At 66.6% G+C, this 114,903-nt stretch carries 104 protein-coding genes and 2 tRNA genes (2 of these 106 only partly in view); 48 read left to right on the top strand and 58 right to left on the bottom strand.

Going from position 1 to position 114,903, the window contains the following annotated elements:
- Positions 1-93: the final stretch of a tetratricopeptide repeat protein gene (locus BLS81_RS01000; protein WP_093219611.1), read on the top strand. 1,218 nt of this gene lie to the left of the window's left edge; the window shows 93 of its 1,311 coding nt (coding positions 1,219-1,311); its start codon lies beyond the left edge, outside the window; its stop codon occupies positions 91-93.
- A gap of 213 nt (positions 94-306) precedes the next feature.
- Here the strand turns inward: BLS81_RS01000 and rnd are convergent, their stop codons facing one another.
- Positions 307-1,482 carry a ribonuclease D gene (rnd, locus tag BLS81_RS00995; RefSeq protein ID WP_093219608.1) on the bottom strand — a complete coding sequence of 392 codons (1,176 nt, stop codon included), beginning with the start codon at positions 1,480-1,482 and terminating at the stop codon, positions 307-309.
- 189 nt (positions 1,483-1,671) lie between these two features.
- Here rnd and aspS point away from each other — a divergent pair, with 189 nt between their 5' ends.
- The gene (gene aspS, locus BLS81_RS00990; RefSeq protein ID WP_093219605.1) at positions 1,672-3,465 is read left to right on the top strand and encodes an aspartate--tRNA ligase; all 1,794 of its coding nucleotides are present in this window, start codon (positions 1,672-1,674) and stop codon (positions 3,463-3,465) included.
- 113 nt (positions 3,466-3,578) lie between these two features.
- Positions 3,579-4,553 carry a cell wall hydrolase gene (locus BLS81_RS00985; RefSeq protein WP_093219603.1) on the top strand — a complete coding sequence of 325 codons (975 nt, stop codon included), beginning with the start codon at positions 3,579-3,581 and terminating at the stop codon, positions 4,551-4,553.
- A 6-nt stretch (positions 4,554-4,559) separates the two neighbouring features.
- Here the strand turns inward: BLS81_RS00985 and BLS81_RS00980 are convergent, their stop codons facing one another.
- On the bottom strand, positions 4,560-5,189 hold the full coding sequence (locus tag BLS81_RS00980) for a carbonic anhydrase (protein WP_093219600.1): 630 nt from the start codon (positions 5,187-5,189) through the stop codon (positions 4,560-4,562).
- 122 nt (positions 5,190-5,311) lie between these two features.
- Between BLS81_RS00980 and lipA the strand changes: the two genes are divergently transcribed.
- Both lipA and BLS81_RS00970 read left to right on the top strand, forming a co-directional pair.
- Positions 5,312-6,253 (top strand): lipoyl synthase, encoded by a 942-nt coding sequence (lipA, locus tag BLS81_RS00975; RefSeq protein ID WP_093221648.1) that lies wholly within the window; start codon positions 5,312-5,314, stop codon positions 6,251-6,253.
- Positions 6,254-6,373: 120 nt separating this feature from the next.
- Positions 6,374-6,859, top strand: coding sequence for a type II toxin-antitoxin system RatA family toxin (locus tag BLS81_RS00970; RefSeq protein ID WP_093219597.1), 486 nt, complete (start codon positions 6,374-6,376; stop codon positions 6,857-6,859).
- Here BLS81_RS00970 and BLS81_RS00965 read toward each other — a convergent pair.
- The 3 genes from BLS81_RS00965 to BLS81_RS00955 are packed head-to-tail and all read right to left on the bottom strand — an operon-like array spanning position 6,793 to position 9,001.
- Entirely contained in the window at positions 6,793-7,320 is a 528-nt protein-coding gene (locus BLS81_RS00965; RefSeq protein ID WP_093219595.1) for a CinA family protein, read from the bottom strand. The two genes, BLS81_RS00970 and BLS81_RS00965, sit on opposite strands and share 67 nt — an antisense overlap.
- Positions 7,321-7,322: 2 nt before the next feature.
- Complete coding sequence (locus BLS81_RS00960; RefSeq protein ID WP_093219593.1) at positions 7,323-7,862, bottom strand: hypothetical protein; 540 nt, start codon at positions 7,860-7,862, stop codon at positions 7,323-7,325.
- Entirely contained in the window at positions 7,859-9,001 is a 1,143-nt protein-coding gene (locus BLS81_RS00955; protein WP_093219590.1) for a bifunctional 2-C-methyl-D-erythritol 4-phosphate cytidylyltransferase/2-C-methyl-D-erythritol 2,4-cyclodiphosphate synthase, read from the bottom strand. The genes BLS81_RS00960 and BLS81_RS00955 overlap by 4 nt, the downstream gene beginning before the upstream one ends.
- Positions 9,002-9,096: 95 nt before the next feature.
- Between BLS81_RS00955 and dusB the strand changes: the two genes are divergently transcribed.
- From dusB to BLS81_RS00920, 7 genes are all read left to right on the top strand, one after another.
- Complete coding sequence (gene dusB, locus BLS81_RS00950; RefSeq protein WP_176786973.1) at positions 9,097-10,101, top strand: tRNA dihydrouridine synthase DusB; 1,005 nt, start codon at positions 9,097-9,099, stop codon at positions 10,099-10,101.
- Positions 10,098-11,162, top strand: coding sequence for a two-component system sensor histidine kinase NtrB (locus BLS81_RS00945; protein ID WP_256326013.1), 1,065 nt, complete (start codon positions 10,098-10,100; stop codon positions 11,160-11,162). Before dusB ends, BLS81_RS00945 begins: the two co-directional genes overlap by 4 nt.
- Complete coding sequence (gene ntrC / locus BLS81_RS00940; RefSeq protein WP_093219588.1) at positions 11,159-12,580, top strand: nitrogen regulation protein NR(I); 1,422 nt, start codon at positions 11,159-11,161, stop codon at positions 12,578-12,580. Before BLS81_RS00945 ends, ntrC begins: the two co-directional genes overlap by 4 nt.
- A gap of 90 nt (positions 12,581-12,670) precedes the next feature.
- On the top strand, positions 12,671-13,108 hold the full coding sequence (locus tag BLS81_RS00935; RefSeq protein ID WP_093219584.1) for a hypothetical protein: 438 nt from the start codon (positions 12,671-12,673) through the stop codon (positions 13,106-13,108).
- A gap of 8 nt (positions 13,109-13,116) precedes the next feature.
- Positions 13,117-13,626 carry a DUF6438 domain-containing protein gene (locus BLS81_RS00930; RefSeq protein ID WP_143023263.1) on the top strand — a complete coding sequence of 170 codons (510 nt, stop codon included), beginning with the start codon at positions 13,117-13,119 and terminating at the stop codon, positions 13,624-13,626.
- Positions 13,623-13,907, top strand: coding sequence for an I78 family peptidase inhibitor (locus tag BLS81_RS00925; RefSeq protein ID WP_176786972.1), 285 nt, complete (start codon positions 13,623-13,625; stop codon positions 13,905-13,907). The genes BLS81_RS00930 and BLS81_RS00925 overlap by 4 nt, the downstream gene beginning before the upstream one ends.
- 60 nt (positions 13,908-13,967) lie before the next feature.
- Positions 13,968-14,168 (top strand): hypothetical protein, encoded by a 201-nt coding sequence (locus BLS81_RS00920; protein ID WP_093221641.1) that lies wholly within the window; start codon positions 13,968-13,970, stop codon positions 14,166-14,168.
- Positions 14,169-14,215: 47 nt separating this feature from the next.
- Here BLS81_RS00920 and BLS81_RS00915 read toward each other — a convergent pair whose 3' ends face one another.
- The 4 genes from BLS81_RS00915 to BLS81_RS00900 all read right to left on the bottom strand — a co-directional run bounded on the left by BLS81_RS00915 (position 14,216) and on the right by BLS81_RS00900 (position 18,246).
- On the bottom strand, positions 14,216-16,489 hold the full coding sequence (locus tag BLS81_RS00915) for an FdhF/YdeP family oxidoreductase (RefSeq protein ID WP_093219576.1): 2,274 nt from the start codon (positions 16,487-16,489) through the stop codon (positions 14,216-14,218).
- 83 nt (positions 16,490-16,572) lie between these two features.
- A tRNA-Thr gene (locus tag BLS81_RS00910) sits at positions 16,573-16,645 on the bottom strand.
- 96 nt (positions 16,646-16,741) lie between these two features.
- Positions 16,742-17,599: an alpha/beta fold hydrolase gene (locus tag BLS81_RS00905; protein WP_093219574.1), complete on the bottom strand. Its 858-nt coding sequence runs from the start codon at positions 17,597-17,599 to the stop codon at positions 16,742-16,744.
- Positions 17,596-18,246, bottom strand: coding sequence for a TetR/AcrR family transcriptional regulator (locus tag BLS81_RS00900; RefSeq protein ID WP_093219571.1), 651 nt, complete (start codon positions 18,244-18,246; stop codon positions 17,596-17,598). The genes BLS81_RS00905 and BLS81_RS00900 overlap by 4 nt, the downstream gene beginning before the upstream one ends.
- A 143-nt stretch (positions 18,247-18,389) precedes the next feature.
- Between BLS81_RS00900 and BLS81_RS00895 the strand changes: the two genes are divergently transcribed.
- From BLS81_RS00895 to BLS81_RS00885, 3 genes are all read left to right on the top strand, one after another.
- A complete protein-coding gene (locus tag BLS81_RS00895; RefSeq protein WP_371128235.1) occupies positions 18,390-20,738 on the top strand; it encodes a TonB-dependent receptor in 2,349 nt (782 codons plus the stop codon).
- A gap of 20 nt (positions 20,739-20,758) precedes the next feature.
- Complete coding sequence (locus BLS81_RS00890) at positions 20,759-22,006, top strand: spinster family MFS transporter (RefSeq protein WP_093221638.1); 1,248 nt, start codon at positions 20,759-20,761, stop codon at positions 22,004-22,006.
- Between the two features lie 93 nt (positions 22,007-22,099).
- Positions 22,100-24,385, top strand: a complete 2,286-nt coding sequence (locus BLS81_RS00885; protein ID WP_093219567.1) for an FdhF/YdeP family oxidoreductase — start codon at positions 22,100-22,102, stop codon at positions 24,383-24,385.
- On the opposite strand, the gene BLS81_RS00880 is transcribed toward BLS81_RS00885, so the two are convergent.
- From BLS81_RS00880 to BLS81_RS00850, 7 genes are all read right to left on the bottom strand, one after another.
- A complete protein-coding gene (locus tag BLS81_RS00880; protein ID WP_256326012.1) occupies positions 24,382-25,725 on the bottom strand; it encodes a PepSY-associated TM helix domain-containing protein in 1,344 nt (447 codons plus the stop codon). The two genes, BLS81_RS00885 and BLS81_RS00880, sit on opposite strands and share 4 nt — an antisense overlap.
- Complete coding sequence (locus BLS81_RS00875; RefSeq protein ID WP_093219562.1) at positions 25,725-28,073, bottom strand: TonB-dependent receptor family protein; 2,349 nt, start codon at positions 28,071-28,073, stop codon at positions 25,725-25,727. The genes BLS81_RS00880 and BLS81_RS00875 overlap by 1 nt, the downstream gene beginning before the upstream one ends.
- Before the next feature lie 102 nt (positions 28,074-28,175).
- Positions 28,176-28,601 carry a DUF2946 family protein gene (locus BLS81_RS00870; protein WP_093221636.1) on the bottom strand — a complete coding sequence of 142 codons (426 nt, stop codon included), beginning with the start codon at positions 28,599-28,601 and terminating at the stop codon, positions 28,176-28,178.
- A 68-nt stretch (positions 28,602-28,669) separates the two neighbouring features.
- Positions 28,670-30,895, bottom strand: a complete 2,226-nt coding sequence (locus BLS81_RS00865; RefSeq protein WP_093219560.1) for a hypothetical protein — start codon at positions 30,893-30,895, stop codon at positions 28,670-28,672.
- A 117-nt stretch (positions 30,896-31,012) separates the two neighbouring features.
- Positions 31,013-31,222 carry a hypothetical protein gene (locus BLS81_RS00860; RefSeq protein ID WP_093219559.1) on the bottom strand — a complete coding sequence of 70 codons (210 nt, stop codon included), beginning with the start codon at positions 31,220-31,222 and terminating at the stop codon, positions 31,013-31,015.
- Between the two features lie 106 nt (positions 31,223-31,328).
- Positions 31,329-33,698 (bottom strand): PAS domain S-box protein, encoded by a 2,370-nt coding sequence (locus BLS81_RS00855; RefSeq protein ID WP_256326011.1) that lies wholly within the window; start codon positions 33,696-33,698, stop codon positions 31,329-31,331.
- A 110-nt stretch (positions 33,699-33,808) separates the two neighbouring features.
- Positions 33,809-34,525, bottom strand: a complete 717-nt coding sequence (locus tag BLS81_RS00850; RefSeq protein WP_093221631.1) for a Crp/Fnr family transcriptional regulator — start codon at positions 34,523-34,525, stop codon at positions 33,809-33,811.
- 518 nt (positions 34,526-35,043) lie between these two features.
- Between BLS81_RS00850 and BLS81_RS00845 the strand changes: the two genes are divergently transcribed.
- From BLS81_RS00845 to arsH, 4 genes are read left to right on the top strand one after another with little or no spacing between them, the layout of a single operon-like run.
- Positions 35,044-35,373, top strand: a complete 330-nt coding sequence (locus tag BLS81_RS00845) for an ArsR/SmtB family transcription factor (RefSeq protein ID WP_093219556.1) — start codon at positions 35,044-35,046, stop codon at positions 35,371-35,373.
- A 12-nt stretch (positions 35,374-35,385) separates the two neighbouring features.
- Positions 35,386-35,814 carry an arsenate reductase (glutaredoxin) gene (arsC, locus tag BLS81_RS00840; RefSeq protein ID WP_093219553.1) on the top strand — a complete coding sequence of 143 codons (429 nt, stop codon included), beginning with the start codon at positions 35,386-35,388 and terminating at the stop codon, positions 35,812-35,814.
- Complete coding sequence (locus BLS81_RS00835; protein ID WP_093219550.1) at positions 35,811-36,479, top strand: aquaporin; 669 nt, start codon at positions 35,811-35,813, stop codon at positions 36,477-36,479. The genes arsC and BLS81_RS00835 overlap by 4 nt, the downstream gene beginning before the upstream one ends.
- Positions 36,476-37,225, top strand: coding sequence for an arsenical resistance protein ArsH (arsH, locus tag BLS81_RS00830; protein ID WP_093219548.1), 750 nt, complete (start codon positions 36,476-36,478; stop codon positions 37,223-37,225). Before BLS81_RS00835 ends, arsH begins: the two co-directional genes overlap by 4 nt.
- A 178-nt stretch (positions 37,226-37,403) precedes the next feature.
- Here the strand turns inward: arsH and BLS81_RS00825 are convergent, their stop codons facing one another.
- Positions 37,404-38,426, bottom strand: coding sequence for a class 1 fructose-bisphosphatase (locus BLS81_RS00825; protein WP_093219545.1), 1,023 nt, complete (start codon positions 38,424-38,426; stop codon positions 37,404-37,406).
- 123 nt (positions 38,427-38,549) lie between these two features.
- Positions 38,550-39,578, bottom strand: a complete 1,029-nt coding sequence (locus tag BLS81_RS00820) for a LacI family DNA-binding transcriptional regulator (protein WP_093219543.1) — start codon at positions 39,576-39,578, stop codon at positions 38,550-38,552.
- 147 nt (positions 39,579-39,725) lie between these two features.
- Between BLS81_RS00820 and ptsP the strand changes: the two genes are divergently transcribed.
- The 14 genes from ptsP (at position 39,726) to BLS81_RS00750 (ending at position 56,882) form a co-directional block, all read left to right on the top strand.
- Positions 39,726-42,233, top strand: coding sequence for a phosphoenolpyruvate--protein phosphotransferase (ptsP, locus tag BLS81_RS00815; RefSeq protein ID WP_093219540.1), 2,508 nt, complete (start codon positions 39,726-39,728; stop codon positions 42,231-42,233).
- Positions 42,233-43,174, top strand: coding sequence for a 1-phosphofructokinase (gene pfkB, locus BLS81_RS00810; protein WP_093219538.1), 942 nt, complete (start codon positions 42,233-42,235; stop codon positions 43,172-43,174). Before ptsP ends, pfkB begins: the two co-directional genes overlap by 1 nt.
- Before the next feature lie 25 nt (positions 43,175-43,199).
- Positions 43,200-44,888, top strand: a complete 1,689-nt coding sequence (locus BLS81_RS00805) for a PTS fructose transporter subunit IIC (protein ID WP_093219535.1) — start codon at positions 43,200-43,202, stop codon at positions 44,886-44,888.
- A gap of 47 nt (positions 44,889-44,935) precedes the next feature.
- Positions 44,936-46,324 carry a carbohydrate porin gene (locus BLS81_RS00800; RefSeq protein ID WP_093219531.1) on the top strand — a complete coding sequence of 463 codons (1,389 nt, stop codon included), beginning with the start codon at positions 44,936-44,938 and terminating at the stop codon, positions 46,322-46,324.
- Between the two features lie 347 nt (positions 46,325-46,671).
- Positions 46,672-49,719, top strand: coding sequence for a TonB-dependent receptor (locus BLS81_RS00795; protein ID WP_176786971.1), 3,048 nt, complete (start codon positions 46,672-46,674; stop codon positions 49,717-49,719).
- Positions 49,720-49,726: 7 nt separating this feature from the next.
- Positions 49,727-50,380, top strand: coding sequence for an RNA polymerase sigma factor (locus BLS81_RS00790; protein WP_176786970.1), 654 nt, complete (start codon positions 49,727-49,729; stop codon positions 50,378-50,380).
- Entirely contained in the window at positions 50,377-51,393 is a 1,017-nt protein-coding gene (locus BLS81_RS00785) for a FecR family protein (protein ID WP_093219523.1), read from the top strand. Before BLS81_RS00790 ends, BLS81_RS00785 begins: the two co-directional genes overlap by 4 nt.
- Positions 51,394-51,482: 89 nt before the next feature.
- Complete coding sequence (locus BLS81_RS00780) at positions 51,483-52,412, top strand: LysR family transcriptional regulator (protein ID WP_093219521.1); 930 nt, start codon at positions 51,483-51,485, stop codon at positions 52,410-52,412.
- A 28-nt stretch (positions 52,413-52,440) separates the two neighbouring features.
- Positions 52,441-53,049, top strand: coding sequence for a M17 family peptidase N-terminal domain-containing protein (locus tag BLS81_RS00775; RefSeq protein ID WP_093219518.1), 609 nt, complete (start codon positions 52,441-52,443; stop codon positions 53,047-53,049).
- A gap of 155 nt (positions 53,050-53,204) precedes the next feature.
- Positions 53,205-53,828, top strand: coding sequence for a hydrolase (locus tag BLS81_RS00770; RefSeq protein ID WP_093219516.1), 624 nt, complete (start codon positions 53,205-53,207; stop codon positions 53,826-53,828).
- 119 nt (positions 53,829-53,947) lie between these two features.
- On the top strand, positions 53,948-54,421 hold the full coding sequence (locus BLS81_RS00765; RefSeq protein ID WP_093219513.1) for a MaoC family dehydratase: 474 nt from the start codon (positions 53,948-53,950) through the stop codon (positions 54,419-54,421).
- 64 nt (positions 54,422-54,485) lie between these two features.
- Positions 54,486-54,878 carry a hypothetical protein gene (locus BLS81_RS00760; RefSeq protein WP_093219510.1) on the top strand — a complete coding sequence of 131 codons (393 nt, stop codon included), beginning with the start codon at positions 54,486-54,488 and terminating at the stop codon, positions 54,876-54,878.
- Positions 54,879-55,062: 184 nt separating this feature from the next.
- Complete coding sequence (locus tag BLS81_RS00755) at positions 55,063-56,019, top strand: MBL fold metallo-hydrolase (protein ID WP_093221628.1); 957 nt, start codon at positions 55,063-55,065, stop codon at positions 56,017-56,019.
- The gene (locus BLS81_RS00750; RefSeq protein WP_256326010.1) at positions 55,908-56,882 is read left to right on the top strand and encodes an alpha/beta fold hydrolase; all 975 of its coding nucleotides are present in this window, start codon (positions 55,908-55,910) and stop codon (positions 56,880-56,882) included. Before BLS81_RS00755 ends, BLS81_RS00750 begins: the two co-directional genes overlap by 112 nt.
- Positions 56,883-57,013: 131 nt before the next feature.
- Here BLS81_RS00750 and BLS81_RS00745 read toward each other — a convergent pair whose 3' ends face one another.
- The 11 genes from BLS81_RS00745 to BLS81_RS00695 all read right to left on the bottom strand — a co-directional run bounded on the left by BLS81_RS00745 (position 57,014) and on the right by BLS81_RS00695 (position 66,329).
- Positions 57,014-57,736 (bottom strand): alpha/beta fold hydrolase, encoded by a 723-nt coding sequence (locus tag BLS81_RS00745; RefSeq protein ID WP_093219505.1) that lies wholly within the window; start codon positions 57,734-57,736, stop codon positions 57,014-57,016.
- Positions 57,737-57,826: 90 nt separating this feature from the next.
- The gene (locus BLS81_RS00740) at positions 57,827-58,345 is read right to left on the bottom strand and encodes a carboxymuconolactone decarboxylase family protein (protein ID WP_256326009.1); all 519 of its coding nucleotides are present in this window, start codon (positions 58,343-58,345) and stop codon (positions 57,827-57,829) included.
- 224 nt (positions 58,346-58,569) lie between these two features.
- Positions 58,570-59,277 (bottom strand): YoaK family protein, encoded by a 708-nt coding sequence (locus tag BLS81_RS00735; protein ID WP_093219501.1) that lies wholly within the window; start codon positions 59,275-59,277, stop codon positions 58,570-58,572.
- A gap of 15 nt (positions 59,278-59,292) precedes the next feature.
- A complete protein-coding gene (locus tag BLS81_RS00730) occupies positions 59,293-60,699 on the bottom strand; it encodes an alginate export family protein (protein ID WP_256326073.1) in 1,407 nt (468 codons plus the stop codon).
- 40 nt (positions 60,700-60,739) lie between these two features.
- On the bottom strand, positions 60,740-61,183 hold the full coding sequence (locus tag BLS81_RS00725) for a DoxX family protein (protein WP_093219496.1): 444 nt from the start codon (positions 61,181-61,183) through the stop codon (positions 60,740-60,742).
- 2 nt (positions 61,184-61,185) lie between these two features.
- Positions 61,186-62,085, bottom strand: coding sequence for a VOC family protein (locus tag BLS81_RS00720; protein WP_093219494.1), 900 nt, complete (start codon positions 62,083-62,085; stop codon positions 61,186-61,188).
- 28 nt (positions 62,086-62,113) lie between these two features.
- Positions 62,114-63,958, bottom strand: a complete 1,845-nt coding sequence (locus BLS81_RS00715; RefSeq protein ID WP_093221626.1) for an amidohydrolase — start codon at positions 63,956-63,958, stop codon at positions 62,114-62,116.
- 89 nt (positions 63,959-64,047) lie between these two features.
- Positions 64,048-64,311 carry a XapX domain-containing protein gene (locus BLS81_RS00710; RefSeq protein ID WP_093219493.1) on the bottom strand — a complete coding sequence of 88 codons (264 nt, stop codon included), beginning with the start codon at positions 64,309-64,311 and terminating at the stop codon, positions 64,048-64,050.
- A gap of 24 nt (positions 64,312-64,335) precedes the next feature.
- Positions 64,336-65,175 (bottom strand): alpha/beta fold hydrolase, encoded by an 840-nt coding sequence (locus tag BLS81_RS00705; protein ID WP_218123080.1) that lies wholly within the window; start codon positions 65,173-65,175, stop codon positions 64,336-64,338.
- 168 nt (positions 65,176-65,343) lie between these two features.
- On the bottom strand, positions 65,344-66,006 hold the full coding sequence (locus BLS81_RS00700; protein ID WP_093219488.1) for a hydrolase: 663 nt from the start codon (positions 66,004-66,006) through the stop codon (positions 65,344-65,346).
- A 232-nt stretch (positions 66,007-66,238) separates the two neighbouring features.
- Positions 66,239-66,329, bottom strand: a tRNA-Ser gene (locus tag BLS81_RS00695).
- Between the two features lie 99 nt (positions 66,330-66,428).
- Here BLS81_RS00695 and BLS81_RS00690 point away from each other — a divergent pair.
- From BLS81_RS00690 to BLS81_RS00680, 3 genes are all read left to right on the top strand, one after another.
- Positions 66,429-67,322, top strand: a complete 894-nt coding sequence (locus BLS81_RS00690) for a peptidylprolyl isomerase (protein ID WP_371128242.1) — start codon at positions 66,429-66,431, stop codon at positions 67,320-67,322.
- Between the two features lie 105 nt (positions 67,323-67,427).
- A complete protein-coding gene (locus BLS81_RS00685; RefSeq protein WP_093219485.1) occupies positions 67,428-69,986 on the top strand; it encodes a TonB-dependent receptor in 2,559 nt (852 codons plus the stop codon).
- Positions 69,987-70,113: 127 nt separating this feature from the next.
- A complete protein-coding gene (locus tag BLS81_RS00680) occupies positions 70,114-71,295 on the top strand; it encodes a histidine-type phosphatase (RefSeq protein ID WP_093219483.1) in 1,182 nt (393 codons plus the stop codon).
- A 23-nt stretch (positions 71,296-71,318) separates the two neighbouring features.
- Here the strand turns inward: BLS81_RS00680 and BLS81_RS00675 are convergent, their stop codons facing one another.
- From BLS81_RS00675 to BLS81_RS00655, 5 genes are all read right to left on the bottom strand, one after another.
- Complete coding sequence (locus BLS81_RS00675) at positions 71,319-72,599, bottom strand: alkaline phosphatase family protein (protein WP_093219480.1); 1,281 nt, start codon at positions 72,597-72,599, stop codon at positions 71,319-71,321.
- A 53-nt stretch (positions 72,600-72,652) separates the two neighbouring features.
- Positions 72,653-73,753 carry a redox-regulated ATPase YchF gene (ychF, locus tag BLS81_RS00670; protein ID WP_093219478.1) on the bottom strand — a complete coding sequence of 367 codons (1,101 nt, stop codon included), beginning with the start codon at positions 73,751-73,753 and terminating at the stop codon, positions 72,653-72,655.
- 187 nt (positions 73,754-73,940) lie between these two features.
- Positions 73,941-74,543, bottom strand: a complete 603-nt coding sequence (locus BLS81_RS00665) for a TIGR02466 family protein (RefSeq protein ID WP_093219476.1) — start codon at positions 74,541-74,543, stop codon at positions 73,941-73,943.
- On the bottom strand, positions 74,540-75,115 hold the full coding sequence (pth, locus tag BLS81_RS00660) for an aminoacyl-tRNA hydrolase (RefSeq protein WP_093221621.1): 576 nt from the start codon (positions 75,113-75,115) through the stop codon (positions 74,540-74,542). Before pth ends, BLS81_RS00665 begins: the two co-directional genes overlap by 4 nt.
- Before the next feature lie 78 nt (positions 75,116-75,193).
- The gene (locus tag BLS81_RS00655; protein WP_093219473.1) at positions 75,194-75,832 is read right to left on the bottom strand and encodes a 50S ribosomal protein L25/general stress protein Ctc; all 639 of its coding nucleotides are present in this window, start codon (positions 75,830-75,832) and stop codon (positions 75,194-75,196) included.
- A 181-nt stretch (positions 75,833-76,013) separates the two neighbouring features.
- On the opposite strand from BLS81_RS00655, the gene BLS81_RS20595 reads away from it, so the two are divergent.
- Complete coding sequence (locus BLS81_RS20595; RefSeq protein ID WP_176786969.1) at positions 76,014-76,169, top strand: hypothetical protein; 156 nt, start codon at positions 76,014-76,016, stop codon at positions 76,167-76,169.
- A 123-nt stretch (positions 76,170-76,292) separates the two neighbouring features.
- Here the strand turns inward: BLS81_RS20595 and ppdK are convergent, their stop codons facing one another.
- The 3 genes from ppdK to BLS81_RS00640 form a co-directional block, all read right to left on the bottom strand.
- Entirely contained in the window at positions 76,293-78,995 is a 2,703-nt protein-coding gene (ppdK, locus tag BLS81_RS00650) for a pyruvate, phosphate dikinase (protein WP_093219470.1), read from the bottom strand.
- Between the two features lie 134 nt (positions 78,996-79,129).
- On the bottom strand, positions 79,130-81,478 hold the full coding sequence (glyS, locus tag BLS81_RS00645) for a glycine--tRNA ligase subunit beta (RefSeq protein ID WP_093219468.1): 2,349 nt from the start codon (positions 81,476-81,478) through the stop codon (positions 79,130-79,132).
- 133 nt (positions 81,479-81,611) lie between these two features.
- A complete protein-coding gene (locus BLS81_RS00640; RefSeq protein WP_093219465.1) occupies positions 81,612-82,466 on the bottom strand; it encodes a glycine--tRNA ligase subunit alpha in 855 nt (284 codons plus the stop codon).
- A 246-nt stretch (positions 82,467-82,712) separates the two neighbouring features.
- Here BLS81_RS00640 and BLS81_RS00635 point away from each other — a divergent pair, with 246 nt between their 5' ends.
- Both BLS81_RS00635 and BLS81_RS00630 read left to right on the top strand, forming a co-directional pair.
- Positions 82,713-83,768 carry a TraB/GumN family protein gene (locus tag BLS81_RS00635; RefSeq protein ID WP_176786968.1) on the top strand — a complete coding sequence of 352 codons (1,056 nt, stop codon included), beginning with the start codon at positions 82,713-82,715 and terminating at the stop codon, positions 83,766-83,768.
- Between the two features lie 130 nt (positions 83,769-83,898).
- On the top strand, positions 83,899-84,789 hold the full coding sequence (locus BLS81_RS00630; RefSeq protein ID WP_093219460.1) for a TraB/GumN family protein: 891 nt from the start codon (positions 83,899-83,901) through the stop codon (positions 84,787-84,789).
- Positions 84,790-84,795: 6 nt separating this feature from the next.
- Here the strand turns inward: BLS81_RS00630 and BLS81_RS00625 are convergent, their stop codons facing one another.
- The 8 genes from BLS81_RS00625 to BLS81_RS00590 form a co-directional block, all read right to left on the bottom strand.
- Positions 84,796-85,356: a hypothetical protein gene (locus tag BLS81_RS00625; RefSeq protein ID WP_176786967.1), complete on the bottom strand. Its 561-nt coding sequence runs from the start codon at positions 85,354-85,356 to the stop codon at positions 84,796-84,798.
- A 72-nt stretch (positions 85,357-85,428) separates the two neighbouring features.
- Entirely contained in the window at positions 85,429-86,427 is a 999-nt protein-coding gene (locus BLS81_RS00620; RefSeq protein WP_093219455.1) for a type II secretion system F family protein, read from the bottom strand.
- 22 nt (positions 86,428-86,449) lie between these two features.
- Positions 86,450-87,424, bottom strand: coding sequence for a type II secretion system F family protein (locus BLS81_RS00615; protein WP_093219452.1), 975 nt, complete (start codon positions 87,422-87,424; stop codon positions 86,450-86,452).
- A 22-nt stretch (positions 87,425-87,446) separates the two neighbouring features.
- Positions 87,447-88,739, bottom strand: a complete 1,293-nt coding sequence (locus BLS81_RS00610) for a CpaE/TadZ family protein (protein WP_093219450.1) — start codon at positions 88,737-88,739, stop codon at positions 87,447-87,449.
- A complete protein-coding gene (locus BLS81_RS00605) occupies positions 88,736-89,359 on the bottom strand; it encodes a CpaD family pilus assembly protein (protein ID WP_371128233.1) in 624 nt (207 codons plus the stop codon). Before BLS81_RS00605 ends, BLS81_RS00610 begins: the two co-directional genes overlap by 4 nt.
- Positions 89,360-89,381: 22 nt before the next feature.
- Entirely contained in the window at positions 89,382-90,962 is a 1,581-nt protein-coding gene (locus BLS81_RS00600) for a type II and III secretion system protein family protein (protein WP_093219445.1), read from the bottom strand.
- A 1-nt stretch (position 90,963) separates the two neighbouring features.
- Positions 90,964-91,965: a Flp pilus assembly protein CpaB gene (gene cpaB, locus BLS81_RS00595; RefSeq protein ID WP_093219442.1), complete on the bottom strand. Its 1,002-nt coding sequence runs from the start codon at positions 91,963-91,965 to the stop codon at positions 90,964-90,966.
- A gap of 31 nt (positions 91,966-91,996) precedes the next feature.
- A complete protein-coding gene (locus tag BLS81_RS00590) occupies positions 91,997-92,476 on the bottom strand; it encodes an A24 family peptidase (protein ID WP_093219439.1) in 480 nt (159 codons plus the stop codon).
- A gap of 47 nt (positions 92,477-92,523) precedes the next feature.
- Here BLS81_RS00590 and BLS81_RS00585 point away from each other — a divergent pair, with 47 nt between their 5' ends.
- Together BLS81_RS00585 and BLS81_RS00580 are read left to right on the top strand one after the other, a co-directional pair.
- A complete protein-coding gene (locus tag BLS81_RS00585) occupies positions 92,524-93,471 on the top strand; it encodes an alpha/beta fold hydrolase (RefSeq protein WP_093219437.1) in 948 nt (315 codons plus the stop codon).
- Positions 93,468-94,562 (top strand): NAD(P)/FAD-dependent oxidoreductase, encoded by a 1,095-nt coding sequence (locus BLS81_RS00580; RefSeq protein WP_093219434.1) that lies wholly within the window; start codon positions 93,468-93,470, stop codon positions 94,560-94,562. The genes BLS81_RS00585 and BLS81_RS00580 overlap by 4 nt, the downstream gene beginning before the upstream one ends.
- Positions 94,563-94,596: 34 nt before the next feature.
- Here the strand turns inward: BLS81_RS00580 and BLS81_RS00575 are convergent, their stop codons facing one another.
- Positions 94,597-95,199, bottom strand: a complete 603-nt coding sequence (locus BLS81_RS00575; RefSeq protein ID WP_093219431.1) for a CC0125/CC1285 family lipoprotein — start codon at positions 95,197-95,199, stop codon at positions 94,597-94,599.
- Between the two features lie 129 nt (positions 95,200-95,328).
- A complete protein-coding gene (locus BLS81_RS00570; protein ID WP_093221619.1) occupies positions 95,329-96,444 on the bottom strand; it encodes an FAD-dependent oxidoreductase in 1,116 nt (371 codons plus the stop codon).
- Between the two features lie 54 nt (positions 96,445-96,498).
- Here BLS81_RS00570 and BLS81_RS00565 point away from each other — a divergent pair, with 54 nt between their 5' ends.
- A complete protein-coding gene (locus tag BLS81_RS00565) occupies positions 96,499-96,945 on the top strand; it encodes a MarR family winged helix-turn-helix transcriptional regulator (protein ID WP_093219429.1) in 447 nt (148 codons plus the stop codon).
- A 105-nt stretch (positions 96,946-97,050) separates the two neighbouring features.
- Here BLS81_RS00565 and BLS81_RS00560 read toward each other — a convergent pair whose 3' ends face one another.
- From BLS81_RS00560 to BLS81_RS00535, 6 genes are read right to left on the bottom strand one after another with little or no spacing between them, the layout of a single operon-like run.
- Positions 97,051-97,326, bottom strand: a complete 276-nt coding sequence (locus BLS81_RS00560; RefSeq protein WP_093219426.1) for an HPr family phosphocarrier protein — start codon at positions 97,324-97,326, stop codon at positions 97,051-97,053.
- The gene (locus BLS81_RS00555) at positions 97,323-97,730 is read right to left on the bottom strand and encodes a PTS sugar transporter subunit IIA (RefSeq protein ID WP_093219424.1); all 408 of its coding nucleotides are present in this window, start codon (positions 97,728-97,730) and stop codon (positions 97,323-97,325) included. Before BLS81_RS00555 ends, BLS81_RS00560 begins: the two co-directional genes overlap by 4 nt.
- A gap of 16 nt (positions 97,731-97,746) precedes the next feature.
- The gene (gene rapZ / locus BLS81_RS00550; protein WP_093219421.1) at positions 97,747-98,697 is read right to left on the bottom strand and encodes an RNase adapter RapZ; all 951 of its coding nucleotides are present in this window, start codon (positions 98,695-98,697) and stop codon (positions 97,747-97,749) included.
- A complete protein-coding gene (locus BLS81_RS00545; protein WP_093219418.1) occupies positions 98,694-99,122 on the bottom strand; it encodes an HPr kinase/phosphorylase in 429 nt (142 codons plus the stop codon). The genes rapZ and BLS81_RS00545 overlap by 4 nt, the downstream gene beginning before the upstream one ends.
- A complete protein-coding gene (locus BLS81_RS00540; protein WP_093219416.1) occupies positions 99,119-100,690 on the bottom strand; it encodes a sensor histidine kinase in 1,572 nt (523 codons plus the stop codon). The genes BLS81_RS00545 and BLS81_RS00540 overlap by 4 nt, the downstream gene beginning before the upstream one ends.
- Positions 100,659-101,366, bottom strand: a complete 708-nt coding sequence (locus tag BLS81_RS00535; RefSeq protein ID WP_093219413.1) for a response regulator transcription factor — start codon at positions 101,364-101,366, stop codon at positions 100,659-100,661. The genes BLS81_RS00540 and BLS81_RS00535 overlap by 32 nt, the downstream gene beginning before the upstream one ends.
- Positions 101,367-101,639: 273 nt before the next feature.
- Between BLS81_RS00535 and BLS81_RS00530 the strand changes: the two genes are divergently transcribed.
- The 6 genes from BLS81_RS00530 to BLS81_RS00505 all read left to right on the top strand — a co-directional run bounded on the left by BLS81_RS00530 (position 101,640) and on the right by BLS81_RS00505 (position 109,509).
- Entirely contained in the window at positions 101,640-103,247 is a 1,608-nt protein-coding gene (locus BLS81_RS00530; protein ID WP_093219411.1) for a phosphoenolpyruvate carboxykinase, read from the top strand.
- Positions 103,248-103,357: 110 nt separating this feature from the next.
- Positions 103,358-104,458: a mechanosensitive ion channel family protein gene (locus BLS81_RS00525; protein ID WP_093219408.1), complete on the top strand. Its 1,101-nt coding sequence runs from the start codon at positions 103,358-103,360 to the stop codon at positions 104,456-104,458.
- Positions 104,459-104,680: 222 nt separating this feature from the next.
- The gene (gene guaB / locus BLS81_RS00520; RefSeq protein WP_093219406.1) at positions 104,681-106,138 is read left to right on the top strand and encodes an IMP dehydrogenase; all 1,458 of its coding nucleotides are present in this window, start codon (positions 104,681-104,683) and stop codon (positions 106,136-106,138) included.
- Positions 106,139-106,683: 545 nt separating this feature from the next.
- Positions 106,684-107,676 (top strand): DUF4268 domain-containing protein, encoded by a 993-nt coding sequence (locus BLS81_RS00515; RefSeq protein WP_093219403.1) that lies wholly within the window; start codon positions 106,684-106,686, stop codon positions 107,674-107,676.
- A 121-nt stretch (positions 107,677-107,797) separates the two neighbouring features.
- Positions 107,798-108,973, top strand: a complete 1,176-nt coding sequence (locus BLS81_RS00510) for an RsmB/NOP family class I SAM-dependent RNA methyltransferase (RefSeq protein WP_093219400.1) — start codon at positions 107,798-107,800, stop codon at positions 108,971-108,973.
- Between the two features lie 32 nt (positions 108,974-109,005).
- Positions 109,006-109,509 (top strand): tetratricopeptide repeat protein, encoded by a 504-nt coding sequence (locus BLS81_RS00505; RefSeq protein WP_093219397.1) that lies wholly within the window; start codon positions 109,006-109,008, stop codon positions 109,507-109,509.
- 28 nt (positions 109,510-109,537) lie between these two features.
- On the opposite strand, the gene BLS81_RS00500 is transcribed toward BLS81_RS00505, so the two are convergent.
- The 5 genes from BLS81_RS00500 to BLS81_RS00480 all read right to left on the bottom strand — a co-directional run.
- The gene (locus tag BLS81_RS00500; protein ID WP_093219394.1) at positions 109,538-110,764 is read right to left on the bottom strand and encodes an MFS transporter; all 1,227 of its coding nucleotides are present in this window, start codon (positions 110,762-110,764) and stop codon (positions 109,538-109,540) included.
- Between the two features lie 97 nt (positions 110,765-110,861).
- Positions 110,862-112,172, bottom strand: coding sequence for a xylose isomerase (xylA, locus tag BLS81_RS00495; protein WP_093219391.1), 1,311 nt, complete (start codon positions 112,170-112,172; stop codon positions 110,862-110,864).
- Positions 112,172-113,635 carry a xylulokinase gene (gene xylB / locus BLS81_RS00490; protein ID WP_093219390.1) on the bottom strand — a complete coding sequence of 488 codons (1,464 nt, stop codon included), beginning with the start codon at positions 113,633-113,635 and terminating at the stop codon, positions 112,172-112,174. The genes xylA and xylB overlap by 1 nt, the downstream gene beginning before the upstream one ends.
- Before the next feature lie 5 nt (positions 113,636-113,640).
- The gene (locus BLS81_RS00485) at positions 113,641-114,732 is read right to left on the bottom strand and encodes a glycoside hydrolase family 43 protein (protein ID WP_176786966.1); all 1,092 of its coding nucleotides are present in this window, start codon (positions 114,730-114,732) and stop codon (positions 113,641-113,643) included.
- A gap of 136 nt (positions 114,733-114,868) precedes the next feature.
- Positions 114,869-114,903, bottom strand: the 3' end of a protein-coding gene (locus tag BLS81_RS00480) for an alpha/beta hydrolase (protein ID WP_093219386.1). The gene runs 505 nt beyond the window's last position; only the last 35 of its 540 coding nucleotides appear in the window; the start codon falls outside the window, past its right edge — the gene reads right to left on this strand; it ends in the stop codon at positions 114,869-114,871.

Genomic DNA, 114,903 nt, shown 5'->3' with positions numbered 1-114,903 from the left:
CGCGCCACGCTCGCCAAGGTGACGACCTCGCCGAACGCGGACATCGCCAAGCTGTGGATCACCTGGATCGCGTCGCCGCCGGTGGCCGCGTAAACAACGACGGCGGCTCCGGCGTAGGCCGGGGCCGCTTTTTTCGCCGCTCGTGCTGAGCGTGTCGAAGCACGTGCAAGGCAATGCCGCGTTTGGGGCACGTGCTTCGACACGCTCAGCACGAACGGGTATGGGCAGGCGAGCGATGCGCTCAGCGTTGCTCTTTTTTGGCGAGACGACGTTCGTGCGACCGGGGCGAACGTCGCCGCCCTTCGCTCACTCCGCCGCTTCGGCGCGCGTCATCTTCAGCTTGCCGCCGACCACCGCGAACGCCAGCCGCCCCTCGACCAGATCGAGCGCGTCGCGCCCGAACTGTTCGAAGCGCCATCCTTCGAGGATCGGCAGCCCCTCGCGCTGACCCGCCGCGAGCGCATCGAGATCATCGCCGCGCGCGAGCAGCCGCGCCGCCACGTCGATATCGCGCGAGCGGATCTTGAGCAGCAGCTTGAGCAGATCGGCCACCAGCGCGCCGTCCTTGCCGAGTCCGGGCTTGCGGTCGTCCCGCGCGGGCATCTCCTCGGGGGACATCGGTTGGGCGTTTTCCAACGCCGCCATCATCCGCCCGCCGATGTCGTTGGTCGCCCAGGTCGGCGAAAGGCCGCGCACCTTGGCGAGATCGGCCTGTTTGCGCGGCGGGTGGCCGGCGATGTCGGCGAGCGTCTCGTCCTTGACGATCCGGCCGCGCGGCAGGTTCTTGCCCTGCGCCTCCAGTTCGCGCCAGCGCGCCAGCGCCTTTAGCCGGCCTAGGATATCAGCCTTGCGGCTCGGCACGCGGATGCGGCGCCACGCCTCTTCGGGATCGTTGGCGTAATTGGCGGGATCGCCGATCCGCTCCATTTCCTGATCGAGCCACGCGCCGCGCCCGGTCTTGCGCAGCCGGGCGAGCATCTTCGGGAAGATCTTGGCGAGATGGGTCACGTCGCCGATCGCATATTCGATCTGGCGTGCGTCGAGTGGGCGGCGGCTCCAGTCGGTAAAGCGCGCGCCCTTGTCGACGCTGATGCCGAGATAGGCATCGACGAGGTTCGAATAGCCGATCTGCTCGCCCTGGCCGAGCGCCATCGCCGCGACCTGCGTGTCGAACAGCGGGTGGGGCGTCTTGCCGGTGAGATTATAGACGATCTCCAGATCCTGACCGCCGGCGTGGAAGACCTTGAGCACGTCCTCGTTGTTGACCAGCAGATCGAGGAGCGGGGTCATGTCGAGGCCGGGCGCCATCGGATCGATCGCCGCCGCCTCGTTCTCGTCGGCGATCTGGATCAGGCAGAGTTCGGGCCAGAAGGTGTTCTCGCGCATGAACTCGGTATCGACGCAGACGAAATCGGCTTCGGCGAGCCGCGTGCAGAGATTGGCGAGCGTGGCGCTGTCGGTAATGAGCGGATGGATATGCATCTTCACCCTTTAGCGAGGGATGCGCGCCTTGACAAAGGCGGTTCGGAAAGGGAGGTGCGCGGATCATCCAATACCGTCACCCCAGCGCACGCTGGGGTCTCGCGGTGATAACGCATGCCCTTTCCCCGGCAGACCCCAGCGTGCGCTGGGGTGACGATCGGGGCGGGTGATGATTGAAAGACGAGAACCATGCACGCCTATCGCACGCACACTTGCGCCGAACTCCACGCCGAACAGGTCGGCCAGGAAGTCCGCCTGTCGGGCTGGGTCCACAAGAAGCGCGACCACGGTGATCTCGTCTTCGTCGATCTGCGCGACCATTACGGCATCACCCAGATCGTGACCGACGTGAGCGGCCCGGTGTTCGACGTGATCGAGGGGCTGCGCAGCGAGAGCGTGGTGACGATCACCGGCACGGTGGTCGCGCGCGCCGGCGAGGCGGTGAACCCGAACCTGCCGACCGGCGCGATCGAGGTGCGCGCCACCTCCGCAGTGGTGCAATCGGCCGCGCACGACCTGCCGATGCCGGTGGCGAGCGAGAATGAATATCCTGAGGATATCCGCCTGCGCTATCGCTTCCTCGATCTGCGCCGCGAGCGGCTCCACGCCAACATCCTGCTGCGCTCGCAGGTGATCTCCTCGCTGCGCCAGCGGATGATCGGGCAGGGCTTCACCGAGTTCCAGACGCCGATCCTGACCGCGAGCAGCCCCGAGGGCGCGCGCGACTATCTGGTGCCGAGCCGCGTGCATCCCGGCAAGTTCTACGCGCTGCCGCAGGCGCCGCAGATGTTCAAGCAGTTGCTGATGGTGGCGGGGTTCGATCGCTATTTCCAGATCGCACCGTGCTTCCGCGACGAGGATGCGCGCGCCGATCGTAGCCCAGGCGAATTCTACCAGCTCGATTTCGAGATGAGCTTCGTCACGCAGGAAGACGTGTTCGCCGCGATCGAGCCGGTGCTGCACGGCGTGTTCGAACAGTTCGCCGACTGGCAGGGCAAGGGCCGCACCGTGTCGCCGCTGCCGTTCAAGCGGATCCCGTACCGCGAATCGATGCTGAAGTACGGCAACGACAAGCCCGATCTGCGCAACCCGATCCTGATCTCGGACGTGTCCGAGCAGTTCATCGGCTCGGGCTTCGGCCGGTTCGCGTCGATCGTCGAGGGCGGCGACGTGGTGCGCGCGATCCCGGCGCCGGGTACAGCCGACAAGAGCCGCAAGTTCTTCGACGACATGAATAGCTGGGCGCAGGGCGAAGGCTTCGCCGGCCTCGGCTACGCGACCCGCAAGGGCGGCGAATGGGGCGGTCCGATCGCCAAGAACCACGGCGAGGCGAAGATGACCGCGATGGCCGACGCGCTCGGCCTGGGACCGGACGACGGACTGTTCTTCGCGGCCGGCAAGGAAGCGCAGGCCGCCAAGCTCGCCGGTCTGGCGCGCACCCGCGTCGCCGAGCAGCTCGGGCTGATCGACGACAAGCGTTTCGAATTCTGCTGGATCGTCGATTTCCCGATGTTCGAATATGACGAAGACGCCAAGAAGATCGACTTCAGCCACAATCCCTTCTCGATGCCGCAGGGCGAGATGGAAGCGCTGGAGACCAAAGACCCGCTCGATATCCTCGCCTATCAGTACGACATCGTCTGTAACGGTGTGGAGCTGTCGTCGGGCGCGATCCGGAACCATAAGCCCGAGATCATGTACAAGGCGTTCGAGATCGCCGGCTATACGCAGGCCGAGGTCGACACGAACTTCGCGGGTATGATCAACGCGTTCAAGTGCGGCGCGCCGCCGCACGGCGGCTCAGCGCCGGGCGTTGATCGCATCGTGATGCTGCTCGCCGATGAGCCCAACATCCGCGAGGTCATCACCTTCCCGATGACGCAGAAGGCCGAAGACCTGATGATGGGCGCGCCGAACTTCGCCAGCCCCAAGCAATTGAAGGAATTGCACATCAGGACGGTGGACGGCCCCGCCGCAAAATAGGCCGGTCCGCCGCACCGCATCGCGCAGGGGCCGGCGCGGTGCGGCGGCGTCCTTAATCCAAAGCTAAGGCTTGCCGGCTATCCGAGCGCGAGTTGCCACCGCGTCGGACCGTCATGCTCAGATTCTTGCTGCTCGTGCTGCCGACGCTGGTGTTGATGACGTCCTGCACGCGCACGCCGCCGATGCAGGTGGTGATGGACATCCCGCCGATCGTCCGCGCGCCCGATCTGCTCAAGCGACTCGATCTGAACGTGCCGAGGGACCTCGCACGCACCGCGCTGCGGGAAGCCGCGGCGGCGGACGCGGCCGATTTCGACGCCGCGCCCGCCTTCCTCGGTCGCGCGCGCACGCCCGATGACGCCGCGCGCGCGATCGATTGCCTGACCGCGGCCATTTATTACGAGGCGCGCTCCGAATCGGATGAGGGCGAGCGCGCGGTCGCGCAGGTCGTGCTCAACCGCGTGCGCGATCCGGCCTTTCCCGACAGCATCTGCGGGGTCGTCTATCAGGGATCTGCGCGATCGAGTGGCTGCCAGTTCAGTTTCACCTGCGACGGATCAATGAACCATCCGATCGAGCCCAGCGCCTGGGCGCGGGCGCGCGCGGTCGCGACGGGGGCCTTGGCGGGGCTGGTGTATGCGCCGGTCGGCTCGGCGACCTTCTACCACGCCAATTACGTCTCGCCCTGGTGGGCGACCAGCATGAGGCAGGTCGCCGCGGTCGGCGCGCATATCTTCTATCGCTGGCGCGGCGCGATGGAGAATGCGCTCGCCTTCCGCCAGACCTATTCGGGAAGCGAAACCTTACCGGCACGCACCAGCCCGATCCTCGCGGCCGCCGATGAAGCAAGCGTGCCGCCCGCGAGCGCGGCCAACGGCGGCATTCAGGTGGTCGGCTCCGTGACGATCCATCGCAGCACACCCGAAGACGCGGCACCCGCAGCGGCAGCCGCGCCGGCAGTGGCGCCGGTCGCCGAGAGCGGCGTCGCCGGCGTTCGGGTGCATCGCGGGGCGCTCGCGCCCGCCATCGCGCAGGACGTCGGCAAGCCGCGGCACATCACCGTGCCGCCGGCGGGCGACCCCGCCTGACGCAGTTCAGGCGGGCGCGAACGCCCCGTCGTCATCCATCACATGCAGCACGCCGTCCGCGATCGCGAAATAGGCGCCGCGCAGCGTCAACGTGCCAGCCGCCTCGCGTTCCGGGATGAACGGGAAGGTGCGCAGGTTGGCGAGGCTGACCCGCACCGTCTCCAGTTCGAGCGCGCGGATCGCCTCGTCGCCGGTGCCGTGTTCGGCGACGACCCGGTCCCGCGCGGTATCGAGCATATCGACCCAATGGGCGATGAAGCCGCCTTCGCCGGGTTCCGCGCCGTCGAAGGCGTGCGTGAGGCAGGCTTTGACGCCGCCGCACGAGCCATGCCCCATCACGACGATATCGGTGACATTGAGCTGCGTGACCGCGAATTCGAGCGCGGCGGAGACGCCGTGGCGCGATCCGTCGCGTTCGAACGGCGGCACCAGATTGGCGACGTTGCGCACCACGAAGATCTCGCCCGGCGACGTGTCGAACACCTGCGCCGGGTCGACGCGGCTGTCGGAGCAGGCGATCACCATCACGCGCGGCGCCTGACCTTCGCGCAATTCGGCCCAGCGGTCGCGCTGACGGGTCCAATCGACCACGCGGAAGCGCCGATAGCCTTCGATGAGGTTTTCGAATCCGCTCATGTCGCTCTCCGTCGTTTCGCTATGACGCGGTTCCTAGAGGCAAAGCGCCGCATACGACAAGCGCAACCGTGATGATCGGCGTGGCAGTTGTGGTGAGCGGCGCGGATGGCTATTTGCGGGCGATGAACGAAATCACCCCGATCGCTCACCCGGCCGCCCAACCCGAGGGCCGCCAGCGCAAGCCCGACTGGATTCGCGTGAAAGCGCCGATGGGCGCGGCCTTCAACGAGACCAAGGGGCTGATGCGCCGCCTCAATCTCGCGACGGTGTGCGAGGAAGCGGCCTGCCCGAATATCGGCGAGTGCTGGACCAAGAAGCACGCGACGGTGATGATCCTGGGCGACACCTGCACCCGCGCCTGCGCGTTCTGCAACGTCAAGACCGGCATGCCGCGCGCCGTGGATGCGCTCGAGCCGCAGCACACCGCCGATGCCGCCGCCGAGCTCGGGCTCGAGCATATCGTCATCACATCGGTCGATCGTGACGATCTGCCCGATGGTGGCGCGTCGCAGTTCGTCAAGGTGATCGAGGCGCTGCGCCGCACGACGCCCAGCACGACGATCGAGATCCTCACGCCGGATTTCCGCAACAAGGCGCAGGCGGCGATCGAGTCGATCGTTGCCGCGCGGCCCGACGTGTACAACCACAATCTCGAGACCGTGCCCCGGCTCTATCCGACGATCCGGCCGGGCGCGCGCTACTATGCGTCACTGCGGCTGCTGGAGAGCGTCAAACGGCACGATCCGTCGATCTTCACCAAGTCGGGCGTGATGCTCGGGCTGGGCGAGGAGCGGCTCGAGGTGCATCAGGTGATGGACGACATGCGCTCCGCCGACATCGATTTCCTCACGATGGGCCAATATCTCCAGCCCACGCCGCGCCACGCCAAGGTGCAGGATTTCGTCACGCCCAAGGCGTTCGACGCGTATGCCGCGATCGCGCGCGCGAAGGGCTTCCTGCTGGTGGCATCCTCGCCCCTGACCCGGTCGAGCTACCATGCGGGGGACGATTTCGCCCGGCTGCGCGCCGCGCGGGAGGCGAAGCTGGCGACGGTGCGGGTGTGAGCCTGTCCGCCCTATACGTCACCCCAGCGCAAGCTGGGGTCTTTTGCGGCAAAGGCGCGCACCATCACCGGGAGACCCCAGCTTGCGCTGGGGTGACGGGATTCGGCGAAGCGATGACCCGTGCCTAAGCACCACGAAACCCGCCGCTTGCCCTACACGCCCGAGCAGATGTTCGATCTGGTCGCCGATGTCGCGCGTTACCCCGAGTTCCTGCCGTGGGTCTCGGCGATCCGCATCCGCTCGGATAGCGAGGCCCAGATGGTCGCAGACATGATCGTCGGCTTCAAGGGGCTGCGCGAGACCTTCACGTCCAAGGTCGACAAGCAGCGGCCCGAGCGGGTCCACGTCGATTACCTCGACGGCCCGCTCAAATATCTGCGCAACGACTGGGTGTTCCGGCCCGACGGCACCGGCTGCGCGGTCGATTTCACGGTCGACTTCGCGTTCAAGAACCGCGTTTTCGAAATGCTCGCCGGTCAGGTGTTCGGCGTCGCGCTGCGCAAGATGATCGGCGCGTTCGAGGAGCGCGCGGCGGCGCTTTATGGTTCGCCTTCGGGTTCGCCCACGGACGGCATCAACAAGTCGAGCGCGCATAACGCCGCCTGAAGCCGGATGCCGCCGCGTCCGATCTCGCCGAAATCCTTGCGATCCGCGACGACATGGCTCGGATCGGCGCCACGTTCCGCGCGCGCGAACACGACCGTGCCAACCGGCTTCTTCTCGGTGCCGCCGCCCGGGCCGGCAACGCCCGTGATCGCTACCGCTACATCCGCGCCGCTGGCTTCGAGCGCGCCCTGCGCCATGCTCCACGCCGTCGCGATCGAGACCGCGCCGAACGTGTCGATCACGTCGGGGCTGACGTTGAGTGTATCGACCTTGGCATCGTTCGAATAGGTGACGTAGCCGCGTTCGAACATTTCCGACGACCCCGGGATTTCGGTGATCGCGGCGGCGACCAGCCCGCCAGTGCAACTTTCGGCGACGCAGACGGTACGGCCGGCGGCGAGATTGGCATCCACCACCTTTTGCGCGGCGGCGACAAGCTCTTCGGGCAGGAGAGTGAGCATCGTCACTGCGCTCCAAACGGACAAACGGGGATGGCGGCGGGCTTGGTGCCGTTCTTGCGGTCGGTCGCGGCGATCTGCATCGCGGCCACGATCGCGGCGACGGCGTTCTTGGGTGGCAGCGGCGCGATCATCGTGAGGAAGCGGTTGGCCGGCCCGCAATCGGCGGGCGTGACCTGTTGCGCCACGATCGGGCCGGCGAGCGACACCAGCATCAGGCGGGCGAGATCGTTGTCGAGCATCGGCGCCGCATCGGACGGGAGGATCTTCGCGAGCGCGCGGCGCGTGTTCGGCCAGTTGGCGTCGGCCAGGGTGCGATAGCTGTCACCGAACGCCCGGCCGGGGCTGCGCAACAGCGCCCCGGCGGGAAGCTGGGCCGCGCAGGTATGGCTGACCTCTTCGAGCGCATCGGGGATGACGGTGATGAGCAGCGACTCGGCCTCGGGCGCGGTCAGGCACGCGCGCGCCTGGAGCGGCTGCGCCGCCGCCTGGCCGGTGAGCGCGCACGCCGCCAGGGCGACAGCCAGCGTTCTGAGAGTTTTCATCGCGTGCCGATCCTGATCGTTGCCACCGCTTGCGCGGCGATGCCTTCGCCCCGCCCGGTGAAGCCGAGTCGTTCGGTGGTGGTCGCCTTGACGCTGATTTGGCCCGGTTCGAGCCGCAACAGCTCGGCGATGCGCGCGCGCATGCCGGCGCGGTGCGGGCCGATCTTGGGGGCTTCGCAGATGACCGTGAGATCGATGAAGTCGATGATCCCGCCTTGGGCTGCGATCAGCGCGGCGGCGTGCTGGAGGAATTGTGCGGAGTTGGCGCCGCGCCACTGCGGATCGCTCGGCGGGAAATGCATGCCGATGTCGCCGTCGGCGATCGTGCCGAGCAACGCGTCGGTAATCGCGTGGAGCGCGACATCGGCGTCGCTATGCCCGGACAGCCCCTTGTCGTGCGGGATGAGCAGCCCGCCGAGCCACAATTCCTCGCCTTCGACGAGTCGGTGGACGTCATAGCCCAGGGCGGTCCGCACGCGGAGCGTCGCCGCATGGCGGGCCTCGGCGGCGGCGAAATCGGCCGGGTGGGTGATCTTTTCGAGCATCGAATCGCCTTGGACGATGGAGACAATGTGGCCGGAGCGGGCGACCATCTGCGCGTCGTCGGTCGCGTCCTCCCCCGCGGGCCAGGCGCGGTGCGCGGCGAGCACCTCGGCGAAGCGGAACGCCTGCGGGGTTTGCACACGGTGGAGGCGGTCGCGCGAAACCGGCGTGCCGTCCTCGCGCACCAGCGTATCCGTGACCGGCAGGGCGGGAAGAGCGCCTGCCTCGGCATCGAGCGCTGCGATCAGCCGGTCGATCACCGTCGCCGGCAGGAAGGGGCGGGCGGCGTCGTGGATCAGCACGCGATCGGGCGCTTCGTCCGCGAAAGCTTCGAGACCATTTCGAACCGATTCGCGCCGCGTCGCGCCGCCAATGATGAAGCGCGCGTCGCCGAGCGTCTCGGCAAGCATCGTTTCCTGTCCCGCGCCGATCACCACCAGCACCGCGTCGATGCCGGGATGCGCGGCGAGCGCGGCGTAGCTGTGCACCAGCATCGGCTTGCCGGCGAGCGGAGCGAACTGTTTGGGGAGCGCGCTGCCGCTGCGCAGGCCCTGGCCGGCGGCAACGATGATCGCGACGGTACGAGTGGACGACATGGCCTCAGCGCCTAGCCCATGCCGCACCCGCCCGCCAGCCTTGCCGCACACGACGCGCTCGCCTATAGGCTGCCTGTTTTTCAGGCAGACGTTTAGTGACCCCGCGCACCCTCGCTCCCATCCAGATCGGACCCGTGACGATCGACCAGCCGGTGATCCTGGCGCCGATGACCGGCGTTTCGGACATGCCGTTCCGCACGATCGTACGCCGTTACGGCTCGGGGCTTAACGTCACCGAGATGGTGGCGAGTCAGGCGGCGATCCGGGAGACACGCCAGTCGCTTCAGAAAGCGGCGTGGCATCCGATCGAAGATCCGGTGTCGATGCAACTCGTCGGCTGTACGCCGTATGAGATGGGCGAGGCGGCCAAGCTCTCGGAGGATCGCGGCGCGGCGATCATCGACATCAACATGGGCTGCCCGGTGCGCAAGGTGACGAACGGCGATGCCGGATCGGCGCTGATGCGGGATCTCACGCTCGCCGCCGCGATCGTCAAAGGCGTGGTCGATGCGGTGAAGGTGCCGGTCACGCTCAAGATGCGGATGGGCTGGGACCATTCGAGCCTCAATGCGCCCGAACTCGCGCGCATCGCCGAGGATCTCGGCGTGAAGATGATCACCGTTCACGGCCGCACCCGCAACCAGATGTACAAGGGCAGCGCCGACTGGGGCTTCATCCGCCGCGTCAAGGATGCGGTCAGCGTGCCGGTGATCGCCAACGGCGACATCTGTTCGATCGAGGACGCCGAGGCGGCGCTGGAACAATCGGGCGCGGACGGCGTGATGATCGGGCGCGGATCTTACGGACGGCCGTGGCTGCTCGGGCAGGTGATGGAGTGGTTCCGTTCCGGGCGGCGCGTTCCCGATCCTACGCTCGACGAACAATATTGCCTGATCGCAGAGCATTACGAGGCGATGCTCGAACACTACGGTAACGAAACCGGCGTCAACATGATGCGCAAGCATATCGGTTGGTACACGCGCGGGCTGCACGGTTCGGCCGAGTTCCGCAACAAGACCAACCAGATCGCCGACGCAAAGCAGGTCAAGGCGATGCTCGCGGAGTTCTACGCGCCGTACCGGAGCCGCGCGGCGGCGTGACCGACACCTCCGGGCCGGGCTTCGCCGAGCTGTTCGCGACGCTGCCGGTGGCGGTGATGGTGCTCGATCCCGATGCGCGCATCACCTACGCCAACGCCGAGTGCGAGACGCTGCTAAACCTCTCCGAACGGGCGATGCGCGGGCAGACGCTCGACGCGGTGATCGTCGCGCCGCGCGCGCCGAGCGGCCGCGACGAGCGGCAGTTCGCGGCGTTCGACACCGAGATCGAGGTCCGGCGCGGCGGCGGGCGCGTGCGGGTCGATTATATCGAGGCGCGCGTAACCGACCGGCCCGGCTGGCGCACGGTGACGCTGCACCACGCCGCCGCCTCGCGCCGGATGGGCCATTCGGTCGATCGCGCGTCGGCGGCCCGCGCCGCGATCGGCGCGGCGGCGATGCTCGCGCATGAGATCAAGAATCCGCTGTCGGGCATCCGTGGCGCCGCGCAACTGCTGGCCGGGCCGAAGACCGACACCACGCTCACCACGCTCATCACCACCGAGGTCGATCGCATCGCCGCGCTGATCGACCGGATGCAGGATTTCACCGACACCCGCCCGCTCAACATCCAGCCATCGAACATCTACCCGCTGCTCGATCATGCCCGCCGCGTCGCCCTCGCCGGGTTCGGGCGCACGGTGACGATCGAGGAGCGGTTCGATCCGTCGTTGCCGCCGGTGCTGGTCGATCCCGACGCGCTGCTCCAGGTGGTGCTCAATCTGCTCAAGAACGGCTGCGAGGCGCTCACCACGGTGGCCAACCCGCGTATCCTGCTCTCGACCGCCTATCGGCACGGCATGGCGGTCAGCCCGTCGCCGGGCCGTCCGCGCCAGCCGCTGCCGATCGAGGTGTGCGTGATCGACAACGGCCCCGGCGCGCCGGAGGAGATCGCCGACCATTTGTTCGATCCCTTCGTCTCGGGCAAGCCCGAAGGGCAGGGGCTTGGCCTGTCGCTGGTCGACAAGCTGGTGCGCGATATGGGCGGTATCGTCCAATATGCGCGCGAAGGCTCCCCGCTCAGCACCGTGTTTCGTATCCTGCTTCCCAGAGGTTCCGCGTGACCAGAGCCGGCAACATCCTCGTCGTCGATGATGACGGCGCGATCCGCACCGTGATCGTGCAGGCGCTGCAACGCGACGGCCACCGCCTCACCACGGCCGCGACGCTTGCGGAGGCGGAGATGCGGCTGGCGGCCGGGCTGCCCGATGTGCTCATCACCGATGTCGTGCTGCCCGACGGCAACGGTCTCGACATGGTCGAGCGGCTCGTCGCCGAACATCCGGGCCTGCCGGTGGTCGTGCTGTCGGCGCAGAACACGCTCACCACCGCCGTGCGCTCGACCGAGGTCGGCGCGTTCGATTACCTCCCCAAGCCGTTCGATCTCGATACGCTCGCCGCGGCCGTGCAAAGCGCGCTCGCGCGCGGCTCGGGCGGCGTGGCCGAACCGATCGGCGAGGAGGACCGCGCGCTGCCGCTGATCGGCCGCTCGCCGGCGATGCAGGACGTGTACCGGGTGATCGCCCGCGTCGTCTCGAACGATCTCACCGTGCTGATCTCGGGCGAATCGGGCACCGGCAAGGAACTGGTCGCGCGCGCGATCCATGATCTCGGGCCGCGCCGCAGGGCGCCGTTCATCGCGATCAACATGGCGGCGATCCCCCGCGAGTTGATCGAGGCGGAGCTGTTCGGGCATGAACGCGGTGCCTTCACCGGCGCGCAAGCGCGCTCGGCCGGACGGTTCGAGCAGGCGGCGGGCGGCACGCTGTTCCTCGACGAGATCGGCGACATGCCGATGGAGGCGCAGACCCGGCTGCTGCGCGTACTGCAATCGGGTGAGTTCACCACCGTCGGCGGCGCGCGGACGATCAAGGCCGATGTCCGCATCGTCGCCGCGACCAACCGCGATCTCGCGGTTCTGGTCGCGACCGGCCAGTTCCGCGAGGATCTGTTCTACCGGCTCAACGTCGTGCCGGTGACGTTGCCCGCCTTGCGCGCGCGGCGGCAGGACATCGCGCTGCTCGCGCGGCATTTCCTCGATCGCGCCGCCGAGAGCGGGTTGCCGCGCAAGCAGCTCGATCCGCAGGCGATCGCGGTGCTGGAAAGTCATGACTGGCCCGGCAACGTCCGTGAGCTCGAAAATATGATGCGCCGCATGGCGGTGCTCAGCCGCGATGACACCATTGGCGCGGGTGAGGTGCGCGTGCTGCTCGGTGGTTCCTATTCCGCGAACCCGCCGACCGAGGTCGATCCCGGCATCGCGGCGGCGATCCGCGCGCGGCTCGAGCGGCTCGCGATCGAGGAGCCGACCGCGCTCGACGACGGATCGCTGTACGACCGGATCATCGGCGAGGTCGAACGCCCGCTGATCGAGGCGCTGCTGGAGCGCCACGGCAACAACCAGCTTCGCGCGGCGCGGGCGCTCGGGATCAACCGCAACACGTTGCGCAAGCGGCTCGATACGCTCGGCATCGGCGGCTGACGCAGCGGTCGCAAGGGATCGGGCGGTCGGCTCCGTCTATGTTCAGATTCGGCCCGATACAGCCGGTCCGAACCTGACGGGAGATATGACATGCTGTTACGAATCGGGGTGTTTTCGAGTCTGGCGCTCGCCGTGGTCGCGGGCGGCGCGCCCGCTGTGGCGAGCGTCGATCGCTCGCCACCGCCGGGCGGGGTGTACCGGCTCAAGCCGGGCATCTACGTTCAGAAGGGCGTGGCTTGCGAATCCGCGCCCAATGCGGCGATCCGGCAATATGACGGCCGGGGTATCAGCGATGCGCATTCGCGCGCGTGCCGCGCGCGGGTGCTCGCGCGCAAGGGCGATCGGTATTCGGTCAGCCAGTCGTGCATCGATGCCGGTGCCGGTCCGGCGCCGCGCGTCAGCCAGCGGCAGACCGTCACCGTGCCGGACGCGCTGACGTTCACGATGCAGACGCGCGGGCCGGGCACGACCTATCGCTACTGCCCCGCCTATATGCTTCCGGCCGGGCTGAGGGGGGCGGCGAAGTGAAGGCCGTCATGAAGGCCGCCCTGGCCTGTGCCGCGCTGCCGGCGCTCGGGGCCTGTGCGACCGTTTCGCCGGAAGTGACTCCCGCGCCCGCCGCTGGCGCGCCAACGATCGCGATCTCGGTGGGGCCGTGCTTCGGCTTCTGCCCGGTCTATGACGTGAAGGTCGCGGCCGATGGTGCGGTCGCGTTCACGGGCACGCGCCATACCGCCGTGCTCGGCACGCGCGAGCGCCGCGTCACGCCGCACGTCTATCGTGCGCTGGCGGCCGATCTCGCGCCGTTTCGGCCCGCTGACGGCAGCACGGCGGCCGTGCCCTGCGCCGTCACGATCAGCGACATGCCGACATATACGATCACCTGGACCGGGCCGGCGGGTCAACAGACCGTCGCGACGCATCGTGGCGGCTGCCGCGAAGGCGAGGGCCGCGATCTCGACATCGTGCTGCGCGCGCTGCCGCAGCGCCTCGGCATCGAGGAATGGATGCGTCAGACCACTCGGCCGGGAGTTTCGCGCGGATGAAAAGAACGCTTCCCACGTTCGTGATCGCCCCCGCGCTGCTCGCGGCATGCGCACCGGTCGCGCATGGCGATTCCCCCGCGCCGCGCCAGTGTCGCTCGGAGGCGGCGGCGAGCCTCGTCGGCCATATCGCGCCCGATGACGCGCAGGTGCGGCGGCGCACCGGCGCGAGCACGATCCGGCGAATCGCGCCAGGCGACATGGTCACGCAGGATTTCCGGCCGGATCGCGTCACGCTCACCATCGCCCCGGATGGCAAGGTGGTCGACGCCCGTTGCGGATAAGGTGGCCGAGGAGCGATATCGGATGCCGCGCGTTCGCCCCGTTCAACAATGGAGAGCGCAATGTCCAAGACCTTGGCCGGATTCACGATCACACGCTCGGGCGAAGAGTATCTGATTTCGATGGAAGACGAGGACGGCGAGAAGACCGAGTTCGTCGCGAGCTACGAACAGCTCGACCTGATCGTCGAGGCCATTGAGGAACAACTCGACGGCGATGAGGAAGACGCGCTCGGCGTCGATGACGAGGCCGAGCCCGCCTGACGGATCGGCGGCCTGCGCGGAGGTTCCGGGCAGGCCGTCAACCGGCCTTAGGCGATGATCCGCACCGGTACGCTCTTGCCCGCTGGCGTCTTCGATTCCGCGTCGTGCCAGGACAGCGGCACCAGCGGATTCATCTCGGGATAATAGGCGCCGAGGCATCCGCGCGGCAGCAGGAAGCTGGTGACCTTCAACCCGCCGACCTGCCGATCGACGCCATCGTCCGCGTCGCTCGCGAGGCCGACGATCTGCCCTTCGGACAGCCCCGCCGCCGCAATGTCCTCCGGGTTCATCAGCAGCACCTCGCGCGTGCCTTCGATCCCGCGCAGCCGGTCGGAATAGCCGTAGATGGTGGTGTTGAACTGGTCGTTGGACCGCAGCGTCATCAGCCGCCATCGACCCGCCTTGTCCTCCACGCCCCAGGAATTGAGCTTCTTGGGCACGGTGAAATCGGCCTTGCCGCTCTTCGTCTTCCAGACCCGTTCGCGCGCCGAATTGCCGCGATAGAAGCCGCCGGGCGTGAACACGCGCTGGTTGAAGTCGTGGAATTGCTCGGGATAGGTTTCCTCGATCGCGTCGCGGACCTTGGCATAGTCGCCGACCCATGCGTCCCACGGCACCTTGGGATTGGGCGGGAGCGTCGCCTTCGCGATGCCGGCGACGATCGCCAGTTCGGATTTGAGATCGGGCGAAGACGGCGTCGCCTTGCCGATCGAGCCGTGGATGCAGGAGAGGCTATCCTCCATCGTCACGGCCTGCGGGCCGCTCGCCTGAAGGTCTTCCTCCGATCGGCCGAGGCAGGGGAGCAGATACGCCACCTCGCCGTTGACGAGATGGCTGCGGTTGAGCTTGGTCGCGATCTGGACGGTGAGCCGCAGCTTCGTCCAGGCGGTCTCCATGATTTCGCGCTCGGGGATCGCGCGGATAAAGTTGCCGCCGAGCCCGATGAACGCCTTCACCTCGCCCGAGACGATCTTTTCGCAGGCATCGACCGTCGTCAGGCCCTTATCGCGCGGCGGCTCGAAGCCATATTGCTCCGCGAGCTTGTCGAGCGGAACGAGTTCGGGCTTTTCGGTGATGCCGACGGTGCGCTGCCCCTGCACGTTGGAATGGCCGCGCACCGGCGACACACCCGTTCCGTCGCGCCCGATATTGCCCTTCAACAAGAACAGATTGACGAGTTGCTTGATGTTGTCGCTGCCGTAGACGTGCTGGGTCAGGCCCATGCCGTACATCGCGATCGAGCGCTTGGCGCCGATATAGATGTCCGCCGCCGCTTCGATGTCGGCGCGCGCCAGGCCGCTTTCCGCCTCTATCGCCGCCCACTCCGTCGCCTCGACATGCGCTTTCAGCGTTTCGAACCCGTCGGTATGCTGCGCGATGAAATCCACGTCGAGCACGTGGCGCCGCTCCGCCGCCCACAGCGCCGCCTCCTTGGCCAGTACGTGTTTCATCATGCCGGTGATCGCGGCGATGTCGCCGCCGGTCTTGACCTGGAGATAGAGCGTCGAGATCTTCGTCTCGGCCGGGGTCAGCATCTCCTTGGGGCTTTGCGGGTTCTTGAAGACCTCCAGACCCTTTTCGCGGATCGGGTTGAACGTCACGATCTTGCAGCCGCGCTTGACCGCCTCCTGCAACGGATGGAGCAGGCGCGGGGAGTTGGTGCCTGGATTTTGCCCGAAGAAGAAGATCGCATCGCACAGTTCGAAATCGCTGAGCACGCAGGTGCCGACCGGCGCCCCGGTCACGTCCTTGAGCGCGACCGAGGTGGTTTCGTGGCACATGTTGGAGCTGTCGGGCAGGTTGTTATGGCCGTATAGCCGCGCGAACAACGCGTAGAGATAGCTCGTCTCGAGGCTCGCGCGGCCCGATGCGTAGAAGACGGCGGCGCCGGGATCGATCGCCTTCAGTTCCGCGCCGATCGCGGCGAATGCTTCGTCCCAGTCGCACGGGACGTATTTATCGCTCGCGCGGTCATAGCGCAGCGGATGGGTGAGCCGCCCCGTCTGCTCCAGATCGTGATCCGTCCAGGTCTTGAGGTCGGAGACGTTATGCTGGGCGAAGAACTCGGGCGTGCACCGCCGGCTGGTCAGTTCCCACAGCGTCGCCTTCGCGCCATTCTCGCAGAACTCGAATGTGTGCGGCACCTTGGGTTTGCCCCACGCGCACGATACGCACATGAAGCCGCCAGCTTTGTTCTGCCGCCTGAGCGTGTCGAGCGCGACGGGCCGGGCGCGTTCGCGCAGCGCCGTCTCTACGATGCCGCGCACCGATCCCCAGCCACCCTCGGCGCCGTCGTAATGGACGGTCTGGTCTTCTTCCATGAAACGCGTCCTTCGCACGTCGCCGCTGCAACAGCAGCGAACAACGCTTTGGAATCGGCGCGGGTTCCTGAACCGGTGAACCCTGCCCGCACGAGGAATCGAACCCCGGACATCCACTTTACAAGGGTGGCGCTCTACCAACTGAGCTATACGGGCAGGCCCCCGCCTATAGCGGCGGTGTTCGCCCGCGCCAAGCCGGTCGGTGCCGATCCGGCCGATTTGCGCGCTGACGCCGGTGCTCAGGCCCAGCGCTCAGCCGATGTCGGCGAGGAAGCGCATGATCGCGGCGAGCGCGTCGGGTTCGTCAAGCATCGGCGCGTGGCCGACATCGCGGACCATCTCGAGCCGCGCGTTCGGCTTGCCGGCGACCATCGCCTCGGCCGCATCCTGATCGAGCAGATCGGATCGCGCGCCGCGCAGCACCAGAATCGGCCGGTCGCTGGCGAGCGCCTCCCACCGCTGCTGCGGATCGGCGCCTGCGGGCGCCGATTTGAACGGCACGGCGATGCCCGGATCGTAATCGGCGATCACCACGCCGTCCGATTCGCGGAACATCCGCTCGGCCATCTCCCGCCAGTCCCGCGCGGTATAGTGCGGAAGCGCATCTTCGTTGAGCTGGCGGACCTGTGCGGCGGCATCGTCCCAGGTCGCGAACGCCTGCGCGGCGCCCGCGTAACCGGCGATCCGCGCGAGCCCGTGCAGGGACAGCTTCGGCCCCACATCATTGACGACCGCCGCGTGGATGAGTCCCGCCGCGCGAGCCGCGACTTCCATCGTGATCAACCCGCCCATCGACGTGCCGATGAAGATCGCGCGGCCGATTCCGATCGCCTGTGCCAGCCGTTCGACATCCTCGGCATAGGCCGGCAGCACATAGCGCTCGGGCGCGCCGCGCTCCGATCCGCCGCGCCCGCGCACGTCGAGCGCGAGGACGCGGTGGCCCAGCTCGGCGAGGCGCGGCGCGAGCGCGCCGAAATCCTTGGCGTTGCGGGTCAGACCGTGGAGGCACAGGATCGGGAGGCGGGCAGGGCCGCTCGCCGCCGGATAGTCGCGCGCATGCAGACGCAGCCCGTCCGAAGCTTGCCAATACAGGTCGCGATAGCCGCTCATGCGCCGCGTCCTTTCGGCGCGAGGCCGTTGGCGATCAGGTCTCCCGTCACCGCCGTCACCTCTTCGACGGCGAGTTCGTCGCTCCAGACACCGAAGCGCAGGCCGAGGAAGACGTTCATCCCCATCAGCGCCCAGGCGCGGATCTCCGCTGATCCGGGGCTGATCTCGCCGCGTTCGGCGGCGGCCTCGAGCCGCCGCGTGATCCGGTCGGCGGTACGCATGTAATGCGCCCGGTAACCGGCCGGATCGACGAACTCGGACTCGTCGATGATGCGGTAGATTTCCTTGTGCGCCCGAGCGAAATCGAGAAACGCCGCTTGGCCCGCGATCTCGACCGCGATCCCGTCGTTGATGCCGGACAGGCGCGGCGCGACGAAGTCGCGGACTTGCGTGGTGAGGTCGCGCACCAATTCGGTGAACAGCGCCTCCTTCGAATCGAAATAGGTGTAGAAACTGCCGATCGCCACCCCGGCGCGCGCGGTGATGCGGCTGATCGCGGCCTCGTGAAAGCCCTTCTCGCCGAATTCCTCGGCGGCCGCGTCAAGCAGCAGGCGCAGCGTGCGCTGGCCGCGCGCCGTTTTGGGCGTCTTGATGCCGTCTCTTCTCGTCACGGCCACCGCCTTAGCATCCTCCGCCGCCAGCACCATCGCTCCCTCGATTCTTTCGAATGCGTAATTTTTCGTATTTGAAACCTGGTTCAGGTTTCACTATAAGCAAGCGTAACGAAGCGCAAGCGGTTCGCTCATGCGCTCGATCAGGAGGAGAGGATATGCGACTGATGGCTTCATCAATGCGTGCGCTTTTTGCGGCTGGCGTCAGCCTGGTGGCACTTGCGCCCTCCGCGATGGCGCAGACCGCGCCGCCCGCCAGCGACACGCCCCCGCAGACCGTCGATTCTGGCAATGGGCAGGATATCGTCGTCACGGCGCGCCGGCGCGAGGAGACGCTGTTGGCCGTGCCCGTCGCGGTGACCGCGTTGAGCGGCGACAAACTCGCCAAATCGGGCGCGGTCGACCTCACCGACATCCAGACGCTCACGCCCAATACGACCTTCAAGGCCGCGCGCGGCACCAATTCGACGCTTGCTGCCTTCATTCGCGGCGTCGGCCAGCAGGATCCCGTGCCGGGGTTCGAGGCGGGCATCGGCATCTATCTCGACGATGTCTATCTCAACCGCCCGCAGGCGGCGGTGCTCGACATTTATGATGTCGATCGCATCGAGGTGCTGCGCGGGCCGCAGGGCACTTTGTATGGCCGCAACACGATCGGCGGCGCGGTCAAATACGTGACCAAGCGCCTGCCCGACACGCTCTCCGCCAGCCTGCGTGGCACCTACGGCTCCTATAACGAAGCGGACGGGGTCATCAGCCTGTCGACTCCGATCGGCGATCTGCTCAAGGTCGGCGTCACCGGCGCACGGCTGAGCCACGACGGGTTCGGGCGCAACCTCAATCTCGGCATCGACAATTACAACAAGGATATCTGGGCCGGGCGCGGCACCGTCGAGTTCGAGACGCCCGACAAGCGCCTGTTCGTGCGGATCACCGGCGATTACACCGACGACAAATCGCTCGCGCGCAACGGGCATCGGCTCATCCCCGGCCTGCTCTCCGGCGCGCCCGTGCTCACCGACGTCTATGATACGCGCGCCGGCCTCTCCAATCCGCGCAACAGCGTGAAGGGCGGCGGCATCTCGATGTCGATTTCGGCGGACCTCACCGATCACCTCACGCTACGCTCGATCAGCGCGTATCGCGGCGACGTGAGCTACACGCCGATCGACTTCGATTCGCTCCCCGCCGTCGATGTCGATGTTCCCGCGATCTACCGCAACGATCAGACCAGTCAGGAATTCCAGCTCCTCTACAAGAGCGACAAGCTGAACGGCCTGGTCGGCTATTATTATCTTGGCGCCAAGGCTTCGACCGGCTTCGACGTGCTGCTTTATACGACCGGCGGCGCGGCGCTGCCGGGGCTCGACGCTTATACCAAGGGCGACGTGCGTACCGAGACGCATTCGGTGTTCGGCGATTTCACCTATGATTTCACGCCGCAACTGAGCCTGTCGGTGGGCGGCCGCTACACGTGGGACGAGCGCAAATCGCAGGTGTTCAAGGCCAATTATCTCGGCGGCCCGACCAGCGAGTTCGGCGGCAATCCCGTTCTGTTCGGTTTGCCCTCAACCGATTTTCGCGGTCGCGCGAATTTCCAGAAGTTCACGCCGCGCGCCTCGCTCAGCTACAAGATCACGCCCGATCACATGATCTACGCGTCCTATTCCGAAGGCTTCAAGGGCGGCGGCTTCGATCCGCGCGGCACCGGCGCGAATGCGCCGATCAGCAACCCGGCCGCCGGGCGCACCTATCAGGACATCTATAATTTCCTGCTGTTCAAGCCGGAAACGGTGAAGAGCTACGAGATCGGCTGGAAAGGCGCGCTGTTCGACCATCGGCTGACCTTCGCGGCCGACGGCTTCTACGCCGATTATGCCGACGTGCAGGTGCCGGGGTCGTCGGGCTGCGTAGTGGGTGGCGTGCAGACCTTCTGCGGCATCACGACCAACGCCGCCAAGGCGACGATCAAGGGCGCCGAGTTCGAGGGCAACGCCACGCTCGCGCGCGGTTTTGCCGGGCAGGGATCGACGATCACGTTCGCCACGACGGTCGGCTATATCGACGCCAAATACGATCGCTTCATCGCGGGCACGCCGCCGACCGACGTGTCGCAATATCGCGTCTTCCAGAACACGCCGAAATGGTCGGTGAGCGGCACGCTCGGTGCGACGCTGCCGGTGGCGAGCGGATCGCTGAACGGATCGACGACGGTATCGTACCGCAGCCTGACCCACCAATTCGAGACCGCCAGCCCCTTCCTCGACCAGCCGGCCTACACGCTGGTCGATGCCAATCTGGTGTATAGCTTCGGCAAGGGCCGCTATTCGATCGGCGTGCATGGCAAGAATCTGACCGGAGAGACCTACAAGATCGGCGGCTATCAATATATCAACGTCAACGTGGCAGGCACTCCGATCCGTACGCCGGCCGGCGGCTATACCCCGACGCTGGGCAAAGAGGGGATCGCGACCGCCTTCTACGGCAACCCCCGGCAGGTGCTGGCGACCGTGACCGCCAAATTCTGATGGCGGGCGAGCATGACCCGATGCCAGTACGCTCCGGTTCGCGGCCGGGGATCGTGCTCGCCATGCTGTTGCTGGTGTACAGCTTCAATTTCCTCGATCGCCAGATCGTCAGTATCCTCGCTGCACCGATCAAGGCGGAGTTCGCGCTCAGCGACAAGCAACTCGGGTTGCTCGGCGGGCTGGCCTTCGCGATCCTCTATTCGACGATGGGCATCCCGCTCGGGCTGCTCGCCGATCGCACGCGGCGCACCTGGGTCATCACGGGCTCGCTGGCGCTGTGGAGCGGGTTCACCGCCTTGTGCGGCGCCGCGGGCAGCTTCGGGCAATTGCTCGCGTTCCGGGTCGGCGTCGGCGTCGGCGAGGCGGGCGGCGTCGCGCCCTCCTATGCGCTGATCGGCGATGTCTTCCCCGCGCGGCGGCGGGCGCGGGCGCTCGCCATCTATTCGCTCGGCATTCCGATCGGATCGGCGCTCGGCGTGCTGTTCGGCGGCTATGTCGCGGCGCTGGTGAGCTGGCGTGCGGCGTTCCTGTGGGTGGGGCTGGCGGGGCTCGTCGTCGCGCCGGTCTTCGCGCTCGTCGTCAAGGAACCGGTGAGACGCGTGCCTGCCGGCGAACGGGTAAGGGTCGGCGCGGTGTTCGCGTTGCTCGCGGCCAAGCCGAGTTTCTGGCTGCTCTCCTGCGGCGCCGCGTCGAGCTCGATGGTCGGCTATGGTCTGGCGTTCTGGCTGCCGTCGCTGTTGCGCCGCTCGTTCGATCTCGATCTGCCGGCGACCGGGCGCTTTTTCGCGGGGCTGCTGCTGATCGGCGGTACGATCGGCATGTTCGGCGGCGGCTGGCTGGCGGATCGGCTTGGCGGGCGCGACAAGGGCGCCTATGCGCGGGTGCCGGCGATCGCCTATCTGATCGCGGTGCCGTTGTTCGTGGCCGGCGTGTTGAGCCGTTCGCCGGGCATTGCCTTCGCGCTGTTCCTGATTCCGCAGGGGCTGGCCTATGTCTGGCTCGGCCCGATCCTGACGGCGGTCCAGCACCTCGTCCCGCCGCCAATGCGCGCGACCGCCTCGGCGAGCTTCCTCACGATCAACAATCTGATCGGCGTGGGGTTCGGCACGCTCGCGATCGGCGCGCTGTCCGACGCGCTCACGCCGAGCCTCGGCAACGAGGCGTTGCGCTGGGCGGTGATCGCCTCGCTCGGCTTCTATGCACTGGCGGGTGTGCTGATGCTGATCGCGTCGCGCTATCTCACGCGCGACTGGGTCGAGGCGGACTGACCCGTCAGCCCATACCAAAGTGTGTTTGCGTCCCGGCGGCTTAGGCGGCACAGCTACAGCGGAAGCCGGCTTCCGCCGGTACGTGGAACCGACATGGAAGACTTCAGCGACTCCCCCGAGACCGAGCGGCCCGTCACCGGCGTCGAACATTATGATGGCCCGGCGGGCGGCTGGGGCGCGCTGAAGGCGGTGGCGGTCGCGGTGCGCGACCAGATGGGCGCGTCCACCGACACGCGCGCGCTGCTCCAGATGAACCAGCCCGACGGATTCGATTGTCCGGGCTGCGCCTGGCCGGACCCGAAGAAAACCTCGTCGTTCGAGTTCTGCGAAAATGGCGCCAAGGCGGTGACGTGGGAGGCGACCGCCAAACGCGTCGATCCCGATTTCTTTGCGCGCCACACCGCGACCGAGTTGTTCGGCTGGACCGATCATGCGCTGGAGGATGCCGGCCGCCTCACGCATCCGCTGCGATACGACGCGGCGACCGATCATTTCGTGCCGATCGCGTGGGACGAGGCGTTCGCCCGGATCGGCGCGGGATTGCAGGCGCTCGCCGATCCCAATCAGGCGGAATTCTACACATCCGGCCGCGCCTCCAACGAGGCGGCTTTCCTGTTCCAGTTGCTCGCGCGCGCTTACGGGACCAACAATTTCCCCGATTGCTCGAACATGTGCCACGAAGCGACCAGCGTCGGGCTGCCGCAGTCGATCGGGGTCGGCAAGGGCACGGTGACGCTCGACGATTTCGATCTCGCCGACGCGATCTTCTGCATCGGGCACAATCCCGGCACCAACCATCCGCGCATGCTCTCGACGCTGAGCGCGGCGGCGCGGCGCGGCGTGCCGATCGTCGTCGCCAACCCGCTGCGCGAACGCGGTCTGGAGCGGTTCAAATCGCCGCAGCATCCGAGCGAGATGCTGAGCACCTATGCGACCCCGCTCGCCTCGGAATATCATCAGGTCCGCGTCGGCGGCGACGGCGCGATGCTCAAGGGCATGATGAAGGCGCTGTTCGAGGCCGACGCCGCCGACCTCGCGGCGGGCGGGGCGGGGCTGCTCGACCGCGCCTTCATCGCCGAACATACCGTCGGGCTGGATGCGCTGCGTGCCGATATCGATGCCACCGGCTGGGACGAGATCGTCGCCCGATCGGGGCTGGAGCGCGCTGCGATCGAGCGCATGGCGCGCACCTATTGGCAGGCCGAGCGCGTCATCCTGTGTTACGGCATGGGCATCACCCAGCATGCCAACGGCACCGCCAATGTCCAGCAACTCGCCAACCTGCTGCTGCTGCGCGGCAATATCGGCAAGCCCGGCGCCGGTATCTGCCCGCTGCGTGGCCATTCCAACGTGCAAGGCGACCGCACCGTCGGCATCACCGAGATTCCGTCGGAGGCGATGCTGGCACGGCTTGACGCGCGCTTCGGCATCACCTCGCCGCGCGCGCACGGCCACAATGCGGTCGAGGCGTTGGCGGCGATGCGCGACGGGCGCGCCAAGGCGCTCATCGCGCTCGGCGGCAATCTGGCGGTGGCGATGCCCGACCCGGAGACGAGCTTCGCCGCGTTCCGCAAGCTCGATCTGTCGGTGACCATCGTCACCAAGTTCAACCGCACCTGCCTGCTCACCGCGCGCGAGACGATCGTGCTGCCATGCCTCGGGCGAACCGAGCACGACCAACAGGCGAGCGGATCGCAATGGGTGACGGTCGAGGATTCGATGTCGATGGTCCACGCCTCACGCGGGCGATTGAAGCCCGCCGCGCCCGATCTGCGCTCGGAGCCGGCGATCATCGCGGAGATCGCCAAGGCCGCGCTGCCCGGCGTGGCGATCGACTGGGACGCTCTGGTCGGTGATTACGATCGCATCCGCGACGCGATCGAGGCGGTGTTCCCGGACTTCCGCGATTTCAACGTTCGCGTGCGCCACAAAGGCGGCTTCCGCCTGACCGTGGACGCTTCGAACCGCATATGGGACACCGCCGACGGCAAGGCGCATTTCCTGACCCATCCGCTCGCCGGCGCAAGCGGGGAGGCTGGGGCGCTGTTGCTCACCACGATCCGCAGCCACGATCAGTACAACACCACCGTTTACGGGCTGAACGATCGCTATCGTGGCATCACCGGGCGGCGCGACGTCGTGTTCGCCAATGCGGAAGACCTCGCTGAACTCGGCCTGGCGCATGGCGATGTCGTGGATATCGAGGCGGGGCCGGGGCGGCGGCTGGAGGGCTATACCGTCGTCGCGTACGCGATCGCGCGCGGCTCGCTCGCGGCCTATTATCCGGAGGCGAACTGCCTCGTGCCGCTGGAGGATCACGATCCCCACAGCGGCACGCCTTCGTACAAGTCGGTGCGGGTGACGATGCGCGCCGCTTAGGCGGTGGCGATCGGCCGCAGCCCCAGCCACCGCGCCACGCCCGGCATCCACCGCCGCACGATCGCCTCGACGACGATCACGGCGATCAGCGTGAGGCCGAACATCGGCAGGTATAGCGCCAGCGCCACGATCGCGATCACCAGGCCGGCGCCGAACGCGGGTCGCGGCGGCGCGGCCGGCGCGCCGAGGCCGACCCGCCGCCGGCGCCACCACATCACCACGCCCGAAACGGCGAGCAGGACGAGCAGCAGCGCGGTCGCGGTACCAAGGATCTGGTTGACGATCCCGAACAGCGCGCCTTCGTGCGCGGCGACACCATAGCCGATTACGCGATCGATCCAGTGGCGCTCAGCGAAATCGACGCGGCTCCGCACGGTGCCGGTCGCGCCGTCGATCTTCAGGTCGCTGCGCAGCGGCCGATCGGCGGCATCCGAGGCGACCGACCAGGGCGCTCCGGCGCGTGCCGGCGGCGAGATCAGCGCCGGCGGCGCGATCGCGAGCGGGCGTGTCGTGGCGATCACGCGGGCGAGTTCGCCCGCCCGCATCGGCGCCGAGGCCATCGTCATGGCACCGTGACCGGCGTGATCGCCCGACATCGCATCGGCGGGCGGCTTGCCGCCGATCGACCAGTCGACCGGCCCGCGCGCGGTGCCGGTGAGGTGCCGGACCTCGGCGAGATAGCTGCCCCATCCTTTTGCCCAGGGCAGACCGGTCAGGATCAGGCCGAGCGCGAACAGCGACACCCAGATACCCGCGACCGCGTGCAGATCGCGCCAGAACGGCCGTCCATTGGCGCGCAAACGCGGATACAGCACTCCGGCAAGCCCCGACCGCCCGCGCGGCCACCACAGGTACAGGCCGGTCAGCAGCATCACGATCGCCCAGCACGCGGCGATCTCGACCAGATAGCTGCCGAACGCGCCGGCGAGCAGCTCGCCGTGGAGGTGGAACACCATACGGAGCGGCCGGCGCTCCTCGGTCACGACGTTCAGCACCGCGAGCGACCGGGGATCGAGATAGACGCGCGTGTCCGCGTGGTTCCGGGTGACGAGGATTTGCACGGCGGCGTTGTCACGCTCCGGCACCACATATTTGTGGAGTGTCGCCCCGGGAACCGCGCGGACGGCAGCAGCGACCTGCGCCTCGGCCGACGCGCGCGGCCCGGTGGTGGTAAGATGCGCGTAAGGCCGGTCGAGCCACGCCTCGATCTGCGGCCTCCACAGATAGATCGTGCCGGTCAGCGCCAGCCAGATCACGAACGGCACGCAGAACAGGCCCGCATAGAAATGCCAGCGCCAGACGGTGCCGTAACGCAGGCTCGGCATGGGAATATGGGCCATCAGAACCGTCCTTTCAGACCGACATAGACGGTGCGCGGCTGCCCGGCGTAGAGCGCGCCTGTCGTATTCATGAGTACCCTGGCCGGGTTCTGCCGCCCCGCCGCGTCGAGGCTGTCCGAGATGATCGAGGCGGAGCCTATATAGGTCTTGTCGGTGAGGTTCTGCACCGAGGCGTAGAAGGACAGCCGCGACCACCAGCCTTCGCCCGCCGGCGGATCGTAATGCAGGTTGAGGTTGAGCAGCGTATAGGCGGGGATGCTCAGCAGATTGGCATTGTCGATGAAGTAGCGCGAGCGATACGTCACCTCCGCGAACCCGCCCAAGCCGGCGAGCGCGCCGTGCGGAGCATCATAGCCGACACGGGCGTTGATGAAGTTCGGGATCACGCCGGGAATGCGCTTGTCGGCGCGGTCGAACGCCGCCGACACCGCGCCCGAGGTCAGCCGCTCGACATAACGGGTGTAGCGCTGGTCATTGTAGCTGTAATTCGCCTGCACATAGCCACCCGGCAACGCGGCGGCCAGCGGCGTCCAGCGCATCGCCACTTCGACGCCCCGATGGATCGAGCGGGGCACATTGGTGGTGAACGACAGCAGATTGACGCCCGCCGACTGGCTGACCTGTTCGTTGCGGAACCACTCGTGATAGCCGGTCAGTTCGGCGGTCAGCGTGTCGGCCAGCTTCACCTCCGCGCCGAGATCGACACCGAGATTGGTCTGCGTCTTGAGATCGGTATTGTTGCCCGCCACGCCAGCGGTGGTGACGAACAACTGTCCCGATTGCGGGATACCGTAAGCCGTGCCGATCCGCGCGTGCAGCTTCAGCGCCGGGTCGGCTCGCCAGACCAGCGCCGCTTCGGGCGCGACATTGTCGAAGTCGCGCAGCGCGGGGATGTAGGCCAGCGTTGGGCCGGCTCCCAAGGGATAGGTGTACGCGGTCTGCCGCATGTCGATCCGCGAATGCTCGTAGCCGATGCCGAGGATCAGTTGCAGATTGGAGGTGATGCCAAGTTCTTCGCGCGCGCGCGCGCCCATGTTGCGCACGCCGCCGAACACCGTCTGCGTCGGCGCGCCGATGCCGTTGCGGCCGGCGGGCGTCTTGTTGAACGAATAATTCTGCGCATCGAGGTAATTGTAGAAGACGCCGATGAAGCTGACCGCGTCCATGCCGGCGAGGCGGCTCTTCGCGGTCACGTCGGAACTGACGTTGTAGCTGTTGAGCGTGCCCCGAAACGGCGTCGCGCTGGTCGGCTGGAAGACGACGCGGCTGTCGAAGGTCGCCTGCGTCCGCCAGGTCGTACCGGCGGAGACATCGTGCTCATACCGCGCGCCGACGATCGTGCGGCGGTCGTTGCGGGCAAGGTCGCCCTCGGCGGCGGTCTGCGCGATCCGCGCGCCGTTGACGCCGTTCACCAGCACCGAGATCGTCCCGCAGCCGGGCGCGGCGGTCGCCGCCCGGTCGCAGCCCTGCTGATACGGGTTGGCGAGATACTGATTGTACGACAGCCGCGTCGAGAGCCGGAACTCGCCCTCGTTATAGATCACCTTGCCCGTGATGCGGTCGCGGTCGGACAGGGCGAGCGTCGCGAGCGCGTTGATCGTGCCGGTTTCGTAGCCGGTGTGTCCGGTCGCGCCGTCCGCGCGCGCGAAGCTGCCGAACACGCTATAGTCGAAACCGTGCCCGGCATGGCCGAGCGTCGCATAGGCGTTGAGATAGCCGAAGCTGCCGCCGTCGATCCCCGCCTCGATCCCTTGCAGGTCGCGGCCGCTGCGCGTGCGGAAGTTGATCGCCCCCTCCACCGCGTAATTGCCGTAGCGCGCCGAGGATGGCCCGCGCACGACATCGACCGCGCCATAGGCGTGCGGGTCGGTGAGGTCGAAGCGGGCGAGGCCGTCGGGCTGGGTGACGGGAAAATCATCCTCGAACACCTGGATGTTGCGCGCGCCGAAGCTGTTGCGTGCGTTCGATCCCCGGATCGACACGCCGACATCGCGCGGGCCGTTGCCCCCGATCACGGTGACGCCGGGGGAGAGCCTGACGATATCGGCGATCGTCGTCGCGGGGGTGTTGCGGAAATCGGCGTTGGCGATGGTCGTGTCGGTCTGGCCGGCGACCCTGGTGGTGAGCGTCAGCGCGTTGCCCATGACCACGATGTCACGCGTTTCCACCGGCGCGCTCGACGGGGCGGGCGGGGCGGGGGGCGCCGCGTCGATCTGGCGCAGCTCGGCGTCGATCGCGTCGCGTTGCCGCAGCAATTCGGCGCGACGCGCGTCTGGAGGGGATTGGGCGGAGGCCGTCGACGCGGCGAGCACGGCGATCGACGCCGCGCAAGGCAGGAAAAGGCGCACAGTGACTCCTGTTGGCGCGAGTGCAGCAAGGATGGAGGCGCGGCATCCGCCGCGCCGTCGGCACACGCCGCGCCGGTCAGGCGCGCGCGAAGAGGCCGATCATCACAGGCGCGACGGTGGTCCGCGCAACGGTGGTCTCAGATAGACGCGCGCCCCGACCGGCTTCTGGCTGACGTGCCGGAATACGACCGCGATCACGAACGCGATCGCCGCCGCGAGCAGGACCGGATCGGCCGCCGCCAGCGATGCGGCGTTCAACCCGGCGAAGGCGCACGGCTGTTCGGCGGTTTGACCGTCCTTCTTGCTGTCATGGTCGGCGTGATGCGCCATGCCCGGCATCGCCATCGGCATGGCCATGGGCGCGGCATGGCTCGGAGTCATGCCCGAGCACAGGACGAGGCCGATCGACCGCCCGGACGCATCGAGCATATAGCCGCTCGGCACGAGCAGCTTGAGCAGCAGCGCGAGCGTCAGCAGCCACGCGGCCAACGCCGGATGCTGCCTCAGATGATCGCGGAACCTCTGCACGCTCAAGCCTCTATGCGTCCCGCTGGGCGCTGTCACGGCGGCAAAACGTCCATGCCCTCCGCGTGGCGTCATTCCCAGGTGATGACCAGGCGGCCGTTCGCCGGCACACGGTAATCGATCCGGTCGGGCGAGGATGCGTGCGCGCGCACCGTGTCGCCGCCGATGGTGGCGACTCGGCTCTTGGTCAGCGTCCGCCGTTTGCGGCGCACGAGGCTCAGCGCGGCGGTACAGGTCTCGCCGCCGTCAAGCGTCAGCGTCAGCGCCCGATCCCCGGTGCGTTCGATCGCGCGGAGCAGATGGTCGCAGAACAGCAGGAACGGCGCATCCTCGACATGCGTGAACGCGCGCGTGGCGAAGATGAACGCGGCGCCCGCGCCATAGACTTCCTGGCCGACCTGGCCCGCCAATTGCCCGTCGGGATACAGATCCTCGAGCGGGAACGACAGCTTGGGGTCGATATGGCCATTGCCCGCGCGCTGCTCGGGCGAGATCGCCTCGGGCGGCAGAACGTCGGGATAATAATACCACGCCCGGTCGAGCGCATGTTTGCAATATTCGGCGATCAGCATCCGCACCGCCGGATCGAGTTCCGGCCCGCTGTCGTCGAGATAGCGCTCGAACGCGGCGAACGACTCGAAGCATTCGTAGATCGCCATATACGGCGCGTCCTGCAGGCAGGTCACGCCCAGGAAATTGCGGTAATGCACCGCCAGTTCGAGCTGGCTTTCCCAAATCTCGCAATTCTGGAAGAAGCTGCCGAGATAGACGTAGCTCTGCTCCAGATAGATCGGCGCGTTGGTGATCCGCCACATCCGCATGCACGCGGTCGCGCCCCAGGCGGTGAGGTTCGCCTGATAATTGATGTTGAAGCGAAGCCCCATCGCGGCGTCGAGCGCCGCACGCGCTTCGTCGAGGAAGCGCTTGTCGTCGGTGAGCTGGAACGCCTGGAGCATCACCCAGGCATAGACCCCGCCCACGTCGGTCTGGCCGCGACCGTCGGCGTCCGCCACATCGGTGATGACCGAGAAGTCGGTCAGGTCATACTGGACCGGCCACCGATAGTCGAAATGCCGCGCCGCCTTGATCGCATAGTCGATCGAATCGAGGAACAGCGTGCGCGCGTGATCGTCGCCGTCGAGCGCGAGATTGCTCAGGTTGAGCAGCGGGTGATAGAGATACCAGCTATCGACCGCATCGGCGTTCTTGTCCTTGCCGACGTTGGGCAGATACCGCCTGAGCGTCCGCAATTTCGGGTCGTAGAATTTGTCGAGCGCCGCTTGAAACGCTCGCTTGAGCGGAACGTCTTCGCCGGTCCACTTGCTCCAGTCGTGCAGCGCGGAGACGATCGACATCTGCACCATCACATCGGGATATTCGGCCCCGGTGTAGGGATGGATATAGCGGTGGCCGTAGTGCCGGATCGTCGCCGCCGGCGCTTCATCGAGATCGCGAAGCGTCTTCTCCGCGCGGCCGACCCAGTCGCGATAGTCGGTCCCCGGCAGCGCGAGCTGTTTGTACGCCACCCCGAGCATTTGCAGGAACCGGCGTGCGGATTCGCGCTCGTGCGGGGCAGCATCGTGGCGGAACACCAGGATCGCGTCGGACATCGTCACCCGTTTGCCGGCGGGCAGCGCGTCGATCGGCGGGGTGCCGCTTTGCGCGGGGGTGGGCGGCAGATAGCCGAGCTCGGGCCACACCCCGCCGACCGCGCTGTCCGGGGCGGTCTTGGTCGCGCGATAATACGGGTTCATCGCGGTCAGGTTCTGGAAATACAACACGCTGCCGAACGCGGGATCGTCGATGTGAAAATACACCACGCCGACGTTCAGCCCGCGTTGCCCCGCCTCGACCTGACCCACCGCGCCGAGCGGATCGTCGACGTGGTCGAGCGGGTACAGATCACGCGGCATGAATGGGACGAGGATCGGCGTGCTGGGCGTGAGTTCGGCGGTGATCCGCAGCGACTGGAGCGCATCGTCGTGCGTCCGGAAGGACACGACATGCTCGCCGAGCGCGCTGTTCAGCCGCAGCTTGACGATCTCACCGTCGTCCGCCCGCACCTGCGAACATTCGAAAGGGCCGCTTGGATAGGCGGCGCGTATCGCCAGCCCGCCGGCATTCGGGCGGCGCACGAGCGCCCATAGCGAGTCCTGCCCGACGCGTAGCTCGACGCGGAGCGCGCCGATGTCGAATTCGGCGACGGTTCGCATGGTGCCGTCACGAAGCGCGTGTCGCAACGCCAGCACATAGGGGCTGGCGCCGACGGTCTCCTGTGATCGGGCACGGGTCGCCACGAATGTCCTCCTCGCCTCGGCACTGCCGCCGCTGGCGCGGCGGAAAGACAATCCCGAAGCCTGCGCGCGGGTTCCCTGTGATCCGGGACTAACCCGCTCAGGTTAGGAACTTTCCGGCTATTTGGTCGTCGCGTTCGGGTTGTCGGGGCCGCTGTACGGGCGCTCGGTCTGTCCGCCGTCGAAGCCGCCGCCGTCTTTGCCGGTATGCGGGTTGGGGTAGGCGCCACCGCCGCTTTCACCGGCCGACTCGGCCTTGGGCGTGACGTCCTCGGTGATCGTCTCGGGCTTCTCGCGCTCGTCGGCGGGCATCGGCTGTCTGTCGCTCATGATCGTCTCCCATTCTCAGAAAGACAGAACATATGCCGCACCGCGACGTTCCGCGCGTCGCCCGCTCGCTCTCGTCCTGGGCGGAAAACGTGCCGCAACGTGCGGCTCAGCGGGTTTCCAGCATCGCGCGGATACGGCTCGCCAGCGCTTCCATCGCGAACGGCTTGGTGATCATCTCCATGCCGTGCTCCAGGAAACCGGAGGCAAGCGCCGCATTCTCGGCATAGCCCGTCATGAACAGCACTTTGAGCGCGGGCCGCAGCTCACGCGCCGCGTCGGCCAATTGCCGGCCGTTGAGGCCGGGCAGACCGATATCGGTTATCAGCAGGTCGATCCGGAGCTTCGAGCGCAGCATATCGAGCCCGCTCGCGCCATCCACCGCTTCCAGCGCGGCATAGCCGAGTTCGTGCAGTTCCTCGAGGATCAGCCCGCGCACCACGGCCTCATCCTCGACCACGAGGACGACCTCGCCATCCTCGGCATGCTGGAGCGCGGCGGCAGGCGGTGCCGCGTCGTCCTCCTCGCCGCCGCCGCGATGCCTCGGCAGGTAGAGTTTGAACGTCGTCCCCTGGCCGACCTCGCTATAGATTTTGGCATAGCCTTCGGATTGCTGGGCGAAGCCGTAGATCATCGACAGGCCGAGACCGGTGCCATGGCCGATCGGCTTGGTCGTGAAGAACGGCTCGAACGCCTTGCCGATCGTGTCTGCGTCCATCCCGATGCCCGTGTCCGAGATGCTTAGGCACACATATTGCCCCGGCTTCACGCCGCGCTGCCGCGCGACATAGGCCCGGTCGAGATGCGTGTTGCACGTCTCGATGATCAGCTTGCCGCCGTCGGGCATCGCGTCGCGCGCGTTGATCGCGAGGTTGAGGATCGCGCTCTCGAGCTGGTTGGGATCGCACTTGGTGGTCCACAAACCGCCCGCCAGCACGAATTCGAGGTCGATCCGCTCGCCGATCGTCCGGCGCAGCAGATCTTCCATCGAGGCGACGAGGGCGTTGGCCTTGACTGGCTTGGGGTCGAGCGGCTGGCGGCGTGAAAAGGCCAGCAACCGGTGGGTCAGCGCAGCCGCGCGGTTCGCGGCCGTGGAGGCTCCGGTGATGAAGCGGTCGAGTTCGTCGATCCGCCCTTGCGCCACGCGCCGCTGGACGATCTCCAGGCTGCCGGTAATGCCTTGCAACAGATTGTTGAAATCGTGCGCGATGCCGCCGGTGAGCTGGCCGACCGCCTCCATCTTCTGGGACTGGCGGAGCGCTGCCTCCGTCTCCGCGAGTGCCGCCGCCGCTTCGATCTCGGTGGTCACGTCGCGCCCGAAGCCGTAGAACGTGCCATTCTCCGGCACCGTCGTCCATTGGATGATGTGGTGGCTGCCGTCCTTGGCGACGAGCGTGGTGCGATATTCGGGCAGCGGCGTGCCCGCGCGCAGCGCTTCGACCCGCTCGGCCCACCGGCCTTCGTCCTCGATCATGAAGTGCGCGGTGCGGTGGCCGAGCGTCTCCTCGCGCGTCCAGCCGAGCTTGTGCGTCCACGACGGGTTGATATCGCTGATGCAACCGTTGGAATCGGTCACGACCTTGAGCACCGGCGACAGCTTCCATATCCGGTCGCGATCGCGGACGAGCTGGCGTTCCTCGGTGATGTCGCGGCCGACGGCATGGATGCGGCCGCCTTCGGGCACCGCCGTCCAGGCGAGCAGGCGGTACCCGCCATCGCGCGTGCGATAGCGGTTCTCGAACACCTGCGTCGTCTGGCCCTGGCACAGCTTCTCGAGTTCGGCGGCGGTGTCGGCGAGGTCGTCCGGGTGGACCAGTTCTGAGACCTTGACGCCGACGAGTTCGGCTTCGGCCCAGCCCAGCATCCGGGTCGCGGACGGATTGACCGCGGTGATCGTCCCCTCCATCGTGCTGACCAGCAGCAGATCGCGCGAGATCGTCCAGAGCCGGTTGCGGTCGTCCTCCAACTGGCGGCTGGCGAGCACCTTCTCGGTGGTCTCGATCACGACCGCGACGACGCCGATCGGCCGGCCGTTCTCGTCGAACGCGGGCGAATATTCCAAATTGGTCCACAGCACGCGCGGCGTGCCGTCGCGAACCAGCGTCAACTCCTGATCCTGATAGGAGAGCGTCCCGCCCTCGTGGTACACCTTCTGCATCACGTTGGCGTTGAAGTCGGCGACTTCGTGCCACCCTTCGAGGACGTTGGTGCCCAGAATGCCTGGATGCCGCCCCCCGGCGAAGGCGCGATAGGCGTCGTTGTAGATCATCACGCCGGTGTCGCCCCACAGGGTCACGATCGGCACGGGTGAGCGCAGCACGAAGGCGAGCAGGGTCTTCATCGCGACCGGCCACCCCTCGACCGGGCCGATGCTGGTCGATGCCCAGTCGAAGGCCGCGATCCGCTCCCCCAGTTCGCCGCCGCCCGCCGCAAAATCAAAGGGTCCGCCGCCGCTCTCGCGCCGTTCCGAGCCTGTCACCCTTGTCAAACCCCCACAGTTGATCGTGCGATCGTACACGGAAATGGCCCGCCGCAGGTGTAAGAAATTTCAATTGTTACAGAAAGTTCCTGATTATCGCGTGAAAAGCGTCATTGCGAGACGCGGACCGGCATACGGCCGACGTCGCGGCGCATTTCGGCCGGTGCGGCGATCTCCATCGCGCCGCGCGCCCAGCGCAATCGCTTGGCTTGACGCGAGCGTTGCAACATGCGGTTGACGTGAACCGATGTCAGCCCGAGCGCATCGGCGATCGTCTCCTGCGTGATCGGCATCGCGTAATGGCCCTCGCGGGCGAGGCCCGTGATCTCCAGCCGCTCCATCAGTTCGAGCAGAAGGTCTTCGACGCGCTCGGACGCGGTCATGCGCCCCAGCCGGACGATCTGCGCCATCAGATAGGCGGTTTCGGTCGCGGCGCTCAGCGCATAGGCCTCGCACAGCGTCGGCGAGGTCGCCGGATCGGGGAGCGAGCATACGGTGAGGGGGGTGAGCGCGGCGACTGTCGATGGCGCCAACGGATTGGCATGGCTGCAATTGCCGATCAGATCACCGGGCAGAAGGAAATTGATGATCTGCCGCCGGCCGTCCTGAAGGATGCGGACCCGCGCAGCCCAGCCGGAGAGGACAAGCAGGCGCTCGCGGATCGGCTTGCCCTCCTGCAACAGTTCGCCGCGCGCCTTGACGCTCCGCTCGCGGCCGACCGCGCCGCGCAGCGCGACGCGGTCGGCGGCGGTCAGCTCGACCATCGCTGCAAGGCGCCGGAGCGCCGGGTGGAAATCTCCCGTCGGCGGAATCGCTATAACAGACATGATGACATCCTTATTGCGCGACCGTTCGGCGCCGATTTGGCTGACGGTCGTCCTCACAGAGAGGTAAATGCCCTGAGCTGGAAAACTGTATCGGGCGTACCAGCGCGAAGTGAAACGCGCCGCGCCGAGCCCTAGACGGGGCGAGCGGGTTATCGGGCCGGTCGCGACGGCAAGGCTGGCTTCGAATATTCGGCGGAGCGGCAGGCATTCGAACCGATTGGATAAGCGGCTGATTTGCCGTGGTTCTGATCGATCCGCTTTTCTTTCGATACCCCGGAAAGGCCGAAACTTCTCGCCTGAAAACCGATACTTGCCGGCTCGGTTCGACGGAATGCATGATATTCGAACTCCCGACACACAGCAAGTTTCCGAGGATCGGCGAAGGGTCGTGTCCGGGGACGCGGCCGTCGTTCGCCGCCTGCGCGACGGCGGCTCTTGGTTAGACCGGGCGTCAACAACGCATCGGGATAATCCGATACATTCTTGACCTCCATCATTACATCGGCTAATCCCGATGCATGGAAACGGATACGGCCCTCGCGATCCTCACGGCTCTCGCTCATCCCACCCGTCTCGCGACCTTTCGGTTGCTGGTCCAGCATGAGCCTGGCGGTCTTTCCACCGGCCAGTTGGTCGAGGCCAGTGGGTTGAGCCAGAGTACGTTTTCCACCCACCTCGCGGTTCTCGTGAAGGCCGGGGTCGTCGTTCCCGAAAAGCGTGGACGTCGGCAGATCCAGCGCGTCAGTATCGACGCGCTGCGCGGCCTCATGATTTTCCTTGCCAAGGACTGCTGCGGGGGCCGCGCCGACCTGTGTGAGCCGCTGCTCGCCGAACTCACCTGCTGCTGAAGGACCAGCCCCGTGACCGACATCGTCATCTACCACAATCCCGGCTGCGGAACGTCCCGCAACACGCTCGCCATGATCCGCAACGCCGGTATCGAGCCGCACGTCATCGAGTATCTGAAGACGCCGCCGGCGCGCGCGCTGCTGGTGGAGTTGATCGCGCGCGCCGGCATGACGCCCCGCGACCTGCTGCGTGAGAAGGGCACGCCCTACGCCGACCTCGGGCTCGGTGACGAGACATTGAGCGACGATGCCTTGATCGACGCGATGATGGCGCACCCGATCCTGATCAATCGGCCGCTGGTGGTGACGCCGCTCGGCGTAAAGCTCTGCCGCCCGTCTGAGGCGGTGCTGGATATCCTGCCGGGTGCACAGCGGGGCGCCTTCACCAAGGAGGACGGCGAGCAGGTCATCGACGCCGCCGGCAATCGCATCCAGGCGTGAACCGCCGCGCTGTCCTCGCCGAGGCGCTAGGCAGCCTGTTGCTCTTCACGACCGTCGTCGGCTCGGGGATCATGGCGGAGCGACTGGCGGGCGGGAACGTCGCCATCGCGCTGCTCGGCAACACGCTGGCGACCGGCGCGATCCTGTTCGTGCTGATCACGATGCTTGGGCCGGTGTCGGGCGCCCACATGAATCCCGCCGTCACACTCGTCATGCGCCTGCGCGGTCACATCCGCACCGGCGCGGCGCTGGCCTATGGCGCAGCCCAGATGGTTGGCGGCGTCATCGGCGTGTGGCTCGCCCACCTGATGTTCGACATGCCGTTGCTCCAACTGTCCACGAAGCTGCGCGATGGCCCGGGGCAATGGGCCGGAGAGGCGGTCGCGACGTTCGGGTTGGTGTTGACGATCCTCGGCACGGCGCGGACGCGCCCGGACAGTGTGCCGACCAGCGTCGCCCTCTACATCGTGGCCGCCTATTGGTTCACCTCGTCCACCAGCTTCGCCAACCCCGCCATCACCGTCGCGCGTTCGCTGAGCGACAGCTTCGCGGGGATCGCCCCGTCCTGCGTACCGGCCTTCGTGGCCGCGCAGATCATCGGTGCCATCGCCGGCCACTTCGCCGCCGGGATCATCTTCCGCAGCCCAATAGAGGACCGCGCATGAGCCGCATCCGCACCTTGCCTGACCCCGACCATCTCCCCGCGCTTGATCCGGACTATGCCATCGCGCGTCCGGCGCTCGGTCTTGGCGATGACCAGCCACCACCGCGCATTCTCCTGCTCTATGGATCGCTGCGGGAACGCTCCTTTTCCCGGCTCGCCGTCGAGGAAGCGGCGCGGCTGCTCCAGGTCTTCGGCGCCGAAACGCGCATCTTCGATCCGTCCGATCTGCCACTGCCGGATCAGGTCGCCGGGGACGATCATCCCGCCGTCCATGAACTGCGTGAACTCTCGGTGTGGTCGGAAGGCCAAGTCTGGTGCAGCCCGGAGCGGCATGGCCAGATCAGTGGCATCATCAAGGCGCAGATCGACCATCTGCCACTGGAAATGAACGGCATGCGCCCGACGCAAGGGCGCACGCTTGCCGTCATGCAGGTGTGCGGTGGTTCGCAGTCGTTCAACGCGGTCAACACGCTCCGCCTGCTTGGGCGCTGGATGCGGATGTTCACCATCCCCAACCAGTCCTCCGTCGCCATGGCCTACAAGGCGTTCGACGAGGCGGGGCGTATGAAGCCGTCCAGCTACTATGACCGGATCGTTGACGTTATGGAGGAGCTGGTGCGGATCACCGTGCTCATGCGGCCCCATGCGGGCCAACTGGTCGACCGGTATTCGGAACGCAAGGCAGCCGGCACGAAGATCGACCTTTCCGCGGATCGGGCGAATGCCGCGGTTGCCGGTGGTCGATGACCGGTATCGTTGTAAGCAGGCATTCTCTGCGGAACGGGAGTGACCGAGGCTGGTCGAAACGACGAAGTCATACTTGAGGAAGCCAAGGCGTGGATTAGCAAGTGCGCTGGCCCACTGTGCGCTGCACGATCCGCGCCAATGGGATAGCGGTTATGGATCCTAGCTGCGCCCAAGTCTCCTAACGTACCGCAGTGGCAACCTCTTGCGCATCGCCGGCGATGAACCCCACCCGCTGATGCAATCCGACCGGCATCACGTCGAGGATGCGCTGCGAGCCGTCGCTTGCCGCACCGCCGGCTTGCTCGATAAGCAACGCCATTGGATTGGCCTCGTAAAGCAAGCGCAGCCTCGCCTTGCCGGGGTGCCGATGGTCCGATGGGTAGAGGAACACGCCACCGCGCTTGAGGATGCGATGGATGTCGGCCACCATCGAGGCGGTCCAGCGCATATTGTAGTCGGTGCCGAGCGGCCCTTCCGAACCCATGATGCGATCCTCGATATAGCGGGCGATTGCGGGCGACCATTGCCGCCGTCGCGCCATGTTGATGGCGAACTCTTGCGTGCCGGCCGGCAAGCGCAGCGGACCATCCGTCAGGCGCCAGGAGCCAACCTCGCGATCGAGCGTGAACTCGTAAACGCCGGTACCCACTGTCAGCACGAGCAAGGTTTGCGGACCGTAAATCGCATAGCCCGCGGCGACCTGATCGCGGCCGGGCTGTAGGAAGTCTTCTTCCGTCACGTCGCGTCCGGCGCAATCGGCCGGGGCGCGGAGCACCGAGAATATCGTGCCGACCGACAGATCGACATCGACGTTGCTCGATCCGTCGATGGGATCGAACAGGAGGAGATATTCGCCCTTGGGATAGCGATTGGGAATGGGGTGGATCGTCTCCATCTCCTCGGATGCCATGCCGGCAAGGTGCCCGCCCCATTCGTTGGCGTCGAGCAGCAGATCGTTGGCGATGACGTCCAGTTTCTTCTGGACCTCGCCCTGGACATTCTCGCTGCCGAGCGTCCCCAGCACGTCACCGAGCGCGCCCTTCGAGATGGCATACCCCACCGCCTTGCACGCGCGGGCAACCGTTTCGATGAGCAAACGCAGTTCGGCCGGACAAGGGCAGCCGGGCTTGCGCTGCTGATCGATCAGGAAGCGGGACAGCGTTGGTGCTCGCGCGGTGTTCCGGTCATTCGTTTCATTCATCGGGCTGTCTCCGCGCAAGGGTCATGATCCGGTCGGCAAGGTCTGGACGGTGGGCGAATGCGGTCGCTTCGGCGATCGCCCTGACGTTCTGAATGGCTGGACACCTAATCGAACCCGAGCAGTTCATAAAGACGGTTGTGGAGGCATGAGCCCGCGTCGTCCGACATTGCCCGCAAGCGTGCTCGATCCGCGGGCGATCAGGCGTCCGTCCAGAACCACACGGCGCGCAGGGCCGCCGGGATGATCGAAGCGGTCGAACAACATGGTCATCGCGGTGCGGCCGATTTCCTCGACAGGTTGTTCGATGACCGTGAGTCCTTCACCAACAAATTCCATCCAGTCATTATTATCAAAACCAGCGAGAGCAATGTCGCGGGGTACGTCGAGGCCGAGGGTGCGCAGCGCACGCAACACCGTCAACACCATGACGCCGTTACTCGCGACGAGCGCATCAGGCCGCTTGGCGCCCTGCAGAAGCTCCGCGACCACCCGCTCTGCTGCATCTGATTCATGCGGAATGGCGACGGCTGCCGCATTCATGCCGAGTTGGTCGGCAGCGCGCTCGAAGCCGGCGCGGCGCGCGACGCCGGTGCTGCTCGCAGCGCCGAACAATCCGGCGATGTGGCGATGCCCTTCTGCGTGGAGGTGCTCGACCAGCAACGCGGCCATGGCTTCATTGTCGAGAAGCACGCAGTCATGCCCGGTCTGCGGCATCGCGCGGTCGATCAGCACGACCGGGCAATCGAGCGATAGCTTACCCGCCCGATCGACTCGCTGGCGGGACGGGGCGAGAATGACGCCGGCCACGCGCTCCTGCTGCATCAACTCGAGATACTTCGCTTCCTGAGCGGGATCCTCATCGGTGTTGCTGAGGATCACGCTGAAGCCCCGCTCGGCGGCGACCCGCTCGATCGTGCGGGAGACGGAGGTGAAATAGGGGTTGCGGATGTCGGCGACGATAAGACCGATCGTGTTCGTGTGCTGCGAACGCAACCTGCGCGCCGCCAGGTTGGGCCGGTAGCCGGTCGATTTGACGGCGGCCTGCACCCGATCCTTCATGGCGGGATCGACCGGGCGCCCGGCCAGCACGCGAGACACCGTGGCAGGCGAAACCTGTGCGACTTTCGCTACATCCTTGATCCCGACAGCCATAAGAAATCGATCTCTCATTACGGGATAACGCGCTGTTCCCAGATGCGCATTCTGCATCCTTTGCTCCCTAATTCGCAACCCTCTTGACAAAGATTGCGAGAAAACGTTTTCTCATCGTCAACGAGAATACGTGGAGAGTCGTCTGAAATGCCCGCTTCCGCCGAACCGCTGACCCGCGCCGACGAGCTTGTGCGTATCGCCGCGCGCGCTGCTGACAAGGAAGACGCGATCCGCCAGGTCGGACAATTGCTCATCGCTGCTGGCTGCGTTGCGCCAGGCTACGAGGAGAGCATGGTTCGCCGCGAGGCCGTGGCCAACACATTCCTCGGCGCCGGGGTCGCGATTCCGCATGGGCTTGGCGAGGACAAGGGGCTCGTCCGCCGTGACGGCATCGCGATCCTGCAACTGCGCGACGGTGTCGAGTGGAACCCCGGGCAGACGGCACATCTCGTCGTGGGCATCGCCGCCAATTCGGACAGCCACATCGCTATCCTGCGTCGGCTGACCCGGCTTATTCAGGACGATGCCCGGATTCAGTCGCTCGTCGCTACCGACGATGCGGGGGTGATCACATCCGCGCTCCAGGAGAATGCTCCCTCCGCCGCGGCGTCACCGGCCGAAGACTTCAGCGAGACCGCCGAGTGGACGGTGGAGTATCCGGCGGGGCTTCACGCCCGTCCGGCTTCGGCCTGGGGTGAGGCGGCGCGCGCGGCAACGGCGCGGCTACGCGTCCGTCATGGCAGTGAGACCGCTGATCCGCGCAGCCTCGTGTCGTTGCTGCAGCTTGGGCTCAAGGCGGGCGACGCGGTCACCATCTCTGCCGACGGCCCGGATGCGCGCGCCGCGCTCGACGCCTTCTTGGCCGTGGTTCGCCGCCTGACCGCGCGTGAGAAGGAAGACGCCGCGCGCGCGGCGGCCAAGGCGAGCGTCGCGGTGCGCGGCTGGCAGCCCGTAACCGCGCTGAAGGCGATCGTCGGGGTCGCGGCAAGTCCGGGGCTTGCCGTGGGAAAGGTCCACGTCCTCGCTCCATCCGAGCTTGTGGTGCCGGACGAGCCGGTCGATCTCGTGACCGGCGGGGCTTTGCTGGACGAGGCGCTGACCCGCACGCGCGCGCAGATGAAGGCGCTGGTGGACGAAACCACGCGGCGGCTTGGCGCCTCCGATGCGGCGATCTTCAAGGCGCAGGCCGACCTGCTCGACGACACCGATCTCATCACCCTGACGTGTCAGTTGATGGTCGAAGGGCATGGCGTCGGCTGGGCATGGGACCAGGCGGTCGGCCGGATCGCCGGACAGCTCTCGGCGCTCGGCAATCCGGTTCTCGCGGCGCGAGCCGCCGACCTGCATGATGTCGGCCGACGCGTCCTCGCCGCGATAGATCCGGCGCTGGCCGCAGGGTCGCTCGCCGTCTTGCCGGAGGCGCCAGCGATTCTGATCGCGCCCGATCTGTCGCCGTCCGACACCGCCACGCTCGATACCAACCGTGTGGTCGGCATCGCGACCGCACTCGGCGGTCCCACGTCGCACAGCGCGATCCTCGCACGCACCCTGGGCCTGCCATCGATCGTCGCGGGCGGCGCCGATCTTCTCGCGCTACCGCCGGGGACGGCGGTGATCGTTGACGGCGACAGCGGGCGCGTCTGGCTCGACCCGACCGACGCCGACCTCGATTCCGCAAAGGCATGGATTACTGACCTGGCGGAAAAACGTCTCGCCGAAGCCGCCGATCGCAGCCGTCCGGCGGTGACGCGTGACGGGCATGAAATAGCGGTCGCCGCCAACGTCAATCGCCCGGATCAGGTGGCGTTCGCGCTGGCGCAGGGCGGCGAAGGCGTCGGTTTGATGCGGACCGAATTCCTTTTCCTCGAACGCGGCGACACGCCGGACGAAGCGGAGCAGGAGGCGATCTATCGCGGCATGATCGACGCGCTGGACGGCCGCCCACTGATCGTCCGCGCGCTCGATATCGGCGGCGACAAGCAGGTGCCACACCTTGATCTGCCCAAGGAGGAAAACCCGTTCCTCGGCGTGCGCGGCGCGCGGCTGTTGCTGCGTCGCCCCGACCTGCTCGATCCGCAGCTACGCGCGCTCTACCGGGCGGCGAAGGCGGGCGGTGACCTGTCGATCATGTTTCCGATGATCACCTCGGCCTGGGAATTGGTCCGGTTGCGTGAGCGCTGCGAGGCGATCCGGGTCGAACTCGACGCGCCGGTCGTGCCGATCGGTATCATGATCGAGGTACCGGCGGCCGCCGTCCAGGCCAGGGCGCTTGCCGCCCATGCCGACTTCTTCTCGATCGGCACCAACGACCTGACGCAATATGCGCTCGCCATCGACCGCCAGAATCCCGATCTCGCCAACGAGGCCGACAGTCTCCACCCGGCGGTGCTGCGGCTGATCGCAATGACGGTCGAGGGCGCCAGGGCGCATGGCCGCTGGGTCGGGGTGTGCGGCGGTATCGCCGGCGATCCGTTCGGGGCGGCGCTGCTCGTTGGCCTCGGCGTCACCGAATTGTCGATGACTCCGCGCGACGTTCCGGCGGTGAAGGCTCGCATCCGCGCCTCCGATCTGACCGCACTCGAGGCGCTCGCCCGCCGCGCCGTCGAGATGGAGGGGGCGGCCGAGGTGCGCGCGCTTGGCGAGGCGGTGGCCTGATGCGTATCCATACCGTCACCCTCAACCCGGCGATCGACCAGACGGTTACGCTCGACCGGCTCGTGCCAGGCGAGGTTCACCGCGCGACAGCCGTCCGCCAGAATGCCGGTGGCAAGGGCGTCAATGTCGCAAGCTGTCTCGCCGACTGGAATCTGGACGTCGTCGCGCATGGCCTGCTGGGGCGCGACAATGCCGCGCCGTTCGACCAGCTTTTCGCCCAGAAGGCGATCGATGATCGCTTCGTCCGCGTGGCCGGATCGACCCGGGTCAATCTGAAGTTGGTCGACAGGGTCGGTACCACCGACATCAATTTGACCGGCATCGCGGTCGACGAGAGCCAAGTCGACATGGTCGTCGCGACGCTCAGCGCAGCAGTCCAGCGCGGCGATCTTGTCATCCTGTCGGGCAGCGTACCGCCCGGCTGTTCGAGCGGTATCTATGCCATGCTCGTGCGGCAGTTGCGCGGTACGGGCTGCCGGGTTCTGCTGGACACCAGCGGTTTGCCGCTCGAGCGCGCGCTCGAAGCCGAGGTGTTGCCCCATGTGGTCAAGCCCAATCGGGATGAGCTTGCCGCCTGGGTTGGGCATCCCTTTGCGGATCGCGCCGCGCTGATCGACACCGCTCGGGGGCTTTTGGATCGCGGCGTCGAACTGGTGGTGGTCTCGATGGGCGCCGAAGGCGCGCTGTTCCTGTCGGCGGACGGCACGGTCGCGACGCAACTGGTGCTCGGCGACGTAACCAGCACGGTCGGCGCCGGCGACGCGATGGTCGCCGGGATCGCCGCTGCCCTTCACGAAAATGCGGAACCGGAGCGGCTTGCCCGGCTCGCGACCGCCTTCGCGGGGGGCAAGCTCGGAATGGCGGGGCCGAACCTGCCGGCGCGCGGCGCCATCGAAGCGCTCGCTGCGGACGTTTCGGTCTCGCGACTGGAGATCGCCTGACAACGATCATGAAGCGGAGAGGATCATGAAGAGACTATTGGCCGTAATCGACGGCGAGGGCAGAGATATCCAGGCCGTGCTGGCGGCGGAAGCCCTGCGCAAGGCCGCGCAAACCGAAGGCCGTCCGCTTGAAATCAAGGTGCGCGATCGCCGGCAGCCGCTCGATGTGGTGCCCGACGATGGCACGACCTTGCTGCTCGTCGGCGCTGACGAAGGCGCGCTCGGCCGGAAAGCCGACCGGCATCTGACCCTCGATGCCGTGCTGACCGACCCCGCCGGCGCGCTCCGCGACGCGGCTGACGACGGCGCGGTGTTGGCTTCGCGGATTCCCTCGATCGTCGCCGTAACGTCTTGTCCGACCGGCATCGCGCATACTTTCATGGCGGCGGAAGGTTTGCAGGAGGGTGCCAAGCAACTCGGCTATCCGATCCGGGTCGAGACACAGGGGTCGGTTGGCGCCGGCACGCCCCTGACCGACGAAGAGATCGCCAACGCCGAGATCGTCCTGATTGCGGCGGATCGCGAAGTCGATCGCTCGCGCTTCGCGGGCAAGCGCGTGTTCGCAAGCAACACCAAGCCGGCGATCACCGGCGGCGCGAAGCTCATCGAGCGGGCGCTCGCCGAAGCGACGGTTCAGGGCGGTGCGGTCGCCGCAGCGGGCTCCGCGCCAGCCGGCGTGAAGGAGCGCGCGGGGCCGTACAAGCACCTGATGACCGGCGTGTCGTTCATGCTGCCTTTCGTGGTGGCGGGCGGCCTCCTGATCGCACTCGCCTTCGCGCTTGGCGGCATCCACGCCAATGATGATGCCGCTGCCGGCACGCTCGCCCACACCCTGTTCCTGATCGGTGCCAAGGGTGGGTTCGCGCTTATGGTGCCGGCGCTCGCTGGGTATATCGCCTATTCGATCGCCGACCGGCCTGGCATCGCACCCGGCATGATCGGCGGCATGGTCGCCGCCCTGCTCGGCGCCGGCTTCCTTGGCGGCATCGTCGCCGGCTTCATCGCCGGCTATGGCGTCGACCAGCTCAACCGCTGGATCAGGCTGCCGAAGAACCTGACGGGTCTCAAGCCGGTGCTGATCCTGCCCCTGCTCGGTACGCTGCTGACGGGATTGCTCATGTATTTTGCGGTTGGAACGCCCGTCGCCGCAGCGCTCGCGTTCCTAACCGAGTGGCTGCGCTCGATGCAGGGATCGAGCGCGATTCTGCTCGGGGTGATCCTCGGGGCCATGTCGGCGTTCGACATGGGCGGCCCGGTCAACAAGGCCGGCTATGCCTTTTCGGTCGGGCTGGTCGCCTCCCAGGTCTATACGCCGATGGCCGCGACCATGGCCGCCGGCATGACCCCGCCGCTCGGCATCGCGCTCGCGACCTTTCTGTTCCGCGACCGCTTCACCGCCGAAGAGCGCGAAGCGGGCGCTGCGGCGGGCGTGCTGGGCCTGTCCTTCATCACCGAGGGCGCCATCCCGTTCGCGGCGCGTGATCCGTTTCGGGTGATTCCATCGCTGATGGCGGGGTCGGCTGTCGCGGGCGCGATCTCGATGGCCTCCGGCGTCGAGCTGAAGGTGCCGCATGGCGGCATCTTCGTCCTGCCGATTCCCGGCGCGGTCACGCACCTCCTCGCGTATGCCGCCGCGATTGTGGCCGGAACGACGCTGACGGCGGTGCTGGTCGGGGTGCTCAAGCCGTCTCGCAGAGACCCTGCCACCGCGTGAAATCCCGCCACTGAGGCCGGCGCGGCCGGCCCGAAGGAACTCGTCCCATGCTCGCTTCGCTCAAGGGCGCCTGCACCGCAGGCGTCGCCGTCCTCTCCTTGTCTTTCGCGGTGGCGCCCGCGGCGCATGCCCAGGATAGCACCGTCACCGATCCGGCCACCCCGCCACCGCCGATTTTGCCAAGCCAGGAGGCCGATACGGTGCGCCCGTTCCAGCCCCTGGCTGCGCAGGGCATCACGCTGGCGCTCAGCTATACCGGCGAGGCGGCCGGCAACGTGAGCGGGGGTCTGCGGCGCGATAGCGCCTATACTGGCCAGGTCTATCTCGGGGCCGATTTCGACATGGATCATATCGTCGGGATCAACGGTGGCACCATCCATTTTGCAGTCACCAACCGGCATGGAGACAGCCTTTCGGCGATCGCGATCGGCAACAATACTTCAGTTCAGGAAGTGTGGGGCACGCAAAACACCCACCTTGCCATCCTGACCTGGGAGCAGAAACTGTTCGATGGCCGCCTCGACATCGAAGCCGGTCGCAGCCAGGCGAACATCCATTTTCTGAATTCCCCGCTCTACTGCAATTTCCAGACGAACTCTGCCTGCGGCAACCCGACCTTCGTGTTCAAGAACAGCAACTTCACCTATTTCCCGGCGTCGAGTTGGATGGCGCAGGCGCGTGTCCAGTTCACGCCGCGCTGGTTCCTCCACGCCGGCGTCTATGAGGTGAATCCCGATCGCAAGCGCGCCGATGACCACGGGTTCAATTTCAGCACGCGCAATGCGACAGGCGTCGTCGTACCGTGGGAAGCGGGCTATGCCGACGACAGCTACGCCACGCGCCTGCCGGGCCATTATATCCTCGGCGGCTGGTTCGACCGCGGCGATTATGCCGATCCGGTGCGCGATGCCTCGGGCGGCATCGCAATCCTGACCGGCAAGCCGGCCGCGACGTTGCATGGGCGCTCGGGACTCTATTTCCGGTTCGACCAGATGCTGACCCGTCCCGATCCGAATTCGAAGCGGGGCTTGGCCGTGTTCGGGGTCGCCATGACCAATCTCACGGGCCGCGTCGAGGAGAGCCATTATCTCGAACTCGGCTTGCTCCAGACCGGCACCTTCCGGGGGCGTGATGCCGACACGATCGGCTTTCTTATCAACGACCAGCAGTTCAGCGACCTCGCCATGGAGCGGATGCGCGCCGCGCGAATGTCGGCGGGTGGTGACGGCAATATCGGCCGCCACCAATATATGATGGAGCTGGCGTATGGGGCGCAACTCAGCCCCGCCGTACGCATCTCGCCCAATATCCAGTATATCCTGCACCCCGACCAGACTGGCGCGCCGTTCCGCACGAAGAATATCGGCAATGCCCTTGTGTTCGGCTTCAAGTTCACGATCGACGCACCAACGCTGCTCGGAGCGTCGCGCCGATGATGCTGAGCCTTGCTGGTCGACCCCTCTGTTGGGAACAGATCAATCGATGCGCCAGGTCGGCAGTTCTGTGGGCGCGACCCGGAGCTGCTGACGGCGGCCAAGCGATGCCTTCCGGGGTTTGCGAAGGTCGTTAAAGGGCCACGTCTGCTAACGTGACATCCGAAGCCTTCGATGCCCCCCGAAGCGGTTGAGCTGGACAAGACGTTGCAAAACGCTCCACATTTCCGAAAAGCCGTTGCAACGGGTTGGGTATTATCGAGGTTGGCGAGCGATGGTCCACTATGCGCCCTCGCGCGTCGGTGACCTGTTCAGGACGTCAGAGTAGCTTAGGGGCGGCAAAAGGGGTCATGTGGCGCTATGTCTATCTGGGGATCGTCGCGCTGACGGTGCCCTCCATCGCGCGTGCGGCGCCAGAGGACGCTTTGCGTGCCCTCACGCTCCCGGCGCAACCGCTATCGTCTAGCGTGCAATCGATCGCGAAGCGCTATGGAATTCAGCTTCTATTTTCGCAAAGCGTGATCGGTGAGCGTTGGGCGCCCTCGGTTTCCGGGCGAATGACCGTAGAACAGGCATTCGCCCTGGTGCTCGCCGGCTCTCCGCTTGCCGTCCGGAAAACCGGCGAAGGCAGTTTCATCATCACCGCCATGTCCGTCGGGTCCAGCGAGCAACCGAAAGCCATTCCCGACATTCTTGTCATCGGCCAGCGGACCCAGAACACCGACGTTCGCCGCACCGAAAACGACGTTCGTCCGTATCAGGTGATTACCCGTCAAGACATCGCAGCGTCCCATGTCTCGACGATCGAAGAGCTTGCCGGCAAGCGGTTTCCTGCCAACGATCAGGGGGCGACGCTGTCGCAGCAGGGGGCTGGCGCTCAGGGGTCGACCGCATCGTCGATCAACCTGCGCGGTCTCGGGACGGACCAGACCCTCATCCTCGTCGATGGCCACCGCCTTCCCATGATGCCGGGGCCGGTGAACGGGTTCAATCAATCAGACGTGAACGCGATTCCGCTCGAAGCGATCGAACGGGTCGAGGCGATCACTGCGACGGCCGGCGGCATCTACGGCCCCGGCGCGACCGCCGGTGTGGTCAATCTGGTGCTTCGGCGTGACTATCGCGGCATTGACGTTGCGGTGACCGATGGCGTCACCGCCCGCGGCGACACCCCCACGCGTCGGGTGGACCTGCGGCTTGGTTTCACCCCCGATCACGGATCGACCGATGTGATGGTGGAATACGCACGATCGACGTTCGGCGGGCTCGATGTTGGGGATCGCGATTACCAAAAGCGCGCCAATGCCCGCATATTCGCCAATGATCCCGGCTATTTCGTTTTGGCGGGGCCGCCGCCATCGGCGTCGTTGACGGTCGTTGCAAGCGGCGGAGATGTTCTGCGGCTGAAATCCGCGTTCGGCGGCGCGACACTGGGTTCGCAGATCACCTTCGTGCCGCCGGCGGATGGGCGATCCAGCGCTGAACTTGTCCAGGTGCTGATCGAAAACGCCGGCAGGATCGATCCCAACCCGAGCCCGGATGCGTCAGGTGATAGTCAGACCTTGCTGTCCGGACGGCGCACCACCGCGTTCATCGCCAGCGCCAGACATCGGTTGGGGCCGATCGAGCTTTTCGTGGACTATCTCCATTTCGACAATGAGGGCACCGCGCAGACAGGGTATCCGCAAAATGCGATAAAGCTCAGCGCCGACGATCCCGGGAATCCGTTCGACCAAGCCGTCACCGTCTATGCGCCTCAGCCCTCGCAGACGATCCGCTACGCCTTCAGCTCTCGCGTTTCCCGACTGACGGGTGGCGTGATCGTTCAACTCCCGGGCGCGTGGCGCGCGGAGGGCGACTATAGCCACGGGTCGGGCATCAGCAGCTATGTCTCGCGCGGGCAGCAACTCACGCTTGCCGGGATTAACGCATATTACGGCGGCAACATCGGCAATCCCCTCGGTGACTATTCGGCATATCTTCAGTCTTTTGCCGGGTTGTTCGGCGATTATGGCGAAACGTCGCACGCGCGGAATGTCTTCGGCGACGCGTCGTTGAGGCTGGCCGGCCCGGTACTCTCGCTTTCCGGCGGCGATCTCAGCGCAACATTGCTCGCGGAGCGGCGAAGCGAGCGCGTGGCAAACGCGAGCCGACATTCCTACTCGCCCCTCCTTTCAGACGAGATTGTCGAGGCTCGTCCGAACTACGGGCAAGTGACCAGCTCACTCTACGGGGAGGTTCGCGCACCCTTGGTGGATGCGCTCTCCGGCTTCCGCCCCTTGCGCGGGCTGGAGGTCCAGCTTGCCATGCGGCGAGACTGGACTACGACCGATGCCATCCAAAATGCGCTGTCGGTCGATGGTGGCGGCACGCGCACGGTGCGAAATACCGGGACCGTCTACACGGCAGGTCTGAAGTTCTCCCCGATCGAGGGTCTCCTTCTCCGGGGCAGCATCTCGACCGGGCAGCAGCCCCTTACCGTTTCGAATTTGTCGCGGTACATACTGCCCGGATTAACGTTCAACGATCCGAAGCGGCCCGGAACGTTCGAATTCTTTGACGAGGTGTCGGGCGGCGCCCCGAACCCGCGGCCGGGGCGGGCCCAAAGCCTGTCCGCAGGTATCGTCTTTCAGCCACAGGGCGTGCCTAACCTGCGTGTGTCGGTCGATTTCACCCACATCGAAAAGCGCGGTGAGGATGTCGTGACTCTGGCCAACGGTTCCGCCTATTTCATCGCGAACGAACAGGACTACCCCGATCGTGTCGTGCGGCAACCGCTCACCAGCGCGGACGCGGCGCTTGGCTACACCGGCGGGCTCATCACCAGCGTCGATAGCTCAAGCTTGCAGAACGGCCGGACCGTCACCGATTCCGTCGATGGCCTGATGGACTTCAGCTTCTCGCTCAACGGCGCCGGCATCATCGCGGTGCACGCGGCCACGGCGTGGCAGCCTCGCTTTCGACGGATCATCGGCTTTGGGTTACCGAGCCGCAATTATGTCGGTGTGACGGACGGTGCGCCGGCGTTTCGGGGCAATGCGGGCGCGCGCTTCACGGCGGGACCGCTAACCCTTTCCGCCGACGCGCAACTGACCGGCAGGTACCGGATAACCAGCGCCCTCGAATTCCTCCAGGATATCGACGAGCGATATGCGGTGGTGCATCAGGGCGGTGCGGATATCGCGGCGCAGGCAAGGTTCGACCTCGCCGTCGAGTACCGCGTCTCCATCGCGGATGGTGGTCTGGCGGGTCGCCCTCGTGCAATGAGCATCCGCTTCGGGGTACAGGATGCCTTTGACACTCGCCCGAAGACCGTCGTGAACGCTTCTGGTGCGTACAACACCTATCTCGATCCGCGGCGGCGGCGCTTCGATCTCACGGTAGCTGCAAACTTGTAGGTCGAGTGTGGATTTGACGACGGCGTGCGTCGTGCCGGCTATGGAAATGCTGCTACGCCAGGGTCGCCGAAAACCGTCCGAAAACCACCGCGCGGAGCGGCTGGTATTCGGCCCGCGCGTGCCGCAAACCACCCGAGTGGCTTGGTCTGACGATATATCCGGTAACGATTCGCCGAGTGGGGCCACTTTGAATGCGTTGCGCCCGCTGCTGACCGGATATTTCAGACATCGTGTCCGCGAGCAAGAAGACGTCCACGATCTCGTGCAGGAGGTTTTTCTGCGACTTTCGCAGCGTGGCGCCCTGGTCGAAATCGCGAACCTGCGCGGCTATGCCTTTCAGGTCGCGGAGAGCGTGCTCACCGATCGCCAGCGCCGCCGCGCAGTCCGTCACGCGGATGCGCATGTCGAGCTCGATCCCGAAAGGATGGCCGAGCCAGCGCTCGCGCCCGACCGGATAATAGCTGGACGAGAGACGCTCAACGCCGTGCTTTCGGCACTGAACCAGCTCCCCGACCGGACCCGTACCATTTTTGTTCTTCGGCGGATCGAGGGCATGCGCTATCTCGATATCTCGAAGCGTCTCGGTATCTCGGTGAGCGCCGTGGAAAAGCATATGGTGCGTGCAGTCGCGCACCTCGCCTCAGTTGGAGATCTGCGATGAGCGAGCCGATCACCAGGGGGCGTTTGGCGACATTGTCGCCAGCAGAGGCCGCCGCGTTGTGGTGCGTTCAGAAAGATCAGGGAATACCGTTGGAGGCAGGGCTGTTCGAGGAGTGGCTCGAGCAGAGCCAGGCCAACCGAGCGGCCTGGCAGTCCGTCGAAAGCGCCTGGGGTGTGTTCGACACGGCGGACGATGCGGATCTCGCGGAACTTCGCCATGCCGCGCTGGCGGTTCCTCCGGTGTCGCGCTGGTATGACGTGCGCGACCATTGGCGCCCGGTGGCGGCCGCGGTAGCGCTCTTCGTGGTGCTGATAGCTGGCGGTCGAGAACTCGGTCGCCGCCCGATACCACCGGGCGGAGGGGTCGCGACAACGCGGAGCGCAACTCCCGAGAACCAGATTTTCGAGACGAAACCCACTCCGCAGCGGTTCGCGCTCGCAGACGGAACGACGATGGCGCTCGGGGCCGATACCCTGGCTCGGGCATCGATGTCGGCTGAGAGCAGGGTCGTGACCTTGGAGCGCGGAACGGTGACGCTAGCCGTGGCGCACGATGCGTCGCGCCCGTTCCAGGTCGTTGCGCGGGACCGACGCATTCTCGATATCGGCACGCGTTTCCAGGTTGCCTTGGGCAATGGGGCAATGCGTGTCGTTCTTTTCGAGGGCAGCGTCCGTATCGAAGGGGGGGACGCCACAAGGGTGTTGCGGCCCGGCGAGCAACTGATCGCACGCCCCGGAAAGCCTGACGTCATCACGCGGGTCGCCCCCGGAGAGGCGGGGGGCGGCGAACTGGTCCAGCTCGATAACGTGACGCTTGCCGCTGCGGCAGCGGCGATCAACCAGGGTAGCGCGCTCAAACTCGTCGTTCCCGATCCCAAGATCGCACAGCTTCGCGTGTCCGGGCGGTTCCGCGCTGGCGACCCTGAACACTTCGCCCGAAGCGTATCGGCCTTGCTTTCCCTCCAGGTCGTGCGGGTCGGGCCGACCCGGCTGGAGTTGCGTCGCCTGCGGTAGCGACCTGCCTCGCAAGCCCGTTGCAGATGGCCCAGCTCGACTTGCCCGACCCAAGCGATGATATTGACGGAAACCTTCGAGGAACTTGAATGGTCAATCCTGGCACCCCAACCTACGATCAGCTCAGAACCTTCCTTGCAGTGGTCGACAGTGGGAGCTTCGCCGGTGCAGGCCGTCAACTCGGCCGTGCCGTCTCCGTGATAAGCTACGGCATCGCCAATCTCGAAGCGCAACTTGGGGTACGGCTCTTCGATCGCGAAGGCACGCGCAAGCCGAAGCTGACGGTGGCCGGACGCGCGGTCCTCGCTGAGATCCGGACGATCGGCGAAGGCTTCGATGGTCTGCGCGCCAAGGTGAAAGGGCTGCTGGAAGGGCTGGAGGCAGAGGTCAATCTAGCGCTCGACGTCATGCTGCCGGCCGCCAGAGTCGGTTCCGTCCTGCGCGCCTTCAACGTGGAGTTCCCGACGGTTACCTTGCGTCTGCATGTGGAGGCGCTTGGCGCCGTGACGGCGCTGGTTCTCGATCAGAACGCGGTGGTCGGCATTTCCGGACCGCTGGCCGCGGGCGTGCAGGGTGTCGAATGCATATCGGCGGGTTCGGTACCGATGGTTCCGGTCGCCGCACCCGATCATCCGCTTGCGCGCATGGAGCGGATCGCGCCTGGCGCCGGGCGGGAACATATCCAGCTTGTCCTTACCGATCGCTCGCCGCTCACCGAAGGCCGGGATTTTTCGGTCATGAGCCCGCGAACCTGGCGGCTCGCGGATCTTGGCGCCAAGCATTCACTGCTGCGGGAGGGGATCGGCTGGGGGAATATGCCATTGCCGATGATCGAAGGCGATCTCGCATCGGGCACGCTGGTTCGGCTCGAAATGCCGGACCATCCTGGTGGCATGTACCGCTTCGCCGGCGTGTGGCGTCGTGATCTGCCACCGGGTCCAGCCGGGTCGTGGCTGCTCCGTCAGTTCGTCGAGTACGGCAAGCAAGATCAGGAGTTCACAGACCTGTCTGATATCTAAACCTGGAAAGAGTGCGAGGACGAGGATTGTGACGATCGATCGGCGGGCGATAGGTTCGCTCAAAGGTGTTGCCGTCGATGTGGCGGGATGGGACGGGGTCGGTGCCGCGGTCGATTTATCGTGCGTATGCATGTTCGAGCGCGAAATGCCCGGGACATCGATTGCGGGAGGTCTGCTGCATCTCGACGTGGCGCTCGGGGGCGCACTCTCACGGTTGAGGACCGAGACGGTTTTTCGCGCGAAGGACATGGACTTCCTCGTGCTGGACCAGCTTCCGGCAGAGATCGGCTCGGCCGCGGTGCTGATCATCGGCCTTGGCGATCCGCTCGCGTGGACGCCATCGGTGATGGAGCGGTCCGTCATGCTGGCGGCCGGCATCGCGCACGAGCGCCGCGTCGCCTCGGTCGCGTTCGCGCCCAGTCTGCTGGATTCGGGCATCAAGGCGACAGGGGATACGCCAGCGGCGATGCTGGGCGGTCTCAATTCCGCGTTGCGCCGGCTGGAACGCACAGCCACGCTGGAACTCGCTTCGCGGCCGCCCTTGCGGTCTTGGACGTTCGATGCGGGCATTGCGCATCTCGACGGTGCAGAAGCGCAGTTTCGAGCTGCGCTCACGGTCATCGAGCCACAGGCTTGACCGTTACCGGGGGCAGCTTCGCGGCGGCGCATCGATTGGCCCGGCGGTGCCGCGACAGAGCTATTCAACAATGTTGAACGCCAGCCTCGATACTATCCCACTGATTTAGCCCGAGGCGTCCTGTATCTCGTCCCCGAGATTATTGGAGATAGGTCGTGGCCGAGAAAACGCTTCTTACTCCCGCCGATTGCACGGTGGTTCTGGTGGACGAGCAGGCCGGGCTCGCGTTCGCAGCCGGTTCTGCGGATCGGCAGTCGCTACGCAGCAACGCGGTTGCGCTCGCGCGAACCGCGGTCGCGTTCGAAATACCAACGGTCGTCAGCACGTCGGCATCGAAAGTGTATAGCGGCCCGCTGATGCCGCCGCTGCGCGCGGTCCTGCCGAACGTCACGCCGATCGAGCGACGCACCATGAACCTGTGGGAAGACGATGCGGCAAAAGCGGCAGTGGTGGCGACCGGACGTAAGACGCTGGTCGTCGCAGGTTTGTTGACGGAGGCCTGCGTCAGCTTTCCGGTGCTGGCCGCGCTTGCGGACGGTTACGCGGTCCGCGTGGTTGCCGATGCGTGCGGCGGGTTGACGCCGGCCAGCCATGACGCGGCGTTGCGCAGAATGGAGCAGGCGGGCGCGGTGATGACGTCGTGGCTCCAATTTCTGCTCGAAATGCAGCGGGATTGGACGCGTCACGATACCTACGAAGCCGCGCGTAGCATCGTCGTCGATCACGGCGGCGGTTACGGCATCGGCCTCGATTATGCGCGCGACATGATCAAACCCTGATCGCACGCACGCCGGCACGTTCCCGCCTTCGTATCGTGCCGGTTTCCATTTTCCGCACGACGTGAGGATTTGAGCAGGCGCTGCGTCTACGCATCGCCATCGCCCAAGGAAACCATCGCATGAGCTTCGTATTCGAACCCACCGACTGGCAGATTGTGCCGGCGCGAACCTTTGCCGAACTGAAGGTTGGCGAAATCTTCCGGGCGCCCAGCCGGACACTGACTGACGCCCATGCGTCCGCGTTCCAGACGGTTTCGTGCGACAACCATCCGATCCATTACGATGTCGGATACGCGCGGCGGTACGGCCATCCCGCGCCGGTCGTCCACGGCTTGCAGGTACTCGCGTTCACCGCGCCGGGTGCGACGTTGCTTCCGCACACGTTCGGCGCGGTGTTCATCGCCTTCACCGAACTGTCCGCGAAATTCCTGGTCGAGGTTCATGCCGGCGATACGCTGTATTCCGCGTTGGAGATCGTCGCGCTCGAGCCGATGGACGGTAAGGGCCAGGTGACGACCAGCGTGACCGTCCACAATCAAAAGGGCGAACTCGTCCTTTCGGGCATGCACAAATATCTGTTGCGCACCGGCTGATCCGCGCTGCGCATACGATTATCGCGGAATGGAGAACACAATGTCGGATCTGTCACCACCGCCCATGACGACGCAGGAGCTACGCATCGTCGATGCGCAAGGCCATCCGCGCATCTTGATGTCCGCCAAGGACGGGGTGCCGACGATCGTCCTGGTTGGTCTTGACGGAAAGCCGGGCGCGACTGTGGCATTAGATGCCGCAAACCGGCCCAGCGTCACGCTGACGAACCACGACCCGGCGCTGCCGAGTGCGGCACTCGCGATTGATGACAAGGGAGCCCACGTGAAGTTCGATCGCCCCGGCGGGGCATCGAGCTACCTTTTCCTCAACAATCAAGGCGTCTCGGGCGTGGTGTTGATCGACGCGGCAGGCAGGCGACGGCTCGACGCGACCGTGGCTGCCGACGGCACGCCGACGATCGAACGCCGTGACGCTGCCGGAGCGCCGCTTCCCTGATTCCCGGCGATGCAAGGTTGATGACCGGCCGATGCCCAACGATCCAGTATCCAACCGACGAGGACTTTCGAATGCGCATGATCGACCGCTTGCTCCTGAGCGTTACCGCAGCCACGATGACGGGCGTCGGCGCTTCGCCTACGGTCGCGCAGGGCGACGCCAAGTGAGCGTGCGGTGGCGTGCCATGCTGGCGTCGGTGCTGATTGGCGTGCTTTCGATGGGTACGTCACTACAACCGGCCATCGCTGCGGCGAGGCCGGTGGGAGGGCAGGCGCCGGGCTATTACCGGATGCATGTCGGTCGCTTCGAGGTCACGGCGCTGCTCGATGGCACGCACCCCTTCCCATCGGACAAGGTGGCGGTGAACGCGAAGCCGGGCGAGGTCGATGCGCTGCTCGCAGCGCAATACCTGCCGCCGGCGTTCGAAGGTATGATCAACGCCTTTCTGGTGAACACGGGAGATCGGCTTGTGTTGATCGATACGGGAGCCGGCAATCTCTACGGGAAGGAGGGCGGTGGTTTGGTGTCGGCGATCCGAGCCGCAGGCTACACGCCCGATCAGATCGACGACATCTTCATCACGCACCTGCACGAGGATCATGCGGGCGGGTTGCTGCTGGATGGTAAGCCGGTGTTTGCCAAGGCGATCGTCCACGTCTCGAAGCGTGACGCCGATTTCTGGCTGAACGATGCCAATCAGGCCAACGTCGATGATCTTCTCAAACCGTTCTTTCCTGCGATCCAGCAGGTCGTGGCGCCCTATATCGCCGCAGGGCGCTTCAAGCCTTTCGAAGGCGGGGCGCCATTGTTACCGGGACTTACTCCTATCGCCGCGCCCGGCCACACGCCCGGCCACACCTTCTATCTGCTGCAGGACGAAGGTCAGTCGCTGCTGTTCTGGGGCGATACCGTCCACATGCAGCCCGTCCAGTTCGCCGACCCGAACATCGCCATTCGCTATGACTGGAATGCGGACATGGCGGTGGCGACACGCCAGGCTATCCTCGCACGGGCAAGCGCGGAGCATTGGTGGGTGGCGGGCGCGCACATCTCGTTTCCCGGCATCGGCCATGTCGTCGCAGACAATGGCCATTATCGTTGGGTGCCTGCCAACTACACCCTGAACCGGATCATGCCATGATACAGATCGCCAACCACACCGCGCGCGCCAACGGCATCCGTCAGAATTACATCGATGCGGGCAGCGGCGCTCCGGTGGTTCTCCTGCACGGTTTCCCGGAAACCAACTATGCCTGGCGGCATCAAGTGCCGGTTCTCGGCGAGCTTTATCGCATCATCGCGCCCGACCTGCGTGGGTATGGCGAGACCGATAAGCCTGCATCCGGTTATGACAAGCGCACGATGGCGGCGGATCTTGCCGCGCTGCTCGATCTCCTCGCAATCGACAAAATCGCGCTCGTCGGGCACGATCGGGGCGCGCGTGTCGCGACGCGCTTCGCCAAGGACTTTCCGGACCGGGTCGATCGGTTGGTGGTGATGGACAATGTCCCCACCCGCATCGTCGCGCGCGATCTCGATGCGCGCATCGCCAAAGCCTATTGGTTCTTCCTCTTTCATCTGGTCCCCGACCTCCCCGAAACGCTGATAGCGGGCAAGGAGGAGCCGTGGCTGCGTTGGTTCTTTTCCGACTGGACCTATGACCCAGCGGCGATCACCGGCGATGCGTTCGACACATACGTTCGTGCGTATCGCGCGCCCGGTGCGGTTCGAGGCGCGATGGCCGACTACCGCGCCAATGCCGAAGATCTGGCGCAGGATGCGGCGGATGCGGACGTCAAGATCGCCTGCCCGACCCTCGCGCTGTGGGGCGAAAACTTCGGCGCCGTGGGTGAGATGTTCGATATGCCCAAGGTCTGGGCGGAGATGGCGGATACCCTCCGCGCCGTACCGATCCCGCGGTGTGGCCATTTGCCACATGAAGAACGGCCCGAAGCCGTGAACGCGCTCCTCCTCGACTTTCTGGACGGCTGGACGGGAGTGTGATGCGCTGAGCGCCCGGCCTCGTCTCGAGCGGTGACCGGACGACGGCAAGGTTACCGCAGCGGATGATACCGAGGGGCTGCGCCAAGCGCCTGTTACGGGTGATCGGATCAATCCGATCACCCGAGCCCAAGCTATGCCGCGTCTTTCGCGGACGCCGAAACAGCCGCCAGGATCACATCCGTCACCTCTTCGGGGTGCGACAACACTACCATGTGGCTCGACGCCAGCTCCGTGATCTGCGCGCCCATGCGCGTGGCGAAATCACGCTGCATCTGCGGGCTGATGGCACGATCATCCTGCGCCACGACATACCACGATGGCAGCGAGCGCCACGCCGGCGTGCTGACGCGGTCGCCGAAGCTGGATGTGGCAAGCGGTCGCTGTATCGCGGCCAGGGCCTTGGTTTCCGTGGCGGGCAAATCGTGCGCGATGACGTCCGCCATCCCCGCGTCGGTTATCAACAGGAAGCCTTCGCCATACGGCCGGATCGCGCTCATCACGCCCGGCGTGGGATACGGCGCCAGCAGGTCGCTGCCGGATTGGCCGGAATCGTTCGCGAAGGCGGCGATGTAGACCAGAGCCTTGACATCGAAATCGGCGTCCGATCCCACTTCCGTGATGACGCTACCGCCCCAGCTATGTCCGACCAGGACGATCGGGCCGACAATATCCGCGAGCGCGCGGCGCGTTGTCGTGGAATCGTCGCCCAGTCCGGTCAGTGGCAATTGTACGGCGCGTACCGGAAAGCCCTTTTGCTGGAGTAGCCGGATGACCCGGCTCCAGCTCGACCCATCGGCCCAGGCGCCGTGAACGAGCACTATCGTCGGAAGGTCTTTTTCGATTGTCGTGGCCATGGTCGTCTCCTTGGTTGAACGGTGTTGCCCGGCTCGGGCATCGAGCCTTGTTGAGAGATGCGCCGGGGAAAAACGCTTTCGGATCACGCTTCAGCCAGCATTGGCGCCGTCGGTCGGGACGGCGATGTCGAAGCCGTTGAGCGTCACCGATACGAAGCAGTAATGGCCGACAAGCCAGATCAGTTCGTTGGCGCCCGCTTGACCGAACAGCGCGATGCCCCGTTCATAGAGAGCGGTGGGGAGCGGACCGCCTTTCAGCAAAGCCTTGGCGATGTCGAATGCGGCCGCTTCCTGCTCGTCCAGATCCTCGGGCCGCTCGCCTGCGGCAAGGGTGGCGATCCGCCGATCGCTCATTCCGTCCTTTTGCTTCGCCACGGCGCCATGCGCGTAGAGCTCGAAGGCGGCGCCGAAATGGGCGCCTGTGACCAGAATCGCGACCTGACGGGCCGGGTCGGGGATGCGCTGCGCCTTCGTGAGCGCCTGCGTGACGGTCCAGAACGCCGTGCCGACTTCGGGGTCGTGGAGCCATGCGTTCCACGGGCCGAGCAGCGCGCCGTCAGCCCGCGTGGTCGTAAAGCCGCCGAACTTTGCGGAGACGCCTGCCGTCATCGCGTCGAACAGCGGGCGCTGGGCATCGCTCAGCTCGTCGGGGGCGATCGGTGGGAGACGCATGATCAGATCCTTTCAGAAAACGGTGCGCGCGCTTGTGAAACCGACGCCTGCGCGCCTGCCGCATAGGCGTGCGAGAGTTTGTGGTTGTTCGGTCGCGGGCGCGCGGGCGGGGGCGGGGGGCGTCGAAGCGACACGGATGCCAACGGATGCAGCGCCCGTCCTCACGACACCAGCTTCGCGGACGCCGGATGCAGCGAGCACGCCATCGTACCGAACAGAACCAGCGCGCCGGCAAGCGCCAACGGCGAGGCGATCCCGACGTGGAGCATGAGCCATGCCCCGATCGCCGCGCCGACGAAGATCGCCACGACCGCCCCGATCCGTCTTGGCCAATTGGGGTTGCTGCCACCCGCCGCGCTGGAATCCGCGCCCAGGCCGGTGAGCGTCAGCGTCAGGACGGTGGTGGTAAGGTCGGCCACCTTGAGCTGACGGATGGTGGCGTTGCGAAAGCCCATCGCAAGGCCGGTGAGAGCGATGATGGCAAACAGCCGCACCTCCGGCGTCTGCGTCGCCACGTCGAAGCCGATCGCGACACCGGCGGCGGCCCATAGCAGCGCCGCTTCGGCCGCCGCTGCGGTGAGCAACCAGCGCCGTTCGGTCTTGCCGACATGGGCCTTGCCGGCACGCCCGGCGATCGTAGCGCCAATCATGAAGCTGATGATCGACGCGACAAAGGGCATGACCTTGAACCCCGGCGCGCCGGCGGCGGCAAAGCCGAGAAAAACGACGTTGCCGGTCATGTTGGCCGTAAACACCTTCCCCAAGCCCAAAACGCTGGCGGCATCGACGAGCCCGGTCGTAGCCGAGAGCAGGAGCAGCAGCGGCACGCGCGGGTCGGAAACGGACGGGCGGGATGGGGATGCTGACATGCGACGTGATCCTCTTCAGAAGCGAAAATTGGTCTCGAGACCCAGCATCGTGATCGTCTTCGCGGACCCCGTCTGACGGATGAAGCCGCCGGGCGCGAAGGCGGAGAGCGAGGTCGAGAGTTCAAGTTCGGGCGTTGCCTGCCATGCCAGAGTGGCCTCAGCCTCTTTGCCGATGAATCGTGCGGTTGCGCTGCCCGCCGCACGGATCAAATTGCCGGGGATGTCGTACACGCCGTCGGCGCGCGAATAGCGCCAATAGGCCATACCGGCGATACTCGCCGACACGCTGCTGGCCAGCGCCACCGCGACGCGCGGATTGACGCTGATGATGTTGTAGGGTCCGACCGGCGAAAGCTCGCCGAAATATTTGCCCTTCGGGAACAGCGCGTTGAACGTGTTCAATCTCTTATCGTCGCGGTCGCGATCGCCGGAGACGATGTTGACGCGCAGAACCGCGTCGGGCTTCAACGGTACGTCGGCAAAACTGTGGCCAGCCTCGGTGCCGATCGTCCAAGCTGAGATAGGCTCATCGGCAAATCGGCCCGATTGGTAGACGCCTTCGACGTTCCAGTGCCACCCGGCCGATGCACCGAACAGTCGCGCGCCAAAGCTGTCGCGCTGCTCGGCGCCATTGACGCCGCCGTATCGGGCTGCGGTGTTGCGATAGCCGAGCCAATAAACGTCGATGCCGGACGCAAGGCCGATCGCAGGGATCGTCGCATAAACGCCCCATAGCGACTTGGTGCGGGAGCGGGTGTCGTCGAACGTGCCGGGGCCCGGCGTTACTGGGCGGACCGCCAGCAGGGTTATGGTCGCCCCTTTCAGGGAAACGAGCCCGCGCAAACCATCGAACGCCAGCGGCACGTTCGGGCCGTAGCGTGTGCCCACCAATCGCTCGGTGCCGAGCGACAGCATTTGCCGGCCTGCACGCAGCGTCACGCCAGCGCCATCGATCGCGTTCGTCTGAGCACCAAGGCGAAGGTCGACGAACCCCTGCAGCACATCGGTGCGCGTCTGATCGACGGGGCCGGCGGACGGCGCGACGCCGACGGCATATGCCAGGATCGGCTGGACGAAAGCGCGCGCGCCGAGCGCGCCTGTGCCGATATGGAGATCGGCATAGGGCATTGCGCGCAACCACAGATAGCTGTCGTCGGGCGCGTCACCGCCTCCCCACAGATTGTTGTGATAGGTCTCGTTACGCGCACGCAGTTCGATTCCGGTGGTCAGATAGGCATCATCTCCGACCGGGATATATTTGAACGGTTCCGTCCAGTGATCCGTGCGTGCGGCGGAACTGGCAAGCTGGTCGTAATGCTCGTCATACCGGGTGATCGTCAGCGTGGGTGCCTGCCACGCTTCCGTTGCGGTCGGTGGTTGAGTGCCGGCCGTCGCGGTTTGCGCTGAGACCTGCTTGGTCAGGCAGGCCGCAGCAACCACCGTGATCGCAAGCTTCGCGAGCTTAGCCACGGCGAGCGTCTTTGGCGCGCTGGTCCAATTCGGCGACGATGGCCGCCAGCACGAACCCGCCGATCAGCCCAAGATGCTCGAAGAACGCGTTGGTCGCCATGAAGCGCGCTTGCCCCGCCGGCATTGCCCAGAAGGCATTGGCGGTAATCGCGGCGAGCAGTGTGAACACGCCAAGCATCCCTGCACCGAGCCACACGAACCGTCCCCATAGGATCAAGACTGGACCGACGATTTCGACCAGGATGGTCAGAGCCGCGAAGACGGGGGCAGGCTGCATCCCGAAATGCGCCTGCTCCGCGACCGCCGCAGGCCAGTCGCTCGCCTTCACGATCCCGCCCAGCAGATAGGCGCCGACCAGCGCCAGACGAGCGACGAACCCCGTCCAGCGCCAGTCGAGGATCGCATCCACGAAGCGGGGATCGCTTTGTGGTCTCATCGTCACTGCGTGACGGGCGAATGGATCTCGGCGATGTACCCGCCGGGAAAACGAACCATTGCCGATTGCCGGTCACCCGCCACATGCGGCGCGACCAGCGTCTCGACACCGGCGGCAGTCGCCTTCACCAGTGTCGCTTGCAAATTCGGAACGGCATAACCGGTGATCTCATGGCCATATGGCCAAGGCAATTGACCATCCGATACGATCACCAGCATGTCGCCATAGCCCGAGGTGAGCCGCACGCGGCGATAGCTCTTGCCGGGTTGGCCGATGTCCGCGCCGTCCGCCGTCTTGTCGTCGAGCGTCTTCGCGTGGGCATAGCCGCGCCAGCTCTTCAGGAAAGCCGGTGCGGCGTCGGCGGTCAGGTAAACCCGGTTTTCCGGCACCGTGGCAAGTGGCGTGTAGTTCGGTTTGGCAGTGTGCCAGTAGAGTTGCATGCTCACCCCGCCGGGCCATTGCACGACGACATCGCGGCCGATCGGATCTGGAAAGGTTGTAATCAGCCGCACGGCGCCGTTCTTCACCGCCGAGGCGACGGCCGCGTCGATGTCGGTGACGAGATAACCGTTGCGCTCGTGCCCGAAGGGGTAGGGGATCGGTGTCAGGAAGCCGAAACCCGAAACGGTGCCGGCGGGGGTCAGTGCGAGCTGCGACTTGGTCTTGCTTGGGGTCGGCGTAACCTGGAACTGGCCCTGCGCGCTCAGCTTGCCGCCGAAGGTCGCGACGAAGCTCTGCATGAAGGCGTCGTATTGCTCCTGGGGAACGTAGACATGGGTCGTGTCATATTGCGGGCCGACGGCGTAGTCGGTGGCGGCGGCCTGTTGCGCGGTGGCAGCGGGGATGACGCTCGCATTTGTTAGCAGTGCGGTCGCGACGAGCAGGCAGAGCTTGATCTTCATCGGATTGCCTTTTCTGTTCGAGGGAATGTCAGACGGCCCAGCAGCCGCAGCCGAAGCTACCCCAGAAGCTCTGCACGTCCTTGACCGGAACATTCGCGCCGAGCGCTGCCGCATGGTCGTGGCCGTGGACCGAACAGGCGCTCGTGCAGCCGCAGGCGCTGGCCAGCTTGGCGGACGCTTCGGGTGTACGATGATAGCCGCCGAAGGTCGCGACCGGGGACCAATCGGGCATCGGCGGGGGCAGCGCGGGGGCGAGGGGCGCGTAATCGCCCTCGCCCGACACCACCTTGCCGCCGAGGATGGTCAAGACCGAACGCAGGTGCGGGATGTCGCTTTCGGGCACGGAAAAATAATCGCCCGATAGCACCGCCAGATCTGCGAGCTGGCCGACCTTGATCTGGCCCTTCTTGCCGACCTCGCTCGAAAACCAGGTGTTATCGACGGTCCAGAGGCGCAGCGCCTTTTCACGGCTGAGGCGATTGACGCCCGGGTACAGCGATAGCCCGCCGACCGTCTTGCCGGTCACCAGCCAATTGAGTGACACCCACGGATTGTAGCTGGCCACGCGAGTCGCATCGGTGCCCCCGCCGACAGGCAGACCCGCCGCCATCATCTTGGCGATTGGCGGCGTCCGCTCGGCGGTTTTGGCGCCATAGCGTTCGACGAAATATTCCCCCTGATAAGCCATGCGGTGCTGGATCGCGATGCCGCCACCAAGTGCGGCGATACGGTCGATATTGCGGTCGCTGATCGTCTCGCAGTGATCGAAGAACCAGTTGATCCCGGTGAAGGGGATGTCCTTCGCCACCTTCTCGTAGACGTCGAGCGCACGGCCGATCGTCTGGTCGTAGGTCGCGTGGAGCCGCCAGGGCCATTTATGTTCGGCCAGCAAGCGGATAACGGGTTCCAGATCGCTTTCCATGCTCGGCGCCATATCGGGCCGTTCGACCCGGAAGTCCTCGAAATCGGCGGCGGAATAGACGAGCATCTCGCCCGCGCCGTTGTGACGGTACGTGTCGTCGCCTTGCCCTGGCGTGACCTGTTTCACCCATCCCTGGAAGTCGGCAAGCTCCTCCTTCGGCTTTTGCGTGAAGAGGTTGTAGCTGATGCGCAGCGTGAGCTGGTCGTCCTTGTGGAGCTGTTCGATGATCTCGTAATCATCGGGGTAATTCTGATAACCCCCGCCCGCGTCGATCACGCCGGTGACGCCCAGGCTGTTCATCTCGCGCATGAAATGGCGCGTCGAGTTGAGCTGATATTCCGGCGGCAGCTTCGGTCCCTTGGCAAGCGTCGCATAGAGGATGGTTGCGTTGGGGTGGGCGAGCAGCAGCCCGGTAGGGTTACCCGCCGCATCGCGCACGATCTCGCCACCGGGCGGGTTGGGCGTGTCCTTCGTGTAGCCGACGACGCGGAGTGCCGCGGCATTGAGCAGCGCGCGGTCATAGAGATGGAGGATGAAAACGGGCGTATCGGGCGCGACGGCATTCAGTTCGGCGATCGTCGGCAGCCGCTTCTCGACGAACTGGTGTTCGGTGAAGCCGCCGACGACGCGGACCCATTGCGGGGCGGGGGTGTTATCGACCTGTCGCTTGAGCATCGCCATGGCGTCGGCAAGGCTGGGCACGCCGTCCCAGCGAAGCTCCATGTTGTAGTTCAGTCCACCGCGAATGATGTGCATGTGACTGTCGATCAGGCCCGGTATGATCCTGCGGCCGTGCGCGTCGATCACCTGTGCCTTCGGCAGCGCCGCGCGCACTTCCTGCTCGGAACCCACCACGAGGAACCGGCCGTCGCGGATCGCGACGGCGTGTGCTTCGGGATTTTCGCGGTCGAGCGTCGTCACCTTGGCGTTGACGAGGATCAGGTCGGTCATGGCTGTTCTCCGTTGACTAGCGTTGGCCGGCATCGCCGCCAGCGTCAGGACGGCCGAGCCTCCGAGCAGGGTGTCGCGCCGCGTGATCGTCATGCATCTGCCTTCCCCGGCGCCGCCGCTGGATCTCCCGGCAAGCGGCCCATCATCGGTTCGGCGCATGCGCTCGTGACGGCCGCCACCACCGGCTGCCCGGCGATGATCCGCCGTGCGATCGGCACGACCTGCTCACCGAACAGGATGCCGAGCAGGCCCACCAACGCGATCATCGGTGGTGCCGGAGATTTGACGCCGAGGAGGCTGTAGATACCGCCAACCAGAAGGCCTGCGGCAAGCGAAATGATATAGGGCTTCATAACAATATCCTCGGCGTCGGAGGATCAACCGCGCACGAAGGCGAGGAGATCGGGGTTGATGACATCGGCGTTGGTCGCCAGCATGCCGTGCGGATAGCCGGGGTAGATTTTGACGGTGGCATGCGGCACGAGCTTGCCCTGTTTCAGTGCGGCGTTCTTGTACGGAACGACCTGATCGTCATCGCCCTGCAGGATCAGCGTCGGCACCTTGATCGCCTGCAGATCGGCGGTCTGATCGGTCTCCGAAAAGGCCTTGATGCCGTCGTAATGGGCCTGTGCGCTGCCGTTCATGCCTTGGCGCCACCAATTGTCGATAATGCCCTGGCTGACCTTCGCACCGGGCCGGTTGAAGCCGTAAAACGGGCCGGCGGCGAAATCGCGGAACATCTGCGCACGATTGGTCGCGACGCCCTGACGGATGCCGTCGAGCACCTCGATCGGCAGACCATCGGGGTTGTTGGGCGCCTTGATCATCAGCGGCGGGACCGCGCTGACCAGGACCGCCTTGGCGACGCGGCCAGACGGCTGGCCATGTTTGGCGACATAGCGCGCGACTTCGCCGCCACCCGTCGAATGGCCGATGTGAACGACGTTGCGAAGGTTGAGGTGTTCGACCACCGCCGCCGCGTCAGCGGCATAATGGTCCATGTCGTGGCCCGTGCCGACCTGCGCCGACCGGCCATGACCACGCCGGTCGTGTGCGACGACACGGAAGCCGTTGTTCAGGAAGAACAGCATCTGCCCGTCCCAGTCGTCCGACGAGAGCGGCCAGCCGTGATGGAACATGATCGGCTGGGCATCCTTGGGGCCCCAATCCTTGAAGAAGATTTCGACGCCGTCCTTGGTGGTTACGAACTCGCTCATTGTCTTCACTCCTTTGAATGTACCGGATTTGATGGTCGCAAGGGCTGCCGATGGCAGCAGTGTCGCCGCAGCCGCGCCAGCGGAGGCGATGACGACCGCGCGACGGGACAGCTCGATCTTGGGGTTGGTCATGTGGATGGCGATCCTTTCCGCGAAGCGCCCGCCTGATCAGGCGTGCGCGCCCTCGGAGGCACCGAACATCGTCTTCGCGTAGGTGACGCCGAGGCCGTAACCGCCGCCCCACTTCTTTGCGATGCCGGTGGTGCTGTCATACGTGTCGCTGCGGGCCCAGTCGCGCTGCAGTTCCAGCAAGTACTGAAGTGACGTCATCGGCTTGGCGCCAAGCTGGATCATGCGCTGCACGGCGCGCTCATGCGCTTCGACCGAAACGTCGCCGCATGCATCGGCGATGAAGTAGCAATCGAAACCCTGATCGACCGCCGAAGCGACAGGGCCGACGATGCAGACGCTGGTCCACAGTCCGGCGAAAATGATCCGCTCTTTGCCGATGCGATTGATCTCGGCGATGACACCTTCGTCCTCCCACGTGTTCATCGACGTCCGGTCGAGCATCGACTGTCCCGGGAACGCATCCCTGATTTCGTCGAACATCGGGCCGGAAAAGCTCTTCTCGGCAACGGTCGTCAGGATCGTTGGTACGTCGAACGATTTGGCGGCGCGACTGATAAGCGCTGCGTTGTTACGCAGCAGTTCCGCCGCGATCGACTTGGTCGCAAACGCCATCTGCGACTGGAAGTCGATCAGGATCAGCATGTGGTCGGTCGGCGAGATAAGCGACGTGCCGGCTCTGGCGGTTGCGGTTGCGGTCATCTTTCAATCTCCTTCAGGGTCCGGAAGCGATGACGTTGACCCTAAAGAATTCCACATCGGGAAATAGCGAGGAAAGTTCGCCAGACTTGTTCAAGAAAGTTGAAAAGCCGATTCGTTGAATGGGCATGAACGGCTACGGACGGCCGAGGCCGAACCGGTCTGCTAAGCGTCGGTAATCAGGAGGAAAAAGTCGAGACCCGTGGTCTTCTGCGGACCCCTGTGGAATGGTCCGTGGCGGAGCGGGAGGGATTCGAACCCTCGATACGCTTTTGACGTATACTCACTTTCCAGGCGAGCGCCTTCGACCACTCGGCCACCGCTCCGCATTCGCTGGATTTGTGGCCCCTATCGGGTCGGTGCGGGCAGCGCAAGCGGCGCGTGAGGATTGCATGGTGGCCGCGCCTCGTGTCAGGATCGCCGCCATGCCGATGCTCCTGCCCGTACTGCTCGCACTCGCCGCCGCCCCGCAGGGTGCCGCGCCGCCGCCGAAACCCACCGCCGCGCAGATCGCCGCCGCCGCGCCGGCCTCGTCCTGGGCCGCCATCGCGCCCGAGGATCTGCTGGTGATCGATTTCGCGGACGGGCAGCGCGGGATTATCTGGCTCGCCGCCACGCTCGCGCCGGTGCATGTCGCCAACATCCGCACGATCGCGCGCAGCGGCTGGTGGCGGGGCGGCGCAATCTACCGGGTGCAGGACGATTATGTGACGCAATGGGGCGATCCCACCAACAAGAAGCCGCCCGCCGCCGGCATAGCGCTGCATCCGCCCGCCGAATATGAATGGCCGGCGTCGGCGCACCCGGTCGTCGCCAATCCGTACAAGGATGCCTATGCCGCCGTCACCGGCTTCACCGCCGATGGCTGGGCGGTGGCGGGGGACGGGCGTTCGCAATGGCTGCCGCATTGCTACGGCATGGTCGGCGTCGCGCGCGATCTGGCGCCCGATGTCGGGACGGGCGGAGATCTTTACACCGTGATCGGCCACGCGCCCCGGCATCTCGATCGCAACATCGCGCTGGTCGGCCGGGTGATCGACGGCATGGCGGCGTTTTCGGCGCGCAAGCGCGGGACGGGCGGGGGCCTCGGCCTGTATGAAAGCGCCGAGGATTATGTGCCGATCCGCCGCGTCGCGATCGCGAGCGATCTGCCCGCCGGGGAGCGACTGTCCTACCAGTATCTCAAGCCCTCCGCGCCCGAGTTCGCGCGGACGCTGGTGGCGCGCGCCAATCGCGGTTTACCGTTCTTCACCGTGCCGGCGGGCAACGCCGATCTGTGCAATCTCGACGTTCCGGTGCGCAAGAAGCCGGCTGACTGATGTAGTTCCCCGTGCGGTGGTTGACGCGAAACCGTAACCGCCGCGTCATGCACGCGTCGCGAATTTTGCCTAGCGCGCGCCCACAGGGATTGTGGGGGACTATCGATGAAGCCGATCAAGAGCGCGTTGCTCGCGCGTGCCGCCGCGTGCGCGGTGATCGCGGGCGCCTGGGTTTCGCCCGCGCTGGCGAACGCGGAACCGGCGCCGGCTCCCGACGCCGCGAGCGAGGATACCGCGCCTGACATCGTCGTCACCGGCGCGCGCGAAGGCCAGCGCAAAGCGGTCGCCGAGAAGCGCGGCGCGGACAACACGGTCGAGGCGCTCTACGCCAACGATGTCGGCAAGCTGCCCGATCAGAACGTCGCCGAGGCGGTGCGCCGCCTGCCGGGCCTGTCGGTCGCGAACGATCAGGGCGAGGGGCGGTATGTCATCATCCGTGGCATCGACCCGAATCTCGTCAACGTCACGCTCAACGGTCAGACCTTGCCCGCGCCAGAGCCCGATGGCCGGCAGGTCAAGCTCGACGATCTGCCCTCGGCGATGATCCAGTCGGTGGTGGTCTCCAAGTCGTTGCTGCCGAGCCAGGATGCCAATGCGATCGGTGGCGAAGTCGCGATCCGCACGCTGACCGCATATGACCGCAGCGAACGCTTCTTCCTGGGTGCGCGTGGCTCGGCGGGTTGGAGCAAGCTCAACGGCAAGACGCCGTGGGAGGTCGATGGCCAGGTCGGCGGGCGGTTCGGCGCCAATGAGGAGTTCGGCGCGGTCGTCTCCGCCAATTACTCGCGCCGGCCGATCGAGTCGGAGAACTTCCAGGGTTCGGAAGCGTGGGGCAGTGGCGTTCCCGATCAGAACGGGCTGCGCGACTACAACCTCGTACGCACCCGGCTCGGGATCGTCGGCAATTTCGATTATCGCCCGTCGGACGACGTGAAGCTCTATATCCGGTCGAGCTATTCGAAGTTCACCGATCATGAGACGCGCGACCAGAATCGCGTGGGCAGCGAAACCGGCATCACCCCGGCGAGCGCGACCAGCGGTACGTTCAAGGCGACCGGCACGATCCTCGTGCGCCGCCGCGAGGAGGACGACAACACCAAGTCGGTGACGCTCGGCGGCGAGTTCAACGTCGGCGGCGGTAAATTGGAGGCATCGGGCGGCTATACCAAGGCGGTCAAGACCGATCCGATCCGCAGCGAGTTCACCTTCACCACACCCAAGAACGGGCTGACCGTCGACTATGATCTCTCGACCGATCCCTATAGTTTCACCCCGCGCGCGCCGGGCTTCACCGATCCGAGCAAGTTCACGCTCAGCAAGTTCAATCTCGATCGCCGTCAGGCCTATGAGGAAGTGTGGCAGGCGCGCGTCGATTACACGCTGCCGATCGCGATCGGCGATGACAGTTCGATCAAGATCGGCGGCAAATATCTGAACCGCAAGAAGTTTAACAATCAGGACAAGACGGATTACAAGGCCGGCAGCACCGCGCTGGCGCTCACCAATTTCGGCTATGTCGGCAACACCAATTTCTACGACGGCATGTACCGTTTCGGCCAGCGGATCGACTATTACAAGGCGCGCGCCTATGTCGATGCCAACCCTTCGACGCTCAAGATCGACAAGGACGGCACGCTCGCCGATACGCTGTCGAGCGACTATGACGTGCGCGAGACGATCGTCGCGGGCTATGCGATGGCGACGCTCAAGTTCGGCCCCATCACGATCATCCCCGGCGTCCGGGTCGAGCATACCGAAGACAAGACCAGCGCCACCGTGGTTGATGCCGCCTCGAAACTGACCGACGGCTACAACAGCTTCGGCAAGAAGAGCTATACCGACGTCTTCCCGGGCGTGAATGCCAAGTGGAACATCACCGACGATCTGCTGATGCGCGCGGCGGTGACGACCGCGATCGGCCGGCCCAATTATCCCGATCTCGCGCCTTATATCGTCGTCGAGGACGATACGGTGCCCGGCATCTCGCTCGGCAACCCAGATCTGAAACCGTACAAGGCGGTCAATCTCGACACGTCGCTCGAATATTATCCGACCAAGGACAGCGTGTTCGCGATCGGCCTGTTCTACAAGCATATCGACAACCCGATCTACACGAGCAATGCGCGGCTCACCAACGTGACCTATGCCGGCGTGGCCTATGCGGCGGCGGACGTGTCCAAGCCGATCAACGCCGACAGCGAAGTCGTGTACGGCATCGAGCTTAACGCGCAGACCCAGTTCACCTGGCTGCCGGGGCTGCTCAGCGGGTTCGGCGTGTCGGCGAACTACACGCATGTCGAGGGGCATGCGACCGTACCGGGCATCCGCGCGGGCGACCTTCCGCTCGGCTTCCAGTCGCACGATATCGGCACCGCGCAGCTCTTCTACGAGAAATACGGCTTCGCGGCGCGCGTCGCCTACAGCTACCGCTCCAAATATCTCGATCTGCTCGGCGGCAGCACCGCGACCGACGAATATACTGACAATAACGGCCAGCTCGATGTCCATGCCAGCTATCAGATCACACCGATGGTGACGATCTTCGCGGACGGCACCAACCTCAGCGACGCGCCGTGGCGCCGGTTCATCGGCACCAAGGCCAATCTGGTCGAACGCGAGCGGTACGATTATTCGCTGCGGGGTGGCGTGCAGCTCCATTTTTAGAGACACCGCCCGCACCACCGTTCGTCCTGAGCGAAGTCAAAGGACGTGCCCCAGACGCAGCGTTGCAGGGCACGTGCTTTGACAGGCTCGGCACGAACGGTCCGGGGGATTGATCGAAAGGACACCGATGCGCCGTTCAGCTCTGATTCTCGCGATCGCCCTGGCCGGGCTCGGCGCGAGCGCCGCATCGGCCAAGACCCCCGCGCTGAAACTCGAGCGCGTCGTGCTGATGATGCGCCACGGCGTCCGCCCGCCAACCAAGGCGCCGGCGATGCCGGTCAGCGTCACGCCCGAGCGCTGGCCCGATTGGGCAGTGCCGCCGGGCTGGCTGACCGCGCACGGTACCGTCGCGGTGACAGCGCTCGGCACCGCCGACCGCGCGGCGGTCGTCAAGGCCGGCCTGCTCCCGGCGGGCGGATGCCCGGCGGCGGGGTCGGTGAGGATCATCGCCGATAGCGACCAGCGCACGATCGCCACCGCCGATGCCTGGGCGTCGGGCTTCGCGCCAGGCTGTGCGCTGCCGAGCACGCACAAGCCGCAGGATGTCGATGATCCGATGTTCTCGCCGCTCGGCAATGGCGCGACGCTCGATCCTGTCGCGGCCAACGCGGCGGTGAGAGCGGCGGTCGGGCCGGGTGGGGCCGAGGCGCTCGACGCGCGGTACGCGCCGCTGTTGCGCAGGCTGGACGCGATCCTGTGTGGCGACAAGCCCGCGTGCGGGGTGACCCGCACCCCGACCGGCCTCACCGATGCGACCGCGACCAGCCGCCCCAAGCTGCGCGGCGCGCTCGATCTCGCCTCGACCGCGGCGCAGGTGTTGCTGCTCGAATATGCCGATGGGAAGCCGATGGCCGATGTCGGCTTCGGCCGCGCCACCGCCGCCGACGTGACCGCACTATCCGAATTCCACGCGCTCGAATTCCGCCTGCTCGCGCGGCCGCTCCCGGTCGCACGCGCGAACCTGTCGCTGATCACCCCGACGATCGCGGCCGCGCTGACCGACACCAAGGCGGCGCGGGTCACGGTGTTTTCCGCGCACGATACGCAGATCGCCAATCTCGGCGGGCTACTCGGCGTCCACTGGCACGTTCCCGGCTATGCCGAGGATGACCCAGCGCCGGGCGGCGCCATCGTGATCGAAAGGCTGCGCGATTCCGCGGGCAAGGCGTTCGTGCGGGTTCGCTACCGCGCGCAGCCGCTCGCCGCGCTGCGCGCGGGTGGCGGCGCGCCGTTCGAGCAGGTGCTGAGCGTGTCCGGCTGCGGGAAACTCTGCCCGGCCGACCGCTTTATGGCGATCCTGCGGGGTTAGGATCGCGCGAGCCTTCGCACCGGCTACCGCTTCAGCGCGGCCCGGAACGGTGTGTCGTCGCCATCGACACCGCTGGCCGGCGGCAAGCCAAGCAGATCGCGCAGCAGCGGATAGACATCGACATTGTCGAACGGCGGCAGCGTGCCGAGCGGTTTGATCGCAGGCCCGCTCGCCACGAACAGCGCGCGCATCTCGGGCGCCATATTGTCATAGCCGTGGTCGCCGCCGGTGCGCGGCTTGTCGGGGGTGGTCTTGGCGGTCTCCCAGCCCGGCTCGGCGAGGCAGAAATAGGGCTGGATGCGCGGATTGCTGCCGTAATGGAAGCGCGCCGGGATATCGCTTTTGCGCCAGCATTGCAGATGGTCGTGGTGCGCCAGCAACGCCTTTTCCAGCGCCGCCTCGTGGCCCGGCACTGCCGAGAGCGAGGCGAACGGCCCGGTCTCGAAGATGCGATAGTCGGCCGGGTTGGCGATCCGGTCGATCGCGATCATGCGCTCGCTGCTGATCGCGGCCATACCATGATCGGCGACGATGACGAGATTGGCGGGCTGCCCGAGCTCGCGCAGGCCGGCGACGAGCTTGCCGATCAGCGCATCGACCGCGCCAGCGGCGGCGGTGGTGCGGGGATCGTCGGGGCCGAACTCGTGTCCGGCGCTGTCGACGGTGTCGAAATACAGGGTGACGAAGCGCGGGCGGATCGCGGCCGGGCGCCGCATCCAGTCGAGCACGCCGTTGACGCGCTGTTCGCCGGTCACCGCCTGGTTGAACTGCATCCAGTCCTCGGGCCGCGTACCGCCCGTGGTCGCGCCGTGGCTGTTGGGCTTGACCGCACCGCCCCAGGCGACATTCGCGCCCGGCCAGAACACCGTGCCCGTGCGGATGCCCGCCTGCTCGGCATCGACCCACAGCGGCTTGGCCTCATTCCACCAGAACGGATCGTCGGTCGCCATCGTGAAGGTTTCGCCGGGGCGGCGCGCGTCCTCCATGCTGTTGGAGACGATGCCGTTGCGGTCGGGCCGCTCGCCGGTGACGATCGTCCAATGGTTGGGGAAGGTCTTCGACGGGAACGACGGCCGCATCGCCGCACTGATTCCCGCCGCCGCGAGCGCCGACAGATTGGGTGTCACCCCCCGCTGGAGATAATCCGCCCGGAACCCGTCGATCGAGATCAGGATGGTGACCGGCGTCCGCGCCGCCTGGCTGGCGGACGCGGCAGGCGGGGTCGGGGCCACCGCCGGCGGGGTGACGCAGGCCTGAAGGCCCGCGCAGAGCCCGGCGACGACGATCTTGCTATACCAACGCATGACCGCCCCCTGCGCCGGCTCTGCTACATCTTCAAGACAGTGTGGTGTGCCGCTCAGACGTTGAAGCGGAACAGCATCACGTCGCCGTCCTGCACGACATAGTCCTTGCCTTCCTGGCGCAGCTTGCCCGCATCGCGCGCGCCCGCCTCGCCCTTGAACGCGATGTAATCGGCAAAGGCGATCGTCTCGGCACGGATGAAGCCGCGTTCGAAATCGGTGTGGATCTCGCCCGCCGCCTGCGGCGCCTTGGCGCCGACATGCACCGTCCAGGCGCGCGCTTCCTTGGGGCCGACCGTGAAGAAGGTCAGCAGGTTGAGCAACTTGTACCCGGCGGTGATGACGCGGGCGAGGCCGGTCTCCTCTAGCCCAAGCTCGCCGAGGAACTCGCCGCGCTCTTCGGCCGGCATCGTCGCGATCTCGGCTTCGATCGCGGCGGAGACGACCACCGCTTGCGCGCCCTCCGCCGCCGCTTTCTCAAAGACGCGCGCCGACAGCGCGTTGCCGTTCGCCGCATCGCCTTCATCGACGTTGCAGACATAGAGCACCGGCTTGGAGGTGAGCAATTGCGCCTGCGCGAACACGCGCGCCTCTTCCTCGTCCTTGGGCACGGTCAGGCGGGCGGGCTTGCCCTCGCGCAGCAGCTCGAGCGCTTGCCCCAGCACCGCGACGCCGATCTTGGCCTCCTTGTCGCCCTGCGCCGCCTTCTTGGCGAGGTTGGGCACGCGCTTTTCGAGGCTTTCCAGATCGGACAGCATCAATTCGGTCTCGACCGTCTCGGCGTCGGCGATCGGATCGACCTTGCCTTCGACGTGGGTCACGTCGCCGTCCTCGAAGCACCGAAGCACATGGACGATCGCGTCGACCTCGCGGATGTTGCCGAGGAACTGGTTGCCTAGACCTTCTCCCTTCGAAGCGCCGCGCACCAGCCCGGCGATGTCGACGAACGCGAGCTGCGTCTCGATGATCTTGGCCGAGCCCGCGACCGCCGCGAGCTGATCCAGCCGCGCGTCGGGCACCGCGACGTTGCCGACGTTCGGCTCGATCGTGCAGAACGGATAGTTCGCCGCCTGCGCCGCCGCCGTCTGCGTCAGCGCGTTGAACAGGGTGGACTTGCCGACATTGGGCAAGCCCACGATACCACAGCGGAAACCCATACTCTCGTCCTTGAATGCTGATGCGCCGCAACGGGCGCGCGTTGGTGCCGCCGATAGCGAGTGCGGCGGGGGAATGCCAGATGTCACACCGAGACCGTCACCCCAGCGCACGCTGGGGTCTCTCCGGGTGGGCCGCACGCCCTCCCCGGAGAGATCCCAGCGTGCGCTGGGATGACGGAAATGCGTGTCAGCTATAGTTGAAGCTGATGCTGATCCGGTCCTGCTTGGCGGTGCCGGCGATCACCTCGTGGCGCAGCCAGCTTTCCCACAGCAGGATCGTGCCCGGCTCGGGCGTGACATGCGCGAAGCTGCGCAGCGGCTCGGGCGCGTCGTCGCGGCGGGTGGGGGCGGCCATCATCAGCGGCAGCCGCGGGTCTTCGAAGCGGATCGCGCCAGCACCCGGCGGCACCGCGACGTACAGCGTGCCCGACACCACCGAATGCGGGTGGATATGCCCCGAATGCATGCCGCCAGGTTTGAGGACGTTGACCCACAGGCTATCGAGCCGGAGCTTGCGCCCGCCAAGATCGAACGCGCACGCCTCGGCGAAGGCCGCGACGTGTTTGGCGAGCCGCTTGGCGAGGTCGCCGAATGCAGGGTCGCGCTGCGGCAGATCGCCGAGCGAAGCATAGCTGGTGTAGCCGCGATAAGTGTGCGCCTTCGACCAGGCGCGCCCGGCGCGGTCTTCCTGCGCGAACATCAGGCACGATTGTTCCAGGTCTTCGAGCAGCCGAGCGTCGCCAAGCGCGCCCTCGTAAACCGGAGTCGCGAACAGAGTGCGCACGCTCATTTGCCATCTCCAAGCCGCAGCGCGACATCGTTCATGAAACGCATGTCGTCGCCCTTGGCGAGCCACGGCGCCTCCGCCGCTACCGCGCCGAGCATGTCGGAAAGCGGGTCCATCTCCGCCTTGGCGTAATTGCCAAGCACGTACGGCGAGACCTTGTCCTTGTGCCCCGGATGGCCGATGCCGAGCCGGACGCGGCGGAACGCGTTGCCGATATGCGCTTCGGTCGAGCGCAGGCCGTTATGCCCGGCGGTGCCCCCGCCGACCTTCACCTTCACGCGGAACGGCGCGATATCGAGCTCGTCGTGGAAGACGGTGACGTCGCCGGTGTCGAGCTTGTAGAAGCGCATCGCCTCGCCGACGCTGCGGCCGCTTTCGTTCATGAAGGTGGCGGGTTTGAGCAGCAGGATCTTCTCAGGTCCGATGCGCCCTTCCTGGGTCCAGCCCTGGAACGCCTTCTTGACCGGCGAGAAGCCGTGGAGATCGGCGATCGTGTCGACCGCCATGAAGCCGACATTGTGCCGGTTGAGCGCATATTGCGCACCCGGATTGCCGAGACCGACCCAGATTTGCACGTGCGATTGCTCCGAATACGAAAAGGGCAGGGCAACGCCGCGCGCCGCCCTGCCCAAATCTGCCCGATCGGGTAAGGCTTACGCCTCGCTCTCCGCGGCTGCTTCGGCGGCGACGGCGGCATCAGCCTCGTCATCGGCGGCGGTCGGCACGGTCGGCGGGACGATCGTCGCGATGGTGAAGTCGCGGTCGGTGATCGCCGGGGTCACGCCGTTCGGCAGCGTCACGTTCGAGATGTGGATCGAATCGCCGATCTCGCGGCCGGCCAGCGAGATGGTGATGTCGTCGGGGATCGCGGCCGCGTCGCAGACCAGCTCGATCTCGTGCTGGACGATGTTGAGCACGCCCTTGCCGGTCTTGATGCCGGGGGCCTCGTCCTCATCGGTGAACACGACCGGCACGCTGACGTGAACGGTGGTGTGCGCGCCGATGCGCAGGAAATCGACATGGACCGGGCGGTCGGTGACGGCATCGAACGCCACGTCCTTGGGGAGCGTGCGGATGCTCTGGCCATTGGCCTCGATCATCACCTGCGAATTCATGAAATGGCCCGTCATGAGGAGGCGCATCAGCGCCTTTTCCTCGACGTGGATCGCCAGCGGCTCCTGGTTGTTGCCATAGACGACGGCGGGTACGCGGCCTTCACGACGAAGCGAACGGGAGGCTCCCTTGCCAACCTGTTCGCGCGTCTCGGCTGCGAGCGTAAGTTGTTCGCTCATTGCAGATCTCCGAAATACGGTGGTTCATGGTCCGGCCAGGCCTCCAGGGATGACCCTGACCGGAAGCCGGCGCGCATAGCCGAAGCGTACGCGGAGGGCAAGGGGGCGGGCGCGTCCCGGATACCGCTGGAATTGGCCGGGCGCCTTCCCATATCGGTGGGAGACCAAGAAGGAGAGTATGATGTCCGAGAACAATCAGGCCGAGTGGGAGAAGGAACTCGCCATCCTTCTCGACAAGATTCAAACCTACCCCTCACAGGATTCGACCGAAACGCGCGAGCGTATCCGCGTGCTCAACGCGTTGATCGCCTCGCACCAGCAGAAGGTCGAGGCGTAGCGGTCTCATTTTCAACCGTTCGCACTGAGCGAAGTCGAAAGGCGTGCCCGAAGCGGGCCGCTCGCCATGCTTCGATTTCGCTCAGCATGAACGGCGCTAGATCAGCTCCTCACGCGTCGCGCATCACCCCTTGGCGGCGAGCGCGGCCTGCGCCGCCGCCAGCCGCGCGATCGGCACCCGGTAGGGCGAGGCGCTGACGTAATCGAGCCCGGTCTTCTCGCAGAACGCGATCGAGGCCGGATCGCCGCCATGCTCGCCGCAGATGCCGAGCTTGATGCCGGCGCGGGTCTTGCGGCCCCGTTCGGCGGCCAGTTCGATCAACTGGCCGACACCCTCGACGTCGAGGCTGACGAACGGGTCTTTGGCGTAAATGCCTTTTTCGACATAGACGCCAAGGAAGCGCGCGGCATCGTCACGCGACACGCCGAGCGTGGTCTGGGTCAGATCGTTGGTGCCGAACGAGAAGAACTCGCCGACCTCCGCGATCTCGCCCGCCATCAGCGCGGCGCGCGGCAGTTCGATCATGGTGCCGACCAGATACTCGATCGTGCGGCCCTTCTCGGCGAACACCGCTTGCGCGGCCTGGTCGACCACCACCTTCATCAGCTCCAGCTCGCGGCGCGTACCGACGAGCGGGATCATCACTTCGGGGATCGGTGCCGCGCCCGACTTCTCCGCCACTTCGATCGCCGCCTCGAAGATCGCGCGCGCCTGCATCTCGTAGATTTCAGGGTAGGTCACGCCAAGCCGGCAGCCGCGATGGCCGAGCATCGGGTTGAACTCGTGCAGTTCGGCGGCGCGGCGCTTGAGCGTGTCGATGTCGATTCCGGCGGCGGTCGCCACCTCGGCGAATTCGGCTTCCTCGTGCGGCAGGAATTCGTGCAGCGGGGGATCGAGCAGGCGGATCGTCACCGGCAGCCCGGCCATCACCTCGAACAATTGCACGAAATCGCTGCGCTGTTCGGGCAGCAATTTGTCGAGCGCCGAGCGGCGGCCGGCCTCGTTCTCCGCCAGGATCATCTGGCGCACGCTGGTGATGCGCGCGGCGTCGAAGAACATATGCTCGGTCCGACACAGGCCGATGCCCTCCGCGCCGAACTCGCGCGCGGTCCTGGCGTCGAGCGGCGTTTCCGCGTTCGCGCGCACCTTGAGGCGGCGCACCGCGTCGGCCCAGCCCATCAGCGTGCCGAAATCACCCGACAGTTCGGGTTGCACCGTCGGCACTGCTCCCGCCATCACCTCGCCGGTGGTGCCGTCGATCGTGACGATCTCGCCCTCGGCGATCTCGCGCGCGCCGACGCGCATCACCCGCGCCTTCGCATCGATCGAGATCGACCCCGCGCCGGAGACGCACGGCCGGCCCATGCCGCGCGCGACCACCGCCGCGTGGCTGGTCATGCCGCCGCGCGCGGTGAGGATGCCCTTGGCCGCATGCATGCCGTGAATGTCCTCGGGCGAGGTTTCAACGCGGATCAGGATCACCGGGTCACCCGCCGCCGCACGCTTCTCGGCGGTGTCGCTGTCGAACACCGCCGCGCCCGAGGCGGCGCCCGGCGATGCGGGCAGCCCCTTGGTCAGCACGTCGCGCGCCGCCTTGGGGTCGAGCGTCGGGTGGAGCAACTGGTCGAGCGCCTGCGGCTCGACGCGCGCGATCGCTTCCTCGCGCGTGATGAGCCCCTCTTCGGCCATCTCGACCGCGATCTTGAGCGCGGCCTTGGCGGTACGCTTGCCCGAGCGGGTCTGGAGCATCCACAGCTTGCCCTGCTGCACGGTGAACTCGATATCCTGCATGTCGCGGTAATGCGTTTCGAGCAGGTCGAACACCTTGGCCAGTTCGGCGAAGGTCTCGGGCATCGCCTCTTCCATAGAGGCGGGCTTGGCGCCGGCGGCTTCGCGCGCCGCCTTGGTCAGATATTGGGGGGTGCGAATGCCGGCGACGACATCCTCGCCCTGCGCGTTGATGAGGAACTCGCCGTAATAGGCGCGGTCGCCCTTGGCGGGGTCGCGCGTGAAGGCGACACCGGTCGCCGAGGTCTCGCCCATGTTGCCGAACACCATCGCCTGGATGTTGACGGCGGTGCCCCAGGCGGCGGGAATGTCGTTGAGGCGGCGATAGACCTTGGCGCGCTCCGACTGCCACGATCCGAACACCGCGCCGACCGCGCCCCAGAGCTGGTCATGCACGTCCTGCGGGAAGGGCTTGCCCCATTGCTGTTCGACCAGCGCCTTATATTCGGTGACGAGCTTGCGCAGATCGTCGGCGGTCAGATCGGTGTCGAGGAAATAGCCATTGTCTTCCTTGGCGATTTCCAGCGCTTCCTCGAACGCGCCGTGATCGAGTTCGAGCACCACGTCCGAATACATCTGGATGAAGCGGCGATAGCTGTCCCAGGCGAAGCGCGCGTCGCCCGAGGTGGCGGCGAGCCCCTCGACGGTTTGGTCATTGAGCCCGAGATTGAGCACGGTGTCCATCATGCCCGGCATCGAGGCACGCGCGCCCGAGCGCACCGAGACGAGCAGCGGATCGGCGGCGTCGCCGAAGCTCTTGCCGGTCACGCCCTCGATATGCGCGATGCCAGCGGCGACCTCGTCGCGCAGCGACTGCGGGAAGCGGCCGCCCTCGTCATAATAGCGCGTGCACATTTCGGTGCTGATCGTGAAGCCCGGCGGCACGGGCAGGCCGATCGACGCCATCTCGGCGAGGTTCGCGCCCTTGCCGCCGAGCAGGTTGCGGTCACCCTTGCCGCCGTCCGACACGCCGCCGCCGAACCGATAGACATAGCGCTGACCGGTTGAAGTGTCCGCGTCAGCCAGAATCGTCGCCATGTCTTCCTCCAAAACGTGTTTCCCGCGTTGTGCATCGCAGCACGCAAGAATTCAAGTCGAAGGCGCTAAATTGACCGCGCAATCATGGTAGCGATATCAGTCAATTGTCAGAGTTATGCGAAGTCCCGTGAAGATCAGCCTTCGATCTTGGAAAAGTCGGCGACGGTGTGGACCGCCTTGCGAACCCGCGCGAGCAGATCGAGACGCGCCGCGCGTTTGGCGGGATCGGGATCGTTGACCATCACCGCTTCGAAAAACGCGTCGATCGGCGCGCGCAGCGTCGCCAGTGCCGCCATCGCCGCCTCGAAATCCTCCCGCGCGACCGCATCGGCCGCCGCCGGCTCGGCCGCATCGAGCGCGGCGCCGAGCGCGGCTTCGGCGGGTTCGGTGGCCACAGACGTCGCATCCACGCCAGCCGTCGCCCCAGCGGAAGCTGGGGCCTCTCGCGGCTCCTGTCCTGCACCATCGCCGGAGACCCCAGCTTGCGCTGGGGTGACGCTTTGGGGAACGCCCTCCTTCTTCAGAATATTCGCCGCGCGCTTGTACCCGGCAAGCAGGTTCGCGCCATCCTCGGTGCCGACGAACGCCTGCAACGCCCGCACCCGCGCGAGCAGCCGGACGAGATCGTCCTCGCCCCCGAGCGCGAACACCGCGTCGATGAGATCGTGGCGGACGCCGGCTTCGCGTTGTTGGACTTTGAGGCGGTCGGCGAAGAAGTCGATCAAAGCAAGACCATTTCCCGACAAGATTCTTGGAGAGAGAGTTTCTAAGTTGCCCAGGTCTCTTGTCACAAAAGCTTCTTCAATCGGCCCCTCTAGGAGTGACGGCTGGTCGTATCGTCCTGTTTCCTCTTTACGACTAAACCAGAGGAAGAGCGGCATAAGGCGGAGATGAAGTCTATTAGCAATAATCGTCTGAAGCACCCCCAGAGCGGCGCGACGTAGTGCGAAGGGATCTTTTGAACCCGTTGGTTTATCTCCAACTCTGAAAAATTGGATCAAAGTATCCAGCTTATCCGCCAGCGACACCGCCACCGTCACCGGATCGGTCGGCACGTCGTCGCCCTGGCCGACCGGCTTGTAATGATCGCGGATCGCCGCCGCGACGCGCGGGTCTTCGCCCTGCGCGGCGGCGTAATAGCCACCCATCAGCCCCTGCAACTCGGGGAACTCGCCGACCATGCCGGTGACGAGATCGGCCTTCGCCAGCCGCGCCGCGCGCTCGGCGAGATCGGCCAGTGCCTCCTTCGTCGCCCCAGCGAAAGCTGGGGTCTCGTGCGGCTCTTGCCCCGCGCCATCGCGGGAGACCCCAGCTTGCGCTGGGGTGACGACGGTGGTGGTAGCGGAGGAGGGACTTGAACCCCCGACGATCCCTTCTTCCACCAGCCACCGCGCCAGCTTGGCGACCCGGTCCACCTTGTCGGCGACCGTGCCGAGCTTCTCGTGGAACACGATCCGGTCGAGCTTCGCCGCCTGCTCCTCAAGTGGCACCTTGAGGTCGGTCTCGTAGAAGAACTTGGCGTCCGAAAGCCGCGCGGCGAGCACTTTCTGGTTGCCCTCGACGATCTTGGCGCCGCCATCGACCGCGTCGATATTGGCGGTACAGACGAACGCGTTGGCGAGCTTCCCCTCGCGATCGCGGCAGACGAAATACTTCTGGTTCACCCGCGCGGTGAGCTGGATCACCTCGGGCGGGACACTGAGGAACGCGTCGTCGAAGCGCCCGAGCAGCGGCACCGGCCATTCGGTCAGCCCGGCATTCTCGGCGACCAGCCCTTCGTCCTCGACCAGCGCCAGCCCCGCCGCCTCGGCCAGCGCGCTCGCACGCTCGCGGATCAGCGCGCGGCGTTCGTCCTGATCGACGACGACGTGGCAGGCGTGGAGCTTCTCGACATAATCGCTCGCCGAGCCGATCGTGATGACGCCCGGATGGTGGAAGCGATGCCCGACCGTCGCCGCGCCCGCGACGACGCCGGCGATCTCGCATGGCACCACGTCCTCGCCGAACAAGGCGACGATGCCTTGCAGCGGGCGCACCCAGCGCAGGGATTCGGTGGTGCGCGACGCTTCGCCCCAGCGCATCGATTTGGGCCACGGGAACGCGCCGATCACCGCTGGAATCGCCTCGGCGAGCACGTCGGCGGTGGCGCGCCCGGCGCGCTCGACCACCGCGAAGAACACACCGTCGCGCTCGACAAGCTGCTCGCGCGTCAGCCCGGTCTTGCGCAGAAAGCCTTCGAGCGCCTGCGGCGGCGCGCTGGTCTTCGGCCCCTTGGTCTCCTCCGAGACGGCAGCGGTGGCGTCGGGCAGGTCACGCGCGATCAGCGCGAGCCGGCGCGGCGTCGCGAAGGTGACGATCGCATCGGTGTGCAGACCCGCTTTCGCCAGCTCGGCCGCGAACAGTCGCGCGAGATCGTCGCGCGCCTTGTCCTGCATGCGCGCGGGGATTTCCTCCGAGCGGAGTTCGAGGAGGAAGTCGGTCATGATGCTCTCCGTTCCCCCGCGAAGGCGGGGGTCCAGCCTCGGCGCGCAGCGCCGATCGCGCTGGCGCGCGGAATGTTGATTGGGGTCTGGACCCCCGCCTTCGCGGGGGAACAGCGGTTGGGATCAGCGGTGCTCACGCGGCCCACCCGTTCTTCTCCATCCACGCCGCGCACGCGCCCTTCGCCAGATCGCGCACGCGGCCCATATACGCCTGCCGCTCCGCCACCGAGATCACGCCGCGCGCCTGCAACAGGTTGAAGACGTGGCTGGCCTTGATCGCCTGTTCATAGGCGGGGATCGGCAGCTTCGCCTCCAGACAGCTTTCGCATTCGGCGGTGGCCTTGCGGAACAGGTCGAACAGCCGCTCGGTATCGGCAACCTCGAAGTTCCACGCGCTCATCTGGCGTTCGTTCTCCAGGAACACGTCGCCATAGGTCATCTGCGGCTGATTGCCCTGCGCGTCGTTGAACGCCAGATCGTACACGCTGTCCTTGTTCTGGAGGTACAGCGCGAGCCGCTCCAGCCCATAGGTCAACTCGCCCGCGACCGGCTTGCAGTCGAACCCGCCCATCTGCTGGAAATAGGTGAACTGAGTCACCTCCATCCCATCGCACCACACTTCCCAGCCGAGCCCCCACGCGCCGAGCGTCGGGCTCTCCCAATCGTCCTCGACGAAGCGGATGTCATGCCGCGTGAAGTCGATGCCGATCGCGGCGAGGCTGCCGAGGTACAGCTCCTGCAAATCGGGCGGGCTCGGCTTCAGGATCACCTGATATTGGTAATAATGCTGGAGCCGGTTGGGGTTCTCGCCATAGCGGCCGTCGGTGGGGCGGCGGCAGGGCTGGACGAACGCGGCGTTCCACGGATTCGGCCCGAGCGCGCGCAGCGTGGTCGCCGGGTGGAAGGTGCCGGCGCCCATCTCCATGTCATACGGCTGCAGGATCAGGCAGCCGTGCGCGCTCCAGTAATCGTGGAGCGTCAGGATCATGCGCTGAAAGCTCAGCGGCTCGCCGGGGGCGGGGGCGGAGGGGTGGCTTGCGGCCAAGAACGATATCCTCACGGGTGGCTGGTGGCCCACGGCTTTGGCGTATGGCCGAAAGAGGGTCAACCGTCCGTACCGCGCACGATTGACGGCGCGGCGGCTTTGCGCTTCATCGGGGACGTCATGGTGCGAAAGGGTCTCGCTTTGCCGCGGGCGGGCGGGTCGGGGGTACGCTGTGCCTTGGCGGTCGCGTTGTCGCTATCGTGCGCGGGCGCGCCGGCGCTCGCGCAGCGCATCGCCTATCCATCCGTTCCCGCCAGCGAGACGGTCACGCTGCACGGGCAGCCGGTCGAGCCCGCCCCGAAGGTGGGCTATACCGCGCTGCCGCTCGACGATCAGACCGCGCCGACCGATACGCCGCTCGACGGCGACACGATATCGCCCGAGGAGGCGGCGCGCGGCGCCGACACGCTGCTGCTCTCGCAGCTTTCGCAGAATTACCGCCCCCATCCGGCGATCTGGCGGATCGGTGACCGTGACACGACGATCTATCTGTTCGGCACGGTCCATGTCCTGCCGCCCGGTTTCGCGTGGCGCGACGCGGCGATCGACGCGATCGTGGCGAAGGCCGACACGCTGATCGTCGAGGCGATCGACGAGGATGCCGTGCCCGATTTCGCCGTCACATATGCCGGCGGCTCAGCACTGCCGCCGCTCGCCGCGCGCGTCTCGCCCGATCATCGCGCCGCGCTGCGCCGGTTCACCGATACGCTGCCGCCCGAGGCCGCCGCCGTGCTCGACGGCATGCCGACCTGGATCGCCGCGATCGCGGTCGGCTTCGCGCGGGACACGCAGGCGGGCGAGCTGCCGGGGCCGGGCGCGGACGACTGGATCGAGGCGCAGTTCCGCAGCCGCCACAAACCCGTCATCGCGATCGAGGATGCCGCGAAGGTGATGGGGCAGGTGAACGCCGTGGCCGAGGCCGAGCAGCGCAAGACGCTCGACAAGGCGCTCGACACGCCCGCCGCGACTCGCGCCGAGCGGCGCGCGCCGACGCACGCCTGGGCGCAGGGCGATCTCGGCCCGGGGTCGGCGCTGACCCGCGATCTGGCGGTCACGACGGGCGGCGATGCGCTGGGGGGCGCGTTGCTCGCGCATCGCAACCGCGCCTGGGCGGACGCGCTGGTGCGGCGGCTCAAGGTGCCGGGCACCGCCTTGTTCGCGGCCGGGGCGGGGCATTTCATCGGCCCGGATTCGGTGCTCGCGCTGCTCGAGAAACGCGGCGTGCGCGTGACGCGGGTGCAGTGATGCGGCGCACGCGGCGGCCCGGTTCCGGCATCCACCGTTCCACGCAGGCGCGTTGCGCGAGCCGACTTTGGGCTGGTGCGGCACGCGGGATTCTATAATCGGCGCCGCTCGGCTCTGTGGGATGTGAACGATGCGTTTCTTGAAGACCTTGCTGGCGGTGAGCCTGATCGCGGCCACGCCCGCCTGCGCGAAGCCCGCGCCGGGTGCGGTCAAGGATGTCGATCCGGCGCTGTGGGTGGTCAAGGATGCGGATACCACCATCTATCTGTTCGGCACGATCCACGCGCTCAAACCCGGCCTCGGCTGGTTCGACGATGCGGTGCGGAAGGCGTTCGACGCGAGCGACAGCCTCGTCCTCGAAATCCCGATGCCCTCGCCCGACGAAGCGCAGAAGGTGATGCTGCCGCTCGCGCTCGATCCGACCGGGCCGACGCTGACCGAGAAGATCCCTGCCGACAAGCGCGCGGCATATCGGGCGGGGCTCGCCAAGCTCGGCGTCCGGCCGGATGCATTCGACCGTTTCGAGCCGTGGTTCGCGGGCGCGACGGTCGGCCAGCTCGAACTGCAGAAGAGCGGCTTCGGGCGCGACGACGGCGTCGAGAAACAGCTGGATGCCGCGGCCAAGGCGGCGGGCAAGCCGGTCACCGGGCTGGAAACGCTCGGGCAGCAACTCGGCTATTTCCACGATCTGCCGCAGGACGCGCAGGTCTCGTTCCTGCTCTCCGGCATCGAGGAAATCGACACCTTCCCGGCGGAGATCGACAAGATGGTCGATCTGTGGGGCAAGGGCGATGCCGACGGGCTCGGCAAGATGATGAACGAGGATCTCACCAAACAGCCGGTGCTGCGCCAGGTGCTGCTCTATGATCGCAACGCGCGCTGGGCGGACTGGATCGCGCGGCGGATGGATCAGCCCGGCACCGTGTTCATCGCGGTCGGGGCGGGGCATCTCGCCGGCGCGGGCAGCGTCCAGTCGCTGCTCGCGAAGAAGCACATCACCGTGCGGCGAATCCGGTACTGAGCGCGATCATGCGTCGCCAGCGGTTCGCAGCGCCGCGGCCTGCTGGCGCCACTGCCGGCCGGTGACGTAACCCGCCGGCAGCGCGAGGCGCAGTTCCAGCGCCATCTCGTCCTCGTCGGACAGTTTCTCGATATCCTCGAACCGGCTGATGCCGAGGTCCAGCAGCCGTTGTGCGAGCGCATCGTCGATCCCGTCGATCCGCGTCAGCGCATCGGGCATGGCATCGGAGGTGGCCTCGCTCTCGGCGAGCTTCGGAAGCCGTTCCTGCGCCGATGCCGCGCCGGCGATCTTGAACGCCGCGATCCGCGCCTCGGCTTCGCCCAGCCGCGCGGCCATCGTCTCGTGCGTGGCCTCCAGCGCGGCGGCGTGGCGGGCCAACGTGTTGAGACGGTCCTGGGATTGCGTTCGGAACGCGGCGAACTCGCTGGTCAGCCGGCGCATCATGCGGTCGCGGTTGACCGAGGTCGGATTGGTCGCGAACCCGAGCAGCCACGCACCGACCGCCACCGCGCACAGCACGAGGAGTTGCAACGGCGAATCGAACAGCATCGCAGCACCGGCCTCCATCCACGGTGCGGCTTTCCTGCCGCGCGCCCGCGCGGGCGGCAAGCCAGACGATATGCTCCGCTTCGGGACAGATCAGTGGTTGCCGTGGATAAACGAGTCCGAAATGGAACAGGCCGCCGGGCCGAGGATGACGATGAACAGGGTCGGCAGGATGAACAGGATCAGCGGTATCGTCATGATCGCGGGAAGGCGCGCGGCCTTTTCCTCCGCCCGCATCATGCGTTCGTTGCGGAACTCGGCCGACAGGACGCGCAGCGCGGAGGCGAGCGGGGTGCCGTATTTCTCGGTCTGGATCATCGTGGTCACCACGCCCCGGATCGCATCGAGCTTGACCCGCGCGGCGAGGTTCTCGAAGGCCTGCCGCCGCTCCGACAGGAAGCCCAGTTCGATCGCGGTCAGCGTGAACTCGTCGCCCAGTTCGGGATAGCCTTTGCCGAGTTCACGCGCGACGCGGCCGAACGCCGCGTCGACGGTCAATCCCGCTTCGGCACAGATCACCAGCAGATCGAGCGCGTCGGGCAGACCCTTGCGGATCGCGTCCGACCGCTTCGTCACCTTGTTGTCGAGGTAGAGGTCGGGCGCCTTGTACGACAGGATGAACGTCCCAGCGACCACGCCGTAAGCCTTTAGCGGTGACCAGGTCGCGAACATGTCGGTGCCGTAGACGAAGTACAGGCTCAGCCCGCCGAACACGATCGGCAGCACCAGCCGCCCGAAGATCACCGCGACGGCATATTCCTTGGATCGGATGCCCGCCTGGAGCAGCTTGACCTGCGCCGCCTTGACCTGGCTGTCCTGCAACATCTTGAGCGCGGAGAGGAACGCCTTGATGCGGTCGGTCGTCTCGTTGCGGGTGACGAGCCTGGCGCGGCGCTTGGGCGATGGGGCTATGCCGGCCTTCAACTGTTCGCGGCGGTCGTTGAGCGCCTTGACCCGCTTCGTCATCGGGTCGCGCACCGTCATCGCCGCGTAGATGGCGAGCAGGACGGAACACGCCGCCACCGCCGCGAGCAGGGTCGCGACCGCGAAGACGTCGATCCCGAGGATCGTGGGGCCGGCTGCTGGTGCCATGATCTGTCGCTCGTACCCGCGGTTAGATTTCGAAACTGACCATCTTGGCCATGATGAACACGCCGATCCCCATCCACACCAGCCCGCCAACGCCCGCGATGATGAGCCGCGGATCGACGAAGAAGTTCCGCATGTAGCTGGCGTTGACCATCCAGATCATCGCGAACACGATGAACGGCAGCGACCCGACGATATAGGCGGACGCCTTCGACTCGGACGACATCGCCTTGATCTTCAGCTTCATCTGGAAGCGCGTGCGCAGCACCGTCGCGAGGTTGGCGAGCGTCTCGGCGAGGTTGCCGCCGGTCTCGCGCTGGATCGCGATGCTGATGACGAAGAATTGGAATTCGGGCGTGCCCAGCCGGTCCGCGGTCTCCTGCAACGCCGCGTCGAGCGTGCGGCCGATCCGCATCCGGTCGGTGATCGCGCGGAACTCGACGCCGACCGGCCCGTCGATCTCCTGGCCGACGACGCCGATCGTCTCGGTGATCGGCAGGCCCGAACGCAAGCCGCGCACGAGCAGTTCGATCGCGTCGGGGAATTTCGCGGTGAAGCGGGCGACGCGCCGCTTGATGTGGAAGCTCACCGTCATGTGCGGAATGCCCGCGCCGACGGCGATGGCGAGCAGCACCGAAAGCGCGACGGGCAGATTGAGCACCATCAGCCCCAACGCCACGAATAGCGCGCACCCGACCGTCGCCATCCCATATTGGCCGACCGTCCAGGTCTTTCCCGTCATCGCCAGCCGCTTCTTGAGCGCGTCCGGGCGCGGCAGATAGCGCATCGCCGCCGCGTCCATCTTGTTGGCGCGCGCGGCGGCGATCCCGCGCGCCTGCACGGCCGAGAGTGCCGCCGCCGTCTCGCCGTACCGCTCGCGCACCAATGCCAGCCGGCGGGCGCGCGCGCGCTCGGGCGAAGGGCCGGCGAACGCGAACGCCACCAGCACCAGCACGCAGAGCGCGCCGGCGCCCACGGCAAGGAGCGGCATCATCCCCATCGGTCTCAATCGCTCCCGACGCTCAAGCCTGTTTCGCCTTATCCCCGCGCTTCGGCATCATCGCCGTGAGCGCGCCCATCTTGGCGAACAGCGAAGCGCCGCCGGCCTTGCCCTTGCCGCGCGGTGCGCCGCTTTCGGTCTCGCCGATCGCGAGGATGCGAGCCGCGATCTCGGCCAGCGGCGCGGTCGTCTTCGACGCCTTGCCGACCTCGGCCAGCGTTTTGCCGAGTTTGGCCGCCTGCGCGGCGAGCTTCTGGTCGAGCGGCACGAAATGGTCGATCTTGCGCTCGATCGAACCTTCGAAATCCTTGCGGCTGATCTCGAGCTGCGCCGCCGGCGGAACGTGGTTGGCGACGATGATCGCCTCGGTCGCCGGCGCGTTAGACTTGAGCCAGGAGAGGATGCGGATCGTGTCGCGCGCCGCCGCCAGCGTCAGTTCGGTGACGATCACCGCCGCCTGAACCCCCGCGACGAGCTGCGGGTGCTGCACCAGCATCGCACGCGGCAGATCGACGACCGTGCATTCGAACGCGAGCCGCATCTCCTCCTGCAACAGATGGAAGGCGGCGCCATCGGTCAGCACCGGCGCGTTGATCGGCGCCTCGGCCGACAGCACCGAAAGCGTCTCGCTCGCCTTCACCATCGCGCGTTCGATGAACAGCCCGTCGATGCGGCTGGGATTCTCGATCGCGTCGGTCAGCCCACGGCCGGGTTCGAGATCGAGCGCGAGCGCGCCGGTGCCGAAATGCACGTCGAGATCGAGGATCGCGGTATTGCGCGGCCCGCGCTCGCTGATGAGCCATGCGACCGACGTCGCCAGCGTGGATGCGCCGACGCCGCCGCGCGCGCCGATGAACACGGTCGCGCAGTGTGGCCGCCCGCTTGGGGCCTCGATCGCCCTGGGCGCGTTGAAGATCGCCTGGGCATGCGTCAGCGCCTCGCGCAGCATCGCGGGGTTGAGCGGCTTCAGCAGATAATCCTGAATGCCGCTGGCGATGAGATCGCGGTAGAGCCGCACGTCGTTGACCTGGCCCGTCGCGATCACCACGGTGCCGGGTTCGCACACCTCGGCGAGCGCGTTGATGTCGTTGAGCGGATCGCCGCTCTCCGACAGATCGATGAGCAGGATCTGCGGGCTGGCCTGCACCGACAGCGACTGGACCGCGTTGCGCAATCCGCCCTTGCTGACCTTCTCCTCCGCCCATCCCATGTCGGACGCGACGGCGCGGATCGTCTCGGCGGTCTGGTCGTCGCAGACATGGGCGACGAACGGTTCGCGAAACCCGATCTTGCCGGGATTGAACGGCGCGTTCATTTCTTCACGTCCTTCAGCCCGCCCACTAGTCCGCCCGCGCCGGTCGGCACGGTCTTGCGGAAGCTGTCGATCGCCTTGGTGGCGGAGGCGGTGTCGGTCAGGCTGCCGGCGCTCTGCCCGCGCACGAGGTCCATCGGATTGGCGACCATCGCTGCGAGATTGGCGTTGATCGCGCAGCCCTGGTTCGATCCGGTGTGGTTCTCGAAATCGGGCTGACCGACGCGGCTGAAGTCCGGGCAGCCCGGCACGCTCGCCTTCATCCGGCTGATCACGACGCGGACCATGCCCGGCGTGACCGGCGCATCGGTCGTGGGCGCGTCATCGGTGACGAGCAGCCCGTAGCGCGCGACCTGCGCCGCGATCTGTTCGTGCGCGCGGACCGCACGGCTGCCCGGATCATCGACCGCGACATGATCGCCATAGCCGAGCCGCATTGACGCCATCCACCCGGCCAGCCGCTGCGCTTCGCCGGGCGCGAGCGCGTCGCCGCTGGTGGCGGCATCGAACACGTAATCGGTACGCGCGACGACCGGCTGATGCACCGATTCGAGACCGCGATTCGGCGTGCCGGTACAGCCGCCGATGGCGAGCGCGGCGATCAGGATCAGATGTTTACGCATGGACATTGCCCTTCGCGAAGCGTCAGTTGTCGAAGCCGGGCGCCGCCGCGCCGGGCTGCTGCGATTTCGGATCGGTCGTGGCCACCGCCGTGCCGCGCGGCGGTGGCGCGGCGGGCGTGCCCGGCAGCGGCGGCGCGGTAGTCGCGGCACCGATCGCGGGCGGCGCCGTCACGGGCGCGGCGAGCCGCGGCTTGGGCCGCTGCGCGCCGCTCGTCCCGCCGCCGAGCTGGCCGAACAGGATCTGGTCGAGATCGGTCGGCGCCTTATAGCCGTCGGTCGGCAGCACGATCTGGTTGGCGTCGACCGGCTTGACCAGATACGGCGTGATGACGATCACCAGTTCGGTCTCGTTGCGCTTGAACGCGTTCGATCGGAACAGCGCGCCGAGCACCGGCATGTCGCCCACGCCGGGGGCCTTGCTGATCGCGTTGTTGTGGTCGTTCTGAAGCAGCCCGGCGATCATGAAGCTCTGCCCGGAGCCGAGTTCGACCGTGGTCTCGGCGCGCCGCGTGCTCAGCGCCGGGATCGTCGCGCCGCTGATCGTTACCGCGCCCTCGGAGGTCAATTGCGACACTTCGGGGCGGACGCGGAGCGAGATGCGCCCATCGGCGAGCACGGTCGGCGTATAGGCGAGGCTGACGCCATATTGTTTATACTCGACCGAGACCGCGCCGAGCCCCTGGCTGACCGGGATCGGGATTTCTCCGCCGGCGAGGAAGGTGCCGGTCTCGCCCGACAGGGCGGTGAGGTTGGGGTTGGCGAGCGTCGTCACCTGGCCGTCCTGCTCGCCGAGATCGAGCGAGGAGAGGATGTTCACTCCGAGCAATTTGCCCGCCGCGCCGATCGTCGTTCCGTTCGCGATCGAAGTCAGCACGCTGCTGCCGCTGTCCGCCTTGGACATGCCCGTGAACAGGCCGCCGGACGGGGTATATTGCGGCACGGCGGGGCGTCCCTGGCCGAGGCCGAACTGGAAACCGCCGGCCTTGTCGTAGGTGGTCAGGTTGACGCCGATGTTCTTCACGAAGCTGCGGCTCACTTCGGCGAAGCGCACTTGCAGGTTCACCTGCAGCGGCGTCGCGGTCTTCAGCCGCGAGAGCACCTTGGTGGTGTCGCCGACGAAGGACTGGACCAGCCGTTCGGCCTCGGCGCCGTCGCCGGGGCTCGCGATCGTGCCGGTCAGCAGCACCAGACCGTTCATCGTCGTCGCGATGATGTGCGAATCCGGCATCGCCATGTCGAGCATCTGCTGGATGGTGTCGAAATTGTTGCCGACGCGCACGGTCGCCGAATACACCACTGCGCCGCCGGCCGCCGTGGCGGACACCGTCGTCTCGCCCTGGCCCTTGCCGAACACGTAGAGCTGGGTCGGCGAGCGGACCTGCACATCGGCGATCGCGTCGCTCGCCACGAACACGTCGGTGATCGGGCGGGGCAGGTCGATCAGGCGCCCGCGCCCGGTGCTCACCTGCAAAAGCGTGCTGGCCGGCACCACGGCGGCGACGGCGCGCCTCGCCGGCGCGTGCTTCAGCGGCGCGGCGCTCGCCGCGCCCGCGATCAGCGCGGCAGCCAGCGGCCAGCCGATCGACTTCGAAACAGCGCGCATCCTATTTCTTCCCCCCAACCGCGACATCGGTCACGGTATTGCCACGCGCGATCCGCACGACCGGCCCCTTGGCCAGCGCCACCGCGCCCCCCGGCGCGGTCGCCTCGACCGGCTTGCCCGGCACGGTGCGGCGCTGGAAGCGCGACACGTCGGCACCGGTTTCATACGAAAGGCTGCCCGCGCTCGGCTGCGCGGCGACCTTGGCGATCATCGCCTTCTCGGCCTTGGGATCATTGCCGTCGGGCACGTTCACCGCGCCGCTGGCGATCGCCTGTTCGAGCTCGGACGGATTATCGGCGAGGCTGCGCAGCGACAGCGAAAGCTGCCCGAGCGTCTGCACCACCGCGATCTGCTCGGCGAGCTTGGGCGTCGCCTCCAGCGTCACCATCGAGAAGCTGCGGACCTGGGTCTTGCCGGTCTCATCGACGCTATTGTCGGTGCGCTGGTCGGTGGCGAGGACGCGCAGGTTGCGCATCACCGTCTCGGCGACCTTGAGCGGCGGCCCGTCGCCGCCGCCCACCACGTTCTGCGTGAGCACCAGATCGATCCGGTCGCCGGGAAACACGAAGCCGGCGACGCTGCTCTGCTGCGAGACCGGCACCGTCACCGCGCGCATGCCCGGCCCGAGCGCGGCGGCCAGGAAGCCCCGGTCACCGGGCTTGACGAGCGCGCCCTGCGTGATCGGCTGGCCGGCGGTGATCGGGTTGCGCACGACCGTGCCTTGCAGCGATTTGGCGTCGAAATTGCCCTGACGGATGAAATAGGCGTTCTCGACCAGCTCCTTGGGCCAGGGCTGGTACTTCAGCGCGGTCGCGTCGAGGATCGTGCCGACCGGCAGCGCGCGTGTCGCCACCAGCACTTCGGGGCCGCTCACCGGCGCGGCGGTCGCGATCGCCGCCGCCTGGGGCGTCGGCGCGCCCACGATCAGGCTGCGCGCCAGAAAGGCGGTCACGGCGGCGACCACCAGCGCGCTCGCCAGCAACAGGATTTTGCGACTGTCCATCTCGGCCTTTCGACGCCCGGCTAATTGGAGTTCAAGCAACTATGCTTGGGTGGTTAAGATGCAGTTCACGCATCGCGAGCAGCGCCGCGAAGGCGATCGCGACGCCGTACGGCACCTCTATCGGCGTGGTCCGGTCGCGGGCGCGATCGAACAGCATCACGATGGTGAGCACCCCGCCGGCGATCGACATCACCACCAGCATCCACACCAGCCCCTGCAGCGGGAACCACAAGGCGAGCGCACCGATCATCTTGACGTCGCCGCCGCCCATCCAGCCGAATGCGAACACGCCGCAGAACAGGCCGAACACGGTGGCCGCGAGGCCGATCTGGAGCGCCATGTCGGGCCAGGGCGCCATGCCGCTCGCGTGCCACCACAGCGGCGCGAGCAGCGCGATGGCGATGTTCTTCCAGTCAGCGATCTCGCGCGTGCGCGCGTCCTCGATCCCGGCCCAGACCAGGAGCAGCGCCAGCGCGCCCGGCAGCAATGTCACGAATAGCGTCCCACCCATCTGAAAGCGCCTAGACGGAATGGCTTTCAAAAAAGTAACCAGAGTCGATGCTGTCGCCGCACTCCCATCGCCGCGCCATTCCCGCCGGCGCCCGGGTCGGTTTCTGGCGCGCGCGCGACGGCTGGATGCTCCGCCGGTTCGACTGGCCGGCGGATCCCAGCCCGCGCGGCAGCATCCTGTTCCAGGCCGGGCGCGGCGACGTGTTCGAGAAATATCTGGAGACGTTGGCGCACTGGCACCATCAGGGCTGGTCGATCAGCGCGTTCGATTGGCGGGGGCAGGGCGGCTCGGGGCGGCTGTCGGGCGACCCGCGCGTCGGCCATGTCGAGGATTTCGCGCTCTACGTCGCCGATTTCGAGGAATTCTGGCGGGTGTGGCGCAAGGGCGCGGTTGGGCCGACGGTCGCGATCGGCCATTCGATGGGCGGCCATCTCGTGCTGCGCGCGATGGCGGAAGGGTGCATCGCGCCCGATGCGGCGGTGTTGGTCGCGCCGATGCTCGGGCTGAAGACCCCGGTCGGCGCCGGCTTCGGCGAATGGGCGGCGCGGCGGATCGGCGGGCGCGGCGATGGTGCGCGGCGGGCGTGGCGCGGCAACGAACATCCCGCCACCACCGCGACCCGCCAGGCGCTGCTCACCCATGACGATGCGCGCTATCGCGATGAGATCCACTGGCAGACGGTGCAGCCCGATCTGGTGCTCGGGCCGCCAAGCTGGCGCTGGCTGATCGAAGCCTTCGCCTCGACCCGCCTGCTGCGCGCCGACCCGCGCCTCGCCGACGTGCGCGTTCCGGTGCTGATGCTGCTCGCCGAGTACGACCAGCTCGTCTCGGCGCGCGCGGCGCTGCGCGTGGCGGCGCGGCTGCCGGACGCGCGCGTGGTGCGCTTCGGCCGTGAGTGCGCGCACGAGATCTTGCGCGAGGTCGATGCGGTGCGCGACCGCGCCCTCGCCGAGATCGACGCGTTCCTGGCCGCGCGCCTGGGCGGGCGGCCATGACGGGGTTCGACATCGCGATCATCGGCGCGGGCATGGCCGGCGCGAGCCTCGCCGCCGCGATCGGCGACCGCGCGCGCGTGCTGTTGATCGAGGCGGAAAGCGCGCCCGGCTATCATGCCACCGGCCGCTCCGCCGCCTTCTGGTCGGAAACCTATGGCGGGCCGGGAGTCGCGCCGCTCACCACCGCATCGGGTCCGGCGCTGCAGGCGGGCGGGTTTCTCCAGCCGCTCGGCTCGCTCCACATCGGCCGCGCCGGGGACGCGGCGGCGATCGAGCGGTTCCTCGCCGAGTTCGCGGGCAGCGGCATCGCGCTCGAACCCGTCGATCCCGCCGATCACGTCGCGGGCCTGCGCCCCGAATGGACGCTCGGCGTGTTCGAGCCGAGCTGCGCCTATATCGACGTGGCGGGGCTGCACGCCGCCTGCCTCGCCACCGCGCGGCGCGGCGGTGCGGTGCTGGCGGTCGATTCCCCACTCCGCTCGGCGACGCGGAGCGGCGGCGGGTGGACGATCGTCACCGGCGGCGAGACCTATCGCGCGGGGGTTCTGGTCAACGCGGGCGGCGCATGGGCGGATGCGGTCGCGCGGATCGCCGGCGCCGCGCCGATCGGCATCACCGCCTATCGCCGCACCGTCGTTCAGTTGCTCACCGATCCGCCCGCCCCCGCGGGGCTGCCGCACGTCGCCGACATCGCCGGGCGCTTCTATTTCAAGCCCGAGGCGGGCGGCCGGCTGTGGCTCAGCCCGCATGACGAGACCCCGGCCGCGCCGTCCGACGTTCAGCCCGAGGAGATCGACGTCGCGCTGGCGATCGACCGGTTCGAGCACGTCGTCGATTGGCGCGTCGCCCGCCTGGAACGGCGCTGGGCGGGGCTGCGCAGCTTCGCGCCGGATCGGCTGCCCGTCTATGGCTTCGATCCGCGCGTGCCCGGCTTCTTCTGGTGCGCGGGGCAGGGCGGGTTCGGCATCCAGACCGCGCCCGCCGCCGCCGCGCTCGCCGCCGCCGTGCTGCTCGGTACTACGCCCGATCCGATCGCCGCGGCGATCGATCCCGCACGCTACGCGCCCGCCCGCCTCGCGGCGCTGGCGTGACGGCGCGCCCCGGCCGCCGCCGGGGCGCGCCGCGTCAGCGCTTGCTCGGCTCGGGCATCACGATCGTCGGGCCGAGGTTCTTGATCACGTCCCGCGCGTCGAACGCGCGGACGTTGCCCTCGGGCTTCGGACCATGCCCGAGCACGATCTCGGCATGCGCCTCGTATTTATCGATCGTCTGGATGTCGATGTTGCGATCCCAATAGGGGCCGCCCGCGAATGGACTCCAGGATCGCCACCCGAAGCCGCGCCCGTAATAGCTCCACGCCGGCCCCCAATAGCCATAAGGCCCGCCGACGAACGGCTCGGGGGTCGCATAGGTGCGCGTGCTCTTGTCGGTCTGGCGGTCGGCGAGCACGAAATAGTCATAGCCCTGCTGCACGGTGAGTTGCGCGGCGCGGAACAGCAGATAGCGCTCGACCGTCTCGCGCGGCGTGTAGCCGTTGCCGGCGAAGCTCACCATGAATCGGTTCGCCTCGATCTGGCGGTCGCTATAGCCGGTCCGCGCGAAGCCCGATCCGGTCGCGGGGCGATAGGGGGTCTGCGTCGCGCAGCCGGCGGCGAGCAGGGTGGTGGCGAGCAGGGCGCCGCTCAGCGCCCGGTTCAGCGTGCGGGGCAAGGTTCGGGTCTTGGACATCGGGGCCTCCAAAGGGTCGGTGCTCACGACAGGCCGTGCCGCGAACACCGCCAGTCGAAAACGCCCCGCCGACGATAAAGTCGCGGCGCGCGATGTCCCGTGACAAATTTGATATCCGGCCGCCCCCCGTTATCCGCCCAGCCGGGCGCGATAATGGTCGAGCATCGGGGCGGCGCCCGCGCCCGACAGCACCGCCGCCATCCCGCGCGCGGCCGCCTGCGCCGCCGGCACGGCACGCGCGATCATCGCCGCCTCATAGCGCGCGACCGCCGGCCACCCCGCGCCCGACGTCAGCGCCGCCGCGAGATCGACCGCATCGGCGAGCGCGAGGTTGACGCCTTCGCCCGCGAACGGCGACATCAGGTGCGCGGCGTCACCGAGCAAGGTCACGCCTGCGACGCTCGCCCAGCGATGCCCGATCGGCAGCGCGTATAGCGGCCGCACGCCGAGCGGATCGCCGCTGACGATCATGTCGCGCAGCACCGGGGACCAGCCTTCGAACTCCGCCAGCGCCGCCGCGCGCATCGCCTCGGGCGGCATCGCGCCGAGCGCGCGCGCATCCGCCTCGTCGATCCGCCAGCCGGCATAGCCGCGAATGTGGCCGTTGCCGTTGCGCTGCCCGATCAGCGCGCGGTTGTCGCCGACCGCGAACATCTTGCCGGCCCCGACCAGCGCATCGACCTGCGGGTGCCGCCGCGTATCGAACCCGAGTTCGACGAACACCGCGCCTTCATAGCGCGGCCGGGCATCGCCGAGCAGCGCGCGCACCTGCGACCAGCCGCCGTCCGCGCCGACCACGACATCGAACGCTTCCGCGCCCGCCGCGCTGACGACCATGTGGCCCGCATCCCCAAGACGGATCGCCTCGACCCCGCTGTTCCAGCGCACCATCCCCGGCGGAACCGACTCGAGCAGGATGCGGCGCAGCGCGCTGCGGTCGATCTCGGGGCGATCGTCGCCTGCGCCGTCGCGGTCGAACAGCAACGTGCCGTCCGCGTCGTAGAGCCGGTCGCCCTGATCCTCCGGCCGCGCGTGCGTGCGGAACGCGTCTTCCAGCCCAGCGGCGCGCATCGCATGCTGGCCGGTGTCGGAATGCAGGTCGAGCGATCCGCCCTGCGGCCGCGCATCGGCATCCGCATCGCGTTCGAACACCACCGGCGCGAGCCCGCGCAGGTGCAGCAATCGCGCCAGCATCAGCCCGCCGGGGCCGCCGCCGATGATCGCGATGCGTGGGTCGATTGTCATACTGGCCTCCTCGATGTACATAGGGGCCTATACATAAACATAGGAGCCTATGCAATGGCCGAGTCCGTCTGGACGCCGATGCTCACGCCTGGCCATTATTTCACCCGCATCGCGCGCGCGCTGGCGCGGATCGGCGATAAGCGGCTCGCGGCGGTCGGCTTCGCGACCGCGCAGCTCCCGGTGCTGTCGGCGCTGCGTGACGGCGAGAAGAAGTCGCAGACCGAGTTGGCGCGCTGGGCCAAGGTCGAACAGCCGACGATGGCGCAACTGATCGCGCGGATGGAGCGCGACGGCCTCGTCCAGCGCGAACCCGATCCCGCCGATCGCCGCAGCAGCCTGATCTCGCTCACCCAAACCGCCCGCGAGCAGCTCCCCGCCGGGCGCGAGATCCTGCGTCAGGGCAATGTCGAGGCGATGCGCGGATTGTCCGACGCGGAGGTCGAGACGCTGCTCGGGCTGCTCAAGCGCGTTCTGGCCAATGTGGAGGCGATGGAGGGCTGACCTGAGCACCACACCGTTCGTGCTGAGCCTGTCGAAGCACGTGCGTCAAACACCGGGCCGCTTGGTCCGTGCTTCGACAAGCTCAGCACGAACGGATCGTAAATCTCAATCCTCGCCGAAGCGCGCCTCGACCAGTTCCGCCAACGTGCTCACCGCCTGCTCGGCGCCGTCGCCCTCGGCGCGGATGACGATCGAATCGCCCATCGCCGCGCCCAGCATCATCAGCCCCATGATCGACGTGCCCGTTACCGATCCGGCGCCGTCCTTCTCGACCGCGACCTCGCAGGGGAGCGTCGAGGCGAGCGTCACGAACTTGGCGCTCGCGCGCGCGTGCAGGCCGCGCTTGTTGGTGATGAGGACCGTCCGGGCAATCTGGCTCACGCCGCCGCTTCTCCCAAAACTTCGGAGGCTACCGATATGTATTTACGGCCAGCTTCGCGCGCCGCGGCGACCGCGTCCACCACTTTCATCGCCTTGCGTGCCGATTCGAGCCGGATCAGCATCGGCAGGTTGATGCCCGCGATCACCTCGATCCGCCCGCGCTCCATCAGCGAGATCGCGAGGTTGGAGGGCGTGCCGCCGAACAGATCGGTCAGCACGATCACCCCGCGCCCGGCATCGACCGTCTTGATCGCAACCGCGATGTCGTTGCGGCGCGCTTCCATGTCGTCATCGGGGCCGATCGCGACGGTGGCGATCCGTTCCTGCTTGCCGACGACATGCTCCATCGCGGTCACGAACTCGTCGGCCAGCCGACCGTGGGTCACCAATACGAGCCCGATCATCGCCGAATCCTGCTCATCAAATCTGCGTCCCGTCCCCGTCGGCTGCCTCGCGGGCGCCCTCCAGCGAGTCTTGCGGCGATGCAGCAAGATCACGATGCGCGACCGTGGGGGAAAAACCGGCGTCACGCAACCGTGCCGCGACCCGCTCCGTGACATGAACCGATCGGTGTCTCCCTCCGGTACACCCGAAGGCGATCGTCACATAGGATTTTCCCTCCGCCCTGTAGCGCGGCAGCAACAGCAGCAGCAGCGATTCGATCTGCCGCAGCGCGGCGTCATACGCGGGGTCTTCGGCGATATAGGCGCTGACCTCGGCATCGAGTCCCGTTCCGGGACGAAGCTCGGGCACCCAATGCGGGTTGCGCAGGAAGCGCATGTCGAAGACGAGATCGGCGCTGCGCGGCAGCCCGCGCGCGAAGCCGAACGACATCACCTGCAAGGTCGGCTCGCCGAGCCGCTCGCCCGAGAAGGTCGCGCGGACCTGCTGCGCGAGTTCGTTGGCGGTCATGTCGGTGGTGTCGATCAGCCGGTTGGCCCAACTGCGCAGCGGCGCCAGCAGCTCGCGTTCGCGCGCGATGCCGTCCACCGCCGGCCTGTCGAGCGCGAGCGGGTGGCGTCGCCGCGTCTCCGAATAGCGACGCGCCAGCTCGCCGCCAGCGCAATCGAGGAACAACGTGCCGATATCGAGACCGTGGCCCTCGCGCAGCGAGTCGATCCGGCCGACGATCCGGGCCGGATCGAAGTCGCGCGTGCGCGCGTCGATGCCGATCGCGAGCGGCTGCGACGATCCATCCGCGCCCTCGGGCAGCGGCGCGCTCAGCAACCGGTCGAGCAGCGCCAGCGGCAGATTGTCGACGATCTCCCAGCCGAGATCCTCCAGCGTGCGCAGCACGGTCGATTTGCCCGCGCCCGACATGCCGGTGACCAGAAGGATATCCTTGCGGTCGCCACCGCTCAACGTGTTCATGATGTTCCGCCTGTGACCCGCCGCAGCGCCAATTCCACTTTGAGCGGCGCCGAAGCCTCATGAGAATCGACCCGAACCAGCGGAATTGCAATGCCGTTGATCGTTTCGCTCAGCGATGCTTCGGGCATCCGCATCACCGGCTCGCCGAGCCGTACCACCAGGGCCACGGGCGCCGCCGCGCGATGGGGCAGGGGGATGATGCCGATCCCGCGCACCTCGATCAGACCCGCGATCGTCGCGGGAGGCGCGGCGGTCAGCGTGCCTTCGGCGACCGTCAACAGCGTCTGGTCGTCGCTCACCAGCGTGGCGCCGCGATCGATCAGCCGCAGCGCCAGATCGGACTTGCCGCTGCCCGAAGCGCCGATCAGCAGCACCGCCTGCTCGCCGATCGCCACGCAGGTGGCGTGGAGCCGCGCGGGTGTCATGCCCGCGGCCCGGCCGGCAGCCGCACCACGAAGCGCGCGCCGTGCATCCGGTCGTCCCGCGATTCGACATGGATCGTGCCGTGATGCGCCTCGACGATCGTCCGCGCGATGGCGAGGCCGAGCCCCGAATGCTTGCCGAACGATTCGTCCTCCGGCCGGAACGAATGGAAGCGGTGGAAGATCGTCTCGCGCGATTCCTCGGGAACGCCCGGCCCTTCGTCCTCGACGCGGATCACCAGTTCGTCGCCCTCCTCGGCGGCGGAGATCACGATCACGCCGCGCTCGGGCGAGAAGGAGATGGCGTTGTCGATGAGGTTCTCGAACACGCGTTCCAGGCGCGCGCCTTCCCCCAGCACGATCAGCGGCCCGCCGCCGATCGGGCGATCGAAGCGCAGCACCACGTCATGCTCCACGCCGCGCGCGCCGTGCTGCGCGATCAGCCCGGCGATCAGCGCGCCCAGCTCCACCGGTTCGAACTTGGCGCGGCCGAGCTGCGCGTCGAGCCGCGACGCCTCGGCGATGTCGGTGATGAGCCGATCGAGCCGGTGGACGTCGTCGCGCACGATCGCGAGCAATTGCCGCTGCAGCTCGGGATCGCGCACGCTGGCCAGCCCCTCCACCGCCGACCGCAGCGAGGCGAGCGGATTCTTCATCTCATGCGTCACGTCGGCGGCGAACGCTTCGATCGCGTCGATCCGCGCGCGCAGCGCGAGGCTCATGTCGGACAGCGCCCGCGCGAGCATGCCGATCTCGTCGCGGCGCGAGGGCAGGCGCGGCACCACCACCTCGCGCGCGCGGCCGAGCCGGACGCGTACCGCCGATCGCGCCAGCCGGCGCAGCGGCCGCACGATCGTGCGCGCGAGGAACAGCGACAGCAGCACCGAGACGAGCGAGACGATCAGCAGCACCACGCTCAGCCGGAACCGTTCGAACCGCACCGTCTGGGTGATGTCGCGCGCGTTGACCGTCGTCATCACCACGCCGTCGCCGGGCACGGCGGCGGCGGCGGTGATGACCGGGGTGCGGTCGGGCGCGCGCCACACCGTCGCCGGCGCGCGCTGGCTGCCGCGCGCCAGTTGCACGTCGGGCCAGTCCGCCCCCGCAGCGTGCTCGCGATACAAGGGCGCGCGGGGGGCACCGACGACGGTGTCGATCATCGCGTCGAGGAACCGCGCCGCCGCCATGCCCCAATCCTGCTTGTCGGGGTCGAGCAGCACGAAATTGCGTTCCCCCAGCACGCGCGTGTCGAGCACAGGCCGGCCGGCGTCGTCATACAGCCGGATGCGCGTGCCGGTATCGCGCGCCAGCCTGAGCGCCACCCCCGCCCGCGCGTCCGGCGCGACCGCGCCGAGCGCCTCGGCGATCAGCCGCGCCTCGCGCCCGGCCTGCGCGACGCGGCTGTCGACGATCCGGCTGCGGTACGAATCGAGATAGAAGAACCCGCCCGCCAGCAGCGCCAGCGCGAACACGTTGACGAACAGGATGCGCGGGGTCAGCGAGACCCGCGCGGACCAGCGGAGCGTCAGCTCGCGGTCGTCACTCTTCGGAAAAGCGATAGCCCGCTCCATACAGCGTCTCGATCGCGTCGAAATCGGCGTCGGTCTGCCGGAATTTGCGCCGCACGCGCTTGATGTGGCTGTCGATGGTGCGGTCATCGACGTAGATGTCGTCGTGATAGGCGGCATCCATCAACTGGTTGCGCGTCTTCACCACGCCGGGCCGCTGCGCCAGCGCTTCCAGGATCAGGAATTCGGTGACGGTCAGCGTCACGTCGGCGCCCTTCCAGGTCACGCGGTGGCGCGCGGTATCCATCGACAGCCGGCCGCGCACCAGCACCGTCTCGGCCGGCTCGCCGCTCTCGGGCGCGGCGGGCTGCGACGCCTCGGTGCGGCGCAGGATGGCACGGATGCGCGCGATCAGCAGCCGCTGCGAGAAGGGCTTGGCGATATAATCGTCCGCCCCCATCGCGAGGCCCAGCGCCTCGTCCAGCTCGTCGTCCTTCGAGGTAAGGAAGATCACCGGGATCGTGCTCTTCTCGCGCATCCGCCGCAGCAGTTCGAGCCCGTCCATGCGTGGCATCTTGATGTCGAAGATGGCGAGATCGGGCGGATTGTCGATCAGCGCCTTGAGCGCGGTCTCGCCGTCCGAATAGACGCGCGTGAGGAACCCCTCGGTCTGCAGCGCGATCGACACCGAGGTGAGGATGTTGCGGTCATCATCGACGAGCGCGATCGTAGCCGTCATCGCAAAACACACCTTGGTTGCCGGGGCACCGCGTTAGTCCAAAGCGCAAGGCCGCTCAACACCGCCCCCGCCAGATCGAGCGCCCCGACGCGCGCAGGATTTCACAGACAAATGATAATCCCGGCGCCGATCGCGTCGGGTCTTGCCGAAATCAAACATCGCGCCCTTATAGTAATCGCGTCGTTTGACCCCCGGTTACGCGCGCGATATGCCGATCAGGTCATGAGACACGCGCACGATCGACACGATCGGCCGTACTGGGGAGAATGAGTGATGAGCCACCGTATTCCGAACGCGGACCTCGCCGCGCGGGGCATCGAAACCAATGCCAAGCTCAACTGGAATCTGCCGACCGCGCGGCTCGTCGAGGCGGCGGTCGCGCGCGGCGAGGGCAAGCTCTCGATCGACGGCGCGCTGGTCGTCGAGACCGGCGCGCACACCGGCCGCTCCGCGCAGGACAAGTTCATCGTCCGCGATGCCGAGACCGAGGATACGGTCTGGTGGGGCAAGACCAACAAGGGCATGGCCCCCGATCATTTCGCCGCGCTCAAGGCCGATTTCCTCGCCGCGCTCGCCGACAAGGACGAGCTGTTCGTGCAGGATCTGTTCGGCGGGTCGCAGCCCGAATATCGCGTCCATGTCCGCGTCGTCACCGAACTCGCGTGGCACAGCAGCTTCATCCGCACGCTTCTCGTCCGCCCCGAAGAGCATGAACTCAAGGGCTTCGACGCCGAATACACCATCATCGACCTGCCGAGCTTCCGCGCCGACCCCGCCCGCCACGGCACCCGTTCCGAGACCGTGATCGCGGTCAACTTCACCGAGAAGCTGATCCTGATCGGCGGCACCAAATATGCCGGCGAGATGAAGAAGTCGGTGTTCGGGCTGCTCAACTACAAGCTGCCGCCGATGGGCGTCATGCCGATGCATTGTTCGGCCAACATCGGCCCCGAGGGCGACACCGCCGTGTTCTTCGGCCTGTCGGGCACCGGCAAGACCACGCTGTCGGCAGACGCCAGCCGCACGCTGATCGGCGACGATGAACATGGCTGGTCGGACACCGCCGTGTTCAACTTCGAGGGCGGCTGCTACGCCAAGATGATCAACCTCTCGCCCGAGGCCGAGCCCGAGATCTACGCGACCACCAAGCGCTTCGGCACGATCCTCGAGAACGTGGTGATGGATCACGAGACGCGCACGCTCGATTTCCACGACAACACCCTCGCCGAGAACAGTCGCGGTTCCTATCCGATCGACTTCATCCCCAATGCCTCGGCCGAGAACATGGGGCCGGTGCCCCAGAACATCATCTTCCTCACCGCCGACGCGTACGGCGTGCTCCCCCCGATCGCGAAGCTCACCCCCGATCAGGCGATGTACCATTTCCTCTCGGGCTATACCGCGCGCGTCGCCGGCACCGAGATCGGCGTGACCGAACCCTCGGCGACCTTCTCGACCTGCTTCGGCGCGCCGTTCATGCCGCGTCATCCCTCGGTGTACGGCAATCTCCTCAAGGAGCGGATCGCCAAGGGCGGGGTCGATTGCTGGCTGGTCAACACCGGCTGGACCGGCGGCAAATACGGCATCGGCCGCCGCATGCCGATCAAGGCGACACGCGCCTTGCTCAACGCCGCGCTCGACGGCAGCCTCAACGATGCGCAGTTCCGCACCGATCCCAATTTCGGCTTCAGGGTGCCGGTGGCGGTGACCGGCATCGACTCGGCGATCCTCGATCCGCGCGAGACCTGGGCAGACAAGGATGCCTATGACGCGACCGCCGCCAGGCTGGTCGACCAGTTCGTCGAGAACTTCGCGCAATTCGCCGATCATGTCGACGAAGGCGTGCGCCAGTCCGCGCCCAAGGCCGCGACGGCGGCCTGATCGCCGCGCCCGGACGGTCGCGCCGAGAGGCCGTCCGTCCGGGACGATCGCATTCGCGGTCATGCTGCGCCTGCGAGGAACGCTTGCCCGCGTGAGCGGTTATCGCGCGCATGTCGAGCGTCACTATCGCCGGATGGACCGTTCCCGCCTCGCTCGTCGATGTCGCGACGATCGCGGTCACCGTGCTGCTCGCGCTCGCCGTCCACTGGCTGCTGATGAACGCGCTGCGCCGCATCGCCGAACGGACCCCCGGCTCGGCCGACGATATCTTCGTCACCTACGCCAAGCGCCCGCTGCAATTCATCCTCATCACGCTCGGCCTCGCGATGGTGCGCGAATCGCTCGATCTCGGCAAGACCGGCACGATCCTGTGGGCGCGCGCGGCGGGGATGCTGGTCCCCGCGCTGATCGGCTGGCTGGCCATCAACATGATCCGCGCGAGCGATCAGGCGATCGCGCTGTTCGCCGACATCACCGTCGCAGACAATCTGCGCGCGCGCCGGCGCCGCACGCGCAGCGCGATCCTCACCCAGATCGCGCTGCTCGGTGTCGGCTTCGTCACCATCTGCCTGATGCTGCTCAGCATCCCGAGCGTGCGCAGCGTCGGCGTCACGCTGATGGCCTCGGCCGGCCTTGCGGCGCTGGCGGTCGGCGCCGCCGCGCAGCCGCTGCTCAAGAACGTCATCGCCGGCATCCAGATGGCCTTCACCGAACCGATCCGGCTCGACGACGTCGTCATCATCGAGGGGGAATGGGGCAAGATCGAGGAGATCCGCCTCACCTATGTCGTCGTCAGGATCTGGGACGAGCGCCGGCTGGTCGTGCCGGTCTCGAAGTTCCTCGAGGACAGTTTCCAGAACTGGACGCGCACCGGCTCGGAGTTGCTCGGCTCGGCGTTCTTCTATCTCGATCCGACCGCCAACATCGCCCGCCTGCGCGAGAAATACACCGAGATCGTCAGCGCCAACTCGCGCTGGGACGGTCGCGCGCAGGTGCTGCAGGTCACCGACATGAAGCCCGATGCGATCGAGGTTCGCATCCTCGCCACCGCGCGCGACGCCGGCACCGCGTTCGATCTGCGCTGCGATCTGCGCGAGGCGTTGCTCGCCTATATCCGCGATGAAATGCCCGAGGCGCTCCCGCGTCGCCGCGCCGAACTGGGGCGGGACGCGTGGCACAACAAACCTGACCAACCCACCCGTTCGCCCTGAGCTTGTCGAAGGGCGTGTCTCAAACGGCGCGCTCCGGGGCACGTGCTTCGACAAGCTCAGCACGAACGGGGAAGAGAGACGAGCCTCCGCTACTTCACCATCACGGAACCCTCCGCGCCTCCACGTGAACAATCCTTCACCCCGCACCCCTAGCGCCAGCGGAAGCCGTTGTTTACATGGACCGCCACGACTCGCTTAGCCCCCAAGCAGGAACGGCACTCCATGGACATTCGCCTCGGCCTCACTTTCGACGACGTCCTGCTGTACCCGGCCGAGAGCGATATCGTCCCCAGCCAGACTGACACCGCCACGCAGCTTACGCGCGGCATCGCGCTCGACATTCCGATCCTCTCCTCGGCGATGGACACCGTCACCGAGGCCGACATGGCGATCGTGATGGCACAATTGGGCGGCATCGGCGTGCTGCATCGCAACCTCACCGTCGAGGATCAGGTCGCCGCCGTCCGCGCGGTCAAGCGGTTCGAAAGCGGCATGGTCGTCAACCCGATCACCATCGCCCCCTCGGCCACGCTCGCCGAGGCGCAGGCGATCATGAAGCGCCACAAGATCAGTGGCATCCCGGTGGTGGAAAGCGACGGCCGGCTCGTCGGCATCCTCACCAACCGCGACGTGCGCTTCGCCGAGAACCCCGCGCAGCCGGTCTCCGAGCTGATGACGCACGACAATCTCGCCACCGTCTCGCCCGGTGTCACCTCGGAGGAGGCGCGCCGGCTGCTTCACCAGCGCCGCATCGAGAAATTGCTGGTGGTCGACGAAGCGTATCGCTGCATCGGCCTCATCACCGTCAAGGATATCGAGAAGGCGGTCACCTATCCAAACGCCACCAAGGATGCGACCGGCCGCCTGCGCGTCGCCGCCGCCACCACCGTCGGCGACAAGGGGTTCGATCGCACCGCCGCGCTGATCGACGCCGAACTCGACCTCGTCGTGATCGACACCGCGCACGGCCATAACCGCGACGTCGCGCGTGCGGTCGAGCGGGTCAAGAAGCTGTCGAACTCGGTGCAGGTGATCGCGGGCAACGTCGCCACCGGCGAAGCGACGCGCGCGCTCATTGACGCGGGCGCGGACGGCATCAAGGTCGGCATCGGCCCCGGCTCGATCTGCACCACCCGCGTGGTCGCCGGCGTCGGCGTGCCGCAATTGACCGCGGTGATGGACTGCGCCGAGGTCGGCCAGAAATATGGCGTGCCCGTCATCGCCGATGGCGGCATCCGCACCTCGGGCGACATCGCCAAGGCGCTCGCCGCCGGCGCGTCGTCGGTGATGATCGGCTCGCTGCTGGCGGGCACCGAGGAGGCGCCTGGCGAGACCTTCCTGTATCAGGGCCGCGCGTACAAGAGCTATCGTGGCATGGGCTCGGTCGGCGCGATGGGGCGCGGCTCGGCCGATCGCTACTTCCAGGGCGACATCAAGGACCAGTTGAAGCTGGTGCCCGAGGGGATCGAGGGGCAGGTCGCCTATAAGGGCCCGGCCAAGGACGTGATCCACCAGCTCGTCGGCGGCATCCGCGCGGCGATGGGCTATACCGGATCGGCGACGATCGCCGACCTGCAACAGCGCGCCCGCTTCGTGCAGATCACGGGTGCGGGGCTGCGCGAGAGCCACGTCCACGACGTGACGATCACGCGCGAGGCGCCGAACTACCCGACGCGGTGAGGGCGGGGGGCGCTCGATGATGCGTCTGCCGAGATATTGAGCAAACCGCCTATTCACCTCGAGCCCGTTCGTGCTGAGCGCAGTCGAAGCACGTGCCTCACGTCCGCCGCTCGATGGCCATTGCGCGAGCAATCGCCCCGTCCGCTCTCGCCCCGAGCGAAGTCGAGGGGCAAGCGCGACGCCCTGCGCTTGGCTAAATGAACGAGGGTTTGGCGCGGTGGGCGGGCCTACGTCAAAGGCGCCGAAACCGTGGCGTGGCGCCAACAGGCGCCATCGAACGCTTTCGCGCCTCAGTGATGGGTTTGCTGCTACGGCACGTTTAGCGTTGCTATGGGGCGGCAATATGGGATGTCTCTCCGGGACGAAGCGTTCGGCGTTTCACCTGAGATGGCATTGGGGAATGATGGTTCGTATCTCTTGTTCAAGGTGGTGGACTGGCATGATCATATCTATAATGAAAGTGAACTAGCTGACCGATCTCGTCTTGTATTATGTTTTTTCTGGATCTTACCTTTCTTGCATCTGAAATACGGTGGGGGCCAAAGATGACCGGGTATAATCTTGGCAAGCTCGTGAAGATTGATCTTCGCAATGTCTGGATGAGTGAATCTTCCCATTTTACCCCGTGGCTGGCACGGGAAGAAAATCTTCTTACCCTCGGCGAGACTTTGGGGCTTGAGCTTGAGCTTGAAGCGCAGGAAAAGGCCGTAGGTCCGTTTCGTGCTGACATTTTATGCAAGGACATCAGCACCAATGCATGGGTGTTGATAGAAAACCAGCTTGAGCGTACCGACCATTCTCACCTCGGGCAATTGCTGACGTATGCGTCCGGCCTCGAAGCGGTAACGATCGTTTGGATCGCCGCTCGTTTCACCGAGGAACACCGTTCTACCCTCGATTGGTTGAATCGCATAACGGACGAGACCTTCCGTTTCTTCGGCGTCGAAGTGGAGCTTTGGCGGATCGGTGATTCACCCGCCGCGCCTCGCTTCAGCATCGTGTCCAAGCCTAACAACTGGAACAAGCTTGTCACACAGGCTGCACGGGCGATCGACGAGGCGGAGCTTTCCGACACCAAAGCCCTTCAACTCGCTTACTGGACCGCTTTGGGCAACGTTCTGGCCGCGAAGGGCGGGCCATTGGCGAGAGAGCGTAAGCCGCAACCGCAACCTTGGATGTCCTATTCTGTCGGACGGAGTGGCTTTGGCATCAATGCTTCGATGTCACGGCCGAAACGGCAGGTGCGGGCGGAGCTTTACATGTCGAGTCCTAACGCCAAGGCGTTCTTCCACCTGCTCCACGCCGACAAGGCGGAGATCGAGGCGGAACTTGGTTATGCCGTTGACTGGGAAGAGTTACCCGAAGGCCGGGACAGCCGGATATCGACGCCGCTTAACGGGATCGATCTGGAGGAACAGGCGGACTGGCCTCGCCAACATGATTGGCTGGCGCAACGGATGAATGAATTTTATCGCGCGTTCGTGAACCGCATCAAGGCGTTGGATGCGAACGCGTGGCAGCCTGGCGACGGACTTTAAAACGCGGTGGCGGCGGTACGGACGCGACCTGTCCACGCCGCGATAAAGCTGGCAAGGGCATGCGCATGTCTTCTCCCCCACGCGCCCATGCCGGCCACCGCCATCTCGCTGGACTCCAAGCATGACCCCGGCTGCCCGCGCCCAGGCGGCGATCGACCTCCTCGACGAGATTCTCGCAGCCGCCCGCGCCGGCGGCGCGGCGGCGGATACGCTGATCGCGCGCTATTTTGCGACGCGCCGCTATGCGGGCAGCAAGGATCGGCGCGCGGTGCGCGAGTTGGTCTATGCGGCGATTCGGCTGTGCGGGGCGCCGCCGGTCAGCGGCCGTGCGGCGATGCTCGCGGTGGCCGCGCGCGATCCTGCGCTGGCGGCGCTTTTCACGGGCGAGGGCCACGCCCCGGCGCGGATCGCGGCGGATGAGCCGGTCGCTCCCGAGGGCATCGCGCCCGAGTGGCTGCGCGCGGCGCTCGCGGAGTCGGGCCTCGCCGATGCCGAACTCGCCGCGCTGGTCGAGCGCGCGCCGCTCGACATTCGTGTCAATCGGCTCGTCGACATGCCCGTCGCGATCGCGGGCGCCGCGCCGATCGCGGGCCTGCCCGATGCGCTGCGGCTGCCCCCGGGCGTCAACGTCGAGGCGCTCCCCGAATGGGCGGCGGGCGCGATCGAGGTGCAGGATGCCGGCAGCCAGGTCGTCACGCTGGCTGCGCGCGCCGCACCGGGCCAGCGCATCGTCGATCTCTGCGCGGGCGCTGGCGGCAAGACGCTCGCGCTTGTCGTTGCAATGATGAATCAGGGTGCGATCTTGGCCAGCGATAGCGATCGTGGGCGACTTTCGCGACTTTTGCCCCGCGCCGCGCGCGCCGGCGCCTCGATCGTGACGACGCGCCTGCTCGATCCGGGCCGCGAAGGCGAGGCGCTGACCGACTGGACCGCGCAGGCCGATTGCGTGCTGATCGACGCGCCGTGCTCGGGCACCGGCACATGGCGGCGCAACCCCGAGGCGCGCTGGCGGCTCACGCCTGATCGGCTCGCGCGGCTGGTGGAGACGCAAGCCCGCCTGCTCGACGTCGGCGCGGCGCTGGTCAAGCCGGGCGGGGCGCTCGTCCACATCGTCTGCTCGCTCCTCGATGTCGAAGGTGCGGGGCAGGTGGCGCGCTTCCTCGCCGCCCGCCCCGGCTGGCGCGCTGAGCCGCTCGCGCTGCCCGTCGGGCGCGCACACGGCGATGGCGTGCGGCTCACGCCGGCGCACGACGGCACGGACGGCTTTTTTGTCGCGCGGATGCAGGCCCCGTGTTAACTCGGAGCATTGTGCCGAAACTGGAGTGGATCATGCGCTATCTGTCCGTCGCCGCTGCCGCCGCGATGACGCTGTTGACGGTATCGACGGCGGTGCATGGCCAGCGCCCGGACAGCGCGATCGACGCGCGCGCGCTGGCGCTGGTCGACAAGGGCCGGGCGGCGCAGGCGACCGGCAACCTCGACGGTGCGATCGACGCCTATGAGAGCGCGCTGGCGGTCGATCCGCGCACCCGGCAAGCATTCATCGGTCTCGGCGAGGTCGCCCGCAAGCGCGACCTGCCCGGCAAGGCGATCCGCTTCTACCGCGAGGCGCTGGAGTTGCAGCCGGATGACGTCGCCGCGCTCAAGGAACAGGGCGAGGCGCTCGTTCAGCAGGGCGCGGTCGAGCGCGCGAAGACCAACCTCACCAAGCTGCGCGCGGTCTGCGCCAAGCGCGCTTGCCCCGAGATCTCGCAGTTGAGCGCGGCGATCGCCAAAGGGCCGCCGATCGTGACCGCCTCCGCCACCCCGGCGGTGAAAAGCGAGAAGAACTGACCGGCGCGATCACGCCGGATCGTCGCCGTTACGCTTTCGCTTGTTCGACGAAGTCCACGTCCCGCCGCTCGGGACCGATCGCGGTCCAGATCACGATCACGATCGCGGTGATCCCGGCGACCAGCGCCAGCGCGAAGCCATAGTCGCCGCCGTGGCTCTCCGCCACGCCTGCCTGTATCACGGCGTTGCGCGAGGCGATCAAATTGCCGAGTTGATAGGCGAAACCCGGAAACATGCCCCGCACCGCCGCCGGTGACAGTTCGTTGAGATGGACCGGCACGATCCCCCAGGCGCCCTGCACCGCGACCTGCATGAGAAACGCGCCGGCGCCGAGCATCACCGGCGTGGTCGAGAATGCCCAGAGCGGAATAACCGGCAGAGCGCAGAGCGCGCCGATGATGATGGCGCGCTTGCGGCCGATCTTCTCTGACCAGATACCGAAACCAATTCCACCGACGATGGCACCCGCGTTCATTACCATCGCAAGCAGGCCGGCGGTGTGGGTGGAGAGGTGATGCTGTTCTTTGAGGAAGGTCGGATACACGTCCTGCGTACCGTGGCTGAAGAAGTTGAACGCCGTCATCAGCACAACGAGGTACAACGCGATCTTCCAGTTATCGACCAGGGCGGTGAGCGGGTTGATGCGTGGCTTTTCGGCGAGCGCCTCGAACGCGGGGCTTTCCTCGACGTGCATGCGGATCAGGAAAACGAGAATTGCGGGCACGACGCCGATCAGAAACATGCCGCGCCAGCCGATATGGTCGAACAGCAGAAAGAACACGAGGCTCGCAAGGAAATAGCCGGACGGATACCCGCTCTGCAGCAAACCGGACACGAAGCCGCGCATCCTCGCGGGGATGCTTTCCATCACCAGGCTGGCGCCGATGCCCCATTCGCCGCCCATCGCGAAGCCGAACAGCGCGCGGATCACGAACAACGACGTCAGCGACCAGGCGAACGCCGACAGCACCGAGAAGGCCGAGAACGCGAGGATGACGATCATCATCACCGGCCGCCGGCCGTATCGGTCGGCGAGCAGCCCGAACACGAACGCGCCGAACGGCCGTGCGGCGAGCGTGAAGAAGGTGGCTTCGGCGGTGGTCTTGACGTCGGTGCCGAACTCCCGCGCGACCGCCGAGAACATGAACACCATCAGGAAGAAATCGAACGCGTCGAGCGTCCAGCCGAGATAGCTCGCCCAGATCGAGCTCTTTTGCGCGCTGGTCAGCGCTTTGAGGTCGGCGAAGATGCTCATGAGGCCCCCGGCTGCGTGTCGGGGTTACGTGGCACGGCCGGCCGCGCTTGGGAAGCACTGGCCGCCACCCGACAGGTCGGGTGACGGCCGGTTAAGATCAGACGAAACGGTTGACGAGGTTCTCGAGCCGCTCCTGCTGGCCCGAACGCGGCTTGGGATCGAACGCCTTTTCGACCGCCAGATCGGCGATGCCGGCGAGATCAAGCCCGCCGATCTGCGTGCCGAGTTCCCCATTCCAGCCGGCGTAGCGCTCGGCCTTGATCGCATCGACGCGACCGTCCTCGATCAGCTTGGCCGCGCCGAGCAGGCCGCGCGCGACCGTGTCGATGCCGCCGATGTGGCCGTAGAACAGATCGACCGCGTCCATCGACTGGCGACGCACCTTCGAATCGAAGTTGAACCCGCCATCGGTGAAGCCGCCGGCGCGGAGGATTTCGACCATCGCCAGCGTCAGTTCCTCAGGCGAGTTAGGGAATTGGTCGGTGTCCCATCCATTCTGGTGATCGCCGCGATTGGCGTCGATCGAACCGAACAGGCCGAGCGCGTTCGCCGTGGCGATCTCATGCTCGAACGTGTGGCCGGCGAGCGTCGCGTGGTTCGCCTCGATGTTGACGCGCACTTCGTTCTCGAGGCCATAGCGCTTGAGGAAGCCGTACACGGTCGCGGTGTCGAAGTCGTACTGGTGCTTGGTGGGCTCGTGCGGCTTCGGCTCGATCAGGATCGTGCCCTTGAAGCCGATCTTGTGCTTGTGCTCGACGACCAGGCTCAGGAACCGCCCGAAATTGTCGAGCTCGCGCTTGAGATCGGTGTTGAGGAGGGTCTCATAGCCCTCGCGGCCGCCCCACAGCACGTAGTTGCTGCCGCCGAGCCGGTGAGTCGCTTCGAGCGCGTCACGCACCTGCATCGCGCCGAACGCATAGACCTCGGGGTCGGGGTTGGTCGCGCCGCCGGCGGCGAAACGCGGGTGGCTGAACAGGTTGGCGGTGCCCCACAGCAGCTTTCGGCCCGACGAGGCCTGAAGCTTTTCGAGGTGATCGACCGCTTCGGCGAAATACTGACGGTGCTCGGCGACGTTGTGCGCGTCGGCCATCACGTCGATGTCATGGAAGCAGTAGAACGGGATGTCGAGCTTGGTGAAGAAGTCGAACGCGACTTCGCGCTTGATCGCGGCGGTCGCGCTGTCGTTCGGGCCCTGATGCCACGGGCGGTTGAAGGTGCCGCCGCCGAATACGTCGCTGCCCTGCCAAACGAAGGTGTGCCAGAAACAGGCAGCGAAGCGGAGATGGTCCTCCATCCGCTTGCCGAGTACGACCTTATCCTTGTCGTAGAAGCGATAGGCCAGCTCGTTGGTGCTGTCCGGCCCCTCATATTTGATCGTCGGGATGTTCGCAAAGAAGTCGATGGCCATCAGGCACTCCTTGGGGTGATATTCTGGGGGGTGATGTGAGCATAGGCGTCGCGGAACGCGGCGAGCTTGGGGGCGAGCCGATCGACCAACGCGGCATCGGGTTCGATGACGTGGGCGACTGGCGGTGCGACGCAGACTTCTGCGGGCGAGCCGCCATCGACCGCGATCTGGGCAAGCCGGGCGGCGCCAAGCGCCGGGCCGACTTCGCCGCCCTGAAGATAGACCAACGGCGTGTTCAACGCAGCCGCGAGCGTCGCACCCCAATAGCGTGAGCGTGCGCCGCCGCCGATCACCGACAGCTTGGCAACCTCAGTGCCTGCACCGCGGAGCGCGTCCAGCCCGTCGGCGAGCGCGAAGGCGACGCCTTCGAGCACGGCCTGTGCCAGCCGCTCAGGGCCGGTGTCATTGTCCAGCCGCAGGAACGCGCCGCGCACCTCGGCATCGTTGTGCGGCGTGCGCTCGCCGGAGAGATAAGGGAGGAACAGTTCGGGGCCGCTCGCAGGACCGGCCTTTTCGGCGCGCGCGAACAGATCGGCCGCACCCGCCGCTCCGGTCAGCCGCGCGACCCAGTCGATGCAGGACGCCGCCGAGAGATGCACCGCCATCTGATGCCACATATCGGGCAGGCAGTGGCAGAAGGCGTGGACGGCGCGCGCCGGGTTGGGCCGGAAGGCATCATTGGCGACGAAGATCACGCCCGACGTGCCAAGCGACAGCAGCGCGTCGCCATCCTTGACGACACCGACCCCCGCCGCGCCCGCCGCATTGTCGCCGCCGCCGCCCGCGACCGGTACCTGCGGCATGCCCCACAGTTCGGCCACCTGCGCGCTCAGCCGCCCGGTGGTTTGCGGGCCTTCGACCAGCGCCGGCATCTGGCTGACGTCCAGCCCGCACGCGGCGAGCAGGTCGTTGCTCCAGGTCCGACCGGCGACATCGAGCCAGAGCGTACCGGCCGAATCGGACATGTCCGATGCCTTTTCGCCGGTCATCAGCAGGCGAACATAATCTTTCGGCAGCAGCACCAGCTTGGTCGCGGCGAACACGTCGGGTTCGTGCTTGCGCACCCACGCCAGCTTGGGCGCGGTGAAACCCGGCATGACGATGTTGCCGCCGACCGACTGGAACAGTGGCGTCGCGGCTTCCAACTCGGCGCATTCGGCAGCGCTGCGACCGTCGTTCCACAGGATCGCCGGGCGCAAGGGTTTGTCGTCAGCGCCGAGCAAGGTCGCGCCATGCATCTGGCCGGCGAGGCCAATGCCGCGCACCGCGCGCCGCACATCGGCATCGATCGCCTGCACCGCGGCGGTGGTCGCCGCCCACCAGCTATCGGGATCCTGCTCGGACCAGAGCGGGTGAGGGCGCTGCACGGTGAGCGCGGCCGTGCCCTGACCCACCACGCTGCCGTGGGTGTCGATGACGACGGCCTTGACGCCCGACGTGCCGATATCGATGCCGAGGAACATGCGTGTTACTTCACGAACGGATTGATGGGCTTGATCGAGCCGTCTTGGTTGAAGAACAACTCGGTGACCTTGACGTTGCGCAGGTGGTTCTTGTTGCTGAGCTGCGTATCCGCATAGAACAGCCACCATTTGCCGCCGTGCTCGATGATCGAGTGATGCGTCGTCCAGCCTTGCACCGGCAGGAGGAAATGCCCGCGGAACGTGAACGGACCATATGGATTGGTCCCGGTCGCGTAGCTCAGGAAGTGCGTGTCGCCCGTCGAATAGGTGTAATAATAGGTGGAGCCGCGCTTGAACATCCAAGAGCCTTCAAAGAAGCGCTTGTCGTGCTCGCCGCCCTTCACCGGCTGGCCGTCCTCGCCGAGGATCACCGCGTCGCGAGGTTTTTCGGCGAAGGTTTTCATGTCGGCGTTCATACGCACGACCTTGCCCGACAGCGCGGGCTGATCGTCCTGCATCAGATCGGTGTCGCTGCCATTGGGATCATACGTGCCCTTGGCCCAGCGCTGAAGCTGGCCGCCCCAGATGCCGCCGAAATACATGTAGGTCTTGCCGTCTGTGTCGGTGAACACCGCCGGGTCCATCGAAAAGCTGCCCGGGATCGGCTTGGGCTCGGCCTTGAACGGGCCCATCGGGTTCTTCGACGTGGCGACGCCGATCTTGAACGCCCCGAGACCGTTTTTGTCTTTCGACTTATCACGCGCCGGGAAATACAGGTAATAGGTGCCGTTCTTATAGGCGGCGTCGGGCGCCCACATCTGTTTGGAGGCCCACGGAACGTCCTTCACATCAAGGGCGACCGGGCCGACCGTGACCGGCCCGCCGATCCGATCCATCCGCAGCACGCGATAATCGTGCATGGCATATTCGTTGCCGAGGTCGTCGTCAGGCGTGTCGGTCGGCACGTCATGCGATGGATAAACGTAGATCTTGCCGTTGAAAACATGCGCAGAAGGGTCGGCGGTGTAGATCGAGGTCACCAGCGGTTGCGACAGGAAGCGCGAGGCATCAGCCCCCTTGCTATCCTCATGAGCTTGCGCGGCGAGCGCACTCGCGGTGAGCAGCGCCGCGATTGTGATCGATGTGCGAAGTAGCATGCCGTTCATCACCCTCTTAGCCTTCTGGAGAGGCTCGATTGATACGATAGCGCTACCATATCGGGGAAGATCGGGTGTGGCAATTGCGTGCCGCAGAGCTTTTTTCCAGCGCAGTTATCGCATGGCGCCGGGCCGCCTAGCGCCAGAGACGGCTGCCCGGCAGATGAGGTT

It is taken from the genome of Sphingomonas sp. NFR15 (assembly GCF_900103265.1).
Lineage (GTDB): Bacteria > Pseudomonadota > Alphaproteobacteria > Sphingomonadales > Sphingomonadaceae > Sphingomonas > Sphingomonas pollutisoli.
The sequence above is the reverse complement of the archived record's forward strand: the minus strand, read 5'-3'. Positions and strand labels throughout refer to the sequence as shown.

Coding starts and splice junctions, on each gene's coding strand:
- BLS81_RS00510 (WP_093219400.1), top strand. CDS start 107,798: ATGACCCCGGCTGCCCGCGCCCAGGCGGCGATCGACCTCCTCGACGAG.
- BLS81_RS00630 (WP_093219460.1), top strand. CDS start 83,899: ATGCGTTTCTTGAAGACCTTGCTGGCGGTGAGCCTGATCGCGGCCACG.
- BLS81_RS00850 (WP_093221631.1), bottom strand. CDS start 34,525: ATGTCTGTTATAGCGATTCCGCCGACGGGAGATTTCCACCCGGCGCTC.
- BLS81_RS00605 (WP_371128233.1), bottom strand. CDS start 89,359: ATGCGTAAACATCTGATCCTGATCGCCGCGCTCGCCATCGGCGGCTGT.
- BLS81_RS00655 (WP_093219473.1), bottom strand. CDS start 75,832: ATGAGCGAACAACTTACGCTCGCAGCCGAGACGCGCGAACAGGTTGGC.
- BLS81_RS00755 (WP_093221628.1), top strand. CDS start 55,063: ATGCTGGCGTCGGTGCTGATTGGCGTGCTTTCGATGGGTACGTCACTA.
- BLS81_RS00715 (WP_093221626.1), bottom strand. CDS start 63,958: ATGACCGACCTGATCCTCGTCAACGCCAAGGTGACGACGCTCGACCGC.
- BLS81_RS00800 (WP_093219531.1), top strand. CDS start 44,936: ATGCTCGCTTCGCTCAAGGGCGCCTGCACCGCAGGCGTCGCCGTCCTC.
- BLS81_RS00795 (WP_176786971.1), top strand. CDS start 46,672: ATGTGGCGCTATGTCTATCTGGGGATCGTCGCGCTGACGGTGCCCTCC.
- ychF (WP_093219478.1), bottom strand. CDS start 73,753: ATGGGTTTCCGCTGTGGTATCGTGGGCTTGCCCAATGTCGGCAAGTCC.
- BLS81_RS00665 (WP_093219476.1), bottom strand. CDS start 74,543: ATGAGCGTGCGCACTCTGTTCGCGACTCCGGTTTACGAGGGCGCGCTT.
- BLS81_RS00985 (WP_093219603.1), top strand. CDS start 3,579: ATGCTCAGATTCTTGCTGCTCGTGCTGCCGACGCTGGTGTTGATGACG.
- ppdK (WP_093219470.1), bottom strand. CDS start 78,995: ATGGCGACGATTCTGGCTGACGCGGACACTTCAACCGGTCAGCGCTAT.
- BLS81_RS00960 (WP_093219593.1), bottom strand. CDS start 7,862: ATGAAAACTCTCAGAACGCTGGCTGTCGCCCTGGCGGCGTGCGCGCTC.
- BLS81_RS00485 (WP_176786966.1), bottom strand. CDS start 114,732: ATGCTACTTCGCACATCGATCACAATCGCGGCGCTGCTCACCGCGAGT.
- BLS81_RS00880 (WP_256326012.1), bottom strand. CDS start 25,725: ATGGCCCATATTCCCATGCCGAGCCTGCGTTACGGCACCGTCTGGCGC.
- cpaB (WP_093219442.1), bottom strand. CDS start 91,965: ATGGACAGTCGCAAAATCCTGTTGCTGGCGAGCGCGCTGGTGGTCGCC.
- rnd (WP_093219608.1), bottom strand. CDS start 1,482: ATGCATATCCATCCGCTCATTACCGACAGCGCCACGCTCGCCAATCTC.
- BLS81_RS00900 (WP_093219571.1), bottom strand. CDS start 18,246: ATGGTGCTGGCGGCGGAGGATGCTAAGGCGGTGGCCGTGACGAGAAGA.
- BLS81_RS00740 (WP_256326009.1), bottom strand. CDS start 58,345: ATGACGGCAGGCGTCTCCGCAAAGTTCGGCGGCTTTACGACCACGCGG.
- BLS81_RS00725 (WP_093219496.1), bottom strand. CDS start 61,183: ATGAGACCACAAAGCGATCCCCGCTTCGTGGATGCGATCCTCGACTGG.
- xylB (WP_093219390.1), bottom strand. CDS start 113,635: ATGTTCCTCGGCATCGATATCGGCACGTCGGGCGTCAAGGCCGTCGTC.
- BLS81_RS00925 (WP_176786972.1), top strand. CDS start 13,623: ATGAAAAGAACGCTTCCCACGTTCGTGATCGCCCCCGCGCTGCTCGCG.
- BLS81_RS00765 (WP_093219513.1), top strand. CDS start 53,948: ATGAGCTTCGTATTCGAACCCACCGACTGGCAGATTGTGCCGGCGCGA.
- BLS81_RS00705 (WP_218123080.1), bottom strand. CDS start 65,175: ATGAGCGAGTTCGTAACCACCAAGGACGGCGTCGAAATCTTCTTCAAG.
- BLS81_RS00675 (WP_093219480.1), bottom strand. CDS start 72,599: ATGCGTTGGTATAGCAAGATCGTCGTCGCCGGGCTCTGCGCGGGCCTT.
- BLS81_RS00980 (WP_093219600.1), bottom strand. CDS start 5,189: ATGAGCGGATTCGAAAACCTCATCGAAGGCTATCGGCGCTTCCGCGTG.
- BLS81_RS00860 (WP_093219559.1), bottom strand. CDS start 31,222: ATGAGCGACAGACAGCCGATGCCCGCCGACGAGCGCGAGAAGCCCGAG.
- BLS81_RS00760 (WP_093219510.1), top strand. CDS start 54,486: ATGACGACGCAGGAGCTACGCATCGTCGATGCGCAAGGCCATCCGCGC.
- BLS81_RS00685 (WP_093219485.1), top strand. CDS start 67,428: ATGAAGCCGATCAAGAGCGCGTTGCTCGCGCGTGCCGCCGCGTGCGCG.
- BLS81_RS00930 (WP_143023263.1), top strand. CDS start 13,117: ATGAAGGCCGCCCTGGCCTGTGCCGCGCTGCCGGCGCTCGGGGCCTGT.
- BLS81_RS00885 (WP_093219567.1), top strand. CDS start 22,100: ATGGAAGACTTCAGCGACTCCCCCGAGACCGAGCGGCCCGTCACCGGC.
- BLS81_RS00965 (WP_093219595.1), bottom strand. CDS start 7,320: ATGCTCACTCTCCTGCCCGAAGAGCTTGTCGCCGCCGCGCAAAAGGTG.
- BLS81_RS00920 (WP_093221641.1), top strand. CDS start 13,968: ATGTCCAAGACCTTGGCCGGATTCACGATCACACGCTCGGGCGAAGAG.
- glyS (WP_093219468.1), bottom strand. CDS start 81,478: ATGACCGACTTCCTCCTCGAACTCCGCTCGGAGGAAATCCCCGCGCGC.
- BLS81_RS00700 (WP_093219488.1), bottom strand. CDS start 66,006: ATGACCGCAACCGCAACCGCCAGAGCCGGCACGTCGCTTATCTCGCCG.
- BLS81_RS00690 (WP_371128242.1), top strand. CDS start 66,429: ATGCCGATGCTCCTGCCCGTACTGCTCGCACTCGCCGCCGCCCCGCAG.
- rapZ (WP_093219421.1), bottom strand. CDS start 98,697: ATGAACACGTTGAGCGGTGGCGACCGCAAGGATATCCTTCTGGTCACC.
- pfkB (WP_093219538.1), top strand. CDS start 42,233: ATGCGTATCCATACCGTCACCCTCAACCCGGCGATCGACCAGACGGTT.
- BLS81_RS00955 (WP_093219590.1), bottom strand. CDS start 9,001: ATGTCGTCCACTCGTACCGTCGCGATCATCGTTGCCGCCGGCCAGGGC.
- BLS81_RS00680 (WP_093219483.1), top strand. CDS start 70,114: ATGCGCCGTTCAGCTCTGATTCTCGCGATCGCCCTGGCCGGGCTCGGC.
- aspS (WP_093219605.1), top strand. CDS start 1,672: ATGCACGCCTATCGCACGCACACTTGCGCCGAACTCCACGCCGAACAG.
- BLS81_RS00625 (WP_176786967.1), bottom strand. CDS start 85,356: ATGGAGGCCGGTGCTGCGATGCTGTTCGATTCGCCGTTGCAACTCCTC.
- BLS81_RS00825 (WP_093219545.1), bottom strand. CDS start 38,426: ATGAATGAAACGAATGACCGGAACACCGCGCGAGCACCAACGCTGTCC.
- BLS81_RS00580 (WP_093219434.1), top strand. CDS start 93,468: ATGACGGGGTTCGACATCGCGATCATCGGCGCGGGCATGGCCGGCGCG.
- BLS81_RS00570 (WP_093221619.1), bottom strand. CDS start 96,444: ATGACAATCGACCCACGCATCGCGATCATCGGCGGCGGCCCCGGCGGG.
- BLS81_RS00845 (WP_093219556.1), top strand. CDS start 35,044: ATGGAAACGGATACGGCCCTCGCGATCCTCACGGCTCTCGCTCATCCC.
- BLS81_RS00600 (WP_093219445.1), bottom strand. CDS start 90,962: ATGCGCGCTGTTTCGAAGTCGATCGGCTGGCCGCTGGCTGCCGCGCTG.
- BLS81_RS00890 (WP_093221638.1), top strand. CDS start 20,759: ATGCCAGTACGCTCCGGTTCGCGGCCGGGGATCGTGCTCGCCATGCTG.
- BLS81_RS20595 (WP_176786969.1), top strand. CDS start 76,014: ATGTCCGAGAACAATCAGGCCGAGTGGGAGAAGGAACTCGCCATCCTT.
- BLS81_RS00575 (WP_093219431.1), bottom strand. CDS start 95,199: ATGTCCAAGACCCGAACCTTGCCCCGCACGCTGAACCGGGCGCTGAGC.
- arsH (WP_093219548.1), top strand. CDS start 36,476: ATGAGCCGCATCCGCACCTTGCCTGACCCCGACCATCTCCCCGCGCTT.
- BLS81_RS00710 (WP_093219493.1), bottom strand. CDS start 64,311: ATGAAGCCCTATATCATTTCGCTTGCCGCAGGCCTTCTGGTTGGCGGT.
- BLS81_RS00610 (WP_093219450.1), bottom strand. CDS start 88,739: ATGAACGCGCCGTTCAATCCCGGCAAGATCGGGTTTCGCGAACCGTTC.
- BLS81_RS00540 (WP_093219416.1), bottom strand. CDS start 100,690: ATGGAGCGGGCTATCGCTTTTCCGAAGAGTGACGACCGCGAGCTGACG.
- BLS81_RS00555 (WP_093219424.1), bottom strand. CDS start 97,730: ATGATCGGGCTCGTATTGGTGACCCACGGTCGGCTGGCCGACGAGTTC.
- BLS81_RS00805 (WP_093219535.1), top strand. CDS start 43,200: ATGAAGAGACTATTGGCCGTAATCGACGGCGAGGGCAGAGATATCCAG.
- BLS81_RS00820 (WP_093219543.1), bottom strand. CDS start 39,578: ATGGCTGTCGGGATCAAGGATGTAGCGAAAGTCGCACAGGTTTCGCCT.
- BLS81_RS00935 (WP_093219584.1), top strand. CDS start 12,671: ATGCTGTTACGAATCGGGGTGTTTTCGAGTCTGGCGCTCGCCGTGGTC.
- BLS81_RS00640 (WP_093219465.1), bottom strand. CDS start 82,466: ATGATCCTGACGCTCCACGATTACTGGAGCGCGCACGGCTGCCTGATC.
- BLS81_RS00745 (WP_093219505.1), bottom strand. CDS start 57,736: ATGGCCACGACAATCGAAAAAGACCTTCCGACGATAGTGCTCGTTCAC.
- BLS81_RS00535 (WP_093219413.1), bottom strand. CDS start 101,366: ATGACGGCTACGATCGCGCTCGTCGATGATGACCGCAACATCCTCACC.
- BLS81_RS00735 (WP_093219501.1), bottom strand. CDS start 59,277: ATGTCAGCATCCCCATCCCGCCCGTCCGTTTCCGACCCGCGCGTGCCG.
- BLS81_RS00505 (WP_093219397.1), top strand. CDS start 109,006: ATGCGCTATCTGTCCGTCGCCGCTGCCGCCGCGATGACGCTGTTGACG.
- BLS81_RS00565 (WP_093219429.1), top strand. CDS start 96,499: ATGGCCGAGTCCGTCTGGACGCCGATGCTCACGCCTGGCCATTATTTC.
- BLS81_RS00585 (WP_093219437.1), top strand. CDS start 92,524: ATGCTGTCGCCGCACTCCCATCGCCGCGCCATTCCCGCCGGCGCCCGG.
- guaB (WP_093219406.1), top strand. CDS start 104,681: ATGGACATTCGCCTCGGCCTCACTTTCGACGACGTCCTGCTGTACCCG.
- BLS81_RS00525 (WP_093219408.1), top strand. CDS start 103,358: ATGTCGAGCGTCACTATCGCCGGATGGACCGTTCCCGCCTCGCTCGTC.
- BLS81_RS00915 (WP_093219576.1), bottom strand. CDS start 16,489: ATGGAAGAAGACCAGACCGTCCATTACGACGGCGCCGAGGGTGGCTGG.
- BLS81_RS00895 (WP_371128235.1), top strand. CDS start 18,390: ATGCGTGCGCTTTTTGCGGCTGGCGTCAGCCTGGTGGCACTTGCGCCC.
- BLS81_RS00720 (WP_093219494.1), bottom strand. CDS start 62,085: ATGAAGATCAAGCTCTGCCTGCTCGTCGCGACCGCACTGCTAACAAAT.
- BLS81_RS00615 (WP_093219452.1), bottom strand. CDS start 87,424: ATGGGGATGATGCCGCTCCTTGCCGTGGGCGCCGGCGCGCTCTGCGTG.
- BLS81_RS00545 (WP_093219418.1), bottom strand. CDS start 99,122: ATGACACCCGCGCGGCTCCACGCCACCTGCGTGGCGATCGGCGAGCAG.
- BLS81_RS00515 (WP_093219403.1), top strand. CDS start 106,684: ATGACCGGGTATAATCTTGGCAAGCTCGTGAAGATTGATCTTCGCAAT.
- BLS81_RS00500 (WP_093219394.1), bottom strand. CDS start 110,764: ATGAGCATCTTCGCCGACCTCAAAGCGCTGACCAGCGCGCAAAAGAGC.
- BLS81_RS00905 (WP_093219574.1), bottom strand. CDS start 17,599: ATGAGCGGCTATCGCGACCTGTATTGGCAAGCTTCGGACGGGCTGCGT.
- BLS81_RS00530 (WP_093219411.1), top strand. CDS start 101,640: ATGAGCCACCGTATTCCGAACGCGGACCTCGCCGCGCGGGGCATCGAA.
- BLS81_RS00780 (WP_093219521.1), top strand. CDS start 51,483: ATGGTCAATCCTGGCACCCCAACCTACGATCAGCTCAGAACCTTCCTT.
- xylA (WP_093219391.1), bottom strand. CDS start 112,172: ATGGCCATCGACTTCTTTGCGAACATCCCGACGATCAAATATGAGGGG.
- ptsP (WP_093219540.1), top strand. CDS start 39,726: ATGCCCGCTTCCGCCGAACCGCTGACCCGCGCCGACGAGCTTGTGCGT.
- BLS81_RS00620 (WP_093219455.1), bottom strand. CDS start 86,427: ATGGCACCAGCAGCCGGCCCCACGATCCTCGGGATCGACGTCTTCGCG.
- BLS81_RS00590 (WP_093219439.1), bottom strand. CDS start 92,476: ATGGGTGGGACGCTATTCGTGACATTGCTGCCGGGCGCGCTGGCGCTG.
- lipA (WP_093221648.1), top strand. CDS start 5,312: ATGAACGAAATCACCCCGATCGCTCACCCGGCCGCCCAACCCGAGGGC.
- BLS81_RS00785 (WP_093219523.1), top strand. CDS start 50,377: ATGAGCGAGCCGATCACCAGGGGGCGTTTGGCGACATTGTCGCCAGCA.